At 71.2% G+C, this 115,343-nt stretch carries 84 protein-coding genes and 2 pseudogenes (2 of these 86 cut by a window edge); 43 read left to right on the top strand and 43 right to left on the bottom strand.

Translation table 11 applies throughout. From position 1 onward, the window contains the following. The 8 genes from ACFO6Q_RS05295 to ACFO6Q_RS05260 form a co-directional block, all read left to right on the top strand. Positions 1-456, top strand: partial view of an asparagine synthetase B family protein gene (locus tag ACFO6Q_RS05295; protein ID WP_380019520.1) — the 3' end only. Its footprint begins 1,353 nt before the window's first position; the window shows 456 of its 1,809 coding nt (coding positions 1,354-1,809); the start codon falls outside the window, past its left edge; its stop codon occupies positions 454-456. Then, entirely contained in the window at positions 446-1,639 is a 1,194-nt protein-coding gene (locus ACFO6Q_RS05290) for a glycosyltransferase (protein WP_380019519.1), read from the top strand. The genes ACFO6Q_RS05295 and ACFO6Q_RS05290 overlap by 11 nt, the downstream gene beginning before the upstream one ends. Position 1,640: 1 nt before the next feature. Beyond that, the gene (gene asnB, locus ACFO6Q_RS05285) at positions 1,641-3,503 is read left to right on the top strand and encodes an asparagine synthase (glutamine-hydrolyzing) (protein ID WP_380019518.1); all 1,863 of its coding nucleotides are present in this window, start codon (positions 1,641-1,643) and stop codon (positions 3,501-3,503) included. A gap of 4 nt (positions 3,504-3,507) precedes the next feature. Continuing rightward, positions 3,508-4,842 carry an O-antigen ligase family protein gene (locus tag ACFO6Q_RS05280; RefSeq protein WP_380019517.1) on the top strand — a complete coding sequence of 445 codons (1,335 nt, stop codon included), beginning with the start codon at positions 3,508-3,510 and terminating at the stop codon, positions 4,840-4,842. Further along, on the top strand, positions 4,839-6,395 hold the full coding sequence (murJ, locus tag ACFO6Q_RS05275) for a murein biosynthesis integral membrane protein MurJ (protein ID WP_380019516.1): 1,557 nt from the start codon (positions 4,839-4,841) through the stop codon (positions 6,393-6,395). The genes ACFO6Q_RS05280 and murJ overlap by 4 nt, the downstream gene beginning before the upstream one ends. Then, positions 6,395-7,492: a hypothetical protein gene (locus tag ACFO6Q_RS05270; protein WP_380019515.1), complete on the top strand. Its 1,098-nt coding sequence runs from the start codon at positions 6,395-6,397 to the stop codon at positions 7,490-7,492. The genes murJ and ACFO6Q_RS05270 overlap by 1 nt, the downstream gene beginning before the upstream one ends. 1 nt (position 7,493) lies before the next feature. Beyond that, positions 7,494-8,579, top strand: coding sequence for a glycosyltransferase (locus tag ACFO6Q_RS05265; protein ID WP_380019514.1), 1,086 nt, complete (start codon positions 7,494-7,496; stop codon positions 8,577-8,579). Positions 8,580-8,934: 355 nt separating this feature from the next. Next, complete coding sequence (locus ACFO6Q_RS05260; RefSeq protein WP_380019513.1) at positions 8,935-10,224, top strand: TolB-like translocation protein; 1,290 nt, start codon at positions 8,935-8,937, stop codon at positions 10,222-10,224. A gap of 886 nt (positions 10,225-11,110) precedes the next feature. Here ACFO6Q_RS05260 and ACFO6Q_RS05255 read toward each other — a convergent pair. Next, positions 11,111-12,553, bottom strand: a complete 1,443-nt coding sequence (locus tag ACFO6Q_RS05255; RefSeq protein WP_380019512.1) for a hypothetical protein — start codon at positions 12,551-12,553, stop codon at positions 11,111-11,113. Between the two features lie 199 nt (positions 12,554-12,752). Here ACFO6Q_RS05255 and ACFO6Q_RS05250 point away from each other — a divergent pair, with 199 nt between their 5' ends. Further along, entirely contained in the window at positions 12,753-13,493 is a 741-nt protein-coding gene (locus ACFO6Q_RS05250; protein ID WP_380019511.1) for a YdcF family protein, read from the top strand. On the opposite strand, the gene galE is transcribed toward ACFO6Q_RS05250, so the two are convergent. The 8 genes from galE to ACFO6Q_RS05210 are packed head-to-tail and all read right to left on the bottom strand — an operon-like array spanning position 13,488 to position 29,371. Next, positions 13,488-14,483 (bottom strand): UDP-glucose 4-epimerase GalE, encoded by a 996-nt coding sequence (gene galE, locus ACFO6Q_RS05245; RefSeq protein ID WP_380019510.1) that lies wholly within the window; start codon positions 14,481-14,483, stop codon positions 13,488-13,490. The genes ACFO6Q_RS05250 and galE overlap by 6 nt on opposite strands. Then, positions 14,480-16,210 (bottom strand): glucosamine inositolphosphorylceramide transferase family protein, encoded by a 1,731-nt coding sequence (locus ACFO6Q_RS05240; RefSeq protein ID WP_380019509.1) that lies wholly within the window; start codon positions 16,208-16,210, stop codon positions 14,480-14,482. The genes galE and ACFO6Q_RS05240 overlap by 4 nt, the downstream gene beginning before the upstream one ends. A gap of 4 nt (positions 16,211-16,214) precedes the next feature. Continuing rightward, positions 16,215-16,991 carry an alpha/beta hydrolase family protein gene (locus tag ACFO6Q_RS05235; protein ID WP_380019508.1) on the bottom strand — a complete coding sequence of 259 codons (777 nt, stop codon included), beginning with the start codon at positions 16,989-16,991 and terminating at the stop codon, positions 16,215-16,217. Then, positions 16,988-17,776 carry an alpha/beta hydrolase family protein gene (locus ACFO6Q_RS05230; RefSeq protein WP_380019507.1) on the bottom strand — a complete coding sequence of 263 codons (789 nt, stop codon included), beginning with the start codon at positions 17,774-17,776 and terminating at the stop codon, positions 16,988-16,990. The genes ACFO6Q_RS05235 and ACFO6Q_RS05230 overlap by 4 nt, the downstream gene beginning before the upstream one ends. Continuing rightward, the gene (locus ACFO6Q_RS05225; RefSeq protein ID WP_380019506.1) at positions 17,773-25,554 is read right to left on the bottom strand and encodes a hybrid non-ribosomal peptide synthetase/type I polyketide synthase; all 7,782 of its coding nucleotides are present in this window, start codon (positions 25,552-25,554) and stop codon (positions 17,773-17,775) included. Before ACFO6Q_RS05225 ends, ACFO6Q_RS05230 begins: the two co-directional genes overlap by 4 nt. After that, positions 25,551-27,494: a non-ribosomal peptide synthetase gene (locus ACFO6Q_RS05220; protein WP_380019505.1), complete on the bottom strand. Its 1,944-nt coding sequence runs from the start codon at positions 27,492-27,494 to the stop codon at positions 25,551-25,553. The genes ACFO6Q_RS05225 and ACFO6Q_RS05220 overlap by 4 nt, the downstream gene beginning before the upstream one ends. Then, positions 27,491-28,432: a cupin-like domain-containing protein gene (locus ACFO6Q_RS05215; RefSeq protein ID WP_380019504.1), complete on the bottom strand. Its 942-nt coding sequence runs from the start codon at positions 28,430-28,432 to the stop codon at positions 27,491-27,493. The genes ACFO6Q_RS05220 and ACFO6Q_RS05215 overlap by 4 nt, the downstream gene beginning before the upstream one ends. 21 nt (positions 28,433-28,453) lie before the next feature. Next, positions 28,454-29,371 carry a cupin-like domain-containing protein gene (locus ACFO6Q_RS05210; RefSeq protein ID WP_380019503.1) on the bottom strand — a complete coding sequence of 306 codons (918 nt, stop codon included), beginning with the start codon at positions 29,369-29,371 and terminating at the stop codon, positions 28,454-28,456. Between the two features lie 201 nt (positions 29,372-29,572). Here ACFO6Q_RS05210 and ACFO6Q_RS05205 point away from each other — a divergent pair, with 201 nt between their 5' ends. Continuing rightward, positions 29,573-30,238 carry a J domain-containing protein gene (locus ACFO6Q_RS05205; protein ID WP_380019502.1) on the top strand — a complete coding sequence of 222 codons (666 nt, stop codon included), beginning with the start codon at positions 29,573-29,575 and terminating at the stop codon, positions 30,236-30,238. Positions 30,239-30,261: 23 nt separating this feature from the next. Here the strand turns inward: ACFO6Q_RS05205 and ACFO6Q_RS05200 are convergent, their stop codons facing one another. Next, positions 30,262-31,662: a TIGR03013 family XrtA/PEP-CTERM system glycosyltransferase gene (locus ACFO6Q_RS05200; protein WP_380019501.1), complete on the bottom strand. Its 1,401-nt coding sequence runs from the start codon at positions 31,660-31,662 to the stop codon at positions 30,262-30,264. 203 nt (positions 31,663-31,865) lie between these two features. On the opposite strand from ACFO6Q_RS05200, the gene glmS reads away from it, so the two are divergent. The 4 genes from glmS to ACFO6Q_RS05180 all read left to right on the top strand — a co-directional run bounded on the left by glmS (position 31,866) and on the right by ACFO6Q_RS05180 (position 39,334). Beyond that, the gene (glmS, locus tag ACFO6Q_RS05195) at positions 31,866-33,698 is read left to right on the top strand and encodes a glutamine--fructose-6-phosphate transaminase (isomerizing) (RefSeq protein WP_380019500.1); all 1,833 of its coding nucleotides are present in this window, start codon (positions 31,866-31,868) and stop codon (positions 33,696-33,698) included. Positions 33,699-33,778: 80 nt separating this feature from the next. Further along, complete coding sequence (locus tag ACFO6Q_RS05190) at positions 33,779-34,321, top strand: ECF-type sigma factor (protein WP_380019499.1); 543 nt, start codon at positions 33,779-33,781, stop codon at positions 34,319-34,321. Continuing rightward, complete coding sequence (locus ACFO6Q_RS05185; protein ID WP_380019498.1) at positions 34,318-37,200, top strand: serine/threonine-protein kinase; 2,883 nt, start codon at positions 34,318-34,320, stop codon at positions 37,198-37,200. The genes ACFO6Q_RS05190 and ACFO6Q_RS05185 overlap by 4 nt, the downstream gene beginning before the upstream one ends. Positions 37,201-37,261: 61 nt before the next feature. Further along, on the top strand, positions 37,262-39,334 hold the full coding sequence (locus tag ACFO6Q_RS05180) for a DUF7452 domain-containing protein (protein WP_380019497.1): 2,073 nt from the start codon (positions 37,262-37,264) through the stop codon (positions 39,332-39,334). 43 nt (positions 39,335-39,377) lie between these two features. On the opposite strand, the gene ACFO6Q_RS05175 is transcribed toward ACFO6Q_RS05180, so the two are convergent. Continuing rightward, positions 39,378-40,706, bottom strand: a complete 1,329-nt coding sequence (locus tag ACFO6Q_RS05175; RefSeq protein WP_380019496.1) for a hypothetical protein — start codon at positions 40,704-40,706, stop codon at positions 39,378-39,380. A 149-nt stretch (positions 40,707-40,855) separates the two neighbouring features. On the opposite strand from ACFO6Q_RS05175, the gene ACFO6Q_RS05170 reads away from it, so the two are divergent. Then, positions 40,856-41,434, top strand: coding sequence for an LOG family protein (locus ACFO6Q_RS05170; RefSeq protein WP_380019495.1), 579 nt, complete (start codon positions 40,856-40,858; stop codon positions 41,432-41,434). A gap of 4 nt (positions 41,435-41,438) precedes the next feature. Here the strand turns inward: ACFO6Q_RS05170 and ACFO6Q_RS05165 are convergent, their stop codons facing one another. Further along, positions 41,439-41,867 (bottom strand): TfoX/Sxy family protein, encoded by a 429-nt coding sequence (locus tag ACFO6Q_RS05165; RefSeq protein WP_380019494.1) that lies wholly within the window; start codon positions 41,865-41,867, stop codon positions 41,439-41,441. A gap of 40 nt (positions 41,868-41,907) precedes the next feature. Beyond that, entirely contained in the window at positions 41,908-42,393 is a 486-nt protein-coding gene (locus tag ACFO6Q_RS05160) for a GAF domain-containing protein (protein WP_380019696.1), read from the bottom strand. Positions 42,394-42,493: 100 nt separating this feature from the next. Between ACFO6Q_RS05160 and ACFO6Q_RS05155 the strand changes: the two genes are divergently transcribed. The 4 genes from ACFO6Q_RS05155 (at position 42,494) to ACFO6Q_RS05140 (ending at position 45,671) form a co-directional block, all read left to right on the top strand. After that, complete coding sequence (locus tag ACFO6Q_RS05155) at positions 42,494-43,216, top strand: TMEM175 family protein (RefSeq protein WP_380019493.1); 723 nt, start codon at positions 42,494-42,496, stop codon at positions 43,214-43,216. Further along, entirely contained in the window at positions 43,213-43,875 is a 663-nt protein-coding gene (gene bioD, locus ACFO6Q_RS05150) for a dethiobiotin synthase (RefSeq protein ID WP_380019492.1), read from the top strand. Before ACFO6Q_RS05155 ends, bioD begins: the two co-directional genes overlap by 4 nt. Before the next feature lie 3 nt (positions 43,876-43,878). Next, the gene (locus ACFO6Q_RS05145) at positions 43,879-45,228 is read left to right on the top strand and encodes a hypothetical protein (RefSeq protein ID WP_380019491.1); all 1,350 of its coding nucleotides are present in this window, start codon (positions 43,879-43,881) and stop codon (positions 45,226-45,228) included. A 92-nt stretch (positions 45,229-45,320) separates the two neighbouring features. Beyond that, complete coding sequence (locus tag ACFO6Q_RS05140; RefSeq protein WP_380019490.1) at positions 45,321-45,671, top strand: hypothetical protein; 351 nt, start codon at positions 45,321-45,323, stop codon at positions 45,669-45,671. Positions 45,672-45,812: 141 nt separating this feature from the next. On the opposite strand, the gene ACFO6Q_RS05135 is transcribed toward ACFO6Q_RS05140, so the two are convergent. Beyond that, on the bottom strand, positions 45,813-49,124 hold the full coding sequence (locus ACFO6Q_RS05135; protein WP_380019489.1) for a S41 family peptidase: 3,312 nt from the start codon (positions 49,122-49,124) through the stop codon (positions 45,813-45,815). Positions 49,125-49,405: 281 nt separating this feature from the next. On the opposite strand from ACFO6Q_RS05135, the gene ACFO6Q_RS05130 reads away from it, so the two are divergent. Further along, positions 49,406-52,501, top strand: a complete 3,096-nt coding sequence (locus tag ACFO6Q_RS05130; protein ID WP_380019488.1) for a GEVED domain-containing protein — start codon at positions 49,406-49,408, stop codon at positions 52,499-52,501. Positions 52,502-52,604: 103 nt separating this feature from the next. Here the strand turns inward: ACFO6Q_RS05130 and ACFO6Q_RS05125 are convergent, their stop codons facing one another. Next, positions 52,605-53,969 (bottom strand): glutamate--cysteine ligase, encoded by a 1,365-nt coding sequence (locus ACFO6Q_RS05125; protein ID WP_380019487.1) that lies wholly within the window; start codon positions 53,967-53,969, stop codon positions 52,605-52,607. Between the two features lie 26 nt (positions 53,970-53,995). Next, a complete protein-coding gene (locus ACFO6Q_RS05120; RefSeq protein ID WP_380019486.1) occupies positions 53,996-54,943 on the bottom strand; it encodes a LysR substrate-binding domain-containing protein in 948 nt (315 codons plus the stop codon). 268 nt (positions 54,944-55,211) lie between these two features. Here ACFO6Q_RS05120 and ACFO6Q_RS05115 point away from each other — a divergent pair, with 268 nt between their 5' ends. The 3 genes from ACFO6Q_RS05115 (at position 55,212) to ACFO6Q_RS05105 (ending at position 62,657) form a co-directional block, all read left to right on the top strand. Further along, positions 55,212-58,277 carry a lactonase family protein gene (locus tag ACFO6Q_RS05115; protein ID WP_380019485.1) on the top strand — a complete coding sequence of 1,022 codons (3,066 nt, stop codon included), beginning with the start codon at positions 55,212-55,214 and terminating at the stop codon, positions 58,275-58,277. A gap of 201 nt (positions 58,278-58,478) precedes the next feature. After that, positions 58,479-59,057 carry a GNAT family N-acetyltransferase gene (locus ACFO6Q_RS05110; protein ID WP_380019483.1) on the top strand — a complete coding sequence of 193 codons (579 nt, stop codon included), beginning with the start codon at positions 58,479-58,481 and terminating at the stop codon, positions 59,055-59,057. 42 nt (positions 59,058-59,099) lie between these two features. Next, complete coding sequence (locus ACFO6Q_RS05105; RefSeq protein WP_380019482.1) at positions 59,100-62,657, top strand: S8 family serine peptidase; 3,558 nt, start codon at positions 59,100-59,102, stop codon at positions 62,655-62,657. A 64-nt stretch (positions 62,658-62,721) separates the two neighbouring features. Here the strand turns inward: ACFO6Q_RS05105 and yihA are convergent, their stop codons facing one another. After that, on the bottom strand, positions 62,722-63,375 hold the full coding sequence (gene yihA, locus ACFO6Q_RS05100) for a ribosome biogenesis GTP-binding protein YihA/YsxC (protein ID WP_380019481.1): 654 nt from the start codon (positions 63,373-63,375) through the stop codon (positions 62,722-62,724). Positions 63,376-63,507: 132 nt separating this feature from the next. Between yihA and ACFO6Q_RS05095 the strand changes: the two genes are divergently transcribed. From ACFO6Q_RS05095 to ACFO6Q_RS05075, 5 genes are all read left to right on the top strand, one after another. After that, entirely contained in the window at positions 63,508-64,182 is a 675-nt protein-coding gene (locus tag ACFO6Q_RS05095) for a c-type cytochrome (protein ID WP_380019480.1), read from the top strand. A gap of 97 nt (positions 64,183-64,279) precedes the next feature. After that, positions 64,280-64,960, top strand: coding sequence for a thiol:disulfide interchange protein DsbA/DsbL (locus tag ACFO6Q_RS05090; RefSeq protein ID WP_380019479.1), 681 nt, complete (start codon positions 64,280-64,282; stop codon positions 64,958-64,960). Between the two features lie 40 nt (positions 64,961-65,000). Further along, on the top strand, positions 65,001-65,645 hold the full coding sequence (locus ACFO6Q_RS05085) for a thiol:disulfide interchange protein DsbA/DsbL (RefSeq protein WP_380019478.1): 645 nt from the start codon (positions 65,001-65,003) through the stop codon (positions 65,643-65,645). Between the two features lie 154 nt (positions 65,646-65,799). After that, positions 65,800-66,477: a thiol:disulfide interchange protein DsbA/DsbL gene (locus ACFO6Q_RS05080; RefSeq protein ID WP_380019477.1), complete on the top strand. Its 678-nt coding sequence runs from the start codon at positions 65,800-65,802 to the stop codon at positions 66,475-66,477. Positions 66,478-66,529: 52 nt separating this feature from the next. Further along, positions 66,530-67,333, top strand: a complete 804-nt coding sequence (locus ACFO6Q_RS05075; RefSeq protein ID WP_380019476.1) for an endonuclease/exonuclease/phosphatase family protein — start codon at positions 66,530-66,532, stop codon at positions 67,331-67,333. A gap of 90 nt (positions 67,334-67,423) precedes the next feature. Here the strand turns inward: ACFO6Q_RS05075 and ACFO6Q_RS05070 are convergent, their stop codons facing one another. Next, a complete protein-coding gene (locus tag ACFO6Q_RS05070; RefSeq protein WP_380019474.1) occupies positions 67,424-70,330 on the bottom strand; it encodes a TonB-dependent receptor in 2,907 nt (968 codons plus the stop codon). Between the two features lie 209 nt (positions 70,331-70,539). Here ACFO6Q_RS05070 and ACFO6Q_RS05065 point away from each other — a divergent pair, with 209 nt between their 5' ends. From ACFO6Q_RS05065 to ACFO6Q_RS05055, 3 genes are all read left to right on the top strand, one after another. Further along, positions 70,540-72,621: a transglycosylase SLT domain-containing protein gene (locus ACFO6Q_RS05065; RefSeq protein WP_380019473.1), complete on the top strand. Its 2,082-nt coding sequence runs from the start codon at positions 70,540-70,542 to the stop codon at positions 72,619-72,621. 68 nt (positions 72,622-72,689) lie between these two features. Further along, the gene (locus tag ACFO6Q_RS05060) at positions 72,690-73,616 is read left to right on the top strand and encodes a complex I NDUFA9 subunit family protein (RefSeq protein ID WP_380019472.1); all 927 of its coding nucleotides are present in this window, start codon (positions 72,690-72,692) and stop codon (positions 73,614-73,616) included. A 47-nt stretch (positions 73,617-73,663) separates the two neighbouring features. Further along, the gene (locus tag ACFO6Q_RS05055; RefSeq protein ID WP_380019471.1) at positions 73,664-74,902 is read left to right on the top strand and encodes a multifunctional CCA addition/repair protein; all 1,239 of its coding nucleotides are present in this window, start codon (positions 73,664-73,666) and stop codon (positions 74,900-74,902) included. Between the two features lie 274 nt (positions 74,903-75,176). On the opposite strand, the gene ACFO6Q_RS05050 is transcribed toward ACFO6Q_RS05055, so the two are convergent. Beyond that, a complete protein-coding gene (locus ACFO6Q_RS05050) occupies positions 75,177-76,355 on the bottom strand; it encodes a class I SAM-dependent methyltransferase (RefSeq protein ID WP_380019470.1) in 1,179 nt (392 codons plus the stop codon). A gap of 74 nt (positions 76,356-76,429) precedes the next feature. Between ACFO6Q_RS05050 and ACFO6Q_RS05045 the strand changes: the two genes are divergently transcribed. Next, positions 76,430-77,164, top strand: coding sequence for a pteridine reductase (locus tag ACFO6Q_RS05045; RefSeq protein WP_380019469.1), 735 nt, complete (start codon positions 76,430-76,432; stop codon positions 77,162-77,164). A 296-nt stretch (positions 77,165-77,460) separates the two neighbouring features. On the opposite strand, the gene ACFO6Q_RS05040 is transcribed toward ACFO6Q_RS05045, so the two are convergent. Beyond that, positions 77,461-78,006, bottom strand: coding sequence for a hypothetical protein (locus ACFO6Q_RS05040; protein WP_380019468.1), 546 nt, complete (start codon positions 78,004-78,006; stop codon positions 77,461-77,463). Positions 78,007-78,059: 53 nt separating this feature from the next. Then, on the bottom strand, positions 78,060-78,578 hold the full coding sequence (gene folK, locus ACFO6Q_RS05035) for a 2-amino-4-hydroxy-6-hydroxymethyldihydropteridine diphosphokinase (RefSeq protein WP_380019467.1): 519 nt from the start codon (positions 78,576-78,578) through the stop codon (positions 78,060-78,062). Between the two features lie 113 nt (positions 78,579-78,691). On the opposite strand from folK, the gene ACFO6Q_RS05030 reads away from it, so the two are divergent. Beyond that, a complete protein-coding gene (locus ACFO6Q_RS05030) occupies positions 78,692-79,444 on the top strand; it encodes a proteasome-type protease (RefSeq protein WP_380019465.1) in 753 nt (250 codons plus the stop codon). Here ACFO6Q_RS05030 and ACFO6Q_RS05025 read toward each other — a convergent pair. The 3 genes from ACFO6Q_RS05025 to folB form a co-directional block, all read right to left on the bottom strand. Next, on the bottom strand, positions 79,441-80,385 hold the full coding sequence (locus tag ACFO6Q_RS05025) for an alpha-E domain-containing protein (protein ID WP_380019464.1): 945 nt from the start codon (positions 80,383-80,385) through the stop codon (positions 79,441-79,443). The two genes, ACFO6Q_RS05030 and ACFO6Q_RS05025, sit on opposite strands and share 4 nt — an antisense overlap. Before the next feature lies 1 nt (position 80,386). Further along, on the bottom strand, positions 80,387-81,832 hold the full coding sequence (locus ACFO6Q_RS05020; protein ID WP_380019463.1) for a circularly permuted type 2 ATP-grasp protein: 1,446 nt from the start codon (positions 81,830-81,832) through the stop codon (positions 80,387-80,389). A 126-nt stretch (positions 81,833-81,958) separates the two neighbouring features. Next, positions 81,959-82,315, bottom strand: coding sequence for a dihydroneopterin aldolase (folB, locus tag ACFO6Q_RS05015; RefSeq protein WP_380019461.1), 357 nt, complete (start codon positions 82,313-82,315; stop codon positions 81,959-81,961). Positions 82,316-82,905: 590 nt separating this feature from the next. Between folB and ACFO6Q_RS05010 the strand changes: the two genes are divergently transcribed. Then, positions 82,906-83,619, top strand: a complete 714-nt coding sequence (locus ACFO6Q_RS05010; protein ID WP_380019460.1) for a hypothetical protein — start codon at positions 82,906-82,908, stop codon at positions 83,617-83,619. A gap of 43 nt (positions 83,620-83,662) precedes the next feature. Further along, positions 83,663-84,604, top strand: coding sequence for an alpha/beta hydrolase (locus ACFO6Q_RS05005; protein ID WP_380019458.1), 942 nt, complete (start codon positions 83,663-83,665; stop codon positions 84,602-84,604). Here the strand turns inward: ACFO6Q_RS05005 and tsaD are convergent. Continuing rightward, complete coding sequence (gene tsaD / locus ACFO6Q_RS05000) at positions 84,558-85,619, bottom strand: tRNA (adenosine(37)-N6)-threonylcarbamoyltransferase complex transferase subunit TsaD (protein ID WP_380019456.1); 1,062 nt, start codon at positions 85,617-85,619, stop codon at positions 84,558-84,560. The genes ACFO6Q_RS05005 and tsaD overlap by 47 nt on opposite strands. A gap of 57 nt (positions 85,620-85,676) precedes the next feature. On the opposite strand from tsaD, the gene rpsU reads away from it, so the two are divergent. From rpsU to ACFO6Q_RS04975, 5 genes and pseudogenes are all read left to right on the top strand, one after another. After that, complete coding sequence (rpsU, locus tag ACFO6Q_RS04995) at positions 85,677-85,892, top strand: 30S ribosomal protein S21 (protein WP_131996031.1); 216 nt, start codon at positions 85,677-85,679, stop codon at positions 85,890-85,892. 98 nt (positions 85,893-85,990) lie between these two features. Then, positions 85,991-86,437: a GatB/YqeY domain-containing protein gene (locus ACFO6Q_RS04990; protein ID WP_380019455.1), complete on the top strand. Its 447-nt coding sequence runs from the start codon at positions 85,991-85,993 to the stop codon at positions 86,435-86,437. A gap of 51 nt (positions 86,438-86,488) precedes the next feature. After that, positions 86,489-86,683 carry a PspC domain-containing protein gene (locus ACFO6Q_RS04985; protein WP_380019454.1) on the top strand — a complete coding sequence of 65 codons (195 nt, stop codon included), beginning with the start codon at positions 86,489-86,491 and terminating at the stop codon, positions 86,681-86,683. Positions 86,684-86,725: 42 nt separating this feature from the next. After that, positions 86,726-87,388: pseudogene (locus ACFO6Q_RS04980) on the top strand (DNA primase); the annotation flags it as partial. 144 nt (positions 87,389-87,532) lie between these two features. Then, positions 87,533-88,633: pseudogene (locus tag ACFO6Q_RS04975) on the top strand (DNA primase); the annotation flags it as partial. An 81-nt stretch (positions 88,634-88,714) separates the two neighbouring features. Here ACFO6Q_RS04975 and ACFO6Q_RS04970 read toward each other — a convergent pair. The 13 genes from ACFO6Q_RS04970 to ACFO6Q_RS04910 all read right to left on the bottom strand — a co-directional run bounded on the left by ACFO6Q_RS04970 (position 88,715) and on the right by ACFO6Q_RS04910 (position 107,508). Next, complete coding sequence (locus ACFO6Q_RS04970; RefSeq protein WP_380019453.1) at positions 88,715-90,061, bottom strand: hypothetical protein; 1,347 nt, start codon at positions 90,059-90,061, stop codon at positions 88,715-88,717. Continuing rightward, the gene (locus tag ACFO6Q_RS04965) at positions 90,061-90,885 is read right to left on the bottom strand and encodes a D-alanyl-D-alanine carboxypeptidase family protein (RefSeq protein ID WP_380019451.1); all 825 of its coding nucleotides are present in this window, start codon (positions 90,883-90,885) and stop codon (positions 90,061-90,063) included. Before ACFO6Q_RS04965 ends, ACFO6Q_RS04970 begins: the two co-directional genes overlap by 1 nt. A 1-nt stretch (position 90,886) precedes the next feature. After that, a complete protein-coding gene (locus ACFO6Q_RS04960; RefSeq protein WP_380019450.1) occupies positions 90,887-91,933 on the bottom strand; it encodes a DUF3617 domain-containing protein in 1,047 nt (348 codons plus the stop codon). A 196-nt stretch (positions 91,934-92,129) separates the two neighbouring features. Next, a complete protein-coding gene (locus ACFO6Q_RS04955) occupies positions 92,130-94,784 on the bottom strand; it encodes a hypothetical protein (RefSeq protein ID WP_380019449.1) in 2,655 nt (884 codons plus the stop codon). Between the two features lie 326 nt (positions 94,785-95,110). Next, complete coding sequence (locus tag ACFO6Q_RS04950) at positions 95,111-96,400, bottom strand: MFS transporter (protein WP_380019448.1); 1,290 nt, start codon at positions 96,398-96,400, stop codon at positions 95,111-95,113. Further along, positions 96,372-96,809 (bottom strand): YybH family protein, encoded by a 438-nt coding sequence (locus ACFO6Q_RS04945; RefSeq protein WP_380019446.1) that lies wholly within the window; start codon positions 96,807-96,809, stop codon positions 96,372-96,374. The genes ACFO6Q_RS04950 and ACFO6Q_RS04945 overlap by 29 nt, the downstream gene beginning before the upstream one ends. A gap of 164 nt (positions 96,810-96,973) precedes the next feature. Next, entirely contained in the window at positions 96,974-98,569 is a 1,596-nt protein-coding gene (locus ACFO6Q_RS04940) for a phytoene desaturase family protein (protein ID WP_380019444.1), read from the bottom strand. Positions 98,570-98,639: 70 nt separating this feature from the next. After that, positions 98,640-99,848, bottom strand: a complete 1,209-nt coding sequence (locus tag ACFO6Q_RS04935; RefSeq protein ID WP_380019443.1) for a Kelch repeat-containing protein — start codon at positions 99,846-99,848, stop codon at positions 98,640-98,642. Positions 99,849-100,061: 213 nt separating this feature from the next. Continuing rightward, positions 100,062-102,452, bottom strand: coding sequence for a winged helix-turn-helix domain-containing protein (locus ACFO6Q_RS04930; protein ID WP_380019442.1), 2,391 nt, complete (start codon positions 102,450-102,452; stop codon positions 100,062-100,064). Positions 102,453-102,523: 71 nt separating this feature from the next. Further along, complete coding sequence (locus tag ACFO6Q_RS04925) at positions 102,524-102,916, bottom strand: hypothetical protein (protein WP_380019441.1); 393 nt, start codon at positions 102,914-102,916, stop codon at positions 102,524-102,526. Between the two features lie 27 nt (positions 102,917-102,943). Then, the gene (locus ACFO6Q_RS04920; RefSeq protein ID WP_380019440.1) at positions 102,944-103,423 is read right to left on the bottom strand and encodes a glutathione peroxidase; all 480 of its coding nucleotides are present in this window, start codon (positions 103,421-103,423) and stop codon (positions 102,944-102,946) included. Positions 103,424-103,458: 35 nt separating this feature from the next. Beyond that, positions 103,459-104,592 carry a dipeptidase gene (locus ACFO6Q_RS04915; RefSeq protein WP_380019439.1) on the bottom strand — a complete coding sequence of 378 codons (1,134 nt, stop codon included), beginning with the start codon at positions 104,590-104,592 and terminating at the stop codon, positions 103,459-103,461. Positions 104,593-104,634: 42 nt separating this feature from the next. Further along, positions 104,635-107,508 (bottom strand): TonB-dependent receptor domain-containing protein, encoded by a 2,874-nt coding sequence (locus ACFO6Q_RS04910; protein WP_380019438.1) that lies wholly within the window; start codon positions 107,506-107,508, stop codon positions 104,635-104,637. Positions 107,509-107,761: 253 nt separating this feature from the next. Here ACFO6Q_RS04910 and ACFO6Q_RS04905 point away from each other — a divergent pair, with 253 nt between their 5' ends. After that, complete coding sequence (locus tag ACFO6Q_RS04905) at positions 107,762-109,723, top strand: S9 family peptidase (protein WP_380019437.1); 1,962 nt, start codon at positions 107,762-107,764, stop codon at positions 109,721-109,723. Between the two features lie 307 nt (positions 109,724-110,030). Beyond that, a complete protein-coding gene (locus tag ACFO6Q_RS04900; RefSeq protein WP_380019436.1) occupies positions 110,031-111,005 on the top strand; it encodes a bile acid:sodium symporter family protein in 975 nt (324 codons plus the stop codon). On the opposite strand, the gene cyoE is transcribed toward ACFO6Q_RS04900, so the two are convergent. Genes cyoE through ACFO6Q_RS04880 form a run of 4 tightly spaced genes read right to left on the bottom strand, consistent with a single transcriptional unit; the run spans position 111,002 to position 114,399 of the window. Further along, complete coding sequence (gene cyoE / locus ACFO6Q_RS04895; protein WP_380019435.1) at positions 111,002-111,916, bottom strand: heme o synthase; 915 nt, start codon at positions 111,914-111,916, stop codon at positions 111,002-111,004. The genes ACFO6Q_RS04900 and cyoE overlap by 4 nt on opposite strands. Positions 111,917-111,941: 25 nt before the next feature. Beyond that, complete coding sequence (locus ACFO6Q_RS04890; RefSeq protein WP_380019434.1) at positions 111,942-113,114, bottom strand: COX15/CtaA family protein; 1,173 nt, start codon at positions 113,112-113,114, stop codon at positions 111,942-111,944. Next, positions 113,111-113,662: a hypothetical protein gene (locus ACFO6Q_RS04885; RefSeq protein WP_380019432.1), complete on the bottom strand. Its 552-nt coding sequence runs from the start codon at positions 113,660-113,662 to the stop codon at positions 113,111-113,113. Before ACFO6Q_RS04885 ends, ACFO6Q_RS04890 begins: the two co-directional genes overlap by 4 nt. Then, a complete protein-coding gene (locus tag ACFO6Q_RS04880; RefSeq protein ID WP_380019431.1) occupies positions 113,659-114,399 on the bottom strand; it encodes an SURF1 family protein in 741 nt (246 codons plus the stop codon). The genes ACFO6Q_RS04885 and ACFO6Q_RS04880 overlap by 4 nt, the downstream gene beginning before the upstream one ends. Positions 114,400-114,440: 41 nt before the next feature. Between ACFO6Q_RS04880 and ACFO6Q_RS04875 the strand changes: the two genes are divergently transcribed. Further along, positions 114,441-114,665 (top strand): twin transmembrane helix small protein, encoded by a 225-nt coding sequence (locus ACFO6Q_RS04875; protein WP_380019429.1) that lies wholly within the window; start codon positions 114,441-114,443, stop codon positions 114,663-114,665. Positions 114,666-114,684: 19 nt separating this feature from the next. Here ACFO6Q_RS04875 and ACFO6Q_RS04870 read toward each other — a convergent pair whose 3' ends face one another. After that, positions 114,685-115,343, bottom strand: partial view of a hypothetical protein gene (locus ACFO6Q_RS04870; protein WP_380019428.1) — the 3' portion only. It continues 538 nt past the right edge of the window; the window shows 659 of its 1,197 coding nt (coding positions 539-1,197); its start codon lies beyond the right edge, outside the window; it ends in the stop codon at positions 114,685-114,687.

Genomic DNA, 115,343 nt, shown 5'->3' with positions numbered 1-115,343 from the left:
CGCCTGGACCTTTCGATGGCGATCGCACAGAACGACCTGGTCAAGGTGCACGGCGCGTGCAAGGCCAGCGGCGTCAGCGTGCGCTATCCGTACGTCGATCCGGCCCTGGTCGCCTACACCGGGCGCCTGCCGGCGCAGTACAAGGTGCGCCGCACGCACAAGCGCTACCTGTTCAAGCGCGCGATGGCGCAGGTGCTGCCGGAGGCGATCCTGCGCAAGAAGAAGCAGGGCTTCGGCCTGCCGATCGCGGTCTGGCTGCGCAGCGACCCGGCCTTCATCGAAACGGTCAAGGGCGTGCTGTTCGATGCGCGCACGCGCCAGCGCGGCTGGTTCGAGCCGGGCTGCGTGGAAGCGCTGATCGACGAACACATGCGCGGCAGCTGGGACCATTCCGGCGCGATCTGGCAGATGCTGGTGCTCGAACTGTGGCTGCGCAGGCATCTCGATGGCCGCTGATTCGCGCCCGCTGCGCATCCTCATGGTGCTGGAGAGCCCGTTTCCGTCGTACGGCGGCGGCGGCGCCGAGTCGCAGGTGCGCACGCTCGGCCGCGCGCTGCGCCGGCTCGGCCACCGCGTGACCGTGCTGACGCCGCTGTTCGCCAACGGACCGCAGCGACGCGTCGAGCGCGTCGACGGCCTGCCGGTGTGCCGCCTGGCCTACCCGCGCGTGAGCGGCTTCGGCAGCCTGGTGCTGTGGACGCGGCTGCTGCTGTTCCTGCGCCGCCGCCGGCACCGCTACGACGCGCTGCACGCGCACATCGCGCACTACCTCGCCGCACTGTGCTGCGCGCAAGGCCGGTGCCTGCGCCTGCCGGTGATCGTCAAGTTCACCGGGCAGTGGGAACTGGAGCGCGGCCTGCTGGTGCCGCAGCCGAGCGCGGCCACGCGCTGGTTCAAGTCGCTGCTGCGTCGCGCGACCGCCTACCAGGCGATCAGCCGGCGCATCGGCCGCGAGGCGGTCGCGCGCGGCCTGCCCGGCGAACTGGTCGTGCAGCTGCCCAACGCGGTCGACGTCGAGCGCTTCCGCGCCGAGCGCGCGCCGCGCCGCGCGGACGCGCCGCTGAGCGTGGTCTACGTCGGCCGCCTGCAGCAGCACAAGGGCCTGGACACCCTGCTGCGCGGCTGGCAGCGCGCGTTCCCGCAGGCGGGCGCGGCGCAGCTGCAGCTGATCGGCAAGGGCGAGGACGAGGCCAAGCTGCGCGCGCTCGCCGACGAACTGGGCATCGCCGCGCAGCTGTCCTTCGCCGGCCATCGCGACGACGTCGAGCAGGCGCTGGCCGGCGCGGACGTCGCGGTGCTGCCGTCGATCATCGAAGGACTGTCCAACTCGCTGCTCGAATTCATGGCCAGCGGCCTGCCGGTGATCGCCAGCGAGGTCAGCGGCAGCGAGGACTTCATCGTCACGCGGCGCAACGGCTGGCTGTTCCCGGTCGGCGACGCCGACGCGCTCGCCGCGGCGCTGCGCGAGGCGCAGTCGATGCCGCCGGAGGCGCTGCGCGCGTTCGGCCGCCAGGGACGCGCCGACGTCGAGCGCCGCGCCGGGCTGGAGCGCGTCGTCGCGCGGCTGCTCGCGCTGTACCGCGGCGCCGCGCCCGCCACGATCGCCGACGACGTCGCCGTCGTCGCGAGGGAGCACTGACATGTGCGGCATCGTCGGCATCGTCGCCGCGCCGGGGCAGCCGCTGGCGGAGGAAAGCGTCGGCCGCGCGATGAACGCGGCGATCGTGCACCGCGGCCCGGACGACGAAGGCATCTACCGCGACGAGCAGGCGATGATCGGCATGCGCCGCCTGTCGATCATCGACCTCGCCGGCGGCCACCAGCCGCTGCACGGCGCCGGCGGCCAGGTGCAGGTCGTGTTCAACGGCGAGATCTACAACTACCGCGAGCTGCGCGCCGAGCTGGAACAGCGCGGCTGCCGTTTCGCCACGCAGTCCGACACCGAAGTCATCGTGCACGGCTACCTCGAGTTCGGCGAACGCTGCTTCGAGCGCCTGCACGGCATGTTCGCCATCGCGATCTGGGACGCGCGCTCGCGCACGCTGCTGCTGGCGCGCGACCGCTTCGGCGAGAAGCCGCTGTTCTACGACGACGACGGCCGCCGCCTGGCCTTCGCCAGCGAGCTGAAGTCGCTGCTGCAGGTGCCGGGCTTCCGCCGCGAGATCGACGCCGACGCGGTGCAGTCGTACCTGTGCTTCGGCTACGTGCCGGCGCCGGCGAGCATCTTCGCCGGCGTGCGCAAGCTGCCGCCGGCGCACTACCTGCGCTACGCCGGCGGCCGCTGCAGCCTGCATCGCTACTGGACGCTGGAATTCGGCCAGCGCGCCGGCCTGTCCGAGGCCGACGCGGAAAACGAACTGGAATCGCTGCTGGAGCAGGCGGTGTCGAGCCGTCTCGTCGCCGACGTGCCGTTCGGCGCGTTCCTCAGCGGCGGGCTCGACTCGAGCGTGGTCGTCGCGCTGATGGCGCGGCAGATGAACCGGCCGGTCAGCACGTTCTCGATCGGCTTCCGCGAGGACGCGTTCAACGAGCTGTCCGACGCGCGCCGCGTCGCGCAGCATTTCGGCACCGACCATCACGAGTTCATCGTCGAGCCGGACGCGGTGGAGCTGTTCGAAAAGCTCGTCTGGCACCTGGACGAGCCGTTCGCCGATTCGTCGGCGATCCCGACCTACCTCGTCGCGCAGCTGGCGCGGCGCAGCGTCAAGATGGTGCTGACCGGCGACGGCGGCGACGAGGCCCTCGCCGGCTACGACCGCTACCTGCGCTACCTGCGCCTGCGCCGGCTCGGCGCGGCGCGCCCGCTCGCCGCGCTGGCCGCGCGCGCCGGCGGGCACCTGCTGCCGGGCAGCCGCGGCTACCGGCTGCGGCGCATCGGCGAACGCCTGGCGCAGACCTTTCCCGACGACTACCTCAGCGGCGTCGCGCTGACGCGCGCGGACACCGCCGCGGCGCTGCTCGGCCGCGCCGAGCCGGACCACTATCGCGGGCTCGATGCGATCCTGCGCGAGGTGCCGGATGGCGATCCGCTCGACCGCATCGTCGCGATCGACCTGCACAGCTACCTGCCGGACGACATCCTGGTCAAGCTCGACCGCACCGCGATGGCCAATTCGCTGGAGGGCCGCGCGCCGCTGCTCGACCATCGCCTGGTCGAATTCGCCGTGCGCCTGCCGCACGAGCTGCGCGTGCGCGACGGCCGCGGCAAGTACCTGCTGCGCAAGGTCGCCGAGCGCTGGCTGCCGCCGGCGCAGCTGTCCAAGCCGAAGCAGGGCTTCGCGATCCCGCTGGCCGACTGGTTCCGCGGCGACCTGCGCGAGCTGGCCGCCGACGTGATCGGCAGCCGCGCGTTCCGCGAGCGCGGCCTGCTCGACGCGAACGTGGCCGCCGCGCATCTGGCCGCGCACGTGGCCGGCGACGCCGACCACGGCGAGATCCTGTGGTCGATCGTCTCGCTGGAATCGTGGGCGCGGCGCTTCCTCGACGGCGTCGTGCCGGCCTGACGCCATGCTGCGCGCCCTGCTGCTGTTCCAGATCCTCTACACGGTCTACCAGGGCCACTACTCGTTCGAGACCGGCATTCCCGGCGTCAACCTGCCCAACATGCTGTTCGCGGTGACCTTGGTCGCGATCCTGGCGCGCTCGGAGAAGGACGCGCTGCAGGGCGAGCCGGCGCTGCTGAAGTCGGCCATCGTGGTGTTCTTCGCCGCGCTGCTGCAGGCCTTCGTGCTGGCACAGATGGCCGCGCCCGGCGATTTCATGCTCGACGTGAACTACCTGCGCAACGCGCTGGTGTCGCCGCTGCTGTACTTCATGTATCTGCGCTGCCGGCAGGACCTGGCGACGACGCGGCTGCTGATCATCGCCGTGCTCGCGGTCGCCGCGCTGGCCGGCCTGCAGGCCGTGCGGCAGGGCCTGGACTACGGCATCGGCACCTACAACGAGACGCATCGCGCGTCCGGCCCGTTCGGCCCGGACTACCGCGACGCCAACCGCGCCGGCATCTACTACGCGATGTTCCTGCCGATGTTCGTCGGCCTGGCGCTGTTCATGCGCAAGCAGCGCCTGTGGCGGCTGGCGGCGATTGCCGGCATCGGCCTGCTGGCGATGGCGGTCCTGGTCACCTACTCGCGCCAGTCGTACTTCATCGCGATCGCCGGCGCGGCGCTGCTGCTGCTCCGGCGCAACATCGTGCTCGCGGTCGTGCTCGGCGCGGCGCTGGTGTCGATGTCGGGCCTGCTGCCGGAAAGCGTGAACCAGCGCGTGGCCGAGACCAAGCAGCGCGACACGCACGGCGCCGAGGTGCTCGACGAGAGCACCACCAGCCGCTGGGAGATCTGGTCCGGCGCGATCGCGATGTGGTCCGAGCATCCGCTCGGCGTCGGCCTGAACCGCTTCAAGACGCAGATCGGCAACTACTCCAGCCACAAGGGCTACGACGCGCACAACTTCTACGTGCTGACGCTGGCCGAGATGGGCGTGCAGGGACTGGCCGCGCTGCTGTTCGTGTTCTACGCGCTGTTCCGCCTGACCGGCTTCCTGCGCCGCAACGTGCCCGACGACGATCCCGAGGCGCGCGCGCTGGCGGTGGGGTTCACCGTGACCACGATCAGCGCCGCGCTGGGCAACCTCTACGGCAGCCCGTTCCTGGAGAACAACGTCTTCGGAACCTACTGGATCCTGTGCGGCCTGCTCGAGCGCTACATGCGCCTGAAGCAGGAATCGCGGCCGACCGTGACACAGGCCACCGACGAGGACCCGCGCGAGAGCATGCTGGAACGCTTCCCGCTGCTCGCGCGCAGCCAGCCCGGATTGCGTGGCCGCCGCGGAGGCGAGCCGTGAGCGCCGGCTCGCGCAAGGCGACGATCGTGCTGTCCGGGCTGAACCTCGGCGGCAAGCTGCTGGCGCTGGGCAAGACGCTGCTGGTGGCGGGCCTGTTCGGCACCTCCGGCATGCTCGATGCGTTCTGGGTCGCCTACTCGCTGCCGCTGCTGCTGCCGGGCCTGCTGACCTCGACGCTGACCGTCGCCTTCGTGCCGCGCTTCGTCGCCAAGCTCGCCGGGCGCACCGGCCCGGACGTCTGGCGCGGCGCCAACACGCTGCTGACCCTGGTGCTGCTGCTCGCGCTCGGCGGCAGCGTGCTGATGTACGTGCAGGCCGGATCGCTGGTGCGCCTGCTCGCGCCGGGCCTGGCGCCGGACACGCACGATCGCGCGGTGACGCTGACCCGCATGCTGCTGCCGTGCGTCGGCCTGATCACGATGTCCTCGCTGCTGTCGGCGCTGAGCCTGGCGCGCGAGCGTTTCGTGTTGCCCGGAATGGAAGGCATCGTCAACAACATCGCGGTGGTCGCCTGCGCGCTGCTGTTCGCGCACAGCGCCGGCGTCACCGCGCTGATCTGGGGCGTGATCCTCGGCTACGCGCTGCAAGCCACCTTGCTGGTGATCGGCAACCGCGACCTGCTGGCGAGCAGCGTGCGGCCGGCATTCGACTACGCGCACGAGGATTTCCGCGCGCCGTTCGCGCACCTGCTGCCTCTGTTCGTCGGTTCGGCCGGCGCGATGCTGACCGGCTTCGTCGACCAGTACTTCGTCTCGCTGCTCGATTCGGGCTCGATCTCGGCGCTGAGCTACGCCAGCATGCTCGCCTACCTGCCGCTGGAAGTGTTCGCGCAGGCCGTCATCACCACCTACTACCCGCCGCTCGGCCGCCTGTTCGCGGCCGGCGACTCCGCCGGCGCGGCCGCGACCTACGCGCACGGCGTGCGCTTCCTGCTGTTCCTGACGCTGCCGTGCGCGACCCTGCTCGCGCTGCTGGCGCAGCCGGTGGTCGAGCTGCTGCTGCAGCGCGGACATTTCGACGCGCGCTCGACCCTGCTCACGGTCGAGGCGCTGGGCTTCCTCTCGCTGGTGGTGATCGCGCGCGCACACGCCTACTTCAGCTACCGCGTGCTGCACGCCGCGCGCTGGGCGTGGACGCAGGTCGGCATCGGCCTCGCCGGCGTGCTGACCTGCATCGCGCTCAACGCGCTGTGGGCGCGCGAACTGGGCCTGCGCGGCATCGCGCTGTCGACGCTGATCGCGGCGATCCAGTCGGCCGTGCTGTCGACCTGGGCCGTACGACGCCTGCTGCGCGTGCCGTGGCCGCCCGGCTTCGGCCGCGAACTCGCCAGCGTGGTAGTGCCGTGCGCGGTGCTGGTCGCGATCGTGCTGCCGGCGAACCGTCTGATCGGCCCTTCCGACGGCAACTGGCTGCGCGCGCTGGCGCACTGCCTGGTGGCGCTGCCGGCGCTGGCCATCGCGCTTGCCGTGGCCTGGCGCCTGCGCCAGCCCGACCTGCTCGACGCCGTCACCGCGATCACGGCCCGCCTGCACCGAAAACGGAGCACCGCCTGATGACGCGCGCCGAGCCCATCTCCTGCGAGCTGCTGTGCCAGGCCGACGAGCCGCACCTGCAGCAGATCTACGCCGGCTTCGGCATGCTCGCGCGGCAGGGACGCATCCGCCTGCATCAGCGGCTGCTGCCGACCGATTTCCACCAGCCCGACCTGCCGGCGCATCTCGTCGACGTGCGCGCCTCGCATCTGGTCGTCGTGGCCGAAGGGCTGCGCATCGGCTACGACGTGCACGACGCGAGCGAGGTGAACGCCGAGCTGCTCGAGCGCGTCGACGTCTACTTCAAGCGCAGCTGGGAAGAAGCCCAGGTGGCCGCCTGCGCGGCGCCGGAGTGCGTGCTGCCGCTCGGCGCCAACGTGTGGGTGCACGACGCCGCGCCGAGCCTGCCGGCATGGCAGCGCTCGCGCCTGCTGCACGGCCCGGAACGGCTGAAGTCCGGCCTGCGCGCGCTCGGGCTCGATCGCCTGCTCGGCGACCGCCTGTTCACGCCGCGCCTGTCCGACCTCGAGGCGCCGCCGCCGCTCGACCTGCCGCCGCGCGTACTGTTCCTCGCCGAAGCCTGGGATCCCGACACCGCGCCGTCGGCGGAAACCGCCGCCGAACGCCTCGTCATCAACGCGCTGCGCGCCGGCTGCATGCGCGCGCTGCGCGAGGAGTTCGGCGAGCGCGCCACCTGCGGCTTCCGCGCCACGCCGTTCGCGCGGCGCGCCCATCCCGACCTGGTCGTGGACGACGCGCGCCTGACGCGCAAGCGCAACTACCTCGCCCTGGTGCGCGAACATCCGATCTGCATCGCCAGCAGCGGGCTGCACCGCTCGATCGGCTGGAAGTTCGCCGAGTACCTGGCGATGTCGCGCGCGATCGTTTCCGAGCACCTGTACATGCGCCTGCCGGGGCCGTTCGCGGCCGGCAACCACTACCTGGAGTTCCACGACGCCCCGTCCTGCGCCGCCGCCGTGCGCCGCCTGATGGATGACGCTGCCGAGCGCACGCGCATGATGCAGGCCAACTTCGACTACTACCGCGGGCACGGGCGGCCGGATGCGCTGGTCGCCGCCTCGCTGCAGACCGCGCTGTCGCGCTCCGAGCCGGTCTGACGTGTCCGTCGACGCCGTGCCGGTCCCGAGCGATGCCTGCGTGAAGACCGCTCCGGCGGTCAGCGTGATCGTGCCCGCCTACAACGCGCAGGATCGACTGGAACGCTGCCTCGACTCGCTGCTGCGGCAGAGTCTGGCCGGCATCGAGATCGTCGTGGTCGACGACGGTTCCGTCGACGGCACTGCCGCGATCTGCGAGCGCTACGCGCGCGACCACGCCAACCTCGTGCACGTGCGGCAGGCGAACGGCGGCTGCAGCCGCGCACGCAATGTCGGCCTGGCGCGCGCGCGCGGCGAGTTCGTCGGCTTCTGCGACGCCGACGACTTCGCCGAGCCGGCCATGTTCGAGCGCCTGCACGCGGCGGCGCTCGAACACGACGCCGACCTCGCCGTCTGCCGCTACTTCATCGGCGCCGGCGAGGAGCGCTCCGGCTCGAACATCGAAGGCTTCGCCGCCGGCACGCACGACCGCGAGGCGCTCGTGCGCGGCTGGCTGAAGCCGCTCGCCGGCCTGGGCGACGCCGCCGCGGTGCATGGCTTCGTCTGGACCTGCCTGTTCCGGCGCAGCCTGCTGGAGCGCGAGAACCTGCGCTTCGCCGAGGCGATCTCGATGCACGAGGACGCGCTGTTCCTCATGGCCTTCCTCGCCCACGCCCGACGCCTCGCCTACGTCGACCAGGCGCTGTACCACTACGTCCATTCGCCGGACTCGCTGACCAGCCAGTACTTCGCCAAGCGCGAGGTGCCGCGCGCCAGGCGCATCGCCGAACAGGCGGCCTACTACCGCGAGGCCACCGCGGTCGCCGCCGGCGCCGGCTTGGCGCAGACGGTTCCGGCCCTCGCCGCGCACGCTTTCGCGACCTGGCTCTACTACGCCGCCAGCGCGGCGACGCTCGCCACCACACCGGCCGAGCGCCGGCGCGGGATCGCCAACCTGCTTTCCACTCCGCCGCCGGTGCCGTATTCGCGTGCACTGCGCTGTGGCGAACTGGGCACGTTCAAGCGCGCCTTCCTGCTGCTCGCCGCGCTGCGCGCCGGCCTGCCGATCCGGCTGCTCTGCCGGTTGCGCCCGCCGCGCCTGTACTGACCGGCGCGTTTTTCCGCGTCCCGCCCGCGTCATTTGCGCCGCATTTCGCGCGGCCGTGCGCCGTCATTTTCATTTAACGAAAAATGCAGACATTCGTCTGCGTTTTTTGAAAGCGATCACGTAATTCGACAGCCGGATCGGACCTCGCCGCGGCCGATCAACTTTCGTGACCCCGATCGCAATTCGGCGCGGATACGCCTCCCAGAATCGCCGCCTCCCCCTCCGGTTCGGTGAACCTCTGCGCGAAGTCCCTTAAAAGATGACTATTCGAAATATCGCCGTTTTGCTGTCCTTTTCCGCCGCGTTTTGCGGCATCGTCTCCCACTCCGAAGCAGCGCAACCGCCCGCCGGCGACGTGATTTTCGACGGCAGCTTCGAATTCGCGCCCGTCGCAGGTCCTTGCGCCGGCTTCTATCCCGACGCCTTCGCGCTGATCGAAGGCCGCAACGCCGGCGGTTCGGCCGCGGCGGCGTCGCCCAGGCCGGCCAAGGGTCAGACCTTCGGCGAGCCGAATTTCGGCACCTGCATGGTGCGCACCACCGATCACCGCGTCGAATATCCGCCGGCCGCGTTCCTGCGCGAGGACTATTCGCGCCGCCAGGCGTTCAACGCCGACAATTCGCGCTTCTTCGTGTTCGGCTCGAACGGCTACTGGCACCTGTATGACGCCAATTCGCTGGCCTACATCCATGTCCTCGACGGCCTCGCCGGCGACGCCGAGCCGCAATGGCATCCCAGCAATCCGTCGCTGCTGTACTACGTGCCCAACAACGGCGGCACCGTGCTGTATTCGCTCAACGTCGAGACCGGCGCCCGCCAGACCGTGGCCGACTTCTCCGGCCGCCTGCCCGCCTGGGCGCAGGGCGCCGCGCACATCTGGACCAAGTCCGAAGGCTCGCCGTCGGCCGACGCGCGCTACTGGGGCTTCATGGTCGAGAACGGCAGCTTCTCCACCCTGGGCTTCATCGTCTGGGACCTGGTGCAGAACCGCCTCGTCGGCAGCCGGCAGAGCACGTACCGCCCCGATCACGTCAGCATGTCGCCGTCCGGCCGCTGGTTCACCACGTCCGGCTTCGACGGCACCTGGGCCTGGTCGCCGGACTTCACGCAGAAGAAGAAGCTGCACCACACGACCGAGCACTCGGATCTGGCGATCGGCGCCGACGGCCATGACCTGTACGTCTCGATCGACTACCAGAGCAACGGCGGCGACGTGTTCTACATCGACGTCGACGCCTGTCCGGCGGTGCCGGCGGACGCGACCAATCCGCCCGAATGCCCGCGTACCGTGCTGTTCCCGACCTACGTCAACGGCAGCACGACCGCGCTGCACATCTCGGGCAAGGCCTACGCGCGTCCGGGCTGGGTCGTGATCACGCCGTACGGCACCGCGCTCAGCCGCGACGGCACCATGCCGTGGTACGGCAACAAGGTGTTCGCGATGCAGCTGAACACCAATCCGCAGGTCTACGAGCTGGCGCGCCACAACAGCGTCGGCGTCTCGCCGCTGGCGTACTGGTCCGAGCCGCAGTCGAGCACGAACCGCGATCTGACGCGCATCCTGTTCAATTCGAGCTGGTACGGCACCGACCAGACCGACATCGAGGCGTACCTGATCCAGCTGCCGCACGAGGCGATTCGCTAGGCGGCCGGTCGCCGGAGCAGATCCCTCGCAACGCCCCAACGTCGCACGTCATTCCCGCGAACGCGCGAATCCATTTCCGCCGTCACGCCGGAATCGAAGCAGGTTTCTCGCAGAGGCGCGGAGAACGCAGAGAGAAGAAGACCGTTTTGGGCTTTTCTCTGCGCTCTCTGCGTCTCTGCGAGACATTGCTCCTCCGCGCAACGCTCCGCCTCTCGCAGGCACGTCAATCGCGCAACCGCGGGAATCCATTCCGCGACCACGCCGCAAGACGATGGATGCCCGCTTTCGCGGGCATGACGTCCATGAGCGTCCGGGCACGACGCGCACGGCTCGAGGCGGAACCCAGAACGACGTCATTCCCGCGAACGCGGGAATCCATTTCTGCAGTCACGCCGCAATCGAAGCAGGTTTCTCGCAGAGGCGCGGAGAACGCAGAGAGAAGAAGACACCTGAAGTTTTTTCTCTGCGTCTCTGCGTCTCTGCGAGGAATGCTTTCTCGCAACGCTCCGAACTTCGCAAGCACGCCATTCCCGCAACCGCGGGAATCCACTCCGCGGTCACGCCGCAAGACGATGGATGCCCGCTTTCGCGGGCATGACGTCCATAAGCGTCCGGGCACGACGCGCACGGCTCGAGGCGGAACCCAGAACGACGTCATTCCCGCGAACGCGGGAATCCATTTCTGCCGTCACGCCGGAATCGAAGCAGGTTTCTCGCAGAGCCGCGGAGAACGCAGAGGGAAGAAGATCGTTTTTTTGGGCTTTTCTCTGCGCTCTCTGCGCTCTCTGCGCTCTCTGCGCTCTCTGCGCTCTCTGCGCTCTCTGCGGCTCTGCGAGAGAATGCTTTCTCGCGCAACGCGCCGAACCTCACGCCCTCGCCGACGCCCTCACTCGCCCAGCGCGCCGTCCGGCAACAGCACCTGGTACGCCTCGATGTCGCCCTCGCTGGTGCTCAGCCAGCTCGAGGAAAACTGGATGCGCCGGAAGCCGCGATCGACCGTCGCCTGCGGCTCGGACCAGTAGCCCAGGCCGCTGACGCCGATGCTGCGGTGGTAGGCGATGCCGAGCGCGCGCGGCTTGTCCTTCAGCTCCAGCGCGAAGATCTTGTCGGCGAACCACGGCAGGCTGCCGTCGCGGCTGGCCGTGGTGCCGTAGGTCGACACCAGCGCCCAGCCGGGCCGGTCGTAGGCCTTGCCGGAGAAGTGCATCGCGCCGACGCTGCCGTTCACGTAGCTGCGGAACAGCACCGTGCGCGGGCACTCCGGCGCGCTGCGTGCGTCGGCGGGCACCGCCGGGCAGGCGTCGACGTCGACGAAGAACACGTCGCCGCCGTTGCTCTGGTAGTCGATCGAGACGTACACGTCATGGCCGTCGGCGCCGATCGCCAGATCCGAGTGCTCGCTCTTGTGGTGCAGCTTCTTCTTCTGCGCGAAGTCCGGCGACCAGGCCCAGGTGCCGTCGTCGTCGCTGGAGATCGTGAACCAGCGGCCGGACGGCGACATGCTGACGTGATCGGGACGGTCCGACGCCTGCCGCGTGCCGACCACGCGCCGCTCCTGCTGGTCCCAGACCATGAAGCCGAGCAGCTCGAACTTGCCGTTCTCGACCTGGAAACCCCAGTAGCGCGCGTCGGCCGACGGCGAGCCTTCGGACTTGGTCCAGATGTGCTCGGCGCTGGCGCCCCATTCGGGCAGCGCGGCCTTCAGGTCCGCCACCACCTGCGAGGTGCCGCGGCGCACGTCGATCTCGTCGATCACGGTGCCGCCGTTGAGCGGCAGGTAGTCCAGGCGGTGCGGATCGCGCGGATGCCACTGCGGCTCGGCGTCGCCGGCCAGCCCCTTCAGCACGCCCAGGTGCCGGAAGCTGGCGGCGTCGTACTGATGCCAGTAGCCGTCGGGCGAGAACGCGAGGTAGCGCGTGCCGTCGGCGTTGAATGCCTGGCGGCGCGAGTAGTCGTTGCGCAGGAAGCCGCCGGCCGGGTAGTCGGCCTGGCGATCGGTCGCGCGCACCAGGCAGGTGCCGAACGTCGGCTCGCGCACGCCCACGCCCTTCTGCGGACGCGCCAGCGCGGGCACGCTCGTCGGCGCTTCGTAGGCCGAGGTCAGCGCGAAGCCGGCCGCGTACAGCGCGGCGCAGCCGCCGGCCTGCAGCATCGGCGGCGGCGACGGCAGCGCGCGCGGCGAATGGCCGAGCACCGCGCCGCCGCGTGCCGGCGCCTGCCGCGTCGACGCCGGTTGCGCCGGCAGTTCGCGCGCGAAGGAAGGCGGAGCGGCGCCCGCCGCCAGCAGCAGGAGCACGAACACGAGCCAGGACGGGAACGCTTTCGGCATGATCGATCGGCCGGTTCGGAAGCGGTGCGACAGCGGCGACGCAGCGCGTGGAGGCGGGCGAGTGTACGCCCGATCGAACGCCGCGCCGGGCCGAAACGATTGCGCGTTACCGTGCCGGTCAGGTGCAATCGCGCCGGTACCGGCGCGCGGCGTCCGGCACGCCGCGGAATGGGCCGCCCGAGTGGGGAATACGCACGACATGATCGACTTTCTGCTCTCGCCGCTGACCTGGTTGCTCGCCTCGTTCGCGCTCCTGCTCGTCCTGCCGCGCAGGCGCCTGCCACGACGACTGGCGGCCGCGCTGGCCGTGCTCGCCGTCGTGGCGACCACGCCGCTGGGCGCCAACGCGCTGGTCTGGATGGTCGAGCTGGCGCCGGACGATGCGGCCTCGTGCCATGGGCCGGCACCGGCGATCGTGGTGCTCGGCGGCGGCTTCGAGCGCGACCCGGCCGACGAACGCGACGTCGCCGCGCTGTCCGGCACCGGGCTGCGCCGCCTGCTCGCCGCGGCCGCGCTGCACGAGCACAACCGCGACGCGCGGCTGTACATCGCCGGCGCCGCCGACGACGACGGCATCCCCGAAAGCGTGGTGATGGCGACGCTGGCGCAGCGCCTGGGCGTGCCGGCGGACGCGGTCTCCACCGAACGGACCTCGATGACCACCTGGGAGAACGCGCAGAACCTGCGCGCGCTGCCGCAGCCGCCGCCGGTGCGCATCGCCCTGGTCACCTCGGCCCTGCACCTGCCGCGCGCGCTGGCGGCGTTTCGCGCCGCCGGCTTCGAGCCGTGCGCGATCGCCAGCGACTCGGTGTACGTGCCGCCGCAGGACCTGGGCTACTTCCTGCCGCGCGCCTCGGCCCTGCGCAAGGCCGACGACGCGATCCACGAGATCGTCGGCTCGCTGTGGTATCGCTGGCTCGCGTTGCGCGCCGGCTCATGACGGCGAGGCCGCGGCCAGCCGGCGTTCCCAGGCCAGCGCGGTGCGCGCGATGACGTCGATGTCGTCGTAGCGCGGGCGCCAGCCGAGCACCTCGCCGGCGCGGCTCGCGTCGGCGACCAGCGACGGCGGATCGCCGGCGCGGCGCGGCTGTTCGAGCACCGCCAGCGGCGCGCCGTGCGCGCGCTCCACCGCGGCGATCACCTCGCGCACCGAGTAGCCGTGGCCGTAGCCGCAGTTCAGCGTGGTCGAGGCGCCGCCGCGGCGCAGGTAGTGCAGCGCCTGCAGGTGCGCGGCGGCCAGGTCCTCGACGTGGATGTAGTCGCGCACGCCGGTGCCGTCGGGCGTGGGATAGTCCGAGCCGAACACGCTCAGCTGCGTGCGCCGCCCGAGCGCGACCTCGCAGGCGACCTTGAACAGCAAGGTGGCGTTCTTCGTGCTCTGGCCGATGCGCGCCTGCGGATCGCTGCCGGCGACGTTGAAGTAGCGCAGGACCACATGGCGCAGCGCGCCGATCGCGTCGAGGTCGCGCAGCATCCACTCGCTCATCAGCTTGGAGCTTCCGTAGGGATTGATCGGCTGCGTCGGCGAATCCTCGCGCACGCGGCCGTCGCCGGGAATGCCGTACACCGCGGCGGTGGAAGAGAACACGAAGTGGCGCACGCCGACCTTGACGCAGCGTTCGAGCAGGCTGCGCGTCTGCGCCGTGTTGTTGCCGTAGTAGCGCAGCGGGTCGGCGACCGACTCCGGCACGATCGTTCGCGCGGCGAAATGCATGACGGTGCCGACGGCGTGTTCGGCGAGCACGCGCTCGACCAGTGCCTCGTCGCCGACCTGCCCGACCACCAGCGTGGCGTCGAGCACGGCCTCGCGGAAGCCGGTGCTGAGGTCGTCGAGCACGACGACGCTTTCGCCCGCCTCGCGCAGCTGGCGCACGACGTGGCTGCCGATGTAGCCGGCGCCGCCGGTGACCAGGATCGTTTCCGCGTTCATCGCGTGTCCTCCGACATTCGTTTCTTGGAAACCGCCGGTGCGGCGGCGCTCTGCGGCTCGTGCTCGCGCCGCCGCCCGACCAGGATCTTCGCATCCAGCACTTCGAGCCCGGCGTGCGCCGAGTACGTGTGGCAGCCTTTCAGGTGCGCGTCCCAGGCCGGATCGAGGCGGCCGACGCGGCGCTCCTCGTAGCGTTCGGTGTCCAGCTGGGTCACTTCGTTGAAGACCACCGCGTAGCCGTAGTCGACGCTGCAGTCCTGCGACGGACGGATCAGGCGCCCGTCGTGCACGAACAGGCGCCCGGCCGGCCGCGCCGCGCGCACGTCGCTGACGATCGGGTTCTTCGGATGCGGCCGCCACGGCCCCAGCGGCGTCGGCGCCCAGAACAGGAACAGGTCGTCCCAGATGCGGTCGTCGTAGCTGAGCGCGCTTTCCTTCACGGTGGCGAACAGGTACCAGCGCGTGCCGTCGAAGTGCAGGGTCGGATCGACGATGTTCCAGCCGTGCAGCAGGTGCGCGACCAGGTCCCAGCGGTCGGGGAAGCGCCGCGCGCGATACAGCGTGACGCGCTGGCTCTCCGACGATTCCACCGTCATGTAGGTGTCGCCGTCCCAGTCGAACAGGCACGGATACGACAGGTGCCACGGCGTCTCCAGCGCGACGCTCGAGCGCACCGCGCGCAGGTCGGCGTCCAGCTCGACCGCGGCGATGCGGCCGCGCCGCGTGGCGTACAGGTATTCCTCGACGAACACGTAGTCGCGTCCGTCGTGGCGCACCGCGCAGGGATCGGCCCAGAAATGCCCCGGCGGCGCATCGATGCGGCGGAACTGCCCGAAGCTCGGCGCCGCCGGATCCAGCTGCGGTCCGCGGCGCAGCGCCAGGAACCACGACTCCACGCGTCCCAGCCGCGGCAGCTGGCGGCGCATCGCGCGCAGCACGAAGCGCGGCCCGAACAGGCACATTGCCAGCGCGCCGGGCGGCTCGAAGCGCGGCGCCGGATGACGCGCCGGCGTGCGTCCCTGCGCCAGCTCGCGCAGCGAGCGCACCAGCAGCGCCGGCGTGCGCAGCAGCTGGTTGGCGCGGTTGCGCGAGAACGACAGCTGCGAGGTCGCGCTGCGCAGCGGTTGCAGCAGGCGCCAGTCGTCGATGTCGGACAGGTGCAGCACCAGTCCGCTGCGCGTGACCGGATCGCCGCGCATGACCGGATCGAGCAGCCACAGCGCCGAGCGCAGCGCGTCGGCGGCGTAGCGCTCGAAGGTCCACACGCCGTGGCGCGCGATCGCGCCCAGGCGCGGCCCCGCCGGCGGTAGGCCGAACGCGACGATCAGGTCCGGCTCGCTCGCGGCCAGCCGCTGCAGGTCCTCGTCGGACAGTTCCAGGCGCGGCTCGACCTGCACCGCCGAACACGCGCCGAACACGGTCTGCGGCAGCCGCCCCGGCAGCGAGCAGCGCGCGGTCGCCATGCGCGCGATGCCGGCCACCCACGCGTCGGCGTGCAGGAACAGTTCCAGCAGGTGCGGCATATGCCGTGGCGGCGGCACCGTCACCGCGGCGACGGTGACCAGTTCGGCGACGTCGCTGTCGACCACCGCGGCCAGCGTCTCGGCGATCCAGCTCGGCGCGTTCACGCCGCTGACCAGGGCGACCACGCGCAGCCGCCGGGTCGCCGCCGGCAGGGCCGGATACAGGCGCGAACGCGCGGTCGGGGCGTCGGCGGAAAAGTCCATCGCCCTAACCTCGCGCGCACCACGCGCGCACCGCCTGCAGCAGGCGCTCGCGATCGTCGCGATGCATGAACAGGTGGTCGCAGTCGGGCCAGTATTCGAAGTCGAGCGCCGCGTGCCGCGCGGCGGCGCCGAAGCTCGCCGCGAACTGGCGCGGATGCAGGAAATACCCCGCCACGCCGCCGGTGTACAGCGCGAACACGCGCACGCCGCGCGCGAGCATCTCGCGCAGCTGCGACGATGCCGCGCCCGGCTCCGGCCAGTCGCGCAGGTCGTCGTCGGTGACCACCGCGGCGGCCTGCGCGCGCCGCCTCAGCATGCCGGGCCAGCTGCGCAGCGGACGCTGCAGCAGCAGCCGCAGCTGGCCGACGCGGAACCACAAGCCGCGCGCGGCGAAACCGTCCAGCAGCAGCAGGCCGCGCACGCGGCGATCCGCCAGCGCGACCTTCCAGCCGAGATCGGCGGCCGAGCAGATGCCGCCGACGACGAAGCCGCGATCGCCGAACCGCGCCTGCAGCGCGTCGAGCGCGCGCGTCACCGCACCGGGCGCATCGGTGCCGGCGAGCAGCGGCGCATCGCCGATGCCGGGCAGGTCGAAGCGCAGTACCGCATGTCCGGCCTGCGCCAGCGAACGGGCGAGCTGCACGTGCAGGCGGAACGGCCCGACGCGGTGGATCAGGCCGGCATTGAGCAGCACGACGATCGCGCCATCGGAACGCTCCTGCGCGGGCAGGGTCAGCACGCCGAACAGGCCGCCGCCCAGGTCCATCGTCTGTTCCCTCATGCGGCCGGACTCCCCGGCCATGCCGCCGTCAGCCGCTCGACCACGGCGCCCACGTCGCGGGCGGGAAACACGTTGCGAATCGTCAGCTCGCTCTCCCAGCCGGCCAGCGCCGGCGGCAGCTCGACGCGGCGGCCAACGGCGGCGGTCCCGTCCGCGGCCGCATCGACCACGTCGAACGGGATCGCGTGCGGCGGTTCGATGCCGCGCTGCGCGGCCAGCTCGGCGCGCAGCGCGGCATCGACGGACGAACCGAGCAGGCGGTCGGCGACCGCCGCGCGCGAGCCCGCGCGCAGGTGCGGATAGCGCTGGCGCGAGGCGCGCTCGTGCGCGTCCATCGCCTGCAGCTGTTCGAGCCAGGCCGCGCCGTTCGCCAGCGGCTGCCACAGGCAGGCACGCGCGACTCCCGCATCGGCCGCGCCGAGCGCCGGCCAGATGCCGGCGCGCACGCCCAGCGCCAGCACCGGCCGGCCCGCGCCGACCAGGCCGCGCAGCTCCTGCAACGCGGTGCGCGCGTCGGCGGTGGCGCCGGCCAGGGTGAACGCCTCGTCCGCGCCGGCCGAGTCGCCGCTGCCGAAATAGTCCAGACGCAGGCACAGCCAGCCCTGCGCGGCGAGCCGGGCCGCGACCTGCGACATCAGGCGATAGCCGAGGAAGTGTTCGTGGAAGAACGGCGGGCACATCAGCACGCCGCCGCGCAGCGCGGCCTGCGCCGCCGGCACGTAGGCGACCGCGAACAGTTCGCGGTCGCTCGTGCCGATGCGCAGCGGCCGGATCGAATGGCTCATGGGCTCGTCCGCCCGCGGCCGCCGCGGCCGAACAGGCGTCCGAGCAGGGACGGCGCCGACGCGTGCCCGTCCGTCTCCGGCAGCTGCCGCGCCAGCGAGCCGAGCGTACCGGTCGCCACCGCCATCAGGTTCAGGCGCACGCCGGTGTCGCGCTGCACGCGCGTGGCCATCTCCACGGCGAGCAGCGAGTGGCCGCCCAGCTCGAAGAAGTTGTCTTCGCTGCGCAGCTCGTCCAGACCGATCAGTTCGCCCCAGATGCGCCCGAGGTAGGTCTCGCGCGCGTCGCCGGCGGCGGCCGCGGCGAGATCGGCGGACGGTGCCGGCGGCGCGGCGACCGACGCGGCCAGCGCGTTGCGGTCGAGCTTGCCGTTCGGCGTCTTCGGCAGCACCGCGAGCACGTCGATCTGCTGCGGCTGCATGTAGGCCGGCAGCGTTTCGCGCAGGCGCTCGCGCAGGCGCTGGGCGAGGTCGCCGGCGGCGGTCGGCGCGCCGACGTACAGCACCAGGCGCTCGTCGTTCTCGCCGAGGCGGCGCACCGCGGCGGCGGCTTCGCGCACGCCGGCTTCGGCGCGCGCGGCGGCCTCGATCTCGCCCAGTTCGATGCGATGGCCGCGCAGCTTGATCTGGTCGTCGCCGCGGCCGTGGAAATGCAGCACGCCGTCGCGCAGGCTGCCGAGGTCGCCGGTGCGGTACAGGCGATGGCCGTCGACGAGGCGGAAGCGCTCGGCGCTGAGATCGGGCCGGCCGAGATAGCCGTCGGCGACGCCGTCGCCGCCGATCCACAGCTCCCCTTCCGTGCCGGACTCGACCGGCTTCAGCTCGGCGTCGAGCAGATGGATCGTGGTGTTGGCGATCGGCCGGCCGAGCGGCACCGGCCCCGAACCGGACTCGACGCGCGCCAGGGTCGACCAGATCGTCGTCTCGGTCGGCCCGTACAGGTTCCACACCTCGCGCGCCTGCGCCAGCGCACGCTCGGCCAGATCGCGCGGCAGCGCCTCGCCGCCGACCAGCAGCCGCAGCCCGCGCACCGCCGCGTCGCCGGCGCCGTCGAGCAGCAGCCGCAGCAGGGTCGGCGTGGTCTGCAGCACGCTCGCCTGCGCCGCGCCGAGCGCGCGCGCCAGTTCGAGCGGATCGCGCGCCTGCGCCTCGCCCACCAGGTGCACGCGCGCGCCGACGGTCAGCGGCAGGTACAGCTCCAGGCCGGCGATGTCGAACGACAGCGTGGTCACCGCGGCGAGCACGTCGCCGGCGTCGAGGCCGGGCTGCGCGCGCATCGAGACGAGGAAGTTCGCCAGGTTCCGGTGCAGCACGCGCACGCCCTTCGGCACGCCGGTCGAGCCGGAGGTGAACAGCACGTAGGCGAGGTCATCGCCGGTCACCGCCGGCAGGTCTTGCGCGTCCGCCACCCCCGGCGACGATGCGGCGTAGGCGATGCGCGCGAAGCTGCCGTCGCCGATCGCGGCGGGCACCTGCGCGCCCTCGCCGACCACGACGTGGCGCAGCGCCGCCTGCCCGATCATCGTGCACAGGCGCGCGTCCGGAAAAGCCGGATCCAGCGGCACGTAGGCGGCGCCCGCGCGCAGCACGCCGAGCAGGGCCGGCAGCAGGTCGATGCGCCGCGGCAGGCACACGCCGACCAGATCGCCGCGCGCGACGCCGGCTGCGCGCAGGCGTGCGGCGAAAGCGCCGCTGTCGCGCCACAGCTGCGCGTAGCTCAGCGTTCCGCCCTCGCCTTCGATCGCGATGCGCGCGGGCGTGCGGCGCACCTGCGTTTCGATCAGCGCCAGCGGCGTGTCCGCGGACGCCGGCGCTTGCGGCGCGGCGACGGAATCCACTGCCGCCGGAATCGTCTGCCGCAGCAGCGCCGCGAGCGGCGCCGGCTGCGGCTGTGCGAACGCGGCGAGCACGCGCTCGAAGTCGGCGATCCAGGCGCGGATCGTCGCCGCATCGTGCAGCGCGGTGCGGTAGTGCACGTCCAGGTTCAGCGAGCGGCCGTCGTCGTTGAGATTGAAGAACAGCTCCCACAGCAGCGCCGCGTGGCGGCAGTCCTGCCAGCTCGCGGCGACGCCGTCGTAGGCCGGCGCGCGCACGCGCGGATTGAGGTTGAACACCACGTCCGCCAGCGCGGACTGCGCGTCGCGCCGGCGCGGGCCGAGCGAGCGCACCACGTCGAGCAGGGTCAGGTCCTGGTGCTCCGCGGCGTCGAGCAGCGCGCGCTGCGCGGCGCCGACCAGCGCGTCGAGCGGAGCGGTCTCGTCGATCGCGATGCGCAGCGGCAGGGTGTTGACGCCGTCGCCGATCAGCGCGCCGCTGCCGGCCAGCGCCTGGCCGGCGAACGGGATCGCGACGGCCACGTCGCGCCGCCCGGAAACGCGCGCCAGCCAGGCGGCGAAAGCGGCCAGCAGCAGGCCGTACACGGTCACGCCGCGCCGCCGCGCCGCCTGGCGCAGCGCATCGGCCAGTTCCGGCGCGAACGCGTGGCGTTCGCTGTCGGCGCGAAAGTCCGGCATCTCGCCGCGTGGGCGATCGACCGGCAGGCCCAGCGGCGGCGGCGGATCGCGATGGCGTTCACGCCAGTAGTCGACCTGCGCCGCGTTCGACCGGCGCCGTTCCTGCTCGGCCAGCACGTAGGCGCGATAGCTCTGCGCCGCCGGCAGCGACGGCTCGCGGCCGGCGGCGAAGGCGTTGTAGGCGGTTTCCAGTTCGTCGAAGAACACCGCCAGCGACCAGCCGTCCATCACCAGGTGATGCGCGATCAGGTGCAGCGCGTGGCGGCGCTCGCCCAGGCGGATCAGGGACAGCCGCAGCAGCGGCGGCGCGCCGAGATCGAACGGCTCGCGCATCGCGTCGCGGCAAAGCGCCTCGAGCCGCGCTTGCGCCTCGTCGCCGGAGAAATCGAGTTCGCGCAGCGGCAGCGGCGGCGCGGCGCGCAGGCTCTGCGTGCCGTCCTCGCCGATCGCCAGACCGAACGCCTCGTGGCGCGACCAGACCCGCTCCAGCGCGCGCCTGAGCGCTGCGACGTCGAGATCGCCGTCGTAGCGCATCACGACCGCCTCGTTGCAGGCGAGCGCGGCGTCGCCGCCGTACTGCCCGCCGAGCCACTTCTCCAGTTGTCCCTGCGTCAGCGGCAGCGTGTCCGGCAGCGCGGCGGACGCCGCGATCGGCGCCTCGCCCGCACTGTCGCCGGCGGTCAGCAGCCGCTCGCGCATCAGCATCGCGGTCGCCGCCTCGACGCCGGCGACGATGCGCTCGACGTCCGCCTCGCCGTGCGCCTCGGTGAGGAAGCAGTTGAACTGCTCGTACACGTGCAGGCCGTTGGCGCGCAGCGCGTACCAGAACAGGCTCGCGAACGGCTGGCCCTCGTCGGCGACCACGCGCCACAGCGAGCTGAAGCCGACCGCCTTCAGCGGCGCGCCGTGCGCGGCGAAGATCACGTCGAGGCGCTCGACCAGCGCGGCGGTGCGCTCGTTCAGGCGCTGCTGCAGCGCCGGGCCCTGCGCCTTCAGGTGCAGCAGCGCGGCCTTCGCCGCGGCCAGCGCGAGCGGATGGCGCACGAAGGTGCCGGCGAAATAGGTCACGCCGGCTTCCGGATACGAATCGTCGCCGAAGCGCCAGTCGCCGCCGTCGAGCGCGTCCATCCAGTGCGCGCTGCCGGCGATCGCGGCGAACGGCAGGCCGCCGCCGATGATCTTGCCGTAGGTGGCGAGGTCGGCGCGCACGCCGTAGAACTCCTGCGCGCCGCCCGGCGCGATGCGAAAGCCGGTGATGACCTCGTCGAAGATCAGCGCGCAGCCGCCGGCGTCGCAGATCGGACGCAGCGCGCGCACGAATTCGCGCGGCTGCAGCGACGGATTCTTGCCCTGCACCGGCTCGATCAGGATCGCGGCCAGCTCGTGTGCGCGCTCGCGCAGGATGCGCAGCGATTCCTCGCTGCCGTAGTCGAGCACCAGCACGTTCTCCACCGCGCTGGCGAGGATGCCAGGCGCAGCGGCAATCGAGCGCAGGCTGCGCGTGCCGCGCACGATCACCTCGTCGAAGATGCCGTGGTAGGAGTTGGTGAAGATCGCGATCGTCTTGCGCCCGGTCACCGTGCGCGCGATGCGCATCGCGCCCATCACCGCTTCCGAGCCGGTGTTGCAGAACGCCACGCGTTCCATGCCGGTCATGCCGGCGATCAGCTCGCTCACCTCGGCGGTCAGCGGGTGCTGCGGGCCGACCTCGAAACCGGCGTCGATCTGCCGCTTCAGCGCGTCGACGACGTAGTCCGGCTGGTAGCCGAGGAAGTTCGCGCCGAACGCGTTCAGGCAGTCGACGTACTCGTTGCCGTCGACGTCCCACAGCCGCGCGCCCTTGGAGCGTTCGACCACGATCGGGTAGACCAGCTCCTTCCACAGCGGATTGAAGCCGGTGACCACGCGCGGATCGGCCATGCGCGCGCGATGCTGCTGGCTGAAGGCCTTCGAGCCGGCGGTGCGGCGGTTGTAGTCGCGCGTGAACGCGTCGACGAAGGCGCGCTGGCCCGCGTCCAGCGCGAGGTCGCGCTTCAAGCTGATGCGCGCGGACGCGCCGAACGGACGCTCGACCAGGTTCGCCGCCGCTTCCTCGCTGCGCACGGCCGGTGCGGCGACCGCGGCGGCCACCGGCGCGGGCGCGGCCACGGCGTTGCCGGCCAGCGCGGCGAGCAGCTGCGTCTGCTGCTGCATCAGCGCCATCTGGCTCTGGATCAGCTGGGTCAGCAGCGGCGAGCCGCCAACCGGCGGCGGCGGTGTCGCAAGCGGAGCGGCCACCGCCGTCGCCGCCGCGGCCGGCGGTTCGGGCGGCAGCGTCGCTTCGAGCAACGCGGCCAGCTTGTCGATGCTGTCGAGATCCTCCATCAGGCGGCGGAACTTCAGCTTCAGGCCGTAGCGGCGTTCGAGTTCGAGCGCGGCCTGCGTCAGCGCCAGCGAATCGAGGCCGAGCTCGAGCAGGGTCGCGCCGTCCTGGGCGGCGTCGACCGGCTCGCCACTCAGACCCTCGACCAGTTCGCGCAGCTCCGCGCGCAGGCGCGCGCCCCGCGACGAGGCGGCAGGCGCGGCGGATGCGGTGGCGGGTGGATTCATCTCGACGACTCCGATGGCGCCGATGGTGGCCGGCGCCGGGGTTTCGATCCAGTACCGTTCGCCACGGAACGGGTAACCCGGCAGCACGACGCGGTGGCGCGTCTGCCCGGCATGATAGGCGTCCCAGTCCGGCTCGCGGCCGTGGCGCCAGCATTCGCCGACGGCGGCGGCGAGGTGCTCGGCGTCGCTGCCCTGGCGCGTGGCGGCGCCGAGCGAGGCGGTCGCGGCGTCGCCGTCGCGCAGCCGCGCCCGCGCGAACGTGGTCAGCGCCTGCGACGGGCCGACCTCGACGAACAGCACCGGGCCGCCCGCCAGCACGTCGCCGAGCGCATCGGCGAATCGTACCGGCTCGCGCAGCTGGCGCAGCCAGTAGCTCGGATCGACCGCCTCGGCGGCGCCGATCGGCCGGCCGCTGACGCAGGAATGGAACGGCCGCGTCGGCGGCGCCGGACGGACCGTCTCGAACGCGCGGGCCAACAGCGGCAGCGCACCGTCCATCGCGGCGGAATGGAATGCGTGGCTGACCTTCAGCCGCGTGCTGGCGATGTGCTCGGCGTCGAGCGCGCGCGCGAACGCGTCCACGGCGGCCTCGTCGCCGGCGACGGTGACTAGCTCCGACGCGTTCACCGCGGCCAGCGAGACGTCGGCCGGCAGGCGCGCCAGCACCTCGTGCTCGGCCGCGCGCACGGCCAGCATGGCGCCGGCCGGCTGCGCCTGCATCGCGCTGCCGCGCGCGCAGACCAGGGCGACGGCGTCTTCGAGCGTGAACACGCCGGCCAGGGTCGCGGCGACGTATTCGCCGACGCTGTGGCCGATCATCGCGTCGGCGACCACGCCGATCGACTCCCACCAGCGCGCCAGCGCGTACTCGACGGCGAACAGCGCCGGCTGCGTGCAGCGCGTCTGGGCCAGCTGCGCGTCGGCGTGCGCCTCCTCGCCGGCGGACGGCAGGATCGCCGCGCGCAGGTCGAGGCCGAGATGGCGCGAAGCGAGCGCGCAGCAGCGTTCGAAATGTTCGCGGAACACCGGCTCGGTCTCGACCAGCTCGCGCGCCATGCCGGCGTGCTGCGAACCCTGCCCCGGGAACAGGAACACCAGCTTCGGCTGCCGCGCGCGCGCGGTGCCCAGGCGCGCCAGGCGCTCGCGTGCCTGCGCGATCGTGCGCGCGACCACCACGCCGCGCGTGGCCATCGCCTTGCGGCCGAACGCGAGCGTCGCGCCGATGTCGGCGAGATCGGCGTCGGAGTACGCGGCCAGCGCGTCGGCGAGTTCCGCCGCGCGCCGCTGCAGCGCCTCGCCGTCGCGCGCGGACAGCGGCAGCAGCGTGACCGCGCGGCCGGCCGAGGACGGCGCGCGCCGCGGCGCCTCCTCCAGCACGACGTGGGCGTTGGTGCCGCCGACGCCGAACGAGCTGACGCCGGCGCGGCGCGGCGCGGCCTTGCGCGGCCACGCCTTGGCGCGCTGCACGACCTTGAACGGCGTGGCGGCGAAATCGATTTCCGGATTCGGCGTGCGGTAGTGCAGGCTCGCCGGGATGCGCCCGTGATGCAGCGCCAGCGTCGCCTTGATCAGTCCGGTCACGCCGGACGCGGCGACCAGATGGCCGAGATTGCCCTTGAGCGAACCGATCCAGCAGGTGTGCCGCGCGCCGCCGCCGTGCTCGGCGGCGAACGCGCGCGCCAGCGCTTCGACCTCGATCGGATCGCCGAGCGGCGTGCCGGTGCCGTGCGCCTCGACGTAGCCGATCGAGGCCGCGTCGACGCCGGCGCTGGACAGCGCGAGGCGGATCGCGGCGGACTGGCCGCGCACGCTCGGCGCGCTGAAGCTGGCCTTGTCGGCGCCGTCGTTGTTGACGCCGACGCCGCGGATGACCGCCCAGATCGTGTCGCCGTGCTCGATCGCGTCGGCCAGGCGCTTGAGCACGACGACGCCGGCGCCGGAGGAGAACACCGTGCCGCTGGCGTCGGCGTCGAACGGCCGGCAATGGCCGTCGGCGGATTCGATCGCACCCTCGGCCGGCAGGTAGCCCGACTCCTGCGGCACGGCGATGTTGACGCCGCCGGCGAGGGCGACGTCGCACTGCCAGCTCATCAGCGCGTACCAGGCCTGCGCGATCGCCACCAGCGAGGTGGAACAGGCCGTGTAGAGGCTGATCGCAGGTCCGGTCAGGCCGAGCTTGTGCGCCACGCGCGTGGCGACGTAGTCCTTCTCGTTGGCCAGCATCGCGGCGAACTCGCCGGCCGCGGCGACCACGTCCGGCCGCGCCTCGACCAGCTTGCGGTAGCCGTTGTTGGAGGTGCCCGCGAACACGCCGATGGAAGCGGGACCGCTGCCGCCCGGCGCGCGCGTCGGATCGATGCCGGCGTGTTCGAGCGCGTTCCAGCACAGCTCGAGGAACACGCGCTGCTGCGGATCGATCAGCTGCGCCTCGCGCGCGCCGATGCCGAAGAAGGCCGCGTCGAAGCGGTCGGCGTCGGCGACCACGCCGCGCGCCGGCACGTAGCGCGGATGCGCGCGCAGCTCGGCCGGCACCAGCGGCGACAGCTCGTCCGGCGAAAACCGCGTGATGCTCTCGCGGCCGGCGAGCAGGTTGGCCCACAGCTCGTCGATCGAGGCCGCGCCCGGAAAGCGCCCGGCCATGCCGACGATGGCGACGCCGTCGATCGCCGTTTCGCTCATCGCGCACCTCCGCCGCGCGGACCGAAGCGCGCGAACGCGGCGCGCTGGCGTTCGCCGCGCTCGCGCACGTCCTCGTTCGCGGCGGCAGGCGCCGCCGCCGGCGCGCCGAGCGCGGCGGCCTGCGCCGCCACGCTGGGATGTTCGTAGACCTGCGCGGCGCTGAGCACGTGGCCGTGCCGGCGCAGTTCGGTCAGCGCGCGCACCACCAGCAGCGAACGCGCACCGCGCTCGAACAGGTTCTCGTGCGCGTCGAGCGCAGCGACGCCGAGCAGCTGGCGCCAGAGGTCGAGCAGCTGCTCCTGCAGCGGCGCGCCGGCGCGCCAGCGCAGCGCCTGCGCACCGGCCTGCTGCGCCAGCTCGCGGCGGTCGATCTTGCCGCTGGCGGTCAGCGGCAGCGCCGCGTGCACGACGATTTCCTGCGGCACCAGATAGGCCGCCAGCGCCTGCGCGCAGTGGGCGCGCAGCGCGTCGGCGAGCCCGGCGTCGTCGCTGCGCGCGTCGCGCGGCACGACGTGCGCGACGAGCCGCCGCGAACCCTCGGCGCCGGCGGCGACGACCGCCGCTTCGGCGACCGCGGCGTGCCGGCACAGCACGGCCTCGATCTCGGCCGGCTCGATGCGGAAGCCGTCGAGCTTGATCTGTTCGTCGATGCGTCCGAGGTAGTCGAGCACGCCGTGCGCGTCGCGCCGCACGCGGTCGCCGCTGCGGTACCAGCGCGCGCCGTCGCGCTCGACGAAACGCTCGGCGGTGAGTTCCGGGCGGTGGATGTAGCCGGCCGCCAGGCAGTCGCCACCGAGCAGCAGCTCGCCTTCGGTCAATCCAGCAGCCGCAGGCTGTCGCGATTGCCCCTCGCCCGCGAAGCGGGAGAGGGGAGGACCATCGGCGGATGCCGATGGTGGGGTGAGGGGTACGTCGGCGATTGCGTCGCCCCGGCCTTCGCCGTCGACGACGCGCACCTCGACCCACGGCAGCGGCGCGCCGATCGGCGGCAGCTCCGGCCACGCGGCCGGATCGCCGGACAGTTCGTGCGCGGTGACCACGTGCGTCTCGGTCGGCCCGTAGTGGTTGTGCAGCACCGCGCCGGGCAGGGCCGCGAACAGCGCGCGGATCGCCGGCGTGACGCGCAGCTGCTCGCCGGCGGTGATCACGTCGCGCAGCGAGGAAGGCACCGCCGCGCCGGTCGCCACCGCCTCGGCCAGCGCCTGCAGGCCGACGTAGGGCAGGAACAGGCGCTCGACGCGTTCGCGCGCGAGCAGGTCGAGCAGGGCGTAGGGATCGCGCCGTTCGGCCTCGGCCGGCAGCACCAGCGTGCCGCCGCAGGCCAGGGTGGAGAAGATTTCCTGGAACGAGACGTCGAAGCCGAGCGGCGCGAACTGCAGCGTGCGCGCCGGACGGCCCAGGCGCGGGTGCGCGCGATGCCAGTCGATCAGGTGCGCCACCGCGCGGCGCCGCATCGCCACGCCCTTCGGGCGGCCGGTCGAGCCGGAGGTAAACAGCACGTAGGCAAGTTCGCCGGTGTGCGGAGCAAGGTCCTGCGCCGCCGACGCCGCGGCAGAGTCGATCCACGCCGTGCCGCGCGGCAGGCGCGCGCGCAGCGCGGCGTCGCCGAGCGCGCAGCGCGGGCGCGCGTCCTCGAGCATCGCGGCCAGCCGCGCGTCGGGAAAATCCAGGTCGAGCGGCAGGTAGGCGCCGCCGCAGGCCAGGGTCGCCAGCATCGCCGCCAGCGCCTGCGGCCGGCGCTCGGCCGACAACGCGACGACGTCGCCGGCAACGACGCCGGCCGCGTGCAGCGCCTGCGCCAGCGCGGCCGTGCGCGCCAGCAGGCCGGCATAGTCCAGCGCGATGCCGTCGGCGCGGATCACCTCGGCGTCCGGCCGCGCGGCGGCCTGCGCCAGCAGTGGCGCGAGCAGCACGTCGGCGGCCGCCTCGGCTGCGCTCATCGCAAGCCCCATTCGACGGCCGCGTCGAGGCCGAAGCGTTCCAGCGTGGACAGCAGCGGACCGAGCACGCTCAGGTAGGCGCCCAGCACGGCCGCCTTCACGCGCTTGCCGGCGCGGCGCCGCTCGTCGACGACGTCGCCGATGAAATCGCGCCAGTTGTCGGCGCCGAGCTGGTCGAAGGCGACCGAGATGGTCAGGTTCAGGCTGCGCGCGGTGTGCCACCAGCCGCAGGGCAGGAACAGCGTCTCGCCGGCGCGCACCACCACCTTGCGGCACCGGGCCTGCCGGAACAGCGGGTAGCGCTCGTAGTCGGGATGGTGGTGGTCGCGGATGCTCGACTGCCACGGCATGTCCGGATTGACGTAGAGCAGGTGCTCCTGGCCCGGCGCGTACAGCGTGAATTCCTTGTCGCCGTGGATCTGCGTGATCCACGCGTGCAGGCGCAGCACGTCGTAGTGCAGGTACGGAAATTCGCCGCCGGGACCGCCGAAGAAGATCTCCAGGTTGTTGACCGCGGCGAACAGCCGCTGCGGCACGCCGATGCCGGTCTGCCGGTCGGGCAGGCTGTAGGCGAAGCGCGGCGTCACTTCCGGCAGCAGCTCGCGGAAGGTCTTGGCGATCTCGAACTTGCACGGGTACGGCGCCGGATGCGCGGCGCTCGACGCCTCGAGCAGGTCGATCAGCTCGTGCAGGCGGTAGTCGTGGCCGCGCACGCGCACCACGTGCTCGCCGTAGCGGCTGCGGAAATGCTCCGGCGTGCCGCGGCCGTACAGCGGCCAGTCGCGCGCCGCGTCGGTGATCACGACCGGGCGCCGCGGGTTTCGGTAGCGCTCGACGAATTCACGCACGTCCAGGTTGCTGCGGCGCTCGACCCACGGCGAGGCTTCCTCGCGCGACGCATCTGCGAGGTCCGAATCGAAGGGTACGTGATGGTTCATGGCCCAATCTCCGTGACGCACTCAGATTCCCCAGTCGGCGAGGCGGTTCGCACCGAACGCCTCGGCCAGATTGAACAGCGGCCCGAGCAGGCCGAGATAGGCGCCCACGGCGAGCGCGCGAAGCGGATGGCCGCTGCGGCGCTCCTCGAAGACGACTTCGCCGACGAAGTCGCGCCAGTTGGTCGACTCGAGCTGGTCGAAGGCGACCGTGACGTTCATCGTCAGGCAACGCGCGGTATGCCAGATGCCGCACGGCAGGAACAGCGCCTCGCCGGCGCGCACCACCACCCGGTGGCTGCGCGCCTGGTGCAGCAGCGGCCAGCGCGCGGCGTCGTGCAGGTCGTCCACGCGCGACAGCCACGGCATCTGCGGATGCACGTACAGCAGGTGCTCCTGGCCGGGCTCGTACAACGTGAACTCCTTGTCGCCGTGGACCTGCGCGATCCAGGCGTGCATGCGCAACATGTCGTAGTGCAGATACGGGAATTCGCCCCCCGGACCGCCAAAAAAGATTTCCAGGTGGTTGACCAGCTCGAACACGTGCCGCGGGATCAGCGCGCTGGCGTGCCGGTCGGGCAGGCTGTACTCGAAGCGCGGCGTCAGGTCGGCCAGCAGCGAGGCACAGTCCGACAGCGTGCACGGATACGGCGCGGGATGATCCGCGTCGGAAGCCTGCTGCATCGCGATGACCTCGCCGAGACGGAAGTCGCGGCCGCGGATGCGCACCGCCCGGTCGGCGAATTCGCGGCGGAAGAATTCCGGCGTGAACCGCTCCAGCGCGCTCCAGTCGCGCAGCGCGTCGGTCAGCACGACCGGGCGGCGCGACTTGCGGTAGCGACGCACGAAATCCGCCAGCGTGACGCCGTGCACGCGCTCGATCCACGGCGACGCCGCGGAAGCCGCGTCCGTCGCCTGCGCCGCTGAGCCGATCTGTGACATGGCCGGTGACCTGCGGGCGAACCCTTCGCTGCCTGCTGCATTCCGCCGTCTCCGACGACGGCCCCTGACGTCACGGGACCGTCCACCCGAACGGCGGCCCCGAAAAACTGCGACACAGTTCACATTTTAGCGCCGATGGCGCACTCTTTGCGAGCGGATTCCCGATCGCCGGGCCGCGACCACCCATCGTCCAGGGGACGCATGAGCAGTCCGACCGATTTCGTCGCGTTCTACCAGCAGCTCGGACTGGGGCCCGACTGCAGCCTGACGCAGCTGAAGAACGCCTACCGGCGTCGCGTCGCCGAACTGCACCCCGACCGCCATCCGCAGCGCGGAGCCGACCCCGGCGCCGCGGCGCAGCTGCAGGAACTGACCGCGGCCTACCACGCCGCGCTCGGCTTCGAGCGCCGCCACGGCCGCCTGCCGGGGGCACGGCTGCCGGCCGACCCCGGCGGCGGCACGGCACATTCGCCGCGGCGCCCCCCCGATCCCTCGCGCCGCACCGGGCTGCGCCGCGTCGCGGTCGCCGCGCTGGCGCTGGCGGCCCTGGTCTGGCTGGCCTGGGACGGAAGCGGTCACGACGAACCCGTCGCGATCGCGCCGCCGGCGTCCGCACCGGTGGAAGAGCGGCGCTTCGTGCCGCTGCCGCCGCCGGTCGAACCCGGCCAGACGCTGCCCGAGCAGCGCATCGAGCTGGGCATGGAGGCGGCGGCAGTGCGCGTGATCGAGGGCCGGCCGGTGATGGAAACCCCCGAGCGCTGGGACTACGGGCCGTCGTGGATCGAATTCGAACGCGGTCGCGTCAGCGACTGGTACAGCTCGCGCCTGCGCCCGCTGAAGGTGGCCGCCGCGCGGCCGGCGCACTGAGCCGTCTCCGCCGCGCGGCCGCGTCAGCGCGCGCCGCGGCCGAACAGGACGACCTCGACCGTCTGGATCAGGATCATCAGGTCGAACAGCAGGTTGTGGTTCTTGACGTAGAACAGGTCGTACTTGAGCTTCTCGGCGGCGTCCTCCTCCGAGGCGCCGTACGGGTAGCGCAGCTGCGCCCAGCCGGCCAGGCCCGGCTTCACCGCGTGGCGCAGCGTGTAGTAGCGGATCTTGCCGGACAGTTCGCCGACGAACTGCGGCCGCTCCGGGCGCGGCCCGACCAGGCTCATCTCGCCGCGCAGCACGTTGCCCAGCTGCGGCAGCTCGTCCAGCCGCGTCTTTCGGATGACGCGGCCCACGCGCGTCACGCGGTCGTCGTTGCGCGTCGCCCAGCGTGCCACGCCGTCGCGCTCGGCGTCGGTGCGCATGCTGCGGAACTTGGTCAGCGCGAACACGCGGCCGTGTTCGCCGACGCGCTCCTGCCGGTACAGGATCGGCTGGCCCCGGCCCGACTCCAGCCGGATCGCCAGCGCGACCAGCAGCATCAGCGGCCAGGTCAGCGCCAGCACGATCAGCGCGGTGGTGACGTCGAAGATGCGCTTGATCGCCAGCCGCAGCGGCGAGGCGTTGAAGCCGTCGGAGAACACCAGCCACGACGGCTCGATCAGCGACAGCTTGACCTTGCCAGACTCGCGCTCGAAGAACGTCGGCAGGTCGGTCACCGCGATGCCGGACTGCTTGCAGTCGAGCAGCTCCTCCATCGGCAGGCCGCCGCGGCGGTCGTCCGGGCCGACCACGATCTCGTCGATCTGCAGCCGCTCCGCCCATTCGCGCAGGCCGCCTTCCTGCTCGATCAGGCGGTCCTCCGGCACGGCGATCTCCTCCTCGCCCATGCGCACGAAGCCGACGATGGTGAAGCCGCGCCGGTCCGAGCGCCGGCGCATGCGCTGCGGAATCAGCGCCGAGCGCCGTCCGGCGCCGAGCACGAGCACGCGCCGCTTCAGCGCCTCGGTGTCGACCAGCCGCGCGAAGATCACGCGGAACGCGGCGATCGCGACGAAACCGAAGGCCAGCGCGATGCCGAACACGCCGCGCCCGATGTAAGCCAGCGGAAAGACGTAATAGATGACAATCAGCGCGATGCCGCCGAGCACGAAGCCCACCGCCTGCCGCGCGATCAACCCGAACCAGGTCTCCCGCAGATGCGTCTGATACAGCCCGAGCGAGGCCATTCCCGCGGCGATCACCAGCGCGAACAGCAGCGCGCGCGGCCACAGGTCGGCGGAGAACCCGCTCAGGGTCTGTTCGTCGGCGATGAAGCGCAGGTGCGAGGCGGCCTTCACGCACAATGCCAGCAGCACGACCTCGAGCAGCGCCAGCAACAGCAGCCAGCGCGTCGGGCGTTGACGCAACAACTGGTACATCGGGCTCGTTCTCCTTGCCGGGCCGCGCGCATCCGTCCAGGGGTCGGTGCGGTCGACGCCCGTCGTCGATCGCCACGGATTCGCCGGTCCTCCGGCCGCCCGCGCGCTCTGGCGAGCGCGCGGAAGATTTATCATCTTCGCAGCGCCGTCCGCCGCCAGCAAGGCGTCGCGCCCCTCCTTCCTTCCCCTGCCAGGAATTTCCTATGTGTGGAATCGTAGCCGCCACCGCCGACCGCGACGTGGTGCCCGTGCTGATCGCCGGCCTGAAGGCGCTCGAATACCGCGGCTACGACTCGGCCGGCATCTCGGTGCTGCAGGACGGCCGCCTCGCGCGCGTGCGGGCCAAGGGCAAGGTGCGCGACCTGGAGACGCTGTACGACTCCGCCCCGGTCGCCGGCGTCACCGGCATCGCGCACACGCGCTGGGCGACCCACGGCGCGCCGAACACGGTCAACGCGCACCCGCACGTGTCGAGCGAGCGCGTTGCCATTGTTCACAACGGCATCATCGAGAACCACGCCGAACTGCGCGAGGAACTGAAGGCGCGCGGCTACCGCTTCGAGTCGGAGACCGACACCGAGGTGATCGCCCATCTCGTCGAGCAGGCCCTCGCCGGCAACGCCGACCTGCGCAGCGCGGTGCTCGCCGCCACGCGCCGCCTGCACGGCGCCTACGCGATCGCGGTGATGAACCGCGACCAGCCCGACCGCATCGTCGGCGCGCGCCGCGGCAGCCCGCTGGTGGTCGGCGTCGGCGACGGCGAGCACTTCCTCGGCTCCGACGTGCAGGCGCTGATCAAGCAGACCAACCGCTTCGTCTATCTCGACGAAGGCGACGTGGTGGAGATCAGCCGCGGCCGCTTCGAAATCTGCGATGCCGACGGCAACCCGGTCGAGCGTCCGGTCCGCAAGAGCGAACTGTCTGCCGACGCGGTCGATCGCGGCGAGTACCGCCACTACATGATCAAGGAGATCCACGAGCAGCCGCGCGCAGTGGCCGATACGCTCGAGGGCCGCCTGAGCGAGAACCGCATCCTGCCCAACATCTTCGGCGTCGACGCCGAGGCGCTGCTGGCGCGCGTGAAGCACGTGCAGATCGTCGCCTGCGGCACCAGCTTCCACGCCGGCCTGGTCGCGCGCTACTGGCTGGAAGGCATCGCCGGCCTGCCGTGCAGCGTCGAGGTCGCCAGCGAGTACCGCTACCGCCGCGCGGTGGTGCAGCCGGGCACGCTGTTCCTGGCGGTGTCGCAGTCCGGCGAGACCGCCGACACGCTGGCGGCGCTGCGCGACGGCCGCCGGCACGGCTATCTCGGCTCGATGGCGATCTGCAACGTGCCCGAGTCCAGCCTGGTGCGCGAATCGGACCTGGTGCTGATGACGCGCGCCGGCCCGGAGATCGGCGTCGCCTCGACCAAGGCGTTCACCACGCAGCTGGCCGCGCTGGCCCTGCTGGTGCTCGAGCTGGCGCGCATCAACGGACTGGCGGCGGAGAAGTATTCGCGCCTGGTCGCGGAACTGGCGTCGCTGCCGCGCGTGATCGGCGAGGTGCTCGCGCTCGAACCGCAGATCGCCGCGCTGGCCGAACGCTTCGTGCCGCGCCATCACGCGCTGTTCCTCGGCCGCGGCGTGCACTACCCGGTCGCGCTCGAAGGCGCGCTCAAGCTCAAGGAAATCTCCTACATCCACGCCGAGGCGTATCCCGCCGGCGAGCTCAAGCACGGCCCGCTGGCCCTAGTCGACGAGGACATGCCGGTGATCGCCGTCGCGCCGAACAACCAGCTGCTGGAGAAGCTCAAGTCCAACCTCGAGGAAGTGCGCGCGCGCGGCGGCGAGCTGTTCGTCTTCGCCGACACCGACGCGCCGGTGGTGCAGGCCGGCGAACGCGGCGCGGTGCTGAAGATCGCCTCCGGCGGCAACCTGATCGCGCCGGCCGTGTTCACCGTGCCGCTGCAGATGCTCGCCTACCACGTCGCCGTGCTGCGCGGCACCGACGTCGACCAGCCGCGCAACCTGGCCAAGTCGGTGACGGTGGAGTAGCCACGCGGCGGGCCGCCGGCCCGCGTTCCGGTCGCTGCCGGCGGCGGTTGGGTTAGCATGCCGCCGTCAACGGAGCTGCCATGCGCGATCCCGAAGCGATCACGCCGCCGCACGGCGATGCGGAAGATCTCGATGCGACCTTGCGGCCGCAGGTGTACCAGCGCCTGCGCGAACTGGCGCGGCGGCAGCTGGCCGGCGAACGCGCGGCGCAGACGCTGGACACCACCGCGCTGGTGCACGAGGCCTGGCTGAACCTCGCCGGCGGCGCGCACGGCTTCGCCGACCGCGCGCATTTCTACGCCTACGCGGCCACCGCAATGCGGCACATCCTGGTCGATCACGCGCGCCGGCGCATGGCGCAAAAGCGCGGCGGCAACGAGGCGCCGCTCGATCTCGACGCGCTCGAGATTCCGAGCGAGCACGCCGCCGCCGAGATGCTCGCGCTGAACGAAGCGCTGGAGCGGCTCGACGCGCTCGAACCGCGCCTGGCGCGCGTGGTCGAGCTGCGCTTCTTCGCCGGCCTGTCGGTCGAGGAAACCGCCGAGGCGCTCGGCATCGTGGCGCGCAGCGTGGTGCGCGACTGGGCGCGCGCGCGCGTGTTCCTGCAGCAGGCGATCGAATGACCCGCGACGGCGCGATCGAGCGGCGCTGGCTCGAGCTCGGGCCGCTGTTCGACCGCGCCTTCGAACTCGACGCGGCCGGACGCGCGCGCTTGCTCGCCGAGGTCGCCGACGCCGAACTGCGCGAGGCGCTCGCGCGCATGCTGCAGGAATCCGCGCGCGACAGCCGCCTCGACGAAGGCAGCGGCCGGCTCGCCGCCGAACTGATCGACGCCGAACCCGGACTGCGCGGGCAGCGCCTGGGCGCCTGGCGCGTCGGCCGGCCGATCGGCGCCGGCGGCATGGCCAGCGTGTTCGCCGCCGAGCGCGAGGACGGCGCCTACGCGCAGCAGGTGGCGATCAAGGTGCTGCGCTACGGCCTGCACGACGAGGCCGAACGCGCGCGCTTCGTGCGCGAACGCGCGATCCTCGCCCGCCTCGAGCATCCGGGCATCGCGCGCCTGCTCGACGGCGGCTTCACCGCGCAGGGCGTGCCGTGGTTCGCGCTCGAATACGTCGACGGACGGCCGCTGACCGAATACTGCGACGAGCGGCGCCTGGACGTCGCCGCGCGACTGCGCCTGTTCGCCGACGTCTGCGCCGCGGTCGACTACGCGCACCGCAACCTCGTCGTGCATCGCGACCTGAAGCCGTCGAACATCCTCGTGCGCGAGGACGGCGCGCTCAAGCTGCTCGACTTCGGCATCGCCCGGTTGCTCGACGACGGCGACCGCGACGCGACGCGCACCGAAGCGCGCCTGCTGACGCCGGCCTACGCGGCGCCCGAGCAGCGCGACGGCGGCGCGATCACCACCGCCACCGACGTCTATGCGCTCGGCGTGCTGCTGCACGAACTGCTGACCGGCAGCCGCCCGCACTGGCGCGAGGACGCCAGCCTGCGCGCGCCGTCGGCTTCGCTGACCGGCGCCGGCGCCGCGCACGCGCAGGCGCGCGGATGCGACCTGCGCTCGCTGCGCCGGCGCGTCGCCGGCGACCTCGACCTGATCGTGGCGAAGGCGCTGCAGCGCGATCCGGCGCAGCGCTACGCCGGCGCGGCCGAACTCGCCGCGGACCTCGACCGTCACGCGCGCGGCGAGCCGGTCCGGGCACGCGCCGGCTCGCGCCGCTACCGCGCGAGGAAGTTCGTCGGCCGGCATCGCGTCGGCGAGGCGCTCGGCGCGGCGATCGAGCTCGCCGTTCTCGCCGGCGTCGGCGCCACGCTGTGGCAGGCGCGCGCGGCGCGCGCCGAGGCCGCGCGCGCCGACGCCGCGCGCGACTTCGTGCTGGCGCTGTTCGACGGCGTCACGCCGGACGAGAGCAAGGGCCGCACGGTGTCCGCACGCGAACTGCTCGACCGCGGCGCGCTGCGCCTGGCACAGACGCTCAAGACCCAGCCCGAACTCGAAGCGGAGCTGTCCACCGCCTTGGCCGGCGCCTATCGCCAGCTCGGCGACTACGCGCGTGCGCGCGACCTCGCGCAGCGCGCGCTCGATCACGCCGACGGCGACACGGCCCGGGCCGGCGCCCTGGTCGAGCGCGGACGCGTTCTCGCCGCGCAGGGCCAACTGGAAGAAGCCGAGCGCGACCTGCGCCAGGCACTCGCTCTGGCGCCGCAGCGGCGCGACGGCATCGAGCTGCGGCTGGCCGAAGTGCTGTCCGAACGCGGCCGGCTGCCGGACGCGCGCGCGCTCGCCGAAGCCGCACTCGAGCGCACGCGCGGCAGCGGTGCGGAAACCGAGAGGCGCGCGCTCGCCGCGCTCGGCGGCATCCGCTTCCGCGAAGGCGATCTCGACGGCGCCGCCGCGGCGCTGCGCGAAGCGCTGTCGTTGCGCCGCCTGCACGACGGCGAGGCGCACACGCAGACCGCCGCAGCCGAACACGACCTCGGCGTGGTCGTGCTGCAGCAGGGCGACGCGAAGGCGGCGGCGGAGCTGTTCGCGCAGGCGATGGCGACACGGCGCGCGCTGCTCGGCCCCGAGCACCCGGATCTGGCCGAGAGCGAGTTCAACCTCGGCACCGCCCTGCGCCGCCAGGGCGATCGCGCCGGCGCGGCCGAGCGCATCGGCCATGCGGTCGCGATGCAGAAGAAGCTGCTCGGACCGAATCATCCCGGCGTCGCCAACGGGCTCAACTCGCTGGCCGTGATCGCCTTCGAGCAGGGCGACCTCGCCACCGCGATCGCGCGCCTGGAGGAAGCCCTGCAGGCGGCGCGCGCGAGCTACGGCCAGGCGCATCCGACCGTCGCCACGATGCAGAACAACCTGGCCGGCATGCAGCGCAGCGCCGGCCGCTACGAGGAAGCCGAAGCCAACGCGCGCGCGGCGGTGGCGACGACGATCGCGGCGGTCGGCCAGGACCACTACCTGGTCGGCATCGCACGGCTCGGCCTGGGCAATACGCTGGCCGAGCGCGGCCGCGGCGCGGCGGCGCTGGAGGAAATCCGCGCCGCGCACGCGCTGCTCGCCGCCAGGCTCGGCGCCGAGCACCAGGACACGCTGCAGGCGCAGGCTTCGCTCGCAGCCGCCTTGCGGCAGAACGGGCAACTCGATGCGGCACGCAGCCAAGCCTCCGCCGCGCTGGCCGCCGGCGAACGCGCGTTCCCGGCCGGGCACCCGCGGCTGGGCAAGCTGCGCCTGATCGCCGCGCGCATCGCGGCCGAAGGCGGCGACTGCGCCGGCGCGATGCCGCAACTGGCCGCGGCGGATACGGAACTGGCCGCCGGCGGCGCGGCCGCCCGCGTCGATCGCGCCTGGGTCGCGGTCGAACGCGCGAGCTGCCGCCGACACCTGCATGCGCAAGACGCCGACGAAGCGGCGACCGCCGCGCGCGCCGCGGTCGCCGCCCTGCCCTTCGTGCCGCCCGAACTGGTGGCGGCAAACGCCACCCTGCTCGCCTCACGCTGACGCCTGTCCTCTCCCGACGCCGTTTTGCGCTTGCAGGACGGCATTCCAACGGAGAGCTTCCATGCAATTTCCGCGTTACGCGCTCGCGCTGCTGGCGAGCTTCACCGGCCTGGCCGGGGCCGCAACCCGCACCTGGCCCGGCGCCGCGCCCTGCGATGCGAGCCTGCAGGCCTGCATCAACACCGCCGCCGACGGCGACCGCGTCGAGATCGCCACGCAGACGCCGATCACCGAGCCCGTGGTGATCCGCAAGCGCAGCCTCACGCTGACCGCAGCCGACGGCTACGCGCCGCAGTTCACCGGCGACGGCCTGTTCATCTCGAACGCGGAGATCGGCGACGATCTGGACGTCCGCATCAGCCGCCTGAATTTCGCCAACGCCTACATCAGCGCGACCTACAGCGGCACCGGCACGGCCAATCTCGACCTGCGCGAACTCACGCTCACCTACGCGCCGGGCAGCACCGGCCGCCTGATCAGGATCAATTCGGCCGGCGGCACCGTCAACGCGAGCCTCTACGACAACCGCCTGCGCGGGCAGCCGCCCGATCTCAATTCCGGGCTGATGGAACTGGTCGCCAGCGCCTCGACGCTGAACGTGGAGGCCTACTACAACCGGATCGAAAGCAGCGCCCCGGGCCTGGCCGAAGGCGCCGGGCTTTTCGTCGACGTGCATGCCCTGACCTCGGTCGGCGGCGCCGGCTCGATCAAGCTGCACGGCAATCGCGTGCAGGGCGCGTTCTCGCGCGGTGCATTCTTCGTTTCCGAAGGCCTGTTCACCAGCACGGCGAGCGCATTCGACCTGCGCATGTACAGCAACGTCGCAGTGTGCGGATCGGCAGGCGACGGCGGCGGCTCGGGCATCGACCTGGTCGTCGCCAACGGCACGATCGATGCGCAGGCGATCAACAACACGGTATCGCGCTGCAACCGCGGCTTGTCGGTGTCGAACTGGGATGGCGCCGCCGCCGGCCGCGTCACCGGCACGGTCTACAACAACCTGGTCTCCGCGCAGCGCGGCATCCATTTCAACGCCGCGCAGACGCCGGATCTTTCCAACGACTACAACCTGATCGATGCACCGATCCCCAGTTCCGGCGGCTTCACCCTCGGTCCGCACACGATCCTCGCCCGCGCGAACCTGGTCGCGGCGTCGACGCCGCGCCTGCGTGCGGATTCACCCGCGCGCGACGCCGCCGACACCGGCATGCTGGGTTTCGGCCTGATCTTCAACGGCCTGCCGCTGACCGACGCCGACGGCCTGCGCCGGATCAAGAATCCCGCCGGCAGCGGGCCGGACAAGGCGGACATCGGCGCCTACGAGTTCGGCGACATCAGCTTCGCGCACTCCACCGCCGCCGCGAACATCGACGACTACATCAGCACGATCGACCATCCGGCCGGCAACGACCGGCCCGGCGCGGACCTGTTCCTGACCCCGAACTTCGACGGCGGCGAAAACTCCGCGGTCACCTTCAACCGCCCGTTCGGCGTGTGGTACTCGGGGCCGCGCTGGACCGTGTTCGACCAGGGCTTCGCCGCGCTCCCCGAACACGTGGATTTCGACGCATTCGTGCCCGCGCGCGGCAGCGGCGTGTTCCGCCACGTCGCGGACGCGTCGAACGCCTCCGGATGGACCAGCCAGCTCGACGACGCCAGCGTGAACGGGTTGCCCGACCGCATCGTGCTGGTCACCCAGAACTGGAGCGCGGGGCCGGTCTACAACGCGCATCCGGTCGGTGTCTTCTATTTCTCGTTCGGCGGGCCGGGCGCCTGGCTGGTCGCCAACCTCGACATGACCGATGACCTGCCGCTCGGCGCCGGCTTCAACGTGTACGCGCAGGAGCCCAGCCCGAACGCGTTCCGCGCGACGGCCACGGCGGCGAACACTCTCGGCAGCGGACTGGTGCTCGACCATCCGCTGCTCAACGGCACCGCCTGCGCGCAGCCGATGGTGACCCGGCTGTTCGACGGCAATCCGGTCGCCGGCCACTTCGACGTCGACTACGACAACGGGAAGTGGCGGATCTTCTCCTACGACGGCATGCCGGCCGGCACCCAGTTCCACGTGCTGGTGAACCCGGCCCAGATCGACGACTGCAGGGACCGCCTGTTCGCCGACGGCTTCGACTGAAGGCCGCAGCCGCGGACGCGCCCGGCGCGTCCGCGGCCTCGTCTCACGGGAACGGCTGGTCCAGCGGGAAGCCCTGCACGAGGATGCCGGAGGCGCCGGCGTTGACGTCGTAGACCTCGAACGCGAGCACTACCACGTCATCGGAACTCACCGTCGAGCGCAGCGGCGAGCCGCCGTCGAAGCGCACGTTGTCGATCGTGCGCGTCCACAGTTCCATGCCGGTCTGCGAATAGGCGCGCAGCCGCACCGTGCGCAGCGCCTGCGGCGGGCCGTACGGCGCCGGCTCGGTGTAGATCGCCAGCGCACGCCCGGCGCGGTCGCCGACCAGGCCCATCAGCTGCATGCCGGGCATGTCCACCGGCACGCTGTCGGCGCGCCACATCAGCGTGCCGTCGGCGTGGAAGCGCGACAGCGAGCTGGCCCAGCCGAACACGTCGTTGGACACGGCGAGCGCGCCGTCGTCCGGCAGCGCGGCGAGCGCGTGCACCATGCGCGTGCCGCAGCAGCCGATGTCCAGCGCCACGCCCCACGGCGTCTGCGCATCCATGCGCAGCAGCTCGTCGCGCATGAACTCGCGGTCGCGCCGCACCACGTAGCCGATGCCGCCCGGCGACAGCGCGAGGTCGGCGACCTGGCCGTAGGACGGATCGCCGAACTGGAAATTCGGTCCGTTGGGCTGGCCGGCGGCGTCGTACGTGAGCAGGAACACGCCCATCGTCGGCGTGTTGGTGTCGTCGGCCGTGCCGATCAGCGTGACCGAGCCGTCGGCCGCCACCTGCATGTCGCGCACGCGCGGGTACGACAGTGGCATCACCGCGATGCCGGTCTGCCACAGCGGCGACAGCGTGGAGAGATCGTAGGCCTGCAGGTCGACCGAGCTGCCGCCGATCTTGTCGCGCACGATCACCGCATGCCGCGCTGCGTCCACGCCCAAGCGCACGGGTTCGATCGCCGAGTAGCTGGGCAGCGGGAAGTCCGGACCGAGGCTGCCGGGGGCAGGCAGGAAGCCGGCGAGCCGGCTCCAGCGGCGCGCCTCGACGTCGCCGTAGGCCGAGTAGCCGACGATCGGATCGCCGAAGCGGCAGTCGATGCCGAACGTGGCCAGCTCGCGCGAACCGAGCGAGGCGTGCAGCGGCGTCGGCGCACCGTCGGCGGCGTGGAAGCCGTAGACGTGCGCGAAACCCATGTTGCCGAAATCGCGGTCGTTGCTGAGCAGGCAGACGTCGCCGTCGGTGTCGGCGACGAGCGCCGCACCCGGCGCGAGGTTCTGCTGGAAGGAAGGCCCGCCGACGATCGTGTACTGCCAGGCATGCGCCTGCACGGCAGCGGACGCGAGCGCCAGTGCGCCCGCGACGGAAAGCAGTCTGTTCATGGTGTCTCCCCCGGGATGCGTGTGGGAACGCGCGCGCACTATAGCGGCACGCCGTGACGGCCGATTGTCGATTCGCGCACGCGCCGCGGCGGCGTGGAATCCGCCGCCCGACCCGCTACGCTATGGCGCCTTTTCGTGGAGAGCCCGGCATGCGCGTCTGCGTCTATTGCGCCTCGAGCGCCCATTGCGACCGCGTCTATCACGAGGCCGCCGCCGAGCTGGGCCGCACCCTGGCTGCCGCCGGCTGCACGATCGTCTACGGCGGCGGCGCGATCGGCCTGATGGGCGCGCTGGCGGACGCCGCGCTGGCCGCCGGCGGCGAGGTGGTCGGCATCATTCCGCGCTTCATGACCGAGGTCGAGTGGCAGCATCCGGGCGTGGCCAACCTCGAGGTGGTCGAGGACATGCGCGAGCGCAAGCATCGCCTGCTGACCGGTTCGGACGCGGTCGTCGCGCTGCCCGGCGGCAGCGGCACGCTGGAGGAGCTGTTCGAGGCGCTGACCCTGAAACGGCTCGGGCTGTACTTCAACCCGATCATCCTGCTCGACACCAACGGCTTCTACCAGCCGCTGCAGCGCTTCATGGAGCAGGTCGTCGAACAGCGCTTCATGAACCGCGATCACCTGGCGATGTGGTCGCTGGCCGAGCGCGTCGAGGATGTGCTGCCGGCGATCCGCAGCACGCCGCGCTGGCGCGAGGACGCCCGCGCCTACGCCGCGGTGCGCTGAGACTTCAGTCGAAGCGCGACAGGTCGCGGTCGGCTTCGCCCGGCGCGGAGCCGCCGCCGTCGGGATCGTCGAACAGGCTGCTGACCGCTACGTCTTCCGTGCCGTCGCCCGCGCGCGCGGCGGCCGGCTCGCTCGCCGCCTTCTGCTTTTCCCAGCGCGTGCGGATCGGATTGGCCGACTCGGCCGCGTCCAGGGTCAGCAGCAGTTCCTGTTTCTGTTCTTCCGGCAGCTCGGCCCAGTGGCAGTCGGCGAGCGCGCCGGCCATCGAGTAGAGCAGGTTCAGGCTCGGCCGGAAACCGGCGCGCTTGACCTTCAGGAACGCCTCGACCGGGCCGATGCGCGCGAGATCCTCGGTCGTGCGCACGCCGACCTGGCGCAGCCAGGCGGCGGATTTCGGGCCGACGTTGCGGATCTTGGTGTCGCGACTGCTCATCTTTCGTTCCCCATGCGGCGCGTGCGGAAGCGGCGCCCGTTCATGCGATCGACCCGAGGTAGATCGCGCACAATGCCTCCATGCCGCGCCGGTCGTCGGCGTCGAAACGCGCCGTCTGCGGGCTGTCGACGTCCCACACGCCGATCAGGCGCTCGCCGTCGTACAGCGGCACGACGATCTCGGAATTGGAATCGGCGTCGCAGGCGATGTGGCCGGGGAACGCGTGCACGTCCTCGACCAGTTGCGTAACGCGCGTCGCCGCCGCCGTGCCGCACACGCCCTTGCCGAGTGCGACGCGCACGCAGGCCGGCTTGCCCTGGAACGGACCGACCACCAGTTCGCGGCCGTCGAAGAAGTAGAAGCCGCACCAGTTGATGCCGGGCAGTGCCTGCCACACCAGCGCGGCGAAGTTCGCCGCGTTGGCGACGCGGTCGCGTTCGCCGTGCAGCAGGCCGCGCATCTGCTCGCCCAGTTCGGCGTACAGCGCGGTCTTGTCGTCGGTGCGCAGCGGGGAGGCGGTGAACATCGGGCGGATGCGGCGGGAAAGCTGCATTCTACCCTTTGCCGCGTTCGCGGTATTGCCTATGCTGCGCCGGCACGAATCGCGTGCCCGTTCCCGACTGCCGATGGCCGCGTCCGTCGATGATGTGCTGCAGGTGCGCAGGCACCAGCCGACCCGGCTGGAGGGCTTCGTCGACGCCTCGTTCGCGTTCGCCGTGACCTTGCTGGTGATCTCGCTCGGCCACGTGCCCGCCTCGGTGTCGGAGATGCTCGCCGCGCTGCGCGACGTGCCGACGTTCGCGGTCTGCTTCGTGCTGATCGCGCGCATGTGGCGCAACCATCGCGACTGGAGCCGCCACTACGATCTCGACGACGCCGGCGCGGTCGGACTGAGCCTGCTGCTGGTGTTCGTGGTGCTGATCTACGTCTATCCGCTGCGCATCGTGTTCTCGCTGATGTTCTCCTCGCTCAGCGGCGGATGGCTGGCCGAGCACGCCATCGGCATCCGGACGGTGTTCGAGCTGCGCGCGGCCTTCGTCGTATTCGGCCTCGGCGGCCTGGCGATCTGGAGCGTGTTCGCGCTGCTCTACCGCCACGCCGGCCGGCAGCACGCGGCGATCGGCCTGTCCGCCGCGGAGCGGCTGGTGACGCGCGTGCTGATCCGGCGCAACGTCGCCTTCGCGCTGGTCGCGCTGCTGTCGGTCGCGCTCGCCGCGACGCTGCCGTTCGCGCAGTGGCCGGCGACGATCTGGCTGCCCGGCCTTGCCTACCTGCTGCTGATTCCGGCGGCGGCGCGGTTGCGCCGCGCCGCTGCGCGCGAGCTGCAGGCCCTGGCGGCGGCGCCGTGAGCCGCGGCGTCTTCGTCACCGGCACCGACACCGGCATCGGCAAGACCTACGCCGCCGTCGCGCTGCTGGCGAGCCTGCGCGCGCGCGGCCTGCGCGCCACCGGCATGAAGCCGGTGGCGAGCGGCTGCCGCATCACGCCGCACGGCCTGCGCAACGAAGACGCCGAGGCGCTGATCGCCGCCAGCGATCCGGCGCCGGCCTATGCCCATTGCAATCCGTACGCGTTCGAGCCGGCCATCGCCCCGCACGTGGCGGCGCGCGAAGCCGGCGAGGAAGTGCGTTTCGATCCGATCCGCGCCGCGCACGCGCGCATCGCGCACGGCGCCGACCGCGTGGTCGTGGAAGGCGTCGGCGGCTGGCTGGCGCCGCTGTCGGATTGGCTGATGCAGGCCGACCTCGCGCGCGGGCTGGAACTGCCGGTGATCCTCGTCGTCGGCCTGCGTCTGGGCTGCCTCAACCACGCCCTGCTCAGCGCGCGCGCGATCCGCGCCGACGGCTGCACGCTGGCCGGCTGGATCGCCAACCGCATCGATCCGGCGATGGAGCGCTGCGAAGAAAACCTCGCCACCCTGCGCGCGCGCCTGGACGCCCCCTTGCTCGGCGTGCTCGCCTTCGCGCCCGGCGGCGCCGGCGCGGCGCTCGACGTCGCCGGCCTGTAGCCGATGCGCGAGACGTCGCCCCGCACTACCGGCATCGCGGCTGGGTGGCCCTGGCTGCTGGCGCTGGCCGGATGGCTGTTCGACGCGGCCGCCTACTGGCCGGGCCACATGTCGTTCGATTCGGCCTACACCTGGTGGCAGGCGCGCAGCGGCCAGACCGTCGACGTCGTTCCGCAGGCGCTGGTGCTGGTCTGGCGCGCCTGCGAGGCGCTGCATTCGGGCCCCGGCCTGGTCTTCGCGCTGCACCTGACGCTGTTCTGGAGCGGACTGGCGCTGCTCGCACGCGCCCTGCGCCTGCGCGCGGCCGGCACCGCGGCGCTGATGGTGCTGGTGGCGTTCGCGCCGGTGCCGTGGCTGCTGCGCGGGCACGTGTGGACCGACGTCGGCCTGTTCTCGGCGCTGCTGCTGGCGACCGGCGCGCTCGCCTGCGTGCAGACCGGCGCGTCGAAGCGCTGGCTGGCGCTGGCGCTGCCGGCGCTGTTCTACGCGGCCGCCCTGCGCCACAACGCGCTGCCGGCAGTGCTGCCGTTCGCGCTCTGGTTCGCCTGGCTGGCGCTGCGCGGTCCGCACGCGGTCTCCCGGGTGAAAGTCGTCGCGCTCGCCGGCGTGCTGCTGGCGGCGATGCTGGCGACCAGCCAGGGACTGTCGCACACGGCGCAGCGCCGCGTGCTGGTGTGGCCCTCGCTGGCGCAGTTCGATCTCGTCGCCGTGTCGATCGCCACCGACCGCCTGCTGCTGCCCGACTTCATGTACGCACCGGGCCTGGAGGTGGCGGAGCTGGCCGGCACGTTCCGGCCGTGGAGCAACACGGCGATGTACTCCGGCCTGCAGCACCCCCTGTACGAACCGTTCCTGGTCGAAGCGGGTTCGGAACAGGCGCGCACGCTGCGACGCGCATGGCTCGACGCCGTGCTGGATCATCCCGGCGCGTGGCTCGCGCACCGCTGGACGCTGACGCGCGCGCTGTTCGGCACGCACGCGCGGAACTGGCCGCGCGAGCTGGTCTACGTCGACGCCGAAGTGCAGTACCGCGACAACCCGCCGGTGGCGCGCAACGCCTCCGCGCTGCACGCGGCGCTGATGCGCGCGGCGGCGGCGCTGGTGGCGACGCCGCTGCTCGCCGCGTGGCCGTACGGCGTGGTCGCCCTGCTCGCGTTCGTGCTGGCCTGGCGCCGCCGGCGCGAGACGCAGGCCCGACTTGCGCTGATCCTGCTCGCCAGCGCGGTGCTGTTCGCCGCGCCGCTGCCGCTGCTCGCTCCGGCCGCCGAACTGCGCTATCTGGGCTGGCCGTGCGTGGCGGCCCTGCTCGCGCTGGCCTGCGCGCTGGCGGGGCCGCGCGGCTCGGCACGCTGATACACTCCGAGCCGTTTCGCGGCGGCCCGGACGTTCGCACGCACGGACGCGCGGGACTTGCCTCACCTTCCTGCTCCCGCACGAGGAATTCCATGCCCACCCGACAGCGCTTCATCTTCTCGATCGACGATCTTCCGAAGGCCCGCGGCGAATCGCACGAGCTTTCCTTCAGCGGCGGCTCCGCGGAGAGCTTCGCCGGCCTGCTGCAGCAGTCCCTGCGCGAACCGACGCTGTGGCAGCGCTGGAAGGCGATGCAGCCGGACCCCGATGCGGTCGATCCGTCGCTGGGCCAGAACGACCCGGCGGCGACGGTGGAGGCGCACCAGTCCGACGTGCACGTCAGCGTCACCGTCGTCACCACGCTGCCGCACGCGATCATCCAGCACCGCATGACCCTGTTGATCGGCAAGCACTGGACGCTGCGCGACGTCAGCTCCGCCTGATCCCCGAAGCCGCAACCGCCGCGCCTGCGCGGACGCGAACGGAGCTTCGCTGCGCGCCCGCGCTTCAAGGCACCGCGGGTCAAGCGCCGCTGAGCGCCGGCGCCGCCCGCTCCTGCAGGCGACGCCCGGCGGCGCAGGACCTCAGGTCCCGGGGGCGCCCTTCGCGCGCATGTTGTCCGGCGCCTTGACCGGATCGGCCGGACGTCCGGGCAGCTTGACCGGCGCGGCCTGGATCGCCTTGCGCAGTTCCTCGATGCCGCGATCGAGCTGCGGGTCCTTGCCCTCGAGCTGCGCGGCGACGTCCTGCTCGACCACGATGTCCGGATCGACGCCGTGGCCCTCGACGACGTACTGGCCCTCGGGACTGGCACTGGCGAACTGCGGCACGAAGATCTCGCCGCCGTCGATGGCCGGTCCCCAGCCGGTGATACCGACCACGCCGCCCCAGGTGCGCACGCCGATCAGCGGTCCCAGCTTCGCCTGCTTGAACATGTGCGAGAAGATGTCGCCGTCCGACGCGGTGGTGCCGTTGCACAGCGCGACGAGGTGGCCGAGGAAGGTCTCGTTCGGGTAGGTGCCGGTGAAGTCGACATTGCGTCCGTAGTCCAGGCCGAGCACCTTGCGCGACAGGCGCTCGATGACCATCGCCGAGACGTTGCCGCCACCGTTGTCGCGCACGTCCACGACCAGCCCCTGCTTGCGCAGCTGCGGGTAGTACCACTTGATGAACTCGCGGATGCCGTCGGGGCCCATGTCGGGGATGTGCAGGTAGCCCATCTCGCCGTTGCTGGCCTTGGCCACGTACTCGCGGTTGTGAGCCACCCAGGCGTAGTAGTTCAGCGGTTCCTCGCTGTCGATCGGCCGCACCAGCACGGTGCGCGCGCCGTCGCTGCCGGGCTTGCCGTTGACGGTCAGCTGGATCAGCTGGCCCGGCGCGGTGCGCAGCAGGCGGTACGGGCTGTCGTTGCGCGTCAGCGGCTGGCCGTTGATCGCGACGACGTAGTCGCCCTCCTTCACGTCGACGCCGAGCTCGGTCAGCGGCGAGCGGTAGCGTTCCTCGTCGTTCTGGCCCTGCAGGATCCTGGCGATGCGGTACTGGCCGCTGGCCGCGTCGAGCTCGAAGCGCGCGCCGAGCAGACCGACGTACGGCTTGGCCGGCAGGCCGAGGTCGCCGCCGCTGACGTAGGCGTGGCCGACGTTGAGCTCGGCGACCATCTGGCCGAGCAGGTAGTTGAGGTCGCTGCGGTCGCCGACCCAGGCCAGCATCGGCTCGTACTTCGCGCGGATCGCCGGCCAGTCGTAGCCGTGCATGTTCTGCACGTAGAAATGGTCGCGGTAGCGGCGCCAGGTCTCGCGGAAGATCTCGGCGTACTCGGCCTTCGGGTCGACCAGGGCGAACAGGCCGTCGGTCTTGACGTCCTTCGGCTCGGGCTTGCCGGCGTCGAGGTCGATCACCTTGTAGGCGCCGTCGCTCTTGACCAGCGCGGTGCTGCCGTCGCGCGAGATCGACAGGCCGTCGACGCCCTCGAACACGTCCTCGCTCTTGCGCTGCTCGAACGACCACGCCTTCAGCTTGGTCTTGAAGGCGCCGTCGCGGCCGTAGTACTGGCCGTCGCTGACGACGTAGAGGATCGCCTTCCTGGTGACCTCGAAGCCGTCGATGTTGTCCGGATCGATCGGCGCGCGGGTCAGGCGCGCGTCGAGGCCCTCGAACTCGATGCGGTCGTTGACGTCGGCGGCCGCCTTCGGCTTGGCCTCGTCCTTCTTGTCGGCGTCGCCGTCCTTCTTGTCCTCGGCCGCGGCGCTGTCGTTGCGCGGCGCGAACGGATTGCCCACGCCCTTGCGCAGCGCCAGCGCGTACAGGCCGGTGCTGCGGTTGCCGGCGAAGTTCCATTCGATGTTGGACAGCTGCGGCGCCCATTCGCGGTTGCCGAGGAAGTACAGGTACTGGCCGTCCGGCGAGAACGACGGCGAGTACGAATCGAAGCGCGCGTCGCCCACGCGCACGCTCTTGCCGGCGGCGAGGTCGTATACGTGCAGGCGCGGCTTGATGTCGTCCTTGTCGGTCAGCGAAAAGGCCAGGTAGTGCCCGCCCGGCGACCAGACGTGGTCGCGGCGCGGATAGGCCAGCTCGTGCGCGACGACCGGTGCGGGTCCGCCGCTGGCGGCGACGATGCGCAGGTTGTTGTTGCTGTCGACGAAGGCGATGCGCGAACCGTCGGGCGACCAGCGCGGCGCGTACAGGCGACCGAAGGTCTCGCTGGTCAGCGGCTTGGCGTTGCCGCCGTCGGCGTCGCGCACCCAGATCGCGTCCTCGCCGCTCTGGTCGGAGACGTAGACGATGCGCCGGCCGTCGTGCGACCACTCCGCCTCGCGCTCGTGCGCACCGGGCGTGTGCGTGAGGTTGAGCGTGATGCCGTCCTTGATCGGCACGCTGAACACCTCGCCGCGCGCGGTGAACAGCGCGCGCTTGCCGTTCGCGCTGAGCGCGTAGTCCTCGATCTTGTCCTTGACGCTGCGCTCCTGCGCGCGCGTGCGCACCAGATCGCTCGGCACGGTGATGTCCAGCGCCTGGTCCTTGCTGGACTGCGTGTCGTACAGGTGCAGCTCGCCGTCGACCTCGAACACGATGCGGCCCTTGGTGTCGCCGCTGGCCCAGCGCGCGTCGGCGCCCTGGTAGTCGGTCAGCTGCTTGGTGTCGCCGCTGGCGGTGTCGTAGCGGTACAGGTTCAGGTGCGCGCCGCGGTCGGCGATGAAATACACCGCATCGCCGATCCACACCGGATCGCGGTCGGTGTTCGGATCGTTGGTGATGTTCTTGGCCGACTTCGCGGCGAAGTCGTAGACGTACAGGTCCTGCGCCCAGCCGCCGACGTAGCGGTTCCAGGTGCGGAAGTCGCGGTACTTGGGCGAATAGACGATCTTGCTGCCGTCCGGCGAATAGCGGCCGACGCCGGCGACCGGCATCGGCAGCGCGGTCGGCAGGCCGCCTTCGGCGGGCACCGTGTACAGGCGCGGATTGGATTCGCTGATCGACTGCTCCCACGAGCGGAACAGCACGGACTTGCCGTCCGGCGTCCAGCCGTAGACCTGGTTGTCGAAGCCCCAGCGCTGCGGCAGCGGGCCCTTGGCCGGATAGAACGTCAGCTGCTTCGGCTCGCCGCCGCCGGCGGCGATCGTGTAGACCTGGTCGTCGCCGCCGTACTGGCCGGTGAAGGCGACGGTCGAGCAGTCCGGCGAGAAGCGCGCGGACTGCTCCAGGCCCGGCCCGGCGGTCAGGCGGACCGCGGTGCCGCCCTGGGTCGAGGCGGTCCACAGGTCGCCGGCGTAGGTGAACACGACCTTGTCGCCGCAGACGTCGGGAAAGCGCAGCAGCTTGGTGCCGGCGAAGGCGGCAGGCGACAGGAACAGGCTTGCCAGGATGGCAAGCGAGAGCGGACGGCGGGCGGACATGCGGACTCCCAAGCTTCGTGCGGAAGGGCGACGACGGTTGCACGAGCGCGGCGGCGACGCCTGCGCCGGAAGTCACGCCACGGGCGCGCAGGCCGCTTCGCGGCGCCCCGACCGTCGGCTCGGCCCATTCGTCGACGCGCTCACGATCGGCCCATAGAAGCGGTTGTAATAAGCCTCAAGGCGTAGTACACGATCGGTCTCCAGTCGCATGGAAACGGGGGAAGGACATCGCGAAGGGAGCGTGGGAGACGCAAATCTTGGCATCACTGGGGAGTCATCGAATGAAGAAATCGCATCCAACCGGCGCGGCGCTCGCCTGCGCCGCCCTGCTCGCGCTCGGCGCGGGCCACGCCGACACCGCCGCAGCGGCAACGGAGCCGAAGGAAACGCCCGCGGTCGTCGAGCAGGCCCGCGGGGCCGACCCGGCGGTCGATTACGCAAGCCTCGTGCGGTTCGGCCCGTGGGACGACCGCAACTACGAGCTGACCGCGGCGGACGTCGCGCTGCTGCCGGCCGACGACCGTCCCGTGCGCGGCGTGCCGGCGTTCTTCAAGGTGCTCAAGCGCAAGGAATTCGCCGCCGAGGGCCATCCGCTGGAAAAGTACTATCCGCGCGAAACCGACAAGGAATTCCTCGTGCGCTACGGCGGCCTGATGCGCAACGGCAAGCTGGAGCGCCGCGGCCTGGGCATCTACGCGCAGCCCGATCCGCACAATCCTCCGCCGGGCCTGATCTACGCCACCGATCCGCTGCCGCACGCGGTGCCGGTCGAAGGCGAGGGCCCGATGGCGATCGGCAACAACGAGACCGGCATCGAGTTCAACCCGGTCGATCCGAACATCGTCATCGCCGGCTCCAACGGCCCCGGCGGCCAGAGCATGAACTACTCCAGCGACGGCGGCGTGACCTGGATGTCGGCGGGCACCCTGCCCAACACCTGCTGCGATCCGGCTTCGGACTGGTCGTCCGACGGCACCGTCGCCTACACCGCCTCGCTCGGCGGCTCGAGCAGCTTCCGCACCGTCGTGTTCCGTTCCACCGACTTCGGCCAGACCTGGGGCCCGGCGCTGCAGGTGTCGTCCGGCGGCTCGGACAAGGAATACATCCACGTCGACAAGTCGCCCGGCTCGCCCTATCTGGACTACGTCTACACCACCTGGCACCAGGGCAACACGATGTACTTCGCGCGCTCGACCGACCGCGCGCAGACGTTCCAGACGCCGATCTCCTTCGGCACCGCCGCGCGCGGCATCGGCAGCGACATTACGACCGACGCCCAGGGCCGGATCTACTACGCCTGGCCCAGCACTGCCAACCACCCCAGCTCGGCGATCTGGGTGGTCACCTCCAGCGACGGCGGCGCGACGTTCTCCGCACCGGTACAGGCCTACGACCTGCACGGCGAGTTCGATTTCGCCATCCCGTCGATGGAGTCGCGCCGCGCCTTCATCTACGTGTCGGCCGACGTCGACCAGTCCGGCGGACCGCACGACGGCCGCGTCTACCTCGCCTTCACCGACGAGGCGCCCAACAGCCCGGGCGACGGCAGCGGCACCGCTTCCGCCTCGCACGGCTGGGTGCAGGTGGTCTATTCCGACGACCAGGGCGCCACCTGGCAGGTCGCCAGCACGCCGCACTCGACCACCGACCAGGCCACGGTCGATCGCTACCACCCCTGGCTCGACGTCGACGCCAACGGCATCGTGCACATCGGCTTCTACGACACGCGCAATTCGACCAACCGCGCCGGCGTCGACTTCTACTACGTCTACTCGGCCGACGGCGGCAGCACCTGGACGGACGAGACGCGCGTGTCGCAGATCGTTTCGCAGAACATCAACAACGGCCAGGAATGGGGCGACTACAACGGCCTGTCCGTGTCGCTCGCCAACACCGTCGCGATGAGCTGGACCGACAACCGCATCCCGGCCGGCGGCACCTCGCCGCAGCAGAAGTCCTACGTCGGTCGCGTGACGAACGTGGCCGGCGGCCCGAGCTTCCAGCTCGCGATCGGCGGCGGCGACGTCGCGGTCTGCGCCGGCCAGCCGGCCGACCCGATCGCGTTCAGCGCACGCGCGTTCGGCGGCTTCTCCTCCGCGGTGACGCTGAGCTTCCCGGGCATCGACACCAGCGTATTCCCGACCGCAACCGCGACGCCCAATCCGATCACGCCGGCCGATCCGGCCGCCAGCGGCACGATCACCCTCGGCACCGCGGCGGCCGCCGCACCCGGCGACTACGAGATCACGCTGTTCGCCACCGACGGCGCCGCCTCGCCGACCGAGCGCTCGGTGTCGTTCGGCGTGACCGTGGCCAGCGGCACTCCGGGCGCGGCGAGCCTGCTCGCCCCGGCCGACGCCGCCGCCGGCACGCCGCGCCAGCCCGTGTTCACCTGGTCGGACGATCCGTCCGCGGTCAGCTACACGATCGAAGTGGCCAGCGACGCGGCATTCGCCGACATCGTCGCCACCGCCGAGGTCGACGAAGCCACCTGGACGCCGGGCACGCCGCTGGCGCCGCTGACGACGTACCACTGGCGCGTGCGCGCGAACAGCCCGTGCGGCGACAGCGCGTGGTCGTCCGCGTTCTCGTTCACGACCGGCGTCACCTTCCCCGAGCCGTACTGCCCGTGGGCGGTCTCGAACAACGTCGAGCCGATCACCCTGGTCGACTTCGCCGGCATCGACAACCGCACCAGCCCGACCCTCAACGGCACGCCCGCGCACGAGGACTTCACTGCGATCGTCGGCCACCTGTCGCCGGGAACGACGGTGCCGATGGCGGTCGAGGGCAATACCGACGGCGACTACACGACGGTGATCACGGCCTACGTCGACTGGAACCGCGACGGCGACTTCGGCGACGCCGGCGAAACCTTCCCGATCGGCAGCATCGACAACTCGACCGGCGTCGACGGCCAGCAGGTGACCGCCGGCATCGCCGTGCCGGCCACCGCCAGCGGAACGACGCGTCTGCGCGTGACGAAGAAGTTCAGCTCCGCCGGCGGCCCCTGCAACACCGACGGCTACGGCCAGGCCGAGGACTACACGCTGCAGATCGGCGACGAGCCGCCCACCCACACGGTCGGCGGCACGCTCGGCGGCCTCGCCGGCAGCGGGCTGGTGCTCAGCCTCAACGGCAGCGAGAACCTGCCGCTGGTGGCGGACGGCGCGTTCGCCTTCAGCACCGAGCTCGCCGACGGCGTCTCCTACGCGGTGACGGTGGCGAGCCAGCCCACCTCGCCGGCGCAGACCTGCACCGTGACCGGCGGCAGCGGCAGCATCGCCGGCGCAGACGTCACCGACGTGGCCGTGACCTGCACCACCGACATCGACGACGCGATCTTCACGGACGGCTTCGACGGCGCCGAGCGCTGATCCTGCCTCGCACTGCGTGACGTACCGGGGGCCGCCGCGAGGCGGCCCTCTTTTTTGCGGTCGGCGCGCGAGGAACCGGGCGGCGCGTCGGCGTGCCTGCCGCTCAGTACGCGAATTCCTGGAAGACGCGATCGACGTTGCCGTTCCAGGCGCCGTGGAACAGTTCGAGCTTGCGCTCGGCCGGCGTCTGGTTCGCGTCGACGATCTGCAGCAGGATGTCGAGGAAGATGCGCTCGTCGGCACCGGCCGGCGTCGGACGTGCGCGGCGGCGCAGGCCTTCGGCGGCGATCTTCAGCGCCTCGTCGGCCAGGTCGCGCACCGTGCCGGAGCGGAACGGCAGCTTCAGCGCGTGCCGGGGCACGCCGTCGCGCAGCGCGTGGCGCTCCTCGCGCGTGAAGTCGGCGACCAGATCCCAGGCCGCGTCGAGCGCGGTGCGGTCGTAGAGCAGGCCGACCCAGAACGCCGGCAGCGCGCACAGCCGGCTCCACGGGCCGCCGTCGGCGCCGCGCATCTCCAGGTACTTCTTCAGGCGCACTTCGGGGAACGCGGTGGTGGTGTGGTCGGCCCAGTCGCGCAGGGTCGGTTTCGCGCCCGGCAGTTCGGCCAGTTCGCCGGCCATGAACTTGCGGAACGACTTGCCGGCGAGGTCGACGTACTCGCCGTCGCGGTAGCTGAAGTACATCGGCACGTCGAGCAGGTAGTCGACGTAGCGCTCGTAGCCGAAGCCGTCCTCGAACACGAAGTCGAGCATGCCGGTGCGGTGCGGATCGGTGTCGGTCCAGATGTGCGAACGGTAGCTCTGGTAGCCGTTCGGCTGGCCCTCGGTGAACGGCGAGTCGGCGAACAGCGCGGTCGCCACCGGCTGCAGCGCGAGCGCGACGCGGAACTTCTTCACCATGTCCGCTTCGTCGGCGTAGTCGAGGTTGACCTGCACGGTGCAGGTGCGCGTCATCATGTCCAGGCCGAGCGTGCCGACCTTGGGCATGTACTCGCGCATGATCTTGTAGCGGCCCTTCGGCATCCACGGCATGTCCTGCCGCCGCCACTTCGGCTGGAAGCCCATGCCGAGGAAGCCCAGGCCGATCTCGTCGGCGACGGTCTTCACCTCGCGCAGGTGCTGCGAGACTTCGGCGCAGGTCTGGTGGATGGTCTCCAGCGGCGCGCCGGACAGTTCCAGCTGCCCGGCCGGCTCCAGCGTGACCGACGCGCTGTCGCGCAGCAGCGCGATCAGCTGGTCGTGCTCGGTCACGCGCTGCCAGCCGAAGCGCGTCATGCCCTCGAGCAGCACGCCGATGCCCTGCGCGCCTTCCCAGGTCGGCGGACGCAGGTCTTCCAGGCGGAAGCCGAACTTCTCGTGCTCGGTACCGATGCGCCAGGCGGACTCCGGCTTCTCGCCGGAGGCGAGGTAATCCACCAGCTCGCTGCGGCCGGAAATCGGGGTTTCTTTGACGGCGGAAGGTCCGGACACGGGGCAACCTCGGCTGGGAGCCCGCACTATGGGGCTTGGGCGGGCTCCTTAAAAGGGTGCTCCGCGGCAGGCGTCGGCCAGACTTCGGCGAACCAGGCCTTGACCTCCTCGATGAAGACCAGCTGCGCGGCCGACAACGCGCTCTTGCGGTCGTAGGCGAGCAGGATCCGCTGCAGCGGCAGCGGATCGGAGATCGGCCTGCGCACCAGCGGCTGGCCGTCGTAGCTGACGTCGCCGTAGGGACGCGAGTACGCGACCGCGATGCCGAAGTGGTTCGCGACCATGCTGCGCTGCAGTTCGAACGAACCCGTGCGGACGGCGCGCGCGGGCCTCACGCCGCGCAGGTGGAACAGCTCCAGCACGTGCTGCCAGCTCTGCGCCTGGTCGGTCATGATCAGTGGCTCTTCGGCCAGCTCGGCCAGCGACACCGCATCCCGGCCGGCCAGGGCGTGATCGGCCGGCAGCAGCGCCTGCGGCGCGAGTTCGCACAGCACCGTCGTGGCCACCGTCGCCGGCAGGCCGAGATCGTAGCTGAGGGCGATGTCGACAGCGCCGTCGTCGAGGCGACGGCCGATCGTGTCGAACCCTTCCTCGCGCACCGTCACGCTGATCGCCGGATATTTCCCGCGCAGCCGAGCCAGGATCGAAGGCACGCAGTACGGCGCCAGATCCTCGAAGCAGCCGAGCACGAACTCGCCGCTCGGCAGCGCGGTGTCGTCGGCGAGCGCCTCGAGGGCCTCGACCTCCGCCAGCACCTGCCGCGCCTTGATCACCACCGCCTGCCCGAACGCGGTCAGCGAGACGCCGGCGCCGCGCTGGCGCACGAAGATCTGGCGGCCGAAGAATTCCTCGATCTGCGTGATCGCCATCGAGATCGACGGCTGCGAGACGTGCAGCGCGCGCGACGCTTCGGTCAGATTGCCGTAGCGGGCGGCGGCCAGCGCGTAACGCAGTTGTCGCAGGGTCAGATTCATTGGATTTCCTGATGAGGCAACGAAGTATTTGATATTTCACTTTCTTGCCAAAGCAACCCCACACTCCGGTCACACGGGGTGGATAGGCGGATAGACGTCCATCCAGCTCACCAGACTGGTCTTCTCGACATTCTGTCAGGAAACAGGAAGGGTCCGCCGCCGCTCGCACCACGGCAGTGGCCCGTTCGCCGTGTCCGGCATCTCGATGGGGGTACTTGCAATGACTATGGGTAGACGTTTTCTTTGGCCGGTCCTGGCGTCGCTGACGGTGGCCGCAGCCGCCGGGGCGGCCGCGCCCGGAAATCCGGTTCGCGCTTCCGCGATCACGCACGTCGATTCGAAGGCGACCGGCGGCAAGATCGCCCTCGGCGCCACTGCGTACGACCGGAGCGCCCCGCACCGCGTCGGCGCTTCCTTCGCGGCCTCGCCGTCGGCTTCGGACGGCCGCGGCGCCGGCGATCTCGCGATCGGCCTCAGCGTGACGCCCTACGCCGGAGATCCGGACGAATGCGGCAGCGGGACCGACATCGCGGTCAATGTCGGCGATCAGGTCAACCTCTGCTACACGCTGACCAACAACGGCACCCAGACGCTCGCCTACCAGTCGATCGTCGACAGTCTCGACGGCGCCGTGGTCACCTACGACCCGACTCCGATCGGCCCGGGACAGAGCCATACCTACGTGCGCACGATCGTGGCGACGTCCGACACGCAGCGCACGGCGAGCTGGACCGGCTACGCGAACCTGCCCGGCTACGCCTACGACGACACGGTGGCGCCGGACTTCATCGACATCTCGGCGACCGGGACGCCGATGGGCTTCGTGCCGGGGGACGGCTGGGGCAACGAGACCGGTCACGTCACCGCGCCGTTTCCGCTGCGCTTTTACGGGCAGGAATCCACCGACCTCTGCTTGGCCATCGACGGCCTGCTGCAGTTCGCCGACCCGAGCTGCACGCCGCCGGGCGGATCGACGCCGCCGCCGGGATTCTCGTTCAACGAAGACATCCCGAGCACGTTCGGCACCGAAGTGCCGACCTACCTCGCACCGATGTGGATGGACCTCGACGACGTCTCCGGCGACGTCTACGTGCAGGCGCTGGGCAACGCGCCGAACCGGACCTACGTGGTGCAATGGCACGACCTGGAGAGCTACGCCATCGCCACCAGCACGGCGACGTTCGAGATCGTGTTCCACGAAGACAGCGACACCATCCGCTTCGAGTACCTGACGACCGCGTTCGGCAACGACGCCGACGACGGCAACTGGGCGACGGTCGGCGTGCAGGCCGATCCGCACGGCCTCTACACGAAATACTCGTATCGCCAGCCGGCGCTGCACGCCAATTCGGCGATCCAGTGGACCTTCACGCCGGCGGTCAGCTCGGCCGCGGACAGCGGCGAAGTAAGCATTTCGGCAGGCGATCCGACGCTGGCCGTCGCGCAGACCTCGATCACGGCCGTGGCCGGCCCCGACGGCAACGTCACGCGCAGCCTGACGATCGCCAACACCGGCAACCGCGACCTGCACTGGAGCCTCGGTGAAGCCCCGGGCGGCACGCAGGCGCACTTTCCGAAGACGCCGCGCTACGTCGCGCCGCCGCAGCTGGAGGCCGGCGCGCCGGTGGCGGGCGCGACGCTCAGCGGTGCACTCGCCCGTCCGCGCACGCAGGGCGCCGCCCCCTCGCCGCGGGCCGCCACCGGCGGATTCGCTGTGCCGGCCTACGGCATCAGCGCCCTGCTGCCCGGACTGGTGACGTTCGACGCGCTGGCGCCGGCGGCCACCTACACGCCGCTCAACAACAGCAGCGACTGGATCTATGCGGCGACGTTCGTCGGCAACGATTTCAGCAAGCTCTACGTGATCGTCAACGACAGCTGGGAGCTGGCACCCGGCACCTACGGCACGGTCGACACCGCGACCGGCGTGTTCACCGAGCTGGGCCAGATCGCCGGCGGCGAGACGCGCACCTGGGGCGGCCTGACCGAAGACCCGCTGACCGGCACGGTGTACGCGGTCAATTTCCTCGACCAGCTCGGCAGCGCCGGCGCGACGCTCTACACGATCGACTTCGGCACCGGCCAGGCCACCCGCATCGGCCCGATCGACGGCCCCGGCGTGAACCCGGTGCGCTACATCTCCGGCATCGCGGTGTCGCCGGCCGGCCTGATGTACGGCATCGACCTGTACGGCCAGAGCCTGATCGCGATCGACAAGGCGAGCGGCGCGGCCAGCGTGATCGACGGTTTCGGGCTCAACGTGCAGTACGTGCAGGACCTCAAGTTCGACCCGCAGACCGGCGACCTGTACTGGGCCGCGTTCTACATCGACTCGATCACCAACCAGCCGCTCGGCGAGATGCGCGTCATCGATCCGATGACCGCGGCCTCGCAGGCGATCGGCGCCTTTCCCGCCGCCGGCGAATTTCCGGTCGACGAGATGAGCGCGCTGGCGATCGCCAAGCCCTCGGTCGGCTGTTCCGCTCCCGGCGAGGTGCCGTGGCTGTCGCTCAGCCCGACCAGCGGCACGATCCTCGCCGACGGCGCGCCGCAGGACGTCAGCGTCTCCTTCGACGCCGGCGGGCTCAGCCCCGGCCTGCACCAGGCGACGATCTGCGTGTTCAGTGACGACCCGCGCCACCAGCGCGTCGCGGTGCCGGTGTCCTTCGCCGTCATCCCGGCCGAGCCGCTGTACGACCAGTCCATCGACGACACCGACGTGCACGCGTTCAACAACACCATCATCGCGCCGCCCGAAACCGAGGGCCTGTCTGCCGAGGGCGCCGACGACTTCGTCGTCAGCGGCAACGGCTGGTCGGTGTCCGGCTTCGAGTTCTCCGCCTACGGCAACAACAGCAACCCGCTGCCGCCGACGGTGAACCTGCGCATCCTCGCCGACGACGGCAACGGCCGTCCGGGCGGCGACGCGCTGTGCTCGGCGAACGGCGTGCAGGCGATTGCGCTGGATGCGCCCGCCAACCGCATCGGCGTCTGGCTGACGCAGGACTGCCCGCTCGCACCGGGAACCTACTGGGTGGCGTGGTCGTTCGCCGACGTCGACATCTCCTCGCCGATCCTCGGCTTCTGGGGCGTCACCAGCGAGCAGCACAACCAGCCGGCGGTCTGGCGCAATCCGGGCGGCATGCTCGGCACCGGCTGCTCCGTCTGGTCGACGTTCGATCAGTGCCCGAACATGTTCGCGGAAGGCTCGAAGGACTTCGGCTTCTCCGTCTACGGCACTGCGTCGACGGTCGACTGCGGCGACGTGATCTTCGGCGACGGCTTCGAGGGCGGCAGCGGCAGCTGTCCGGGCAAGCGGAACACACACGACTGAAACATGGCCGCAGAAGCCGCCGCCGCCCACCGGCGGCGGCTTCGCGCGCGATGCACGCCGCCCGGCGGCAACCCTGATTCTGCACGACGGCCTCGCACCCCTGCCGCCGCTTCGCGCCGCCATGCCGTCGCGCACCGGCGGCAGGCCGGCCATGCCCGCTTGCACATGCCCTCGTTTTTTCGACAAGGACGGCCTTTCCTCATGAACCTGCGTCTCGACACGACGACAGAACCGATCCAATCCGCCGCGTACACCATCCGGCGCGGCACACCCGCCGACGCGGCGGATCTGGCGAGCTTCGCCGCACGCACCTTCACCGACACCTACGGCGACTACAACAGCCCGGCCAACCTCGCCATGCACCTGACCTCGACTTACAACGTCGCCCAGCAGACGCGCGAGCTGAGCGACGCCGGCGTCGCCACGCTGCTCGCCCACCAGTACACCGACCTGGTCGCCTATGCGCAGGTCCGCAACGGGCCGCCGCCGCCGTGCGTCGGCGGCGCCGAGCCGGTCGAGCTGCTGCGCTTCTACGTGGACAAGTCCCGTCACGGCGACGGCCTCGCCCAGCGCCTGTTCGAGGAGGCACGCCGCGCCGCGGTCGCCCTCGGCGGCGTCACGCTCTGGCTGAAGGTGTGGGAGCGCAATCCGCGCGCGATCGCGTTCTACCGCAAATGCGGGCTCGTCGACGTCGGCGTTGCGGAGTTTTTCGTCGGTACCGACCGGCAGACCGATCGCGTGCTGGCGATGAATCTGCGCGACTCGCGCGCGCCGAGCTGAGCCGGCTCGTCGGCCGCCACCACCGCCCTCAAAGGAACCATCATGCGCAAACCGATCGCTACCGCCATCCTTGCCGCGCTGGCCGCCGCCGGCGCCGGTGCCACGAACCCCTCGCCTGCCGCGCCGCTCGACGCGGAACGCAACCTGCTGCAGTTCAGCGCCCATCCGTTCGATACGCAGCGCGACGTGCTGCGCGCACCGGCACCGTTCTCCGATGCCGTGCCGAGCGGGGCACGCCTGCAGCTCGTGCAGTTCACCGGCCCGGTCCGGCAGGAGTGGCTGGATGCGCTCGTCGCGCGCGGCATCACGCCGGTGCAGTACGTCGCCAGCAACGGCTACATCGTATGGGCCGACGAAGCGGCGCAGGCGCGGCTCGACGGCTTGCGCGGCAGCGCCTCGTGGCTGCAGTTCAGCGCGCCGTTCCACGGTTTCCTGAAGGTCGATCCGGGCCTGTCGCGGCGCCTGGCCGCCGCGGCGAGCGGCGACGAGGAGGTCGACGTCACCGTGCAGGTGTACGCGCACGCAGGCGTGGAGGAGACGCAACGCTTCGTGCAGGGCAAGGCCGTGCTGCCCGTGGCGCAGCGCGGTCCGCTGGGGCCTGGGGCGGCCACGCTCGCCTGGGCGCCCGTGCTGAAGTTCCGGAACCTGCCGCTGCGCGTGCGCCTGGCCGATGTTCCGGCAATCGCGCAGCGCGCGGACGTGACGTTCGTCGGCGAACGACTGCCGACGCGGCTGTTCGACGAGAAGCAGGCGCTGATCATGAGCGGCGACTTCGCACCGGGCATCGCCTCGCCGAGCTATCTGCAGTTCCTGCTCGATCGCGGCTTCAGCCAGACGCCATCCGACTACCCGATCGTCGACGTGACCGACAGCACGATCGACGAAGGCGGCACCGGCAATACGGTGCTGGACACCGAGGACGAGATGCTGCACGAGCTCGGTGACGTCACGCGCCCGGTGCGCGTGGCGTATTTCCGCAACTGCTCCTCGCGCCCGGACAACCAGGTCGGTGCCGCCGACGGCCACGGTTCGCTCAACGCCGGCGTGATCGCCGGCTACGACCAGCGCGAGGGCTACCCGTACCGCGATGCCGACGGCCAGCAGCTCGGCCTGGGCATCAATCCTTTCGCGCGGGTGGGCTCCACCACGATCTTCGTCAGCGCCCCGCCGAGCTACGACGTCAACGGCTGCGACGGCAACGATCAGGGCGTGATCCGCGCCAATGCCGCCGGCGGCGCGAAGATCAGCAGCAACTCCTGGGGTTCGGCCGCCAGCGGCACCTACGGCGAACGCGATCAGCTCTATGACGCGGCCGTGCGCGACGTCGACGTCGACGCCGCCGGCAGCCAGCCGATGATCTACGTCGTCTCCGCGGCGAACGACGGGCCGGGCATCAGCTCGGTCGGTTCGCCCGGCTCGGCCAAGAACGTCATCACCGTCGGCGCCTCGGAGAACCTGCGCCCGTTCAACAGCCCGCAGGACATCTGCCCGGACGACGGCAGCGATGCCGCCGACGATCCGCAATCGGTGGCCGGCTTCTCCAGCCGCGGCCCGGTCCCCGGTCAGCGCGTCAAGCCGGAGGTCATCGCACCCGGCACGCACATCCAGGCGGGCGCCAGCGTGTATTCCGGCTTCCAGGGCGGCGGCGTGTGCATCCGCTACTACCCCGAATCGCCGGAGCAGACCGAATTCGCGGCATCCAGCGGCACCAGCCACTCGGCACCGGCGATATCGGGCGCCGCCTCGCTGGCCTACTGGTGGATCGAGCACGGCGGCGCCGGCGACGCCGCCGGCCGCCTCGAGGAGATCGGCGGCTCGCGCGCGCCGAGCCCGGCGATGATGAAGGCCTGGCTGATCGCGCATCCGAGCTATCTGACCGGCGCCTACGCCAACGACAATCTGCCGAGCAATGCGCAGGGCTACGGCATGCCCAACCTCGGCGACATGTTCGACGCGACGCCGAAGGTGCTGCTCGATCAGAGCGAGGTGTTCGACGGCAGCGGCGAGACGCGCAGCTACGCCTGGGGCGTCGCCGATCCGACCCGGCCGGTGCGCATCGCACTCGCCTACACCGATGCGCCCGGCGCGCTGGGCACCAGCCCGCAGGTCAACGATCTCGACCTGGAAGTGGAGATCGGCGGGCAGACCTACCTGGGCAACCGCTTCGACCACCAGTGGAGCGTGACCGGCGGCGACCCCGATGCCAGGAACAACTACGAGGCGGTGTTCCTGCCGACCGGCACGATCGGCGACCTGACGATCCGCGTGAAGGCGTCGAACGTCGCCGGCGACGGCGTGCCCGGCAGCGGCGACGCGACCGACCAGGACTTCGCGCTGGTGTGCAGCAACTGCTCGCAGCAGCCGTCGTTCTCGCTGACCGCCGCGCAGTCGGCGATGCAGGTGTGCACCAGCGGTGAGCGGACCGCGGCGGTGCATCTGCATCCGATCGTCGGCTTCGCCGGCGCGGTCAGCCTGAGCGCGAGCGGAAATCCGGCCGGCACCAGCGCCACCTTCGATCCGAATCCGGCCACGCCGCCCGCCGACTCCACGCTGAGCGTGGCTGCGACCGCTGCGGCAGTTCCCGGCCGCTATCCGCTGCAGATCCGCGCCGCCTCGGGCAGCATCGAGAAGACCCTTGACCTGGAGCTGGGCGTGTTCGACGTGCCGCCCGCCACACCCGGCGACGAAAGCCCGATCGACGGCAGCGCGGACGTCTCGCCGACGCCGACCTTCACCTGGAGCGCGGCCGCCGGCGCGTACGACTACCGCGTGGAGATCGCCACGGATGCGGACTTCACCAACATCGTGCTGTCGCACCAGACCACCGATACCGCGTGGACCGTCGGTTCGGGCGAAGCGCTCGACTCCAGCGCGCGCTACTGGTGGCGCGTGATCGCGCAGAACCCCTGCGGCGACAGCGGCCCGGCGGCACCGGCTTCCGACACGATCTTCGGCGACGGTTTCGATTCCCGCCCGGCCGTCGCCGGCCACGAATTCACCACCCTGGCCATCCCCGGCGACTGTCCGGTCGACGCCACGACGCAGGTGCTGTTCGACGACGACCTGGAAAACGGCGCTGCCGGCTGGACCCACGGCGCCGCCGGCGGCAGTGTCGACGGCTGGTCGCTCGGCGCCGCCGCCAACAGCGGCGAGCACGCCTGGCAGGCCAACGCGCCGGCGTCCGGCACCGTCAACGACCAATGGCTGATCTCGCCGAGCCTGGCGCTGCCGGCGGATCTCGACACGCTCAGCCTCAAGTTCTGGAGCCGTCAGGCGCTCAAGTCCGGCGGGGCCGGCAGCTGCAACGATGCCGCGATCGTCGAGGCCTCGACCGACGGCGGCGTGGTCTGGACGCAGCTGACGACGCCGCTTACCGACCCGTTCGACGGCACCGTCAGCGGCGCGTTCGGCAACCCGCTGAGCGGCAGGCAGGCCTGGTGCGGCGATCCGCAGGCCTATCTGAAATCGGTGGTCGACGTGCAGAGCCTCGCCGGCCGGACCGCGAAATTCCGCTTCCGCCTCGGCCACGACCGCTTTCCGCATCGCGCCGGCCCGAACTGGGCGATCGACGACGTGAAGCTGACGGGCTGCACGCCGTAAGCGACGATGCGCCGCACCGACGACGCGCAGGGCCGGTACGCGCCGGTCCTGCCGTCGAAGATCCTCAGTCGGCGCTTCCAGGCAGCGGGCCGGCGCCGTGCGTGTCACCGCCCGCGTCCAGCCCGAGCCAGCGGCCGACCACACCCCGCGCCTCGTCGAGCCCGGTCTTGGCGTGCGAGGAGAACAGCTGCGCGCCGGCGTTCGGAAACTCCTGCGCCAGCGTCTTGCGCACGGCGGCGAGCGTGCGCGCGCCCTCGCTCCGCGACAATTTGTCCGACTTGGTCAGCAGACAGTGGCAGGGACGCCCGCTGGCGGCGCCGAAGGCGAGCATGTCGCGGTCGAAATCCTTCAGCGGATGGCGCGAGTCCATCACCAGCACCAGACCCTTGAGCGATTCGCGCTCGCGCAGGTAGCGGTCGATGACGCCGCGCCAGTGCAGGCGCATCGCCTCGGGTACCTTGGCGTAGCCGTAGCCGGGCAGATCGATCAGGCGATGCGCCTCGTCGCCGACCGGAAACACGTTCAGCAGCTGGGTGCGGCCGGGCGTCTTCGAGGTGCGGGCCAGCGTCTGCTGGTCGCAGATCGCGTTCAGCGCGCTGGACTTGCCGGCGTTCGAACGGCCGGCGAAGGCGACCTCGGCACCGCGATCGGCGGGCAGCTGATCGATGCGGTTGGCGCTGGTCAGGAAGCGCGCTTGACGGAACGGATGAGTGGGCATGGGCCTCGGCGCCGGCTCGCGGCGGTTTGACCGCCTTTGAAGTCACGGGGATAATTCCGCGGTTTCCGTCGGCGCGCCGCAGCGGCTTCGCGACGAGGACCTGCGTCATCCCCTTTTCCTGGAGTCGAGTGTATGAGCTTTCCGCGCGCCCATGTTCGACACGCGCTTGCGCTGGCGACGCTGCTGACGGCCGGCGCGGCCGTGGCCTCCGAATCGGCGCCGGTGCTCGGCGACGCCAAGGCCGGCGAAGGCAAGGCCGCGGTGTGCGCCGCCTGCCACGGCGGAGACGGCAACCCGGCCGACAAGCAGTATCCGAAGCTGGCCGGCCAGAACGAGGCCTACATCGCGCGCCAGCTCGAGGCATTCAAGTCGCAGAAGCGCCAGAACCCGATCATGCTCGGCTTCGCCGCGACGCTGTCGACGCAGGACATGCACGACATCGGCGCGTTCTTCGCCACCAAGACGGCCCTGCCCGGCGTCGCCGACGACAAGCTGCTCGAGCGCGGCCAGGCGCTGTACCGCGGCGGCGACGCCAAGCTCGGCGTGCCGGCCTGCATGGCCTGCCACGGTCCGGACGGACGCGGCATGGCCGGCACCGGCTATCCGCAGCTCGGCGGCCAGTGGGCCGACTACGTGACCACCAAGCTGAAGGACTGGAAGGGCGGCACCACCTGGGGCGACGACGCCAACGCGAAGATCATGCCGGCGATCGCCACGTCCCTGACCGAAGCCGACATCAACGCAGTGGCCTCCTACGTCGAGGGCCTGCACGCGGCCGGCGCGGGAACCGCGACCGCCTCGAAGTAATCCAAGCGCGGCGGTTGCGGCGAGTTCAGCGACGCGGCCGAAGACTGCGCCGCGGCGTTCCGCGACGCCTGCACCGCCCACCGATCCGGAGAGCCTCATGTTCAAGCGCGTTTCGATTCTGCTGCTCGGCCTCGCCTTCACCGCCCTCGGCCACGCCGCCGACGAAGGATTCGAAGCCGGCAAGAACTACTTCGTGATCGAACCGCCGCAGGCGACCAACAGCGGCGACAAGATCGAGGTCGTCGAGGTGTTCTCCTACGCCTGCCCGGCCTGCAACATGTTCCAGCCGACGATGAGCAAGCTGAAGGCCGCGCTGCCGGCGAACGCCGAGCTGGTCTACCTGCCGGCCGCGTTCCGTCCCGACGAGGACTGGCCGGTGTTCCAGCGCGCGTTCTACGCCGCGCAGGCGCTGGGTATCCTCGACAAGACCCACGAGGCGACCTTCGACGCGATCTGGAAGGACGACGGCACCCTGCGCATCAGCGACCCGAAGACGCGGCGCCCGGTGAAGCAGATGCCGACGATCGAGGACGTCGGCGCGTTCTACGCGAGCAAGGCCGGCGTCAAGGCGGACGAGTTCGTCGGCGTGGCCAACTCCTTCGCGGTCAACACGAAGATGAAACGCGCCGATTCGATGATCAAGGCCTACGGCGTCGATTCCACGCCGACCATCGTCGTCGCCGGCAAGTACCGCCTGACCGCTTCCTCGGCCGGCGCGATCGACAAGGTCGCACCGCTGGTCAAGTTCCTGATCGAAAAGGAAAGCGCCGGCAAGTGACGCCGCGCTTCGCCGCCCTTCCGCCACGGGAGTACCGCCCATGTTCGCGCGTTCGCTGATCCTCGCCGCCGGTTTCGTCCTCGCCTCGGTCGCCAGCGCGGCCGACGCGCCGAAGTGGGAGGCGGGCAAGCACTACGCCGTGATCGATCCGCCGGTGGCCACCAGCACCGGCGACAAGGTCGAGGTGCTGGAGGTGTTCTCCTACGCCTGCCCGCACTGCGCGCACTTCCAGCCGTATGCGGACAAGCTCAAGGCGAGCCTGCCCAAGAGCGCCGAATTCACGCTGATGCCGGCCGACTTCCAGCCGGTCTGGCTGGTCTTCGCGCGCGGCTTCTATACGGCCAAGTCGATGGGCCTGCTCGACAAGACGCATCAGGCGATGTTCGACGCGATCTATCGCGACCACGTGCCGATGCAGAACATCGACCAGGTCGCCGACTTCTACGCGCAGAACGGCGCCGACAAGCAGACCTTCCTGTCGACCGCCCAGTCGTTCGTGGTCGAGGGCCAGCTGGAGCAGATCCGCAGCCGCGAAATGGCCTACGGCGTGGATTCGACGCCGACCCTGATCGTCAACGGCAAGTACCGCATTTCCGCCGAGCGCGACGCCGGCGTCGGCTTCGACCAGATGGTCGAGATCGCGCAGTACCTGGTCGCCCAGGAATCGAAGAAAGGCAAGAAGTAGCGACCTGCGGCGGCCGCGGACGAGGGCCGCCGCCGGTTTCCGCCGCCGCGCTGCGCGGCGGCCACGGGAGCTTCGTGCCGGCGCGGGAACGATCGCGCCCGGGCGCGGTCTGGCCTAATCTGCGCCGTCACCATTCTTCCGAGGGAACACGATCATGCTGAAGCATCTGGGTCCGCTGCTCGCCGGTGTGCTGCTCGTTTCGGCCGCGGCGAAGGCGGAAACCGCCGCCGCGCCGGCCGCCGGCTGGGAAGCCGGCAAGAACTACTTCGCGATCGATCCGCCGCAGCCGACCGCCAGCGGCGACAAGGTCGAAGTGCTCGAGGTGTTCTCCTACGCCTGCTCGCACTGCGCGAACTTCCAGCCCTACGCCGAGCAGCTGAAGGCCTCGCTGCCGGCCTACGCCAGCTTCGGCTACATGCCGGCGGTCTTCAATGCGCAGTGGGAGCCGTTCGCGCGCGCCTACTACGCGGCGCAGTCGCTGGGCGTGCTCGACAAGACGCATCAGGCGCTGTTCGACGCGCTGCATCGCGACCGCGTGCCGCTGCGCACGATCGACGATCTCGCCGGCTTCTACGCCCAGCACGGCGTGGACAAGGCCAAGTTCCTGTCCGCGGCCAACTCGTTCGAAGTCGAGAGCAAGCTCTCCCGCGCACGCGAGCTGGTGAAGAACTTCGGCGTCGACGGCACGCCGAGCATCGTCGTCGCGGGCAAGTACCGCGTCACCGCGCAGTCCGCCGGCGGCTACCCGAAACTGATCGAGCTGGTCGACTACCTGGCCGAGAAGGAACACGGCGGCCCGTCCAAGCCGGCCAAGGCGGCGAAGAAGCCTTGATCCGTGACCGGTGACGCTTGCGAGCGTCATCGACGGTGACTAGCCTGCGCGCATGATCTCGGAGCCTGCGGTCGCCGCGCCGGACGTCGACGACGCGACGGCGCTGCGCCTGGTCAGTTGCAACATCCTGGCCGGCGGCAGCGTCAAGCGCTATCGCGACTACGTCACGCACAGCTGGAAACACGTGCTGCCGACCGGCAAGCGCGCGAACCTCGACGGCCTGGCGCGCGTGATCGGCGGCTTCGACCTGGTCGGCCTGCAGGAAGCCGACGCCGGCAGCCTGCGCTCGGGTTTCCTCAACCAGACGCAGTACCTCGCCGAGACCGCGGGCTTTCCGTACTGGAGCCACCAGCCGAACCGCCGCGTGTCGCGCCTGGCGACCTCCAGCAACGGCCTGCTCGCCCGCCGCCAGCCCGACGAAGTGCTCGACTACCCGCTGCCCGGCCGCATCCCCGGCCGCGGCGCGCTGTGGGCGCGCTTCGGACACGGCACCGACGCGCTGGTCGTGGTCGTCGCGCACCTGTCGCTCGGCGCGGTCGCGCGCGCGCGCCAGCTGGCCTTCCTCGCCGAGCTGATCGGGCCGTACCAGAACGCGATCCTGATGGGCGATCTCAACACGCCGGCGCACAGCACCGAACTCGAGACGCTCTACGCGCGCACCTCGCTGGTGCGCCCCGCGCACGCCCCGCCGACCTTTCCTAGCTGGCGCCCGACACGCGCGCTCGACCACATCCTCGTCTCGCGCACGCTCGAGGTCGAACGCCTGTGGGCGCTGCCGTATCCGGTGTCCGACCACCTGCCGATCGCGGCGAGCGTGCGGCTGCCCGGAGCGCGTGCGGCGCTGCCGAAGGGCTGATCGCCGCCGCATTGCGCCGCGAGGCGCCCGCCCCGTTCGCGCAAAAAAAGGGCCGCGCAAGGCGGCCCTTCTTGCTCTGCGCCATCGGCGTCAGAACCGGATGCTCGCCTCGACGTAGCTGAAGCGGCCCGGCAGGTCGTAGTTCGACGCGTCGTAGCCGTTCAGCGAGCAGGACAGGCACACCGGAGCGTCCTTGCCGAAGATGTTGTTGATGCCGGCCGAGACGCTGAAGTCGTAGTGGATCGGCACTTTCCAGCTCACGCGCGCGTCGTGGTACGTGGTGGCGCCGAGGTAGTGCGTGCCGTTGTTGCGCCCGCCGAAGACGTTGTCGGGGTGATCGCAGATCGGAAAGCCCGCGGCGCTGCCGCAGTCCTCGACCAGCCGCGACAGGTAGCGCAGCGTCCAGCTGACGTTCCAGTCGGCCAGGCCCCAGCTCGCCGTGAAGGTGGACTTGATGCGCGGAATGCCGCTGTCGGCGACTTCCACGCCCACGCGGGCCGGCTCGGCGGCGCCGGTATCGGTGGCGACGGACTTGTAGTCCTTGGTGTAGGTGATCTGCCAGTTCGCACCGAAGTGGCCGATGCCGGTCTCCGGGCTCAGCCAGTTCAGGCCGAGATCGAAGCCGCTGGTGTCGATGCGGCCGAGGTTGCGCAGCGTGTTGTTGAAGCCGTTGATCGAACCGTTGGCGGCGCGCGTGATGCCGTTGCAGAACAGCGGGTCGAGTGTGGCGACGCAGCGGTTGAGCTGGGTCTGTGCGTTCGGCGCCTGGATCGAATTCTCGACCTTGATCTTGTAGTAGGTGAATTCGAAGTCCAGCCGCTGCGACCACGCCGTGTTGTCGGCCCAGCCGGGACTGTAGATCGCGCCGAGCGTGGTGCTCTTGGACTCTTCCGGCTTCAGGTTGCGGTTGCCGCCGGTGATGACCGAGATCTGCGGATTGGTCTGCTCGAATCCGGGCGGAACGCCGAGCGCGGCGCAGTTGGCGCCGACCTCGCCACTGCAGGGGTCGTTCAACTGCGCGTCGAAGCGCGAGAACGTGCTGAACAGCTCGCCGATCGAGGGTGCGCGGAAGCCTTCCGCGTAGGTGCCGCGCAGGGTCAGGTCGTCGACCAGCTGCCAGCGCAGGCCGAACTTGTTGTTGGTCGTGTTGCCGAAGTTCGAGTAGTCCGAATAGCGCGTGGCCACGCTGAGGTCCAGGTGCTTGGCGAACGCCATCTCGGCCAGCAGCGGCACGTTGAGTTCGAGGTAGTACTCGTCGACCGAATAACCGCCCTGCGTCGGACCCGACGGCACGCCGTTCGAATCGCCGGCGGTGACGACCGCGTCCGGCGTGTAGGAGCCGCTCAGCTTGCGGTGCTCGTAGCCGGCGGCGACGTCGAGCGAGCCGGCCGGCAGCTGGAACAGGTTGCCGGAGATGTTCGCGGTCCAGACCTTGAGGTCCTGCTTGCTGTGGTCGCGCTCGGTGAACTGGATGTAGTTCAGCATCTCGCGCGTGATCGTGCCGGGCCCGCCGAACAGGTTCAGCGGCACGCACGGCGCCGTGCACAGCTCGACCGGGCCGAGCGCGTTCATGATGTGGCGGATGTTGTAGGTGCCGGTGACGGTCTGCGTCGCCTTGTTCGTGCTGTCGACGTAGTTGACGTCCCAGAAGAACTGGCGCTCGCCGAACGAGAAGTCGCCGTTGAAGCCGGCCGCGTAGTACCGGGTGTCCACGCTCTGCTTGTAGATGCGCGGACCGCCTTCCAGCGGGCGGCGGCCGAGGCCGAAGTTCGGGTCGTCGCCGCTCAGGCTGAAGCCGAACGGGTTGTACGGATTGCTCGCGTCGACGCCGACTCGGTAGCACAGGTCGGTCGCCATGCAGAACTGCTGGCCGAGGAAGATCGGCTCGGGCGCGGCCTGGTTGGTCGAATCACGCTCGTTGTACAGGCCCTTCAGGTAGAAATTGACGTGATCGGTGATGTGGTAGGTGCCCTGCGCGAAGATGCCGGTGCGGTCCTGCGGCGTCAGCAGCAGGTTGTACGGCGCGAAGTTGAAGCGATCCGGGCGGCCGAACGCGTGGAAGCCGTCGGGAAAGCGCTGGAACTCGTTGACGCTGTTCGGCGTGATGTCGCAGAACGACGACGCGGGGCTGCCGTCGTCGTTGAACTGCGCGCACAGGCCGCCGTAGGTCTGGTTCGGATCGCCCGGCGCGAACAGGATGCGCGTGTAGGGCGTGGCCGAACTGCCGTTGGCCAGGCCCGTTCCGGGGATCGGCTCGCTGCCGGCCTGCCTCCAGTCCGCCGAGCTGATGCGGTTCTGCTTGAACCGGCTCACGTCCATGAAGAAGTCGAACTTGTCCGCGCTGCCGCCGATGGAGACGTTGCCGGACCAGGTCTTGCCGTCGCCGGTCGAATAGTCGCCGCCGTAGACGTGCAGGCCCAGGCCCTTGTCCTTCTTTTTCGTGATGATGTTGATGACGCCGGCGATCGCGTCGGAGCCGTACAGCGAGGAAGCGCCGTCCTTGAGGATCTCGATGCGGTCGACGATGCTGGCCGGGATCGTATTCAGGTCGACCGCGGCCGAAACGCCGGAGGCCGAGGATTCGTTCACCCAGCGCAGGCCGTCGACCAGGATCAGCGTGCGCTTGGCGCCGAGATTGCGCAGGCTGATCGTAGTCGAGCCCGAGCCGACGCCGCCGCCGTCCGGCGGAAAACCGAAATTGCCGGCCGAATTGAATTTCGTGTTCAGGGAGGAGCCGCTGACCGACAGGCGCTGGATCACGTCGCCGATCGAACCGAGGCCGGTCGCCTCGATGTCCTTGGAGGTGATGGTCAGGATCGGCGTCTGGCCTTCGACCTCGGCCTTCTTGATGCGCGAACCGGTGACTTCGATCGCCTGCAGCACCTGCGTATCGTCGCCGCCTTTCTCCTGTGCCGCGGCGGGTATCGCGCAAGTTCCCAGCAAGGCCAGCCCGGTCATGGAATACAACGCGAACGGCGGCAAACGGTGTGGCTTCATCGTATCTCTCCCGTACGAAAGAAAACCCATGCTGCGCCGCCGGGATGCGGCCCCGGCGACGTAAAGAAAATGTAAAACAATTATTTCTCCATGGCTACAATTGTTCTTTGCGGATGCGAATGGCGTTGTTTTTCCGCTCCCGCATCCCTCGTAATTCGTGCACTGGCGCACGTTAAACTCCGATTGCACTCGCCACGGTTGCCGCATTGATGCCCCTGCGTCCGATTCGACGATTCCTGCAGCGCTGCCTGGTTCCGCTCCTGGCCGCGCTCGCCACCGCTCCCCTCCACGCCGCCGACCGCGCCGAACAGCGCGCCCAGTTCCGCACCGCGCTCTCGCTCGCGGCCAAGCCGCAGGACACTGCCTGGAAGCGTTACGCGGCCGCCCTCGAGGAGGCGCGCTATCCGCTGGCGCCGTATGTCGAGCTGGCGGCGCTGCGGCCGCGCGTGGCCAAGCTCGAACGGCGCGAGGTCGAGGATTTCCTCAAGCGCTGGCCGGACACCCTCGCCGCGCGCGACCTGCGCGAGGCGTACCTGCGCGAACTCGCGCGCCGCGGCGACTGGACGACGTTCCGCGCGCTGTGGCAGGACAGCAGCGATCGCGAACTGCAATGCAACGCGCTGCAGGCGCGGCTGGCCGCCGGCGACAGGCTCGACTTCGCGCGCGACCTGGAAACGCTGTGGCAGGATTCGCGCGCGCTGCCGTCCGCCTGCGATCCGGTGCTCGCCGCGGCGCATCGCGGCGGCACCCTCGACGACCAGCGCATCCGCGAGCGCCTGGACCGCGCCGCCGCGGCCGGCAACGCCGAGGCCGCAGCGGAGATCGCGCCGCTGCTCGACGGCGTCGAACGCGCGGACGCCGACCGCATCGTCACCGCGCTGCGCGATCCGTCCGGCACGCTGGCGAAGGCGAAGAACTGGCCCGACGGCGCGCACGTCCGCGACGCGGTGTCCTACGCGTTCGCGCGGCTGGCGCGCAGCAACAGTTCCGCCGCCGAAACGGCCTGGGCGAACCTGCAGGCGCGTTTCCAGTGGAGCGCCGAACAGAAGAACCGCATCCTGCATGCGATCGCGCTGTATCGCGCGACCAGCTATTCGCCCGATGCGCTCGCACGCCTGAAGGCATTGCCGGAGGAGGCCGAGGACGAGGCCACGCGCGAATGGCAGGTGCGCATCGCGCTGACCGGCGGCGACTACAAGGAAACCCTGGAGGCCCTGGACGGGCTTTCCGACGCGCAGAAGGAAGACCCGCGCTGGCGCTACCTGCGCGCGCGGCTGCTCGACAAGCTCGGCCGCAAGGCCGAGGCGGCGCCGATCTACGCCGCGCTCGCGCGCGAGGCCAACTTCTACGGCTTCCTCGCCGCCGACTGGAGCGAGCAGCCCTACGCGATCTGCCCCGGCAAGCTGGCCGGTACCGACGCGGCCGAGGCCACGCTGGCCAAGCAGGTCGATCTCGAACGCGCCTACGAATTCCGCGAACTGGGCATGCTGCGCGAGGCGCGCCGGGAGTGGGATTTCGCGATGGGCAAGCTCGACCAGAACCAGCGCCGCCTGGCCGCCGATCTGGCCTATCGCCGCGGCTGGTACGACCGCGCGGTGTTCGCCTTCTCGGCCGATCCGGAGACGCAGAAACTGTACGAGCAGCGCTTTCCGCTCGGCATGGAGAAGCACGTCCGGCAGGAAGCGCGCGCGGCCGGCGTCGATCCCGCCTGGGCCTACGCGATCATCCGCGCCGAGAGCGCGTGGATGACCGACGCGCGCTCGCACGCCGACGCCTACGGGCTGATGCAGCTGCTGCCCGGCGTCGCCAAGCAGATGGCGAAGGCCGAAGGCCTGCCGTACTCCAAAGCGCAGGACCTGTTCGATCCGGAACTCAACGTGCAGCTCGGCACGCGCTTCCTCGGCCGCATGGCCGACAAGTACGACGGCAGCCCCTGGCTGGCCAGCGCCGCCTACAACGCCGGCGGCGCGCCGGTCGGGCGCTGGCTCGACGCGCGCGCCTCGCTGGAGCCGGATTTCTTCATCGAAACGATTCCGTACAAGGAAACACGCGAATACGTCTCGCGCGTGCTCGCCTTCAGCGTGATCTACGACTGGCGCATGAACGGCAAGGCGCTGCCGCTGTCCTCGCGCATGCCCAAGATCGGACAGGCCTACCGCGCGCCGGACGACAGGACACCGCGCAAGGCGGTGGTGTGCGCGCCCTCGCCGACGCCGCCGGCGACCGTGGCCGACGGCGCAGCATCGCCGAAGCAGGACACCGGCACCGGCGAAGACGCTTCGCAGCCGTAAGCCACGCACGCGCCTTGCAGGTCTGGCCGGAACGGGTTAAATGGAATGCCCGATCCGCGGAATGCCTCATGAAACCCCTGCAGATCGTCATCCTCGGCGGCACCGGCTTCGTCGGCCGTCACCTGGTACCGCGCCTGCAGCGTGACGGCCACTCGATCACGGTGCTGTCGCGCAACCGCGAGCGGCGGCGCGATCTGGGAACGCTGCCGCGTGTGCGCGTGGTCAACGCCGACGTGCACGATCACGCGGCGCTGGCGCGGCGGCTCGACGGCGCCGACGCGGCGATCAATCTGGTCGGCATCCTCAACGAGCACGGCAGCGACGGCAGCGGCTTCCGCAAGGTGCACGTCGAGCTGACGCAGTCGCTGATCGCGGCCTGCGTCGAAAGCAAGGTTCCGCGCCTGCTGCAGATGAGCTCGCTGCGCGCCGGCGAGGGCGAGAGCTTCTATCTCAAGAGTCGTGGCGAGGCCGAAGCGCGCGTGCAGGGCTCGCCCCTCGCCTGGACGATCTTCCGGCCTTCGGTGATCTTCGGCGACGGCGACGGCCTGTTCTTCCGCTTCGCCGACCTGCTGCGCCTCGCGCCGGTGCTGCCGCTGGCGCGCGCACACGCGAAGTTCGCGCCGGTCTACGTCGGCGACGTCGCCGAGGCGTTCGCGCGCGCGCTGGCGCACCCGGCGACGGTCGGGCGCGTCTACGAACTCTATGGCCCGCGCACGATCGAGCTGGGCGACCTGGTGCGCTGGACCGCAAGGATGATCGATCGGCGGCGCTGGGTGCTGCCGCTGCCCGACGCGCTCGGCGCGCTGCAGGCCAGGGTCGGCGAATGCCTGCCGGGAAAGCCGATCTCGCGCGACAACTTCCGCTCGCTCAAGCTCGATTCGGTCGGCAGCGCCGACGGCCTCGCCGCGCTCGGCATCGTCGCCACGCCGATGGACTTCGTCGTGCCGCTGCTGCTCGCCCGTCGCACGCGCGCAGCGAGCACGCGCCGCGGCTGAGATCGCGGGCAAGTTGTCGCTGCACACGCTCTGGCACAATCGACCGCATGCAGATCTATCTCGTCGGCGGCGCGGTACGCGACCAGTTGCTCGGCAAGCCGGTCGCCGATCGCGACTACGTCGTCGTCGGCGCCACTCCGGAGGAGATGCGCCGCCTCGGCTACCGTCCGGTCGGCAAGGATTTTCCGGTGTTCCTGCATCCGCACAGCGGCGAGGAATACGCGCTGGCGCGCACCGAGCGCAAGACCGGCCACGGCTATCGCGGCTTCGCCTTTCACACCGACGCCTCGGTCACGCTGGAGCAGGACCTCGAGCGCCGCGACCTCACCATCAACGCGATGGCGGCCGACGCGCAGGGCGCGATCGTCGATCCCTACGGCGGCGGCCGCGACCTCGCCGACCGCGTGCTGCGCCACGTGTCGCCGGCCTTCGTCGAGGATCCGGTGCGCGTGCTGCGCGTGGCGCGCTTCGCGGCGCGCTACGCCTCGCTCGGTTTCCGCATCGCCGACGAGACGCTCGCGCTGATGCGCTCGATGGTCGCCGACGGCGAAGTCGACCATCTGGTGCCGGAGCGCGTCTGGGCCGAAACGCGCCGCGCGCTCGCCGAACCGACGCCGTCGGCCTTCCTGCGCGCATTGCGCGCCTGCGGCGCGCTGCGCGTGGTGTTTCCCGAGGTCGACGCGCTGTACGGCGTGCCGCAGCGCGCCGAATTTCATCCGGAGATCGACACCGGCGTGCACGTCGAGCTCGTGCTCGGCATGGCGGCGCGGCTCGCGCCGGGCGACGACCTGATCGGCTGGTGCGCGCTGACCCACGACCTCGGCAAGGCGCTCACGCCCAGGCACGAACTGCCGCGTCACCTGCGCCACGAGCACAACGGCGTCGAGCCGCTGCGCGCGCTGTGTGCGCGACTGAAGGTGCCGGCCGAACACGCCGCGCTGGCGGAGCTGGTCTGCCGCCACCATCTGGAAGCGCATCGCGCGTTCGAGCTGCGCGCCTCGACCGTGCTCGAGCTGCTGGAAAAACTCGACGCGTTCCGCCGCCCGGAGCGCCTGCAGGGCTTCCTGCTCGCCTGCGAGGCGGACAAGCGCGGTCGTCTCGGCCATGCCGACTCGCCCTACCCGCAGGCCGACTACCTGCGCGCGGCGCGCGCCGCCGCCGGCACGATCAGCGCCGCCACCTTCGTCGCGCAAGGCCTGTCCGGCACCGCGATCGGCGCGGCGATGCGCGAGGCGCGCGTGAAAGCGATCGAGGGCGTGAAGCGGGACCTGAAAGCCGCGGAGTGAAGTCGCGAGCGCGGAAAGACCGCGTGCGACGCTGTTCGCCTCTCCCGCTGGCGGGAGAGGCCGGCGCGCGCAGCGCGGCGGGTGAGGGAACGCCGATGAAAGTCCGCACGCCAAGCCCCTCACCCTGCCCTCTCCCGCAAGCGGGAGAGGGGAAAGCAGCGTACGACCATCCACCTCTCCGGCGAGAGGAAGAGGGGAAAACGGCGTACGACCGTTCGCCTCTCCCGCTCGCGGGAGAGACCGACGCGCGCAGCGCGGCGGGTGAGGGAATTCCCTACAGACGCCGCGAGCGGTCGACGGCGCGCAAGCCCGGCAGCACGCCCTCGACGCCGCGCGCGAAGGCCATCACCTGGAAGCGCTCGCCCATCTCGCCGGGCAGGGTCAGCCGCTTGGTCTCGGCGGCGCGGCGCAGCCGTTCGAGGTCGGATCCCTCCGGCGCCGAGGCGACGATCTCGGCGAGCCCGCTGGCGAGCAGGAACGCGCCCTGCGGCGCGTAGCCGGCGAAGTCGAATCCGGCGCCGGTGCCCGCCTCGGCCAGCGCGGTGAAATCGACGAAGGCGGTGATGTCTTGCAGGCCCGGCCAGAGCAGCGCATCGGCGTGCGCGCGGTGCCGGTAGTGGCAGACCAGGGTGCCGTCGCGGCGTTCGGGCAGGTAGAACTCGCGGCGCGGATAGCCGTAGTCGACGAACAGCATCGCTCCGGCTTCCAGCGTGGCGCCGATCGCCTGCATCCAGTACGGCAGCTGCGGCAGGATCTCCGAGCGGTAGCCGTCGTCGAACGGTGCCCCGAGGGAGCGCTCGACCACCCGTACGGCGCTGCCGACCAGCCCGTCGGCGGGACGGTCGACACACACGAGGCGCTCGCCATCGACGGCGACGTGCTCCTCGAACACCTCGCCGTCGAGCATCGCAAAGCGCGTCGCCGGCAACGCGTCGACGACTTCGTTGGCGAACAGCACGCCGCGCCACGGCTCTTCCGGCGGCCGCTCGATCCATTCCACGCGCTGCGCGAGCTCGTCCGGCAGCTCGCGCGCGGCGCGCTCGCGCTGACGCTGGCGCAGGTCCGCGCTCGGCTCCAGGATGCGGTAGCGGCGCGGCAGCGCGTCCAGCGCGGCGAACTCGCGCAGCGCGTCGAGCGCGAACGCGCCGCTGCCGCCGCCGAGCTCGACGAAATCCGCCGCGTCGCCGAGTTCGCGCAGCACCGGCGCCAGCGCGCGCGCGATGCTGCGCGCGAACAGCGGACCGAGTTCCGGCGCGGTGACGAAATCGCCGGACGCGCCGAACTTGGTGCGGCCGGCGCTGTAGTAGCCCAGCCCCGGCGCGTACAGGCACGCGGTCATGTAGCGCGAGAACGGCATCGGGCCGCTGGCGGCGATCTCGGCGCGGATCGACGCGGCGAGCCGGTCCGACAGCGCGCGTTCGTCGGCACCGGGTTCTGGCAGGGCGGTGTTCAAGGCTGGCTCGGCGCGGCGTTCTGCGGCAATCTCGAAAGGTGGCCAGCATAGCGACCGGCCGGGAGAACTCAACGATGAACGAACGCCCGGTCGTGCTGGTCACCGGCGCGGCCCGTCGCATCGGCGCGACGATCGCGCGCACGCTGCACGCGGCCGGCTACGACCTCGCCCTGCACTGCCGGCGTTCGCGCAGCGAACTCGATGCACTGATCGACGTGCTCGAGCGCGCGCGGCCGCGCAGCACGCTGGCGCTGCAGGCCGACCTGGCCGAGGTCGAGCGCCTGCCCGCGCTCGTCGACGCGGCAGTGCAGCGCTTCGGCCGCCTCGACGGCCTCGTCAACAACGCCTCGGCGTTCCATCCGACTCCGCTCGGCACGATCACCGCGGCGCAATGGGACGAGCTGTTCGCGGCCAACGCGCGCGCGCCGCTGTTCCTTGCGCAGGCGGCCGCGCCGCATCTCATGGCGAGCCGCGGCGCGATCGTGAACCTGATCGACGTCTACGCCGAGCGTCCGCTCGCGCAGCACAGCGTGTACGGCATGGCCAAGGCTGCGCTGGCGATGGCCACGCGCGCACTCGCGCTCGAACTCGCGCCGGCCGTGCGCGTGAACGGCATCGCGCCCGGCGCGATCCTGTGGCCGGACGCCGGCAAGCCGCCGGCCGAGCAGGAAGCGCTGATCGCGCGCACGCCGCTGCAACGCATGGGAACGCCCGAGGACGTCGCCGCGACCGCGCTGTGGCTGCTGCGCGACGCCGCGTTCGTGACCGGCGAAATCCTCCGCGTCGACGGCGGGCGGGCGCTGCTCTGAATCCGCTGCGCCGCGGGGGACGGCTTGCGTAAAATTGGGCCTTCTTCGCATTGTGGAAACTTCGGCCGGCGTATGGTCCGCCCCGCGCGTCGCCGGCGGCATCACCACCGATCCCGGCGTCACCATGAACGCGCGCACCGGCGCCGGGCGGGCGGTGACCGGTCCGGCGCTGGCGCTGGCCGGCCGCGGCGAAATCCAGATGCTGGTGATGCTGCGCTGACGGATTGCGGCCCGATCGCGCAGCCTCGGCTGCGCGATCGAGCGGTCTGCGCGACACCGGTGGCGGGCGGAGCCGCTCAGGCCACCGAGTTGCGCACGTGACGGTACTGCCCCGGCGGCAGGTAGAGCGGGAACACGCCGGCTTCCTCGTGCTTGAGCGCGCCGGCGAGCAGTCGCGCCGCCTTCACCACATCGGTGAGGAAGCGCTGGCGCTGCTCGACCAGCCACGGACCGTCGAGGTATTCCTCGAAGATCGATTCCACACGGCGGACGGCACGCAGCACCTCGGCCTGCACGGCGTTGAACTGCCGCGCGGCGAAACGGTCGTTCTCCAGCCCCCAGCGCAGGTACGGGTACAGCTGCGTCGCCTTCACCAGACTCAGGTGGCGGAACGCCGCGGCGACCTCGCGCAGGCCGTTGATGCAGGCGTCCTCGTCGCGTCCGCGGCACACGTCCAGCAGCGAACGGATCAGCGCGCGCAGCGTCTCGTTGTCCTGCAGGAGCTGGGCGATCAGGCGCGGCCGGAAGCGCACGGGCACGTCGGCGGCCACCGGATCGGCGCGACGCGGAAAGGCCACCGGTACGGGCCCGGTGGCGAACAGGTGTTCGAGCAGACGTGCCACGACTCCTCCTCCGACGCGCGCCTCCGAGGCCCCCGGCGCGACCAGGGCGGTCTTTATCCCAGCCCGGCGGGGCCGGCGTAAGCTAGGGAATTTCCCAGATGGACAGGCGTGCCGGGGTCGGCGGGAGACGCCGCCGCCCACAGTTCGCGCAGCGATCGGCCGCTGCGCGGCTCGCGCAGGTCCGGCGCGATGTCGGCCAGCGGGCGCAGCACGAAGGCCTCGGCGAGCTCCCTGCGCGGGATCTCCAGGTTGCCCGGCCCGCTGAGCACGAGGTCGTCGAACAGCACGATGTCGACGTCGAGGGTACGGCTGGAGAAGCGCGGCACGTCGCGGCGGCGGCCGTGGCGGTCCTCCAGCGCGTGCAGCCAGTCGTTCAGCGCGTGCGGGTCGAGATCGCTGTCGATGCCGGCGGCGAGATTGACGAAAGCCGGCCCCTCGAAGCCGACCGCAGCGAAGCGATACGCCGGCGAGACGACGAGCGTGCCGAAGCGAGTCCGCAGTTCGGCCAGCGCGGCGGGCAGATGACGTTCGGGGTCGAGATTGGAACCGAGGCTGAGCCAGGCGCGATGCATTGGCTTCATCCTCCACGTGTGCGCCGCCGCGTCAAGCTGGCAAGAGTCCCCGCAGCCTGCCTACAATCGCGAAGCCGCGGAGGCGGCTCCTGCATTGAGGTTGAGGAACGGCAATGACGTATTGCGTGGCCATCCGGGTCGACGCCGGACTCGTGCTCGCGGCCGATACGCGCACCAGCGCAGCCTTCGACGACATTCGCACGCACACCAAGCTGAGCACGTTCGAGTACCCGGGCGAACGCGTCTTCGCGCTGCTGTCGGCCGGCAATCTGGGCACCACGCAGAACGTGCTCGCGCGTATCGCGCGCGACGCGGACACGCCCGGCGCCACCGCCAGCCTGCGCTCGGCCGCCGACCTGTTCGAGGCGGCGGACTACCTCGGCCGCGCGCTGGTCGAAGCGCAGCAGAAGGCGAACGGCGCGGCGGCGGACGGCGTCAACCTGGAAGCGACGCTGATCTTCGCCGGGCAGATCGGCACCGGCGCGACGGGCCTGTTCCTCGTCTATCCGCAAGGCAACTGGATCGCCGCCTCGCCGGAGACGCCGTTCCTGCAGAGCGGCGAGCTGAAGTACGGCAAGCCGATCCTCGACCGCATCCTCCGGCCGGAGACTTCGCTCGAGGACGCGGCACGCTGCGCCCTCGTTTCGATGGACGCCGCGATCCGCTCGAACCTCTCGGTCGGCCCGCCCATCGACCTGGCCCTGATCCGCGACGGCGACCTGCGGCTGTCGCACCGGCTGCGCCTGGGCCAGGATTCGCCGTTCTACGTCGAGTTCCGCGAGACCTGGTCGACCGAACTGGCCGCGGCGGTGCGCGGCCTGCCGCCGTTCGAATGGGAAGCGCCCCGCGCGCCGCCGGCGCCCTAGCCGCGGAAATACGCCTCGCCGACCGCGTGGTGCAGCTGCGCCAGGCCAAGCTGGATGCGGTCCATCCATTCGCGCAGCCCGCTTTCGACGAGCTCGTCGGCGTCGGCCTCGCGCGCGAGCGCGAGGGTGTGCCGGAGTGCTTCCTCCGGCGCGCGCCCTTTCGGCGGCATCAGCGACAACGTGTGGCGGATGCCGGCCAGGCAGTAGGTCACGCTGCGCGGAAATTCCGCGTTCTGCAGCAGGAACTGCAGCGCCTGCCGCGCGCTCACGCGCTGGCGCACGTGGCGGCGGTACATCTGGTAGGCGGCCAGCGAGCGCAGCACGCTCATCCACTGGGTCGCCTGGTAGGCGTCCAGTTCCTCCGCCGCGCGCGGACGGATCAGCCCGGAAGCGCCTGCGTCGATCAGGCGCGTGGTCATGTCGGCCTGCTCGATCGCGGTGCCCAGCCGCAGGAACTGGAAGCCGATGTCGTGGCTGACGTTGGAGGTCAGGATGCCGGTGGCGGTCAGCGAATCGTCGACCACGCGGTTGATCAAGTCCATGCGATAGCGGCGCATCAGCGCGCGCTCGCCGTTCTCGCCGACCCACAGGAAGGTGCCGTTGACGCGCTCCCACAACTCCGCCGGCACCGTCTCGCGCACCGAGCGCAGGCTGTCGCGCGCGGCCTTGAGCGCGCTGAGCATCGAATTGGGGTTGCGCTCGTCGAGCAGCAGGAAATGCACCGCCTCGCTCTCGACGACCGCAGCGGCGGAATCCGGATGCAGCGCATGGAAGGTCTCGCCGGCGCCGAGCGTGTCGAGCAGCGGATGCCAGGCGAAGCGCACGCTGCGCGGCAGGTCGAGCTGCAGCTGGTTGGTGACGCCGACCAGGCGCGCGGTGTTCTCGGCGCGGCGCAGGTAGCGGCTGAACCAGTACAGGTTCTCGGCGACGCGCGAGAGCATCTCAGCTGGCCTCTTCCAGGTCGACGATCCAGGTGTCCTTGGCGCCGCCGCCCTGCGAGCTGTTGACCACCAGCGAGCCCTTGTTCATCGCCACGCGCGTCAGGCCGCCGGTGGTCACGTAGATGTCGCCGCGCGAGAGCACGAACGGGCGCAGGTCCAGATGCCGCGCCGACGGGCCGCGCGGGGTCAGGATCGGAGCGGTCGACAGCGACAGCGTCGGCTGCGCCATGTAGTTGCGCGGATTCTCCGCGATCCGCTCGCGGAACTGCGCGATCTGGCGCCGCGTCGCGCGCGGGCCGATCAGCATGCCGTAGCCGCCGGACTCGTTGGCCGGCTTCACCACCAGCTCGGCGATGTGCTCGAGCACGTAGGCCCGGTCGCGCGCGTTCGCGCACAGGTAGCTCGGCACGTTCGGCAGGATCGGTTCTTCGCCGAGGTAGTAGCGGATCATCTTCGGTACGTAGGCGAACACGACCTTGTCGTCGGCGACGCCGGCGCCCGGCGCGTTCGCCAGCGCGACCTTGCCGGCGCGCCAGGCGCGCATCAGGCCGCGCACGCCGAGCACCGATTCGGGATGGAACACTTCCGGGTCGAGGAACAGGTCGTCGACGCGCCGGTAGATCACGTCGACGCGCTGCGGACCGTACACGGTGCGCATGTAGCAGCAGTCGTCGTCATCGACGAACAGGTCCGGTCCCTCGACCAGCTCCACGCCCATGCTCTGCGCCAGATAGCAGTGCTCGAAGTAGGCGCTGTTGTAGACGCCCGGCGTCAGCAGCACGATCACCGGCGACTGGCCGCGGCGCGGACTCAGCGCGGCCAGCGTGTCGTAGAGCTGCGCCGGATAGTCGTCCACCGGCAGGATCGTGGTCGTCTCGAACAGCTCCGGGAACACGCGCTTGGCGACCATGCGGTTCTGGATCATGTACGACACGCCGCTGGGGATGCGCAGGTTGTCCTCCAGCGCATACAGCGTGCCGTCCTGGTCGCGCACCAGATCCGAACCGCACACGTGCGCCCAGACGCCCAGCGGAGGCTTCACGCCCACGCACTGCGGGCGGAAGTTGGCCGAATCCTTCAGCAGCGCGCGCGGGAACACGCGGTCCTTGATGATCTTCTGCTCGCCGTAGACGTCGCCGATGAACAGGTTCAGCGCATGCACGCGCTGGCGCAGGCCGGCCTCGGTGCGCTCCCACTCGCGGCGCGGGATCACGCGCGGAATCACGTCGAACGGCAGCGTGCGGTCGACGTTGCGGCCTTCGGAATACACCGTGAAGGTGATGCCCATGACGCGGGCGGCGAGGTCGGCGGCGAGCTGGCGCTCGGCCAGGTCGCGGTCGCCGAGGGAGCGGAGGTAGTCGACCAGCTTGCGCGCGGCGGGCCAGGGCTGTCCGTCGGAGCGGAACAGTTCATCGTAGGTCGATGATCGATACCCTTCCCACTTCATTCGCGGCCCTCGACGCGGCGCGGCGCAGCGGACGATCGCTGTGCCGCGGGGGTTGTCGCACCGCATCATGCACTTCGCGCGCGGTTCCGTCGAGACGGGGCGGCCCCATGCGGGGCAACCGGATCGTTACGAAAGGTGGCCGCGCTCGATGATCACCCCGACCGCGCGCGAGCCGGTCACCGCGCCGAGCTTGGACAGCTTCAGGCGCAGCCAGCCCACGCCGAATTCGTCGCGGATGATCTGCGCGCAGCGCTCGGCCAGGGTCTCCACCAGCTCGAACTGCGAGCTCTCGACGAAGGCGATCAGGCGCTTGGACACCGCCTTGTAGTTCAGCGTGTCCTCGATGCGGTCGGTCGCCGCCGGGCGGGTGTTGTCGAACGCCATCTCGACGTCGAGCGCGATCGTCTGCCGCGTCGTGCGCTCCCAGTCGTAGATGCCGATGATCGTCTCGATGCGCAGGTCTTCGATGAAAACGCGGTCCATGGGCTTTCCGTCTTGTCCGTTCCGGGTCGAGGCGCGAGGACGTTCGTACCTTGTGCGCGGGCCCGACCGGCCCGGCATACTACGGAGGTCAAGTCGCGCTGTCGCGTCCTTGGCGCCAGGGGTCCGTCCAGCTCACTCTCGGGGGAGAACATGCGTCACCAGTGGTTCGCCAGAAGTTTCCTGCTCGTTCTTGCCGCAGCGCTCGCCGGCTGCTCGATGAACGCGCCCAAGTACACGCCGGTGATCGGCAACGTGCAGCTCCTGCGCGACGCTGGCGAGGCACGCGTCAAGGTCGGCAGCGTCACGGCCCAGGGCAAAGAAGCGCACGACGAATCGATCGGCCTGCGCGGCAGTCCCATGCGGTCGCCATACGGTAGCTACTCGAACTATCTTCGCGAAGCGTTGACGCAGGAACTGCGCGAAGCGCAGCTGCTCGACGGTAATACGCAGATCGAGATCGGCGCGGAATTGCTCAAGAACGACGTCGACGCCACCGGTTTCACGAAGGCGTCCGCGGACATCGAAGCGCGCTTCAAGGTGGTCCGCGCCGGCGTGACTGCCTACGACAGGGTGAAAAGCGCCCGAATCCAATGGGATTCGAATTTCATCGGCGCCGTCGCGATTCCGCGTGCGCTGGAGCGTTATCCGGAGCTGGTGACGGCACTGCTGAAGGAGCTCTACGTCGACAAGGACTTCCTCACGGCGCTGAAGCCGTGAACCCGCTCCGCGCATTCGCGTTGCCAACGATCCTCGCCGCTGCCGCGGCCTGCGGAGGCTGCGCGCACACGATCCGGATCGCGCCGGACACCGACCGCTGGCCGACCGCTGCGGGCGAACGCCGCGCCGATGTCAACGTCGCGTATTACGTCGATCCGGCCGATCGGGCGCGCACCGTCACGACTCCGGGCGGAGGCGGCGACAAAGTCGCCTACGCGCCGTACAAGGATCTCGAGGCGCCGCTGTACAGGGTGCTTTCGAACGTGTTCGGGCGGGTGTACCCGCTGAGCGATCCGAACGACGCGACCTTCATCGCGGAAAAGTCCATTCGCTTCGTTTTCAGGCCACATTTCGAGACGAATTCGTCCTCCGACAGCCTGCTGACGTGGCCGCCGACGGAATTCACGCTGACGATCGAGGTCGACGCCGTGGACGCCGCCTCCCGCCCGGTGTGGAAGACGCGCGCGACCGGCGTCGGACGCGCCTCGTATTCGGAGTTCAAGCACGATCCCGGCCTTGCGGCGAAGCGTGCGGCGGAGCAGGTTTTCGGCCAGCTCAACGGGGAGCTGCTCAAGTTCCCGCAGTGACAAAGGAGCCCGGCCCGCACGGCGGGGCTGCCCTGAATCGATGATGTCGTCGACCGGAATTGCAAATCGTCTGCTGATCGTCGCCATGGCATTGCTGCTCGGCGGCTGCCAGGGTGCATGGTTCGTCAGCCTGAATGCGGCGCGCGCGCCGGCGGACGTCGAGCTGCGCGGCGATCTGGAGTTCGATTCCGCACACGGGCTGTCCCTGGACGTCTATCGTCCGCTACGCGCCGCGCACGCCCCGGTGGTGGTGTTCTTCTACGGCGGCGACTGGACGCACGGCGAGCGCGCCTGGTACCGCTTCGTCGGGCGTGCGCTGGCGGCGCAGGGCCTGGTCGCGGTGATTCCCGATTACCGCAAGTTTCCGGACGTGGCGCCAGACGGTTTCATGAGCGACGCCGCGCGCGCCGTGGCGTGGACGCGCGCGCACGCGGCCGAGTTCGGCGGCGATGCGGACGACCTGTTCGTGATGGGGCATTCGGCCGGCGGCCACATCGCCGCCCTGCTCGCCACCGACCCCGCCTGGCTGGCCGCGGCCGGCCTCGTGCCGCGCGACCTCGCCGGCTGCATCGGCCTGGCCGGGGTCTACCTGTTCCTGCCCGAGGATTCCGACGACGACGACATGCTCGCCGTCTTCGGCGACGACGAACCCGTGCAGGAAAGCGCCATGCCGCTCGGCTTCGTGCGCGGCGCCGAGCCGCCGATGCTGCTCCTGCACGGGCTGGACGACGACGAGGTCGATCCGGCCAACAGCCGGCTGCTGGCCGAGGCGCTACGCGCGCACGGCGACGAGGCCGAGCTGCGGCTCTACCCGGACGTCGACCATTCCGCCCTGCTGTTCGCGTTGTCACCGTCGCGGCACGCTCGGGCGCCGGTGCTGGACGACCTGCTCGCCTTCGTGCGCGCGCACCCGCACGCGGCGAACGCCGGCGCCACGCCTACGCCGCCGGCAGGCTCTCCAGGTCCCAACGCGGCTGCACCTTGATCGCCGGCGTCTCGTGCTGGCCGGCGCTCAGGCGCAGGCTGCCGGCCAGCGCGATCATCGCGCCGTTGTCGGTGCAGAACTCCAGCCGCGGGAAATACGTGCGGAACCCCTCGCGCGCGCCGGCCTCGGCCAGCTGCGCGCGCAGGCGGCGGTTGGCGCCGACGCCGCCGGCGACGACCAGCGAGCGCGCGCCGGTCTGCGCCAGCGCGCGGCGGCACTTGATGGTCAGCGTCTCGACGATCGCCTCCTCGAACGCGCGCGCGACGTCGGCCTTGGTCTGCTCGCTGCGGTCGCTGGCCTGCCAGGCCAGCAACACCTGGGTCTTCAGGCCCGAAAAACTGAAATCCAGCCCCGGCCGGTCCGTCATCGGGCGCGAGAAGCGGAACGCGCCGGCCCGGCCCTGCTCGGCTAGCCTGGCCAGCGCCGGGCCGCCCGGATACGGCAGGTCCATCAGCTTGGCGGTCTTGTCGAAGGCTTCGCCGGCGGCGTCGTCGAGCGTGTCGCCGAGCAGGCGGTAGCGGCCGATCGCACTCACCTCGATCAGCATCGAATGCCCGCCGGAAACCAGCAGGGCGACGAACGGCGGCTGCGGCGGGTCGGGCTCGAGCAGCGGCGCGAGCAGGTGGCCTTCCATGTGGTGCACGCCGATCGCCGGCACGTCGAGCGCCCAGGCCAGCGAGCGCGCCGCGGTGGCGCCGACCAGCAGGGCGCCGACCAGCCCGGGCCCGGCGGTGTAGGCGACGCCGCCGAGGTCGGCGACCGTCAAGCCGGCCCGTGACAGGGTTTCACGCACCAGCGGCAGCAGCTTGCGCACGTGGTCGCGCGAGGCCAGCTCCGGCACCACGCCGCCGTAGTCGGCGTGCATGCGGATCTGGCTGTACAGCGTGTGCGCGAGCAGGCCGCGGCCGCCCTCGCCGCCGCCCGGGTCGAAGATCGCCACGCCCGTCTCGTCGCAGGAGGTTTCCACGCCGAGCACGGGGCCGGCCGTGCCCGCCTTTGCAAAGTCTTGATTCATCGCGATAGAATACACGGCTCGCCCGACAGCCCGGGTCGATTCTGCAACGGAGAAGTCATGCCCAGCGTCAAAGTTCGCGAAAACGAACCGTTCGAGTTTGCCCTGCGCCGCTTCAAGCGCACCTGCGAGAAGGCCGGCGTGCTGGCCGAAGTGCGCAAGCGCGAGTTCTACGAAAAGCCGACCCAGGAGCGCAAGCGCAAGCGCGCTGCCGCGGTCAAGCGTCACCTCCGCCGCGTTTCGCGCGACGTGACCAAGCGCCAGCGCCTGTACTGATTCAGCGATGCGGTCCGCCCGGGCCGCGTTCCAGATGAGGCTGTTCATCGGCCGGCCGTGCTCGCGCACTGCCGGCTTTTTGTGTTGAGGAGATCACGATGTCGCTCAAAGCCCGACTCAGCGAAGACATGAAGGCCGCGATGAAGGGCGGCGACAAGGACCGCCTCGGCGTGATCCGCCTGATCAACGCGGCGATCAAGCAGCGCGAGGTCGACGAGCGCATCGAGCTGGACGACACCCAGGTGCTCGCGGTGATCGAGAAGATGCTCAAGCAGCGTCGCGATTCGATCACCCAGTTCCGCGACGCCGGCCGCGAAGACCTCGCGACCAAGGAAGAATTCGAGGTCGGCGTGATCCAGGCCTACCTGCCTGCGCAGCTCGGCGATGCCGAGATCGACGCGATCGTGAGCAAGGCCATCGCCGATTCCGGCGCGAGCAGCGCCAGGGACATGGGCAAGGTGGTCGGCCTGGTCAAGCCGCAGGTCGCCGGCCGCGCCGACATGGGCAAGGTCTCGGCCCTGGTCAAGCAGAAGCTGGGCGGCTGAAGCCTTCGGCGCGGGCGCTACAATGCGGCTTCCGTCCGTGGAGCCGCTCCGATGACGAATTCGCCCCTGCGCCGTTCGCGCAGCAACCGCGTGATCGCCGGCGTCGTCGGTGGACTGGCCCAGCATTTCGGCGTCAATGCGCGCGGCCTGCGCATCGTCTACGTGCTCGTCTCGATCCTCTCCGCGGCGTTTCCCGGCATCCTCGTGTACCTGCTGTTGTGGCTGCTGATCCCGCAGGAAGACTGATTGCGCGGTGCCGCTGCGAATGACGATCTAGCCAGGCGTCCGATGGCCGGCCGCATCCCCGACAAGTTCATCGACGACCTGCTCGCGCGCGTCGACATCGTCGACGTGATCCAGGAACGCGTGCCGCTGAAGAAGGCCGGCCGCGACTGGTCCGCGCGCTGCCCGTTCCACGACGAGCGCTCGCCCTCGTTCACGGTCAGCCCGGCCAAGCAGTTCTACCACTGCTTCGGCTGCGGCGCGCACGGCAGCGCGATCGGCTTCCTGATGAACTACGACCGCCTGGAGTTCCCCGATGCGGTCGAGGAGCTGGCCAACCGCGTCGGCCTGAAGGTGCCCTACGAAGGCGGCCGCGCGGCGCCGCGCGAGGACGTCGGCGACCTCTACGACCTGCTCGACGCGGCGACCGGGTTCTACCGGCGCCAGCTCGACTCCAGCCGCGGCGCGCGCGACTACTTCGAGCGGCGCGGCCTGGACGCGGCGATCCTCGCGCGCTTCCGGCTCGGCTACGCGCCCGACGCCTGGGACGCGCTGAAGAACGCGCTCGGCACCAGCGCGCCGCGCATCGCCCTGCTGGAGAAATCCGGCATGCTGACCAGCGGCGACCGCGGCAGCCGCTACGACCGCTTCCGCGACCGCGTGATGTTCCCGATCCTCGATCGGCGCGGGCGCACGATCGCGTTCGGCGGAAGGATACTGACCCAGCCGAAGGCGAAATCGGGCGGCGACGACGGCACCGCAAGCTCCCGGGAAACCCCGTCAGTCCCGCGAACGCAAGAATCCAACTCTCCGCTTTCCGTGGATGCCCGCGTTCGCGGGCATGACGTTGCAGCTGAAATTCCTTCCGCCGCACAGGACGGGCGCAAGGGCGAAGGCCCGAAATACCTCAACTCGCCCGAGACGCCACTGTTCCACAAGGGCCGCGAGCTGTTCGGCCTGTGGCAGGTGCGCGAGGCGCACTCGAAGGTTCCGCGCCTGATCGTCGTGGAAGGCTACATGGACGTGATCAGCCTGCACCAGTTCGGCGTCACGCAGGCAGTCGCCACGCTCGGCACGGCGACCACGCGCGACCACGCCGAGATCCTGTTCCGCCAGTGCGCCGACGTGTACTTCTGCTTCGACGGCGACCGCGCCGGACGCCAGGCGGCGTGGCGCGCGGTGGAGTCGGTGCTGCCGCGCATGCGCGACGGACGCCAGGCGCTGTTCCTGTTCCTGCCCGACGGCGAGGATCCGGATTCGCTGGTGCGCAAGGAAGGCCTGGAGGGTTTCGAGCAGCGCCTGAAGGACGCCACGCCGCTGAGCGAATTCTTCTTCGCCGAAGTCGGCAAGGACGTGAACCTCGCCAGCCTGGACGGCAAGGCGCGGCTGGCCGAGCGCGCGCGTCCGCTGCTCGGCCAGATTCCGGAAGGCGCATTCCGCGACCTGATGTTCGGCGAACTGGAGCGGCGCAGCGGCGTGAGGACCGTGCCGCTCGCTTCCGGCACGCCGGCTTCGGCAAGCGCCTCCGCGAACCCGTCCGCTGGCCGCAACGCACGTCCGCAGCAGCGCTCGCTGGTGCGTGCGGCGATCACCCTGCTGGTACAGCGGCCGTCGCTGGCGAGCGCGTTCGAGCCGCCGTGGGCCTTCGCCGGACTGCGCCAGCCCGGCATCGCGCTGCTGATCGAGCTGCTCGACTTCTGTCGCACGCGGCCGGAGATCAGCACCGGCGCGCTGCTGGAGCACTACGCCGAGCGCGAGGAAGCCAGGGCGCTGCAGAAACTCGCCGTGGTCGACTTTCCCGGCGGCGAGCACGAGGCACGCGCCGAACTCGTCGACGCGATCGCGCAGCTCGAACGGCAGACCGTGCGCCAGCGCCGCGACGATCTCTCGCGCCAGCAGGCGGAAGGCTCATTGTCGGACGCGGAAAAGGAAGAACTGCGCCGCCTGCTCGCGGACAAGGGCGCGCGCGGCTGAAGGCCGTTCCCTCGTTTCCGCAAGATGCCTTCGGCGGGACCGTTCTTCACCCGTGCAGCGCGAACGACGCTGCCGCGGCGATCACCCGTCCGGCGGACACCGCGCCGGCTCGCGATCGCCGGGCGCAACGAGGTCCAGGTCGATCGCCGCCTGCGCGTTCGCCGGATCGAGCCTCAGCGCGCAACGGTAGGCCGCCGCCGCCTGCACGAGGTCGCCGTCGAGGCGGCGGGCGTAGCCGAGGTTGAGCCACGCGCGCGACTTGCGCGGCGAGTCGCGCACGGTGGCCTGCCACAACGCGGTTTCGCTGCGGTAGTCCGCATTGCGGTGGAGCGTGGCGAGCGTCAGAGCGGCGCACAGCGCGAGTGCCGCCACGCGGCCGGCGTGCCGGCGCGCGAGCAGGCAGGCCAGCGCGAGCGCCGGGCCGGCCAGGGCGGGATACAGATGCCGGTCGTTGGCGAGGTCCAGGCGCGGCAGCAGCGAATTGGCCGGCGCGAGCCACAGGAAATACCAGCCGATCGCGAACGCCAGCCACGGCCGGCGGCGGCGCGCGGCGAGCATCACCGCGACGAGCGCGACGAGCAGCAGCGCGCAGGCGACCAGCGCCAGCGACCACGCCGGCGGTATGCGCAGGTCGGGATCGACATTGGTGCGGCCGAGCAGCGGATGCGCGATCAGATAGCCGTGCGCGAGCACCTGCCCCATCGCCTGCGCGGCGAGATCGCGCGTGGCGAGGCTGACGCCGAAGAACACGTGGTAGCCCGGTGTCGCCAGCGCGGCGAGCGCGGCTGCGCCCAGCACGCCGGCGTAGCGGCGCAGGCGCCACAGTTCGTCGCGCAGGGACTGTCCGCACGCCCACGCGCGCAGCAGCGGCAGCGCCGGAATCACCAGCGCCGTTTCGCGCACGGCAAGCGCGAGCGCGAACAGCACAGGGCCGGCCCAAGCCAGTACGCGGCGTGACGGCTGCGCCCGCGCGACGTCGTCGGCGAGTAGCGCGGCCAGTCCGAACGCGGCGGCGAGCGAGATCGAGCGCCCGCTCGCGTAGGTGACCGCTTCGGTCGCCGCGGGATGCAGCGCGAACAGCAGCGCGCCGAGCAGCGCAGCCGGCTCGACGCATTCGAGCGACGGCGCCAGCCCCGGCAGCCAGCGCCGCCACAGCGCCCACAGCAGGCAGGCATTGAGTGCGTGGATCGCGATGTTCGTCGCGTGCACCGCGACCGCGCCGCCGCCGAGTTCGGCGGTCAGCGCGTAGCTCAGTTTCAGCAGCGGGCGGATGCCGGGCAGCGCCTGCCACCAGCCGGCGAGGCCTTGCGCGGCCGGATGGGCGAGGATCGCGGCGAAGTCGTCGAACTGGTACGCCGCGCCGAACGCGTTCGCGTAGGCGAGCAGCACGGCGCCGGCGAGAATCGCGATCGCGTGCGGCGCGCGCATCAGCGTTGGATCGATGCGTCGAACGCCAGCTCGACGAGGCCGACGCTGTCCCACCAGCGCTCGGGCGCGTGCAGCAGCACGGCGAGCACGCGGCGGCCGCCGCGTTCGACCACGGCGACGAGGCAGCGCCCGGCGGCCGGCGTGGTGCCGGTCTTGAGGCCGCGCGCGCCGGCGAGGCCGTCGAGCAGCGCGTTCGTCGTGCGCGCGGACAGCGTGCGCCCGGCCTGCGTGGTCAGGCGCAGCTCGCGACGCTGCGCCGCCTCGGCCAGCACCGGCTCGGCCAGAACCGCGCGCGACAGCACGGCGAGATCGCGCGCGCTGGTGTACTGCGCGGCCTCGTCGTGGCCGCAGGGATTGGCGTAGTGCGTGTTCGTCAGGCCAAGCGATCCGGCGCGCACGTTCATGCGCGCGACGAACGCGCCGGTCGGATCGCGTGTGTCGATGGCCGCGCCGACGGCGTCGGCCAGCGCGCGGCAGGCGTCGTTGGCCGAACGCACCATCGCGGCGAGCAGCAGGTCGCGGCGCGTGACGCGTTCGCCGCGGCGCAGGCCGATGCGCGTGCCGGTCTCCGCCGCGGCGCCGGCGGAGACTTCGGCCCAGGCGTCGAGCCCGCCCTGCTCCACCGCGACCAGCGCGGTCATCAGCTTGGCCAGGCTCGCCATCGGCAGGCGCGCGTCGGCACGGCCGGCCCACAGCGGCCGGCCGTCGAGTTCGACCCAGTACGCCTCCGCCACGTCGGGATACGCATCGATCGGCGCGACCGGCGCCTGCGTGGCGCGCACGGCCGCGCAGGCGAACAGCGCGAGCGCGGCGACGCGGCGCATCTCAACCGCCGCCGAGGCGATCCTTGAGCGCCTTGAAGCGATCGCCGATTGACGGCTTCTTCGCCGGCGCGTCGTGCGTCGCCGGTGCCGTCGCGGCGGCACCGTCCGTGGCCTGCCGCTGCGCGGCCGCGTTGCGCTCGCGCAGGCGCTCGGCCGCGTAGCTGTTGCAGAAGCCGCGGTACGGCGAGGACTGCATCGCGGTGTAGCCGCGGCCTTCGCACTGCTGCGCGGCGAGCGAGCGGGCGCGCTCGGCGCAGTGCCGCACGAGGAAGCGGCCGCTGCGGTTCGGATCGGCGTCGGCGCAATGGCGCGGCGCGAGGTCGGGACAGTAGTCGCCGACGAAGTCGAGATCGCCGCCCGATTCCGCGCGGCCGCAGGCCTTGCCGAGGATCGCCGTTCGCGAACCGCCGCAGCCTTCGATCGCCGGCCAGATCGCAGCACCCATCGTGCGCTCGGTCTCGGCGAAGCGCGCCGGATCGGCGATCTGTTCCGCAGTGCGGTTCACGTTGGCGCAGAACTTCGCCTTGTACGTCGGACACGCCGCCTTCGGGCCGACGTACATCGAATACGACACGACCGAACCCAGCTGCGCCTCGCAGGCCTGCGCGGTCAGTGCCTTGCCCATCGCTTCGGGCGATTCGCTCGCGTAGTCGCAGCCGCCGATGCGCTTGCCTTCGTAGCTCATCGTGATCTGCTGGCCCTGCACCTGCGCCTTCATGCTGCCGCGGTAGCCGTCGGGCAGCGTCTCCATCTCGCCGTCGCTGGTCATCGCGTTCTTGCCGGTGCACACGACGTGGTACGAGGCCTTGCTGCCCTCGACGCGGAAGTTCTGCACCTGGCAGTCCTTGTCCTTCGGGACCGCCTGCTCGCTGACCGGATTGGCGCGCGCGGTGCACACTTCCACCGGCTTGGCCGGCATCGACATGCCTGCCATCTGCATCTTGCTGGTGACGCGGTAGCGATCGCCGCTGTCGGGCGCGGCGGAAGCGGCGACGGCCGTGCAGAACAGCGCGGCGGCGACGACGCGGCGCGGGAGGAACGGTTTCATGGAACGGCTCCGTGCGGCGCGGAAAGGCGCCGGGCCTGTGCTGTTACGCACAAGCGCGCGGGAAACCTCAACGCGCGATTCCGACACCTCGCGAGCGCACCATAAAAAAAAACCCGGCCATCGCTGGCCGGGTGCGGGGGCCGGCATGCATGGGCCGGCCGAAAGGGAAATCGCGGCGGGAACCGCGTGCGGCGGCTCAGCGTCGGGCGCGCCGCTGCGCGGCGGCGGCGACCAGCGCGCCGGCCAGCAGCAGCAGCGCCCAGCGGCCGCCGCCGGGCACCGGCTGTGGCGCATTCGCCGCCGGCGCGGACGCCGCGCGATGGATGCGGCGCCCGGTTCGCGTGACCGTTTCGTGCAGTGGGTGCCGCGCGACGCAGCGCGCGCAGTCCGGCTCGGCCGGACCACCGCCGTCGGCGTCGACACGGCTCGCGACCGCATTGCCCGCATCCGCCGCAACCGTGGCCGCGTACGTGAGCGAATAGGCGCCCGGCGCCGTTCCGGCCGGCAGCGCGCAGTCCAGGCGGCCGCTGCAGCGGAAGTCGCCCGCGTCGATCACGCCGCCGAAATCCAGGCCCGCGCCGGACGCTTCGCTCAAGGTCAGCGGCGACGTCAGCGTGGCGCCGGTGACGGTGGCGGTCAGCGTGTAGACGATCACGCGCCCGGCGGCGACGTCCGTGCCGATCGGCGGCTCCGACGACACGCTCACCTCGACGAGCGGCGCCGGCAGCGCGTGTGTGACGCTGCACGGATCGCAGGTCAGCGTGCCGCCTCCGCCACTGGCCACGACATTGTTCGCGACGCGCACCTGCGCGGACGGCTGCACCGTCGCCGCGTACGTCAGCGTGTAGCTGCCGGGCGGCGTGCCCGCCGGCAGCACGCAGCGCAGCGCGCCGCCGCAGTCGAAGGCGCCCGCATCGATCACGCCGCCGAAGCCGAGGCCGCTGCCGAGCGTGTCGTCGAGCACCAGCGGCGCGGCCAGCGGCGCGTTCGCGATCGTCACGCCGAGCGCGTAGCCGATCGTGTCGCCGGCGTTCACCGGTGAAGCGACACCCGGCATCGAACTCGCGGCCACGCTCACCTGCGGAGCGGCGACCGCGCTGCGAGCCTGCGCCGTATTGGGTGCCGGCGCCTGCGGTGCCTCGTTCGACGCGGCGACCGCCGTCGAAAGCGATATCGGTCCGGCATTGGTCGCGGCGACGACGAAGCGCAGACCGAAGCTCAGCGTGGCGCCGGGGCCGAGCGTGTGCGGCATGCCGTCGAAGCGGATCGCGCAGGCGGGCGCCGGCTGGTAGGCCGCGGCGACACCGGACGGCAGCTGCGTGAAATCCACCGCGTCCGGACACGTCCCCGGCCGGAGCGGATCGCCGATCCGGGCGCGGTAGACGACGCCGCTCGCCGGCGCATCGCCGGAGTTGCGGAACGCGAAGCCGCCGCTGCCGACACCGTCGCGGACGGACGGCGCGAGCGCGGCCGTGGTGCCGACGTCCACGCCGCGGAACGGAGCCACGATCGCGAGCGGTTCGACGAAGGCGTCGGACTCCTCCGGCGCGGGACGTTCACCGCCTTCGATCGCGGCGTCGCGCTCGTCGATCGCCGCGGAATCGCCGCCGGAGGACGCCGGCGGTTCCGGCGCATCGTCGAGACGGGTCAGGATCACGCCGGCATCGGGAGCTGCGGCAACGCCGATCGCCGGGATGCGCATCTCGCCGCCGCGGGCGACGACGCGATAGGCGTGGCGACCGGCGGGGAACGCCCGGCCGGCGTTGTCGCGGCCATCCCACGGCACCTGCTGGCCGCCGTCCACCGCGACGCCGGTCAGCACGCGATTGGTGCGCGCGGCCGGATCGAAATCCATGCCGTCGCGACTGACGACGATCTCGTAGGAATGCGCATGCGCCGTGGTGAACGCGAACGTTCCTCCGGCCGCCACCGTCGACGCGCCGACGCCGACGTCGCCGGCGAAGGTCGGACTGGTCAGCCGCGGCGCGGCCGGCTGCAGCGCAATGGCGAGCGCGCCGAGCACGCGGTCGACCTCGGTGGCGTTCGGCCCGTCCGGCGCGACGTCGCTGAAGAAGACCGGATGCCGCGCGGAGTCGTCCGCCCTGTTCGCTTCGAACGTCGCACGGCCTGCCGCGTCGCCGCGGAAGGTCCGGCGGTAGCGATGGCCGTCCGTCGACACGACGTGGAGACTGCCGTGGAGACCGCGGCCGGTGCCGGTGTCGAGCGAGAGCGCATGGGCGAACACGCGCCCGTCCAGGTCGGCCAGCGAGCCGGCGCCGCTGCGCACGCTCACGTCCCAGGCGGAGACGAAGCCGGCCAGCACCGGCGGATGGGCGAGCGAACCGTCGTTGCCGCGCGCGCCGCGGGTCGCCCCGGTGAAGTGCACGCCGTAGAGCCCGCTGCGCGGCGCGACGTACCAGCACGGTGCGAAGCCGTCGCGCACGGTCGACGTACCGTCCGCGCTGTGCGGACCGGCCAGCTCCTGCGCGCGGCCGGCGATCGCGCCGCGGCCGCGCTGCGAGCTGCAGCGAAAATCCGCCGTCGCCGACGACGCGACGTCTGCCGTGCCGGCGGACGCCTGCGGCGCATGAACGAGGATGTCGCCGCCGCTGCCGCGGTTGCGCGAACCGAGCAGGACGTACTCGCCCTGCCGTGCGTAGACGAACACGAGCCGGTCGCCACCGATTTCCATCGCACCGCGCGCGCCGGCATAACCGGCCGGATACAGGCTGCGCGAACCTTCGGCGCACGCGAGCGTGCCGGCCAGCAGCAGGATCGACGGCAGCCAGCGACGCGACCGTGCGGCGCGCGAACGCGGCGGCGCGTATCCGGCGGGTCTGGTCGGCGACATAGTGAAGTTCCTGCGTGTTCCCGCCGCCCGCGATCCCGCGGCGGCGGCGCGACCCGATGGCGGCCGCGACGTTCCGGCCGCGCGTCACCGCGCGGCCAAGGCTCGCGGCGACGCCTGGCGTCGGGCCGTCGAGTCGGCGCGCAGGGTACGAACGGGTCGGCGGCGAGTCATGCACCCACGCTCACGAAAACTCACCGTCACTCACGCCCGCCGTGGCCGTCGCACGTCGCGATCGGCTCCGGCGCGGTGTCGCACGGCCGGCTCGGCCGGCGCGTCGGTGCACGCACCCGTTGCACTCGTTGACGATCGCCGGCGCGGATCGCGTCTCAGGCGGCCGGCCGCCGGATCGCCAGCAGCGCGAGCAGGGTGATCAGCGCGGCGCCGCTGAGGTAGTAGCCGACCGCCTGCACGCCATGGTGCGCGGCCAGCCAGGTCGCGGCGTACGGCGCCAGCGAAGCGCCGAGGATGCCGGCGAGGTTGAACGCGAGCGAGGCGCCGGTGTAGCGCACCGCGGTCGGGAACAGCTCCGCCAGCGCGGTGCCGAGCGGGCCGTAGGTGAGCCCCATCAGGAACAGGCCGCAGGCCAGGAACACGGTCACCCGCAGCGGATTTCCGGCCACGAACAGCGGCGCGAACGCGGCGCCGAAGACGAGGATGGCGACGGTCGCGATCAGCAGCATCGCGCGGCGCCCGCGGCGGTCGGCGAACACGGCGGAAAGCGGGATGCCGATCGCGAAGGCGAACATCGCGATCATCTGCAGCAGCAGGAAATCCTTGCGCGGATACTGCAGCGCCGTGGTGCCCCAGGACAGCGCGAACACGGTCATCAGATAGAACAGCACGAAGGTGGCCATCGCCGCGAACGTGCCGATCGCCAGCGGGCGCCAGTGCTGCGTGCACACGGTGGCGATCGGAAGGCGCACGCGCTCGTCGTTCTCGATCGCGCGCAGGAAGGCCGGCGTCTCGGTCAGCTTCAGGCGCACGTACAGGCCGACGCCGACCAGCAGCGAGCTGGCCAGGAACGGGATGCGCCAGCCCCAGGCGAAGAACTGCGCATCGTCGAGGAAATCGGTCAGCAGCAGGAACACGCCGCTGGAGCAGACGAAGCCGATCGGCGCGCCGAGCTGCGGAAACATGCCGTACCACGCGCGCCGGTGCGGCGGCGCATTCTCGGTCGCCAGCAGCACCGCGCCGCCCCACTCGCCGCCCAGGCCCAGGCCCTGGCCGACGCGGCACAGCATCAGCAGCAGCGGAGCGAACAGGCCGATCGAGTCGTAGGTCGGCAGCAGGCCGATGACCACGGTCGACACGCCCATCGTCAGCAGCGCGGCGACCAGGGTCGCCTTGCGCCCGATGCGGTCGCCGTAGTGGCCGAACACGGCCGAGCCGATCGGTCGCGCGAAGAACGCCAGCGCGAACGTCGCCAGCGAGGACAGCAGCGCCGAGGTCGGATCGGACGCCGGGAAGAACAGCTTGGGGAACACCAGCACCGCGGCGGTGGCGTAGATGTAGAAATCGAAGAACTCGATCGTGGTGCCGATCAGGCTCGCGAACAGCACGCGCCCCTTGCCGTTCGCCTGGATCGTGCTATCCGCCGTCGCCGCCGCGCTTGCCACCGTCACAGACTTCGCCACCCTTGTCGAAAACGACGCGCCATGTCCCCGGCGCCTCGCGGCGCCAGGTCGAGTTGAAGACCCCCACGATCTTCCCGTCCGGCGTACGCACCGGTCCGGTACTGAGCGCGAGCGTACCCGATTCCAGCACCTCCACCCGCTCCGGCTCCCACGAAAACGGCGCCGTCGTGCCCTTGAAGAACGGCGCCCAGCCCTGCGCGACCGCCGCCTTGCCGCGCAGCGGCCCGGAATCGCCGAAGAAGATCGCCTCGTCGGCGAGGAAGCGCGTGAAGGCGGCATGGTCGCGCCGCGCCATGGTCTGCGCGAACGCGCGCTCGGCCGCCTCGACCTCGCGCGCGGCCTCGTCGCGCGAAGGCCGCGACGCCGTGGTGCCGCAGGCGGCGAGCAGCATGGCGACCGGCAGGGCCGCCGCGGGGAGGATCGGGAAACGCGGAAACTTCGTCATGGCGGGACTCCGTCGACGACCGCCGCAGCAGCGGTCAGGGCATCGGCGCAGTATTTCCGCTTCCGCCCACCGCGCGGGTGACCGCGCTTGCGCGATGGCGTTGCCGCCGCTCAACGCAGGTCGCGCGTGATCGCCTTCGCCGCGTTGTGCCCCGGCGCACCCGTCACGCCGCCGCCGGGATGCGTGCCGGCGCCGCACAGGTACAGGCCCGGCAGCGCGCCGCGGTAGTCCGCCTGGCCGAGCATCGGCCGCGCGCTGAACAGCTGGTTGAGCGACAGCGCGCCGTGGAAGATGTCGCCGCCGATCAGGCCGAAGTCGCGTTCGAGATCGAGCGGCGACTTGACCTGCCGGCCGAGCACGGAGGCCTTGAAGCCCGGCGCGTAGCGTTCGACCGTGTCGATCATGAGGTCGGCGACTTCCTCGCGGTGCGCGTCCCAGCTCGCGCCATCGGGCAGCACCGGCGCGACGTGCTGGCAGAACAGGCTGGCGACGTGGCCGCCCGGCGGCGCGAGCGAATCGTCCAGCGTCGACGGGATCAGCATCTCGACGATCGGCTCGCGCGACCAGCCGTGCGCGCGCGCGTCGAGGTAGGCGCGGTCCATGTAGTCCAGGCTCGGCGCCAGGATGATGCCGGCGGTCAGGTGGTCGCCTTCGCCGGGCAGGCAGGAGAAATCCGGCAGGCGCGACAGCGCGACGTTCATGCGGAACGTGCCCGAGCCGCAGCGCCAGTTCGCCATGCGCTCGCGCGTGGGCGCCGGCACCGCGGCCGGCGCGAGCAGGCGCTCGTAGAGCAGCTTCGGGTTCACGTTGGCGACAATCGCGCGCGCGCGCAGCGTATCGCTGGCGTCGGTGACGACGCCGACGGCGCGCCCGGCCTCGACCACCACCTCGCGCACGCCGCAGCCGGTGCGGATCTCCACGCCGGCGGCGATGGCCGCCTTCGCCATCGCCTGCGTGATCGCGCCCATGCCGCCGATCGCGTGGCCCCAGGCGCCCTTGACGCCGTTCACCTCGCCGAACACGTGATGCAGCAGCACGTAGGCGCTGCCCGGCGTGTAGGGGCTGGCGTAGTTGCCGACCACGCCGTCGAAGCCGAGCACCGCCTTGATCGGCTCGCTCTCGAAGAAGCGGTCGAGGTACTCGGCGGCCGAGATGGTGAACAGGTCGAGCAGGTCGTTGCGCAGGGGCGCGTCGAGCGCGCTGAGCCGCTTGCCCAGGCGTCCGGCGCGCGCCAGTTCCGGCAGCGCCTTCAGCCAGCCGCCGTCGGTGACGTTCGGCGGCGGCTCCAGCGCGAGCGCGCGCAGCACGTCGGCGATCGCGTCGAGGCGGCGCTCGTACTCGGGCAGCGCGTCGGCGTCCTTGCGCGAGAACTTCGCCACTTCCTCGCGCGTGCGGCCGGCACCGGTGAGCAGGTAGCTGCCGTCGGGCCGCGGCAGGAAGTTGTTCGCACGGCGCAGCACGACGCGCAGCCCGTGCCTGTCCAGCTCGAGGTCGCGGTTCACCTTCGGCTGCAGCAGCGAGACCGTGTACGCGGCGACCGAATTGCGGAAGCCGGGGTGGAACTCCTCGGTCACCGCGGCGCCGCCGACCACGCCGCGCCGCTCGAGCACCAGCACCTTGAGCCCGGCCTTGGCCAGGTAGGTCGCGCAGACCAGGCCGTTGTGGCCGCCGCCGATCAGGATCGCGTCGTATGCGGAATTCGTCATCGCGCGATTGTCACACGAAGCCCGCCGCGGGCGCGGCCGGGCCATGCTGCGCCCGGCCGCGCGATACCTCTCAGCGGCGTTCGGGCGCGCCGTCGAAGCCGTTCTCGAAGATCGAGTCCTGCACGGCGGGCACGTAGCGTTCGGCCGCCGCGCTCGGCATGTCGCCGACGGTGTCGCCGGCGAAGGCCCAGCCGCCGACCAGCAGCACCGAACCGTCCTGCAGGTTGGCCGCGACCGGTTCGTCGCGCGGCACGACCATCGAGCCGGCCTCGCTGAACGTGCCGGTCGCCGGGTCGTACAGCTCGCCTTCGGCGACCGTCACCGTGCCGGGATTGCCGCTCAGGTGCGAACCGCCGGCGACCAGCACGCGGCCGTCCTGCAGCACGGCGGTGGCGGGAAAGTCGCGCGGGTGCGCGAGGCTGCCGGTCGGTGCGAACTGGCCGCTGGCCGGGTCGTACAGCAGCGACTGCGCGAGGTAGTGCGGAAAGCCGTTGTCCTCCACGCCGAAATCGCCGCCGACGATCAGCACGCGGCCGTCCTGCAGCACGATCGCGTCGTGGTTGTCGCGCGGCTCGGGCATCTGCCCGGTCAGCGAGAACGTGCCCGTGGCCGGATCGTAGAGTTCGGCGCTGGCGAGCTGGCCGTCCTCCTCGTTGTTGCCGCCGGCGATCAGCACGCGGCCGTCGTGCAGCAGCACCGCGGCGGTGACCTGGATGCGCGGCCGGCTGAGGCTGCCGGTCGGCGTGAACTGGCCGGTGGCCGGATCGAAGATCTCGGCGGTGGACAGCGGGCCGGTCTCGCGGTTGAAGCCGCCGGCGAGCAGCACCTTGCCGTCCGCCAGCAGGACCGCGGTGACGACGTAGCGCACGGTGCTCGTGCTGCCGGCGGCGGTGAACTGGCCGGTGGCCGGGTTGTAGATCTCCGCGTCGCTGAAGTAGCCGCCGTCGCCCTGCCCGCCGTAGACGAAGACGCGGCCGTCGGCGAGCGGCACCGTGGTCGGGCGCATGCGGCCCCGGTTCGGCAGGCCGGTGCCGGTGAAGCCGCCGGTGGCCGGGTCGTACAGCTCGGCGATGCCGACGAAGTTGCCGAAATCGGCGATGCCGCCGATCACCAGGACGCGCCCGTCCGGCAAGGCGGCGGCGCCGTGCAGCGCGCGCGCGGAAGCCATGTCGTCGACCTGCACGAAGCCTTCCGCGTAGGCGGACGGGGCGAAGGCGAGCGAGGCGAACAGCGCGGCGCGGCGGACGCGCCCGAGGAAATCGTTGCCGAAACGAAGCATTGCCGGAATCTCCCGAAGCCGAAAAAGGAAGGGAACGGTCCCCAGGACCGTTCCGGCCCGAGGGGCGCGCGGCAGGAGCGTCGCGCCAGAGGAGGGGCGGACGTCGCGCTCGGGGGTGCGATCGTCCGCCCGGGCGCGGCGCTCCCCGTCCGCTCGCCCCAAGGGCCGGCCCCGACCATGGCTCCGGCACGCCGCAACGGCATGCCGTTTTCGTTAGTGCGGCGTTTGGCCGCCGTTAGCGGGCGTGTCGCCGAGCTGCAGCCGTGGCCTGGGCGAGCGCAGGCGCGGCGGGATCACGCGCTCGCCGGCCAGCGCGGACGCCTGGCGCAGCGCTTCCTGCCAGGGCGCCTGCTGGTCGAGCGCGCGATACAGCTGGGCCTGCAGCAGGGAGGCCTCGAAGCTGCGCGCGGCCCAGCGCGCGACGCGGCCGACGACGACGCCGGCGCGGTCGAGCTCGCCGCGGTCGATCAGATAGGTGCCCTGTGCCTGCGCCGCGGCGAGCACGTTGGCCGGCACACGGCTGGCGTCGGCGGCCCTGGCCGAATCGGCGAACGCCGCCTCGGCGGCGGCGACGTCGCTCACGGCCAGCGCCTGTCCGGCCGCGACCAGCGCGGTGAACACGCGCTGGTCGGCCTCGTCCTGCTTGTCCGCGGCCAGGCGCCGGGCCGCCGTCGCGGTCTGCGCCGCGTCCTGCGGCCGGCCGAGGGCGAGCTGCGCGCGCAGGGCCAGCCACAGCACGCGGGCGCGCGCGCCGGCCGAGTCGTAGCCGGCCGGCAGGGCCAGGGCCGCGGCGGCCTCGTCGGCGGCGGTCTTCGCGTCGTCGATGGCGAAGGCGAGTTCGGCGCCGAGGCGGTGCAGCTGGAACTCGGACTGATGCAGCAGGCTCCGCTCCGGCACGCCCGCCTGCTCGCGGATCGTGCGCAGGCGCGCGCCCGCCTCGCCGAGCTTGCCGCCGGCGATCAGCGCGTCGACGCAGACCAGGCCGGCGTAGTGCTTGCGGCGCGGGTCGGAGACGCGCGCGGTCAGCTCGTCCAGGCGGGCGCACTGGCCGAGCGCGGCGGCCGGATCGAGCATCGCCAGCTCGGCCATGACGATGCCGACGCGGCCGTGCAGCTCCTCCACCACCGCGTCGTAGGTGCGCAGGCGCTCGACCGCGTCGCGCAGCATCGGCAGCGCCTCGCCGGGACGGTCGCGGTTGACGTCGAGCAGGGCGACGTAGGTGTCCACGCGCGCCAGCGCGCGGCGGTCGCCGGCCGCGGCGAAGGCGACGCGCGCCTGCGCGTAGTCGGCCAGCGCCGCGTCGTAGCGATGCAGGGCGGTGCGTGCGCTGGCGCGGCCGAGCATCGCGCGCCCGGTCTCCTCCGGGTCGTCGTGGTCGGCGAGCCAGCGCAGCGCCTGCTCGGCATAGGCCTCGACCTGGCCCGGCTGGTTGCGCTGGTAGGCGATGTTGGCCAGCGTGTTGAGGATGCGCGCGTGCAGCAGCGGCTCGTCGGCGCTGCCGTCGGCGAGCTGCTCGGTCAGCGCCCGCTGCGCCTCGTCGAGCCGGCCGGCGCGGAAATCGATCTCGGCCAGATGGAAGCGCACCTCCGGCTGCGCGCGTGCGTCGGCGCCGGCTTCCAGCAGCAGCTTGCGCGCGGCGTCGAGCTGCTCGGACAGGATCGCCGCGCGTGCCTGCTGCAGCAGGCGGCCGGCGCCGCCGGTGTCGTCGCTCGCCGCCGGCTGCAGCCCGAGCGCGAGCGCCAGGCGGTCCGCGGCCAGACGCGCGGCGACGATCACGTCGGCGTCCTCGCCCTCGGCGCGCGCGTTGCGGCCGCGCGCCTTCAGCACGACCTGCCAGCGCTCGCCGACCAGGCGCGCGCTGGCGTCGACGACGAGGCCAGCGCCGGCGGCCGCGGCCAGCGCCTCGGCGTCGAGCGTGCCCTTGGCGTCGGTGTAGCGCGCGGCGAGGCCGACGATGTTGTCGCTCGGCACGACCGTCTGGCCGGACGCGCGCAGGCGCTGCGCGACGAGATCCATGATGCCCAGACGCACCCACGCCGCCGTCGACGGCCCGTCCACGACCACCGGCAGCACGACCAGGGCGGCGGGAGCGGCGGCGGGCGGATGCCGCGCGCCGCGCAGGCCGAACCACAGCGCGGCGACGGCGAGCAGGAGCGCTGCCGCGACGGCCGGCCAGCGCCAGCGCCGGCGGCGATCGGGCGCGGGCGACGGCGCTGCGACCTGCGGCGACGTCACCGCAGGCGCCGCAAGCTCGACGGCGGCCTGCGCCTTCGCCGGCGGCGCCTCGGTCGTCACCGGCGCGGCCCAGCGGTAGCCGAAGCGCGGCACGGTGACGATGCTGCGCTGGCCGCCGTCGCCGCCATCGTCGAGCGCGCGCCGCGCCTGCAGCACGACCTGGCCGAGCGCGTTGTCGGTGATGTCGACCCGGCCCCACACCGCCGCGATCAGCTCGTCGCGCCCGACCGCGCGGTCGCGCCGCTCGATCAGGTACACGATCAGGTCGAGCGCCTTCGGCGGCAGCGTCGTCGCGGCGCCGTCGCGCAGCAGCGTGCGCGTGGCGGGATCGAGCTGGAACGCACCAAAGCGATAGGAAACCAAAGCCATGCGCGGCGGAAGGAGGTCAGCGGCGGAGTCGGGTCAACGGCACGGCGCAACCGCCGCGCCGCGGTGGATGATCACGGATCGAGGTAGCCTTCGCGCACGTAGAAGCCCAGCCCCTGCCGCGGCGGCGACAGCATCTTCGCGCCGTAGCCGGACAGGATCTCGCGCCCGTCCGCGCTCTCGAAGCGCCACGCCCAGTCGGTGTCGCGATAGTGCGTGGGTTCGCGCTCGATGCGTTCGACGTGCGTGGTCATCGGACCGTCGCAGCGGAACACGACCTCGCCGTTCTTCGTCGCCGGCGCGCCGTCCCTGCCGACGCGCAGGCGCGTGCGCCGCACGAGCGCGCCGCGGCAGGTCATGACGTTGTAGTAGTTCGGGTTGGTGCGGTCGGGGAACGTCACGCTGAGCGCCGGCGGCGGCGCGCCGGCCGTGGCGAGACCGAGGGCGGCGAGCAGCGGCGGGATCATCGGACGGCCAGCGCGTCGGGGACGGACTCACAACTGCGCGGCGAGATCCTTGCCGATGCTCTCCGGCGTGTCGGTCGGCGCGTAGCGGCGCACCACGCTTCCTTCCTTGTCGACCAGGAACTTGGTGAAGTTCCACTTGATCGACTCGCTGCCGAGCAGGCCCTTGGCCTGCTTCTTGAGGAACTGGTACAGCGGATGCGCACCGGCGCCGTTGACCTCGATCTTGGCGAACATCGGGAAGGTCACGTCGTAGTTCAGCGAGCAGAAATTGCGGATCTCGGCCTCGTCGCCGGGCTCCTGGTGGCCGAACTGGTCGCACGGAAAGCCCAGCACCACCAGGCCCTGGCCCTGGAACTTCTCGTACAGGGCCTCGAGCCCGGCGTACTGCGGCGTGAAGCCGCATTTCGAGGCGACGTTGACGATCAGCATCGTCTTGCCGCGGTAGGCGTCGAGTCCCTGCTCGTCGCCGTCGATGGTCTTCGCGCTGAAGTCGTAGATCGTGGTCATGGCGGCGCTCTCGAGTCGCGGGCGCGGCCAGTCTACTACCCCCACACCTCGCCGAACACGCGCGCGAAATTGCCGCCGAGGATCTTGGCGATGCGCGCGTCGGAATGGCCGCGCGCCGACAGCAGACCGGCGAGCACCTCGAAGCGGTTCGCCACGTTCAGGTCGGTGATGAACAGGTGCACGCCGTCGGCGCTCTTCTGCTTCAGCCAGCCGCTTTCGATCATGCCCTGGATGTTCTCCCGGTTCTGCTTCTCGTACTCCGGCGTGCGCTCGACCGGCGCGATCGCGCAGTCGGTGCCGATGCCGACGTGGTCCTCGCCGCAGACCTTGATCGCGTGTTCGATGTGGGCGACCACATCGGCCGCCATCGGCTGCCGGTCGGTGCGCAGGTACGGCCAGAACACGATGCCGGCGACGCCGCCGCGGTCGGCCAGCGCGCGCAGGTTGTCGTCGCCGGTATTGCGCGGCACGTCGGCCAGCGCGCGGCAGCCGGTGTGGCTGATCAGCACCGGCGCCTTCGACGCGCGAATGCCCTCGGCGATCGTGCGCGGCGAGCCGTGCGCGAGGTCGACCACCACCTTCCGCGCGTTCAGCTCCTCCACCACCTTGTGGCCGAATGCGCTGAGGCCGCCGTCGTTGGCCTCCATGCAGTCGTCGGCGGCGAGATTGCGCCTGGCCTGGGTCAGCTGGATCACGCGCACGCCCAGCTCGCGGAACAGCGGCACGCGGTCGAGGTGCTCGCCCAGCGGCTCGCAGCCCTGGAAGCGCGGGATCACGCCGAGCCGGCGCTCGCGCCGCGCGCGCTCCAGGTCCGCCGCGGTGTCGACGAGCAGCAGCGCGTCCGGATGCGCGGCGATCTTGCGCCGGCAGTTGGCGAGCAGCTCCTTGGTCTTCTCGAATCCTTCCACGTCGTAGCGGAAGCGCGAGTTCGGCGCGACCGTGAGCAGCGCGCCGGCCAGGCCGCTGGCGCGCGCGGCGGCGAGGTCGGCGGCGTCTTCCTCGTCGGTGGCCGACAGCAGCATGAACAGCCCGCCCTCGCCGTCGACCGCGACGGTGTCGCGGAACGGTTTCCACGCGGCCGTTTCCGCGCGCCCGTAGCCGGAGCGCGCGAGCAGGCCCGCAGCGCCCGCCGCGGCGGCCATGGCCAGTACCTCGCGTCGTGTCGTCATCCCGTTTTCCTCCTCGATGATCGGATTGCGCGCCGCGCGCGTTCAGAAGCGTTGCCGGTAGCTGGCGTACCAGAAGCGTCCGGGCAGGTCGTAGTCGGCGAAGAAGCCGCGGAACCCGGCCGAATACGACACCGGCGGACCGCGGTCGAACGCGTTGCGCACGCCGAGCGCGACGTGGCCGCCCCACGGCGCGGTCCAGCCCAGATCGAGATCGAAGAAGGTCACGCTGCCGACGCGATTGCGCGGCGCCGGCTGACCGATGCCGGAATCGTCCTGTTCGACGATGCGGTCCGGCTGCGAGCACAGGTTGCGCAGCGCCGGGTCGCCGATGCGCTGCGCGTAGAACAGCACGCCGCTGCAGTCTTCCTGGATCGACGAGAAGTAGCGCGCGGCGATGCTCGCGCTCCAGCGTTCGCGCTGCCAGGCCAGGGCGAGCACCGAGCGCAGGCGCCACACCGTACCGAACGCGGCCGAGTTCTGCCCGACCGCGTTGCCCTGCGCGAGCGAGCCGTCGGCCAGCGGCGCGAGGCGGTCGGGCTGGCCGATCTGCCCGAAGTAGCTCACGTAGGAATTCTCCCAGCGCAGCGTGAAGTCGCCGATCGCGGTGGGCCGGCGGTACAGGGCGCCGAAGTCGAAGCCTTCGGTCTCCAGCCCGCCCGGCAGGTTGCGCGGCATCTGCACGATGCCGGCCAGCGTGCCGTCGGCGCCGCGCCGGATCTGCGCGCAGGCGGTGCGGTCGGCGCGCAGGTAGCAGTCGTCGAGGACCGAACCGGCGTCGACCTGCTGGATCGAGCCGCGCAGCTCGATGCGGTACCAGTCCAGGCTCGCCTGCAGTCCTTCCAGCCACTGCGGCGAATAGACCAGGCCCAGCGTGCGCGTCGTCGCCGTCTCCGGCTGCAGCTTCGGATTGCCGGCCACCGTGACCTCGACCGCCTGCGGGTCCTGCACATCGGCCGGAACGCCGAGCGCACGGCAGCGCGCGAGCACCGAAGGACCCGATTCGTTGGCGGCCACGCACGGGTCAAAAAATTGGCCGGTGTTGACCTGCGCTCCGGCGAACAGCTCGAACAGGCTCGGCGCGCGGAAGCCTTCCGAATAGTTGCCGCGCACGAGCAGGTCGTCGAACGGTTTCCAGCGCAGGCCGAACTGCGAGTTGGTCGTGCTGCCGAACTGCGAATAGCGCGAGTAGCGCGAGGCCAGCGACACGTCGAGGCTGCGCGCCAGCGGCAGGTCCTTCAGCAGCGGGACCTCCAATTCCACGTAGGCCTCCTCGACGCGGTCGCTGCCGCGGGTCGGCTCGATCGAGCCGCCGCCGCTGCCGTTCGCGTTGCCGCTGCGGATCAGCGCATCGATGCGCTCCTCGCCGCGTTCGCGGCGATGCTCCAGGCCCGCCGCAACGGCGACCGCACCGGCCGGCAGCTCGAACAGCGTGCTGCTCGCGTGCAGGTTGAAGTCGTGCAGGTCCGCGCGGCGGCTCGCGTGCGTGACGCGCCGGATGTAGGCGAGCATGTCCGGCGTGATCGAGCCGGGCGGGCCGAACAGGTCCATCGGCACGCAGCCGGCGACCGGTGCCTGCGGCGTGCCGCAGTGCGCGGCGCCGGCGGCGTCGCGGAACGACGGCCCGATCGCCAGCGCGAGAGCGCGGTTGTCGAAGTACGGATCGGTCGACGAGCGCTCGTCGGCGCGGATCCAGGTGAAGTCCGCGCCCCAGGCCACCTCGCGCCCGGCCAGCGAGGCCAGGCCGTCGAGCCCCAGGTGCGCTCGTTTGGTGTCGACGGACTGCTCGAAGCGCCGCGGCCCCGCTTCGACCAGGCGCCGCTGCGCGGCGATCACCGGTTCGCCGAACGGGTTGTAGAGATTGTCCGGCGAGATCGACAGCAGCGACTCGGGCCCGCTGGCATACGGCGAGAACAGCACCACCGGCGGCGCCAGCTGCTGCGAGGACGTGCGGCGGTTGTAGAGCAGGTCGCCGACCAGGGCCAGGCTCGGGCTGATCTCGTAGCGGCCCTGCGCGAACGCCGCCTTGCGCCCGGCCGGCGTCTGCAGGTACGTGGTCGACTGGTAGTTGTAGTTGTCGCGCCGCGAATCGAACGGACGGAAATCGTCCGGCGACGTGCCGCTGCGTCCGTCGATCAGGCGCAGCGGCCCGCCGCCCGCCAGCGTGAGGCTCGTGTACGGCGTCGCCGACGAGCCGGTCGCCGCGGCCGGCAGGTCGGGCAGCGGCGTGCCGGAAATCTCGCGGTTGCCGGCCAGCACCGGATCGTAGCGTTCGTATTCCAGTCCCATCGCCGCACTCCAGCCGTCACTGGCGCGGCCGAAGCTCAGGTCGTAGGAGCGGCGCAGGCCGTCGTCCTGGTCGTACTGGCCGACGTAGGCGCCCAGCTCCGCGCCGTCGAAGTCGCGCCGCGTGACGATGTTGATCACGCCGGCGATCGCGTCGGAGCCGTAGATCGCCGAGGCACCGTCCTTGAGCACCTCCACGCGCTCGACCAGCGCCAGCGGAATCGCGCTGAGGTCGACGCCGCCGTCGAGTGCGGCGGCCCAGCGCTGGCCGTTGACCAGCACCAGCGTGCGATGGCTGCCGAGGCTGCGCAGGTTCACGCGCAGCTCGCCGGTACCGCCGTTGTTGATGTTGCGGTTCTGCGTCTGCCCGTTGGCGGTGATCGTCTGCAGGATGTCCGCCACGTCGGTGAGACCGGTGCGCAGCAGCTCGGCGCGCTCGATCGTCAGCAGCGGATGGCGTGTCTCGACGTCGATCCTGCGGATGTGCGAGCCGACCACCTCGATCGGCTGCAGCACGGTGGCTTCCTTGGGATTGCCCGCCGGCCGCTCCTCCGGCGCCGGGTCCTGCGCCGCCGCCGGCGCGCCCGCCAGCGTCAACGCGACGAGTGCGAATTTCGCACGGCTCTTCCGCATGGCATGGCCCCCCGGGGTGAAACCAGCTGCAACGCTTCCGCCCGGCGATGGTAGCTCCGATGAAAATCGTATGAAACCATTCGTACGATGTTTTAGTCTGAATCCGTGCCGTAGCGCACGAAGACAGAGCGGCCTTCAGGAGTCCACACGCGACAGCGGCGCGGCGACGTCCTCGAGCGGACGCCGCTCGGCGTCGACGCCGAGCACGCCGCAACACGCTACCCTGCGCGTTCCACGATTGCCGGAGACCCCGATGCGACACTTCCGACGACGCCCCGCCCTCACGATCCTCGCCCTCGCCGGCGCGCTCGCCTGCATCCCGGCCGGCGCCGCCGAGGTGCAGCGCGTGGAGCGCGGCAATCGCGTCAGCGAGAACATTCCCGAGATTCCAGCGGCACTGAGCGAGCGGCTGCAGCGCTACGCCAACACGCGCAACGCCGGACTCGGCGGCTGGATCGCCGACGGCTCGGGCCTGCTGGTCGGCACGCGCTTCGCCAACACCACGCAGGTGCATCGCGTGAAGACGCCCGGCGGCGCGCGCGAACAGCTGACGTTCTACGACGAGCCGATCGCCGCGATCGCCGCGAACCCGAAGCGCGACGGCTTCGTGTTCGGCAAGGACGTCGGTGGATCGGAGTTCTGGCAGCTGTACTGGTTCGACCTGGGCACGCGCGAGACGAAACTGCTGACCGACGGCAAGTCGCGCAACGACGGCCCGCTGTGGTCGCGCGACGGCGCGCGGCTGGCCTACAGCAGCACCGCGCGCAACGGCAAGGACACCGACGTGTGGGTGCTCGACCTGGACAGCGGCGCGAAGAAGGCCGTGGTGGCCGAAGGCGGCAGCTGGGGCGCGAGCGACTTCTCGCCGGACGGCAAGCAGCTGCTGGTGCAGCAGTTCGTCTCGATCAACGAGATCCGCCCGGGCGTCGTCGACCTCGACAGCGGCAAGCTGACGCTGTTCCCGGTCGACGGCGGCAAGGCCTCGTTCGGCGCGTTCAAGTTCGCGCCGGACGGCAGCGGCGCGTACTTCACCTCCGACGAGGAAAACGAATTCCGCACGCTGCGCTTCCACGACTTCAAGACCGGCAAGGTCGCCGCGCTCAGCGCCGGCATCGCCTGGGACGTCGAGGACTACGCGCTGTCCGCCGACGGCCGGCGCCTGGCCTTCGTCAGCAACGAGGACGGCTTCGGCGTGCTGCACCTGCTCGACACGGCCACGCGCAAGGAGCTGCCGCTGCCGGCCCTGCCGAAGGGCGTCATCGGCAGCGTCGAGTTCAGCCCGGACGGAAAGCGCATCGCGTTCTCGCTCAACTCGGCCGTGTCGCCGAGCGACGTCTACACGGTCGATCCGGAGGCGAACGCGGTCGCGCGCTGGACCGAGAGCGAGGTCGGCGGACTGGACGCGTCGAAATTCGCCTCGCCCGAGCTGGTGCGCTTCGCCACCTTCGACAAGGCCGGCGGCAAGCCGCGCACGATCCCGGCGTTCTACTACCGGCCGAAGGCGGCGGCGCAGAAGAAGGTGCCGGTGGTGATCCAGATCCACGGCGGCCCCGAGGCGCAGGCGCGGCCGGTGTTCAGCGCCGAGATCCAGTTCCTCGTCGACCAGCTCGGCGTCGCGGTGCTGGTGCCCAACGTGCGCGGCTCGTCCGGCTACGGCAAGAGCTACCTGCTGCTCGACAACGGCTTCAAGCGCGAGGATTCGGTCAAGGACATCGGCGCCCTGCTCGACTGGATCGGCACACAGCCCGAACTCGACGCGCAGCGCGTCGCCGTCTACGGCGGCTCCTACGGCGGCTACATGGTGCTGGCGACGATGACGCACTACGACGCGCGCCTGCGCGCCGGCGTCGACATCGTCGGCATCTCCAACTTCGTGACCTTCCTCGAGAACACCGAGAACTACCGCCGCGACCTGCGCCGCGCCGAATACGGCGACGAGCGCGATCCGAAGATGAAGGCCTTCCTCGAGAAGATCTCGCCGACGACGAACGCGAAGGCGATCACCAGGCCGCTGTTCGTCGCGCAGGGCGCGAACGATCCGCGCGTGCCGGCCAGCGAGGCGGCGCAGATCGTCCGCACCGTGCGCGGCAACGGCGGCGACGTGTGGTTCCTCGAGTTCGACGACGAGGGCCACGGCTTCCGCAAGAAGCCGAACGTCGACTACTTCCGCGCGGCGACGATGCTGTTCTGGCAGAAATACTTGATCGGCGGATGAGCGCCGGGTCCGGAAGGATTTGCTTCCTCTCCCGCATGCGGGAGAGGCAACGACAAATCAGCGGTGCTGTTCTCCCTCTCCCGCTCGCGGGAGAGGGCCGGGGTGAGGGGCATCGGAGCGCTGCGCTCCGGCTTCCCTCACCCGCGCCTGCGGCGCGACCTCTCCCGCGAGCGGGAGAGGTGACGGCGAAGGCAGCGCTGCTGTTCTCCCTCTCCCTCTTGCGGGAGAGGCAACGGCAACCAGCGGCTACCCACGGTGATCGCACACGAGTCCCACCGACCTCAGCTTTCTCCAAGCCAATATCCTCGTGAAATTCCTGCGCACCCTCTTCGACGGCTTCACCCTCGCCCTGTTCGCCACCGTGGCGCTCGCCGCACTGCTGCCGTGCGAGGGGCGCGTGGCGGTGGCGTTCGATCATCTGACGGTCGCCGGCATCGCCGTGCTGTTCTTCCTGCACGGCGCGCGGCTGCCGCGCGAAGCGATCCTCGCCGGACTGACGAACTGGAAACTGCACCTGCTGGTGCTGGCCTGCACGTTCGCGCTGTTTCCGCTGCTCGGGCTCGTGCTGAAGCCGCTGGCGACCGCCGTCGCCACGCCGGCGCTCTATCCCGGCCTGCTCTACCTGTGCTGTCTGCCGTCGACGGTGCAGTCGTCGATCGCGTTCACGGCGATCGCGCGCGGCAACGTACCGGCCGCGGTCTGCGCGGCCTCGCTGTCCAATCTCGCCGGCGTGTTCGTCACGCCGCTGCTGGTCGCGCTGCTGCTGACCACGCGCGGCGAAGGCACCTCGCCGCTGCGCGCGATCGGCGACATCGTGCTGCAGCTGCTGGTGCCGTTCCTCGCCGGGCATCTGCTGCGGCCGTGGATCGGCAGCGCGATCGAGCGCTGGCGCGGCGTGCTGTCCTATACCGATCGCGGCACCGTGCTGCTGGTGGTCTACGTCGCCTTCAGCGCCTCGGTGGTCGAAGGACTGTGGCACCTGGTGCCGCCGCTCGCGCTGCTCGGCCTGCTGGCGGTGGTCGTGCTGCTGCTGGCGATCGTGCTGGCGACGACCACCGTGCTCAGCCGGCGCCTGGGTTTCTCGCGCGCGGACGAGATCGCGGTGGTGTTCTGCGGCTCGAAGAAGAGCCTGGCCAGCGGCGTGCCGATGGCGAAGATCCTGTTCGCCGGCAATCCGGCGCTCGGCATGCTGGTGCTGCCGGTGATGCTGTTCCATCAGGTGCAGCTGATGGCCTGCGCGATGCTCGCGCAGCGCTACGCGCGACGCTCCGGTGACGGCTAGCCGACCTTGCGCAGCAGCATCGCGCCCGAATCGAGCGTGCCGATCGGCAGGTAGTGGTCGACCAGCAGGAACGCGAACAGCGCCATCAGGTAGATGATCGAATAGTTGAACACGCGCATCGCGAAGAAGTCGTCCGGCGGGTTCATCAGGCGGATCGCGTAGTACAGGAAGCCGCCGCCGAGCACCAGCGCGCCGCCGAGATAGAACAGCCCGCTCATGCCGGTCAGGTACGGCAGCACGGTGATCACCAGCAGCAGCACGGTGTAGTACAGCACGTGCCAGCGCGTGTAGGTGACGCCGTGCGTGACTGGCAGCATCGGCACCTGCGCGCGCGAATAGTCCTCGCGGCGGAAGATCGCCAGCGCCCAGAAATGCGGCGGCGTCCAGATGAAGATGATCAGGAACAGCAGCAGCGCGTAGGCGTGCACGCTGCCGGTGACCGCGGCCCAGCCGAGCACCGGCGGCGCGGCGCCGGCGGCGCCGCCGATGACGATGTTCTGCGGCGTCGCACGCTTCAGGTACGCGGTGTAGACGACCGCGTAGCCGATCAGCGAGGCGAAGGTCAGCGCCGCGGTCAGTGGATTGACGAACGCGATCAGGATCGCCATCGACAGCGTGCCGAGGCCCAGCGCGAAGGCGAGCACCTGCGTCGGCGTCAGCGTGCCGGTGGCCAGCGGGCGCTGCGAGGTGCGCGCCATCAGCTTGTCGATGCGCTGGTCGATCAGGTGGTTCAGCGCCGCCGCCGACGCCGCGGCGAGCCAGATGCCGATCGCGCCGGCGATCGCCTGACGCAGCGGCGGCACGCCCGGCACGGCCAGCAGCATGCCGATCACCGCGGTGAACACGATCAGCGCGACGACGCGCGGCTTGGTGAGTTCGAAGTACTGGCTGGCAAGGGAGCGCTGCTTCACGACGACACCATGCTTCACGACGGCACTAGGCGGCCTGCCGCAGTGATGCGGCGGCGGGAGACGGTGCGGGCGGCGCCTGCACGCGGACCAGCAGCGCGATCAGCGACAGCAGCAGCAGCGCGGCGATGCCGTTGTGCGCGGTCGCGACCGGCAGCGGCAGCAGCAGCTTGACGTTGGCGATACCGAGCGCGACCTGGGTGCACAGCAGCGCCGCCACCAGCGCGCCGAGGCGAGGCAGGCCGCGGCGCCAGGCCAGCACGGCGGTCGCGAGCACGTGGCCGAACACGACCAGCGCACCGATGCGGTGGGCGATCTGGATCGCCGCGCGCGCGGCCGCGTCGAGCACGCCGCCTTCGTAGTTGACGCCGATGCCGCGCCAGAGCACGAAGCCCTCGCGGAAATCCGTCATCGGCCACCAGTTGCCGGCGCACTTGGGGAAATCCGCGCCGCAGGCCAGTGCGGCGTAGTTGGCGCTGGTCCAGCCGCCGAGCGCGATCTGCACTGCCAGCAGCACCAGTGCGACGATCACCATCGGCTGCAGGCGCCGCTGCTGTGCCGTCGGCGCCTGCGTGGTGCCCAGGCGCAACGCGACGTAGCCGAGCAGCGAGAACGTCAGCAGGCCGCCGAGCAGATGGCCCATCACGACCACGGGCTTGAGCAGCAGGGTGACCGTCCACATGCCGAGCATGGCCTGGAAGATGACCACCGCGAAGGTGACCACCGCGATGCGCCACGGCGCGGCGCGGTCCAGGCGCAGCGCGGCGAGCAGCGGCAGGGCGATGGCGACCGCCGACAGCAGCGCCGACGCCGCGTACTCCTGCTTGATGTACAGGAACACGCCGATGGCCGCGGCGAGCGCCGCGATCAGCAGCATCGCGACCAGCACGCGGCGGCGCCAGGCCGCGATCAGCGCGAGCGCGAACACCAGCAGGCCGAGCGTGCCGGCGATCATGCGGTGCACCTGCTCGCGCCAGGCCTTGTGCGTCTCCACCGGGCGCTCCGGGAAGTTCGCGTTGGCGTGCTCGATCTCGTGCTCGTGACCGGGCCAGGTCGCCTTGCCGTAGCAGGTCGGCCAGTCCGGGCAGGACAGGCCGGCGTTGGACAGGCGCACGAACGCGCCGAACACGATCACGACGAAGGCGAACGCGGTGGCGAACGCGGCGATGCGCGCCGGCGAGAGGAGCGCACGCGCGCTCATCGCTTCACCAGGCGCGCGAGATCCTTGCGCAGCTGGTTCGCGTCGTAGCCGACCGCGTAGCGCAGCGCGAGGAATCCGTGCGGGTCGGCGAAGGCGACGGCGACTTCGTCGGCGCCGGCCGGCCGCAGCGCGGCGAGCCTGGCGTCGACGTCGCGCGCGGACTCCAGCGGCTTCAGCGGCGCCAGCTGCTCGGGGGTCAGCCCGGCATCGAGCACGATCACGCGCACGCGATAGGCGTTCTGGTTCAGGGTGAGGCGCGCGCGGCGCAGCTCATCCAGGCGCGCGAGGCAGCTATGCGCGCAGCCGGGTCCGGTCAGGGCGAACACGGTCCAGGACCAGTCCTCGTCCTTCCACTGCAGCGGCTTGCCGTCGGCGAGCACGAAGCGCGCGCCGGACAGGTCCTGCGGTGGCTCGACCAGGGTGCCGTAGTTGCGCGTGCCGCCCGGGCGCCAGTCGAGCGCGTTCAATACGTAGGCGGCGACCAGCGGCGCGAGGAACAGCGCGATGATCAGGAGCAGGCCGATGCGGTTGCGCGTGCGTGGAGTCATTGGGGTGTCTTGCGCCAGTGCAGGATCGCGAAGGTCGCGACCACGACGGCGGCGAACGTGAACCAGGTGAGAGCGTAGCCGTAGTGGCGCTCGGGCGGAAACACCTCCGGGCGCCATTCGCGCACGAAGCGCGCCGACTCGGCCGCGCCGGGCTCGGGCAACAGCAGCAGCACGCGCGGGTCGAGGCGGCGGTCGAGATCGGCGCCGACTTCGGCCAGATCGAGATAGATGACCTTTTTCGGATATTTCTGCGCTTCCAGGCCGTTGCCGCCCAGCCGCAGGCCGGCGCCCGGCGGCGGCGCGTACAGTCCCGACAGCGACACTTCGCCGCGCGGCAGCGGCGGCAGTTCCGGATAGCGGCGGTCGCCGCTCGCGTACGGCAGGAAACCGCGGTTCACCAGCAGCGGATCGCCGCCGCCGGCCGGCTGGAACAGGGCGAACGCCATGACGCCGACGCGCCCGTCGCGGACCTGGTTTTCCAGCTCGTATTCGTAGTCCGGCTCGACGTAGCTGCCGCGCACGACGACGTGCGGGTAGACCGCACCGCCGGCTTCGCGCCGCGCCTGCTCCAGCGCGATCGGCGCCTGCGCGAAGCCGCGGTCGAACGCGGCGAACAGCTCGGCCTTCTCCTGTCCGCGCCGCCACTGCCAGCTGCCCAGCGCGATGAACAGCGCGACCCCGGCCAGGCACAGCACGACCGCGAACGCGCGCGGACGACGCCAGCGCCTAGCGGACATGCCGGCGTATACTCGTGCATGCCGCCGCAACGCGCGGCCGCATGGACAGTTTCACTATGCTCAGCAAGGTCCTGATCCTGCTTTTCCTGGCGGCGATCCTGTACAACCTCGGCGCCGGCCTCTACTTCATGATGACCGACAAGAGCGGCAGCGACCGCGTGGTGAAGGCGCTGACCCGCCGCATCGGCTTGTCCGTGCTGCTGATCGTGCTCGTCATCATCGCGATCGCGACCGGGCTGATCAAACCGCACGGGATCGGCGGCTGAAGGCGCGCAAAGCGCCGCGCTACGAAGCGGAAGTCCTCGTCTGGATCCGTCGAGACGCGTCGACGCTCGAAACCAGCGCCGACAACAGAGGCAGCAGCGCTATGGTAGCCAAAAAATAGCGTTCCTGCGCCTCGAAGACGAGGTGCACCAGCCAGAACGACAGCGCCCAGGCGATCGGCACAAGCGCCAGTCCTCCCACGCGGCGGCGGCGTATCGCAATCACGACGACACCCAGGTAGATCGCCAGCGTCAGGAGGCGATAGAGCGCGCGCTCCCAGGGACGCAAGGCTTCGACGACATCCAGGCGCCGCCGCTGTTCCGCGTCGAGCGAAACCGCATCCGCCCCGGGTGGGGCGAGCCAGAACAACGCGAACGGCCGCGGCAGCAGAACGACCCGAGTGAGCTTGCATTGGATGATGCCGAGCCAATGTCCCGCCGGGCGCGCCGCGAGTCGCTCGCTCATCGCCGTGGACAACGGCTTGTCGCGATCCTCGAGCGCCGCCTGACTGGCCGCCGGCGTCCATCCGCCACACCACGAGCCGGCTTCGGTCGCCAGCAGACCCGAATACAGGGTCACGGCCGAACTGGTGCGCACGCGCTCGCCCGTCCCCGCGGCGTAGCGCGCCCACAGATCGAGCGAGAACCCGATCGCCACCACCAATGCGAGCGTCGCCGACA

Origin of the sequence: Dokdonella ginsengisoli, assembly GCF_042652785.1 — a bacterium.
In the GTDB taxonomy this organism is placed as follows: Bacteria; Pseudomonadota; Gammaproteobacteria; order Xanthomonadales; family Rhodanobacteraceae; genus Dokdonella_A; species Dokdonella_A ginsengisoli.
Note: the sequence above shows the minus strand (reverse complement) of the source record. Positions and strands in the feature narration are given on the sequence as shown.

Coding starts and splice junctions, on each gene's coding strand:
- ACFO6Q_RS05290 (WP_380019519.1), top strand. CDS start 446: ATGGCCGCTGATTCGCGCCCGCTGCGCATCCTCATGGTGCTGGAGAGC.
- asnB (WP_380019518.1), top strand. CDS start 1,641: ATGTGCGGCATCGTCGGCATCGTCGCCGCGCCGGGGCAGCCGCTGGCG.
- ACFO6Q_RS05280 (WP_380019517.1), top strand. CDS start 3,508: ATGCTGCGCGCCCTGCTGCTGTTCCAGATCCTCTACACGGTCTACCAG.
- ACFO6Q_RS05270 (WP_380019515.1), top strand. CDS start 6,395: ATGACGCGCGCCGAGCCCATCTCCTGCGAGCTGCTGTGCCAGGCCGAC.
- ACFO6Q_RS05255 (WP_380019512.1), bottom strand. CDS start 12,553: ATGCCGAAAGCGTTCCCGTCCTGGCTCGTGTTCGTGCTCCTGCTGCTG.
- ACFO6Q_RS05250 (WP_380019511.1), top strand. CDS start 12,753: ATGATCGACTTTCTGCTCTCGCCGCTGACCTGGTTGCTCGCCTCGTTC.
- galE (WP_380019510.1), bottom strand. CDS start 14,483: ATGAACGCGGAAACGATCCTGGTCACCGGCGGCGCCGGCTACATCGGC.
- ACFO6Q_RS05240 (WP_380019509.1), bottom strand. CDS start 16,210: ATGGACTTTTCCGCCGACGCCCCGACCGCGCGTTCGCGCCTGTATCCG.
- ACFO6Q_RS05235 (WP_380019508.1), bottom strand. CDS start 16,991: ATGAGGGAACAGACGATGGACCTGGGCGGCGGCCTGTTCGGCGTGCTG.
- ACFO6Q_RS05230 (WP_380019507.1), bottom strand. CDS start 17,776: ATGAGCCATTCGATCCGGCCGCTGCGCATCGGCACGAGCGACCGCGAA.
- ACFO6Q_RS05225 (WP_380019506.1), bottom strand. CDS start 25,554: ATGAGCGAAACGGCGATCGACGGCGTCGCCATCGTCGGCATGGCCGGG.
- ACFO6Q_RS05220 (WP_380019505.1), bottom strand. CDS start 27,494: ATGAGCGCAGCCGAGGCGGCCGCCGACGTGCTGCTCGCGCCACTGCTG.
- ACFO6Q_RS05215 (WP_380019504.1), bottom strand. CDS start 28,432: ATGAACCATCACGTACCCTTCGATTCGGACCTCGCAGATGCGTCGCGC.
- ACFO6Q_RS05210 (WP_380019503.1), bottom strand. CDS start 29,371: ATGTCACAGATCGGCTCAGCGGCGCAGGCGACGGACGCGGCTTCCGCG.
- ACFO6Q_RS05205 (WP_380019502.1), top strand. CDS start 29,573: ATGAGCAGTCCGACCGATTTCGTCGCGTTCTACCAGCAGCTCGGACTG.
- ACFO6Q_RS05200 (WP_380019501.1), bottom strand. CDS start 31,662: ATGTACCAGTTGTTGCGTCAACGCCCGACGCGCTGGCTGCTGTTGCTG.
- glmS (WP_380019500.1), top strand. CDS start 31,866: ATGTGTGGAATCGTAGCCGCCACCGCCGACCGCGACGTGGTGCCCGTG.
- ACFO6Q_RS05190 (WP_380019499.1), top strand. CDS start 33,779: ATGCGCGATCCCGAAGCGATCACGCCGCCGCACGGCGATGCGGAAGAT.
- ACFO6Q_RS05185 (WP_380019498.1), top strand. CDS start 34,318: ATGACCCGCGACGGCGCGATCGAGCGGCGCTGGCTCGAGCTCGGGCCG.
- ACFO6Q_RS05180 (WP_380019497.1), top strand. CDS start 37,262: ATGCAATTTCCGCGTTACGCGCTCGCGCTGCTGGCGAGCTTCACCGGC.
- ACFO6Q_RS05175 (WP_380019496.1), bottom strand. CDS start 40,706: ATGAACAGACTGCTTTCCGTCGCGGGCGCACTGGCGCTCGCGTCCGCT.
- ACFO6Q_RS05170 (WP_380019495.1), top strand. CDS start 40,856: ATGCGCGTCTGCGTCTATTGCGCCTCGAGCGCCCATTGCGACCGCGTC.
- ACFO6Q_RS05165 (WP_380019494.1), bottom strand. CDS start 41,867: ATGAGCAGTCGCGACACCAAGATCCGCAACGTCGGCCCGAAATCCGCC.
- ACFO6Q_RS05160 (WP_380019696.1), bottom strand. CDS start 42,393: ATGTTCACCGCCTCCCCGCTGCGCACCGACGACAAGACCGCGCTGTAC.
- ACFO6Q_RS05155 (WP_380019493.1), top strand. CDS start 42,494: ATGGCCGCGTCCGTCGATGATGTGCTGCAGGTGCGCAGGCACCAGCCG.
- ACFO6Q_RS05145 (WP_380019491.1), top strand. CDS start 43,879: ATGCGCGAGACGTCGCCCCGCACTACCGGCATCGCGGCTGGGTGGCCC.
- ACFO6Q_RS05140 (WP_380019490.1), top strand. CDS start 45,321: ATGCCCACCCGACAGCGCTTCATCTTCTCGATCGACGATCTTCCGAAG.
- ACFO6Q_RS05135 (WP_380019489.1), bottom strand. CDS start 49,124: ATGTCCGCCCGCCGTCCGCTCTCGCTTGCCATCCTGGCAAGCCTGTTC.
- ACFO6Q_RS05130 (WP_380019488.1), top strand. CDS start 49,406: ATGAAGAAATCGCATCCAACCGGCGCGGCGCTCGCCTGCGCCGCCCTG.
- ACFO6Q_RS05120 (WP_380019486.1), bottom strand. CDS start 54,943: ATGAATCTGACCCTGCGACAACTGCGTTACGCGCTGGCCGCCGCCCGC.
- ACFO6Q_RS05110 (WP_380019483.1), top strand. CDS start 58,479: ATGAACCTGCGTCTCGACACGACGACAGAACCGATCCAATCCGCCGCG.
- ACFO6Q_RS05105 (WP_380019482.1), top strand. CDS start 59,100: ATGCGCAAACCGATCGCTACCGCCATCCTTGCCGCGCTGGCCGCCGCC.
- yihA (WP_380019481.1), bottom strand. CDS start 63,375: ATGCCCACTCATCCGTTCCGTCAAGCGCGCTTCCTGACCAGCGCCAAC.
- ACFO6Q_RS05095 (WP_380019480.1), top strand. CDS start 63,508: ATGAGCTTTCCGCGCGCCCATGTTCGACACGCGCTTGCGCTGGCGACG.
- ACFO6Q_RS05090 (WP_380019479.1), top strand. CDS start 64,280: ATGTTCAAGCGCGTTTCGATTCTGCTGCTCGGCCTCGCCTTCACCGCC.
- ACFO6Q_RS05085 (WP_380019478.1), top strand. CDS start 65,001: ATGTTCGCGCGTTCGCTGATCCTCGCCGCCGGTTTCGTCCTCGCCTCG.
- ACFO6Q_RS05080 (WP_380019477.1), top strand. CDS start 65,800: ATGCTGAAGCATCTGGGTCCGCTGCTCGCCGGTGTGCTGCTCGTTTCG.
- ACFO6Q_RS05075 (WP_380019476.1), top strand. CDS start 66,530: ATGATCTCGGAGCCTGCGGTCGCCGCGCCGGACGTCGACGACGCGACG.
- ACFO6Q_RS05070 (WP_380019474.1), bottom strand. CDS start 70,330: ATGAAGCCACACCGTTTGCCGCCGTTCGCGTTGTATTCCATGACCGGG.
- ACFO6Q_RS05065 (WP_380019473.1), top strand. CDS start 70,540: ATGCCCCTGCGTCCGATTCGACGATTCCTGCAGCGCTGCCTGGTTCCG.
- ACFO6Q_RS05060 (WP_380019472.1), top strand. CDS start 72,690: ATGAAACCCCTGCAGATCGTCATCCTCGGCGGCACCGGCTTCGTCGGC.
- ACFO6Q_RS05055 (WP_380019471.1), top strand. CDS start 73,664: ATGCAGATCTATCTCGTCGGCGGCGCGGTACGCGACCAGTTGCTCGGC.
- ACFO6Q_RS05045 (WP_380019469.1), top strand. CDS start 76,430: ATGAACGAACGCCCGGTCGTGCTGGTCACCGGCGCGGCCCGTCGCATC.
- folK (WP_380019467.1), bottom strand. CDS start 78,578: ATGCATCGCGCCTGGCTCAGCCTCGGTTCCAATCTCGACCCCGAACGT.
- ACFO6Q_RS05030 (WP_380019465.1), top strand. CDS start 78,692: ATGACGTATTGCGTGGCCATCCGGGTCGACGCCGGACTCGTGCTCGCG.
- ACFO6Q_RS05025 (WP_380019464.1), bottom strand. CDS start 80,385: ATGCTCTCGCGCGTCGCCGAGAACCTGTACTGGTTCAGCCGCTACCTG.
- ACFO6Q_RS05020 (WP_380019463.1), bottom strand. CDS start 81,832: ATGAAGTGGGAAGGGTATCGATCATCGACCTACGATGAACTGTTCCGC.
- folB (WP_380019461.1), bottom strand. CDS start 82,315: ATGGACCGCGTTTTCATCGAAGACCTGCGCATCGAGACGATCATCGGC.
- ACFO6Q_RS05010 (WP_380019460.1), top strand. CDS start 82,906: ATGGGATTCGAATTTCATCGGCGCCGTCGCGATTCCGCGTGCGCTGGA.
- ACFO6Q_RS05005 (WP_380019458.1), top strand. CDS start 83,663: ATGTCGTCGACCGGAATTGCAAATCGTCTGCTGATCGTCGCCATGGCA.
- tsaD (WP_380019456.1), bottom strand. CDS start 85,619: ATGAATCAAGACTTTGCAAAGGCGGGCACGGCCGGCCCCGTGCTCGGC.
- rpsU (WP_131996031.1), top strand. CDS start 85,677: ATGCCCAGCGTCAAAGTTCGCGAAAACGAACCGTTCGAGTTTGCCCTG.
- ACFO6Q_RS04990 (WP_380019455.1), top strand. CDS start 85,991: ATGTCGCTCAAAGCCCGACTCAGCGAAGACATGAAGGCCGCGATGAAG.
- ACFO6Q_RS04985 (WP_380019454.1), top strand. CDS start 86,489: ATGACGAATTCGCCCCTGCGCCGTTCGCGCAGCAACCGCGTGATCGCC.
- ACFO6Q_RS04970 (WP_380019453.1), bottom strand. CDS start 90,061: ATGCGCGCGCCGCACGCGATCGCGATTCTCGCCGGCGCCGTGCTGCTC.
- ACFO6Q_RS04965 (WP_380019451.1), bottom strand. CDS start 90,885: ATGCGCCGCGTCGCCGCGCTCGCGCTGTTCGCCTGCGCGGCCGTGCGC.
- ACFO6Q_RS04960 (WP_380019450.1), bottom strand. CDS start 91,933: ATGAAACCGTTCCTCCCGCGCCGCGTCGTCGCCGCCGCGCTGTTCTGC.
- ACFO6Q_RS04955 (WP_380019449.1), bottom strand. CDS start 94,784: ATGTCGCCGACCAGACCCGCCGGATACGCGCCGCCGCGTTCGCGCGCC.
- ACFO6Q_RS04945 (WP_380019446.1), bottom strand. CDS start 96,809: ATGCTGCTCGCCGCCTGCGGCACCACGGCGTCGCGGCCTTCGCGCGAC.
- ACFO6Q_RS04940 (WP_380019444.1), bottom strand. CDS start 98,569: ATGACGAATTCCGCATACGACGCGATCCTGATCGGCGGCGGCCACAAC.
- ACFO6Q_RS04935 (WP_380019443.1), bottom strand. CDS start 99,848: ATGCTTCGTTTCGGCAACGATTTCCTCGGGCGCGTCCGCCGCGCCGCG.
- ACFO6Q_RS04930 (WP_380019442.1), bottom strand. CDS start 102,452: ATGGCTTTGGTTTCCTATCGCTTTGGTGCGTTCCAGCTCGATCCCGCC.
- ACFO6Q_RS04925 (WP_380019441.1), bottom strand. CDS start 102,916: ATGATCCCGCCGCTGCTCGCCGCCCTCGGTCTCGCCACGGCCGGCGCG.
- ACFO6Q_RS04920 (WP_380019440.1), bottom strand. CDS start 103,423: ATGACCACGATCTACGACTTCAGCGCGAAGACCATCGACGGCGACGAG.
- ACFO6Q_RS04915 (WP_380019439.1), bottom strand. CDS start 104,592: ATGACGACACGACGCGAGGTACTGGCCATGGCCGCCGCGGCGGGCGCT.
- ACFO6Q_RS04910 (WP_380019438.1), bottom strand. CDS start 107,508: ATGCGGAAGAGCCGTGCGAAATTCGCACTCGTCGCGTTGACGCTGGCG.
- ACFO6Q_RS04905 (WP_380019437.1), top strand. CDS start 107,762: ATGCGACACTTCCGACGACGCCCCGCCCTCACGATCCTCGCCCTCGCC.
- ACFO6Q_RS04890 (WP_380019434.1), bottom strand. CDS start 113,114: ATGAGCGCGCGTGCGCTCCTCTCGCCGGCGCGCATCGCCGCGTTCGCC.
- ACFO6Q_RS04885 (WP_380019432.1), bottom strand. CDS start 113,662: ATGACTCCACGCACGCGCAACCGCATCGGCCTGCTCCTGATCATCGCG.
- ACFO6Q_RS04880 (WP_380019431.1), bottom strand. CDS start 114,399: ATGTCCGCTAGGCGCTGGCGTCGTCCGCGCGCGTTCGCGGTCGTGCTG.
- ACFO6Q_RS04875 (WP_380019429.1), top strand. CDS start 114,441: ATGGACAGTTTCACTATGCTCAGCAAGGTCCTGATCCTGCTTTTCCTG.